Annotated in this window: 95 protein-coding genes and 2 tRNA genes (1 of these 97 running past the window's edge); 34 read left to right on the top strand and 63 right to left on the bottom strand. The window is 33.6% G+C overall.

What is annotated here, in order from left to right:
• The 8 genes from AB8B52_RS10670 to rpe all read left to right on the top strand — a co-directional run.
• A protein-coding gene (locus AB8B52_RS10670; RefSeq protein WP_406027905.1) for a helix-turn-helix domain-containing protein crosses the window boundary here: on the top strand, positions 1-578 show its 3' portion. Its footprint begins 508 nt before the window's first position; only the last 578 of its 1,086 coding nucleotides appear in the window; its start codon lies off the left edge, out of view; its stop codon occupies positions 576-578.
• Between the two features lie 128 nt (positions 579-706).
• Positions 707-2,344 carry a serine hydrolase domain-containing protein gene (locus AB8B52_RS10665; RefSeq protein WP_406027903.1) on the top strand — a complete coding sequence of 546 codons (1,638 nt, stop codon included), beginning with the start codon at positions 707-709 and terminating at the stop codon, positions 2,342-2,344.
• A gap of 236 nt (positions 2,345-2,580) precedes the next feature.
• Complete coding sequence (locus AB8B52_RS10660) at positions 2,581-3,837, top strand: alpha/beta hydrolase (protein ID WP_406027901.1); 1,257 nt, start codon at positions 2,581-2,583, stop codon at positions 3,835-3,837.
• Positions 3,830-5,029 (top strand): WG repeat-containing protein, encoded by a 1,200-nt coding sequence (locus tag AB8B52_RS10655; protein ID WP_406027899.1) that lies wholly within the window; start codon positions 3,830-3,832, stop codon positions 5,027-5,029. Before AB8B52_RS10660 ends, AB8B52_RS10655 begins: the two co-directional genes overlap by 8 nt.
• A gap of 174 nt (positions 5,030-5,203) precedes the next feature.
• The gene (locus AB8B52_RS10650; protein ID WP_406027898.1) at positions 5,204-6,037 is read left to right on the top strand and encodes a VOC family protein; all 834 of its coding nucleotides are present in this window, start codon (positions 5,204-5,206) and stop codon (positions 6,035-6,037) included.
• Between the two features lie 150 nt (positions 6,038-6,187).
• Complete coding sequence (locus AB8B52_RS10645; RefSeq protein ID WP_406027896.1) at positions 6,188-7,624, top strand: glycosyltransferase; 1,437 nt, start codon at positions 6,188-6,190, stop codon at positions 7,622-7,624.
• A 186-nt stretch (positions 7,625-7,810) separates the two neighbouring features.
• Positions 7,811-8,674 (top strand): RNA polymerase sigma factor RpoD/SigA, encoded by an 864-nt coding sequence (locus AB8B52_RS10640; RefSeq protein WP_406027894.1) that lies wholly within the window; start codon positions 7,811-7,813, stop codon positions 8,672-8,674.
• A 431-nt stretch (positions 8,675-9,105) separates the two neighbouring features.
• Positions 9,106-9,768: a ribulose-phosphate 3-epimerase gene (gene rpe / locus AB8B52_RS10635; RefSeq protein ID WP_406027893.1), complete on the top strand. Its 663-nt coding sequence runs from the start codon at positions 9,106-9,108 to the stop codon at positions 9,766-9,768.
• Positions 9,769-9,820: 52 nt separating this feature from the next.
• On the opposite strand, the gene AB8B52_RS10630 is transcribed toward rpe, so the two are convergent.
• From AB8B52_RS10630 to AB8B52_RS10490, 29 genes are all read right to left on the bottom strand, one after another.
• Entirely contained in the window at positions 9,821-10,240 is a 420-nt protein-coding gene (locus AB8B52_RS10630) for a CBS domain-containing protein (RefSeq protein WP_406027891.1), read from the bottom strand.
• A gap of 105 nt (positions 10,241-10,345) precedes the next feature.
• Positions 10,346-12,682 carry a GumC family protein gene (locus AB8B52_RS10625; protein WP_406027889.1) on the bottom strand — a complete coding sequence of 779 codons (2,337 nt, stop codon included), beginning with the start codon at positions 12,680-12,682 and terminating at the stop codon, positions 10,346-10,348.
• Positions 12,683-12,686: 4 nt separating this feature from the next.
• Positions 12,687-13,448 (bottom strand): polysaccharide biosynthesis/export family protein, encoded by a 762-nt coding sequence (locus AB8B52_RS10620; RefSeq protein WP_406027887.1) that lies wholly within the window; start codon positions 13,446-13,448, stop codon positions 12,687-12,689.
• Between the two features lie 88 nt (positions 13,449-13,536).
• Positions 13,537-14,625: an MraY family glycosyltransferase gene (locus tag AB8B52_RS10615; protein WP_406027885.1), complete on the bottom strand. Its 1,089-nt coding sequence runs from the start codon at positions 14,623-14,625 to the stop codon at positions 13,537-13,539.
• 105 nt (positions 14,626-14,730) lie between these two features.
• Positions 14,731-15,444, bottom strand: coding sequence for a WecB/TagA/CpsF family glycosyltransferase (locus AB8B52_RS10610; RefSeq protein ID WP_406027883.1), 714 nt, complete (start codon positions 15,442-15,444; stop codon positions 14,731-14,733).
• On the bottom strand, positions 15,445-16,332 hold the full coding sequence (locus tag AB8B52_RS10605; protein WP_406027881.1) for a hypothetical protein: 888 nt from the start codon (positions 16,330-16,332) through the stop codon (positions 15,445-15,447). It abuts the gene before it with no gap.
• A 6-nt stretch (positions 16,333-16,338) separates the two neighbouring features.
• A complete protein-coding gene (locus AB8B52_RS10600) occupies positions 16,339-17,772 on the bottom strand; it encodes an MBOAT family O-acyltransferase (RefSeq protein WP_406027879.1) in 1,434 nt (477 codons plus the stop codon).
• Between the two features lie 2 nt (positions 17,773-17,774).
• Positions 17,775-18,941 (bottom strand): glycosyltransferase family 4 protein, encoded by a 1,167-nt coding sequence (locus AB8B52_RS10595; protein WP_406027877.1) that lies wholly within the window; start codon positions 18,939-18,941, stop codon positions 17,775-17,777.
• The gene (locus tag AB8B52_RS10590) at positions 18,942-19,913 is read right to left on the bottom strand and encodes an acyltransferase family protein (protein WP_406027876.1); all 972 of its coding nucleotides are present in this window, start codon (positions 19,911-19,913) and stop codon (positions 18,942-18,944) included.
• A gap of 9 nt (positions 19,914-19,922) precedes the next feature.
• Positions 19,923-21,098 carry an O-antigen ligase family protein gene (locus AB8B52_RS10585; protein ID WP_406027875.1) on the bottom strand — a complete coding sequence of 392 codons (1,176 nt, stop codon included), beginning with the start codon at positions 21,096-21,098 and terminating at the stop codon, positions 19,923-19,925.
• A gap of 22 nt (positions 21,099-21,120) precedes the next feature.
• Positions 21,121-22,260, bottom strand: a complete 1,140-nt coding sequence (locus AB8B52_RS10580) for a glycosyltransferase family 4 protein (RefSeq protein WP_406027873.1) — start codon at positions 22,258-22,260, stop codon at positions 21,121-21,123.
• Entirely contained in the window at positions 22,260-23,216 is a 957-nt protein-coding gene (locus AB8B52_RS10575) for a glycosyltransferase family 2 protein (protein ID WP_406027871.1), read from the bottom strand. Before AB8B52_RS10575 ends, AB8B52_RS10580 begins: the two co-directional genes overlap by 1 nt.
• An 18-nt stretch (positions 23,217-23,234) precedes the next feature.
• Positions 23,235-23,942 (bottom strand): acyltransferase, encoded by a 708-nt coding sequence (locus AB8B52_RS10570; RefSeq protein WP_406027869.1) that lies wholly within the window; start codon positions 23,940-23,942, stop codon positions 23,235-23,237.
• A gap of 4 nt (positions 23,943-23,946) precedes the next feature.
• The gene (locus AB8B52_RS10565; RefSeq protein ID WP_406027867.1) at positions 23,947-25,041 is read right to left on the bottom strand and encodes a polysialyltransferase family glycosyltransferase; all 1,095 of its coding nucleotides are present in this window, start codon (positions 25,039-25,041) and stop codon (positions 23,947-23,949) included.
• Positions 25,031-26,035 (bottom strand): ParB N-terminal domain-containing protein, encoded by a 1,005-nt coding sequence (locus AB8B52_RS10560; RefSeq protein ID WP_406027865.1) that lies wholly within the window; start codon positions 26,033-26,035, stop codon positions 25,031-25,033. Before AB8B52_RS10560 ends, AB8B52_RS10565 begins: the two co-directional genes overlap by 11 nt.
• Positions 26,032-26,628: a hypothetical protein gene (locus tag AB8B52_RS10555; protein ID WP_406027863.1), complete on the bottom strand. Its 597-nt coding sequence runs from the start codon at positions 26,626-26,628 to the stop codon at positions 26,032-26,034. Before AB8B52_RS10555 ends, AB8B52_RS10560 begins: the two co-directional genes overlap by 4 nt.
• The gene (locus AB8B52_RS10550; protein WP_406027861.1) at positions 26,628-28,118 is read right to left on the bottom strand and encodes a lipopolysaccharide biosynthesis protein; all 1,491 of its coding nucleotides are present in this window, start codon (positions 28,116-28,118) and stop codon (positions 26,628-26,630) included. The genes AB8B52_RS10555 and AB8B52_RS10550 overlap by 1 nt, the downstream gene beginning before the upstream one ends.
• 100 nt (positions 28,119-28,218) lie before the next feature.
• Positions 28,219-29,370, bottom strand: coding sequence for a cytidylyltransferase domain-containing protein (locus AB8B52_RS10545; RefSeq protein ID WP_406027859.1), 1,152 nt, complete (start codon positions 29,368-29,370; stop codon positions 28,219-28,221).
• A gap of 6 nt (positions 29,371-29,376) precedes the next feature.
• Positions 29,377-30,249: an N-acetylneuraminate synthase family protein gene (locus AB8B52_RS10540; RefSeq protein WP_406027857.1), complete on the bottom strand. Its 873-nt coding sequence runs from the start codon at positions 30,247-30,249 to the stop codon at positions 29,377-29,379.
• Positions 30,246-31,181, bottom strand: coding sequence for a GDP-L-fucose synthase family protein (locus AB8B52_RS10535; RefSeq protein WP_406027927.1), 936 nt, complete (start codon positions 31,179-31,181; stop codon positions 30,246-30,248). Before AB8B52_RS10535 ends, AB8B52_RS10540 begins: the two co-directional genes overlap by 4 nt.
• 1 nt (position 31,182) lies before the next feature.
• On the bottom strand, positions 31,183-32,298 hold the full coding sequence (gmd, locus tag AB8B52_RS10530) for a GDP-mannose 4,6-dehydratase (protein WP_406027856.1): 1,116 nt from the start codon (positions 32,296-32,298) through the stop codon (positions 31,183-31,185).
• A gap of 205 nt (positions 32,299-32,503) precedes the next feature.
• On the bottom strand, positions 32,504-33,598 hold the full coding sequence (wecB, locus tag AB8B52_RS10525) for a non-hydrolyzing UDP-N-acetylglucosamine 2-epimerase (RefSeq protein WP_406027854.1): 1,095 nt from the start codon (positions 33,596-33,598) through the stop codon (positions 32,504-32,506).
• Between the two features lie 196 nt (positions 33,599-33,794).
• Positions 33,795-34,667, bottom strand: a complete 873-nt coding sequence (rfbA, locus tag AB8B52_RS10520; protein ID WP_406027852.1) for a glucose-1-phosphate thymidylyltransferase RfbA — start codon at positions 34,665-34,667, stop codon at positions 33,795-33,797.
• 32 nt (positions 34,668-34,699) lie between these two features.
• Positions 34,700-35,755, bottom strand: coding sequence for a dTDP-glucose 4,6-dehydratase (rfbB, locus tag AB8B52_RS10515; RefSeq protein ID WP_406027850.1), 1,056 nt, complete (start codon positions 35,753-35,755; stop codon positions 34,700-34,702).
• A gap of 51 nt (positions 35,756-35,806) precedes the next feature.
• Positions 35,807-36,598 (bottom strand): 3'(2'),5'-bisphosphate nucleotidase CysQ, encoded by a 792-nt coding sequence (gene cysQ / locus AB8B52_RS10510; protein WP_406027848.1) that lies wholly within the window; start codon positions 36,596-36,598, stop codon positions 35,807-35,809.
• Positions 36,599-36,600: 2 nt separating this feature from the next.
• Positions 36,601-37,857, bottom strand: coding sequence for a sulfate adenylyltransferase subunit 1 (locus AB8B52_RS10505; RefSeq protein WP_406027846.1), 1,257 nt, complete (start codon positions 37,855-37,857; stop codon positions 36,601-36,603).
• Positions 37,858-37,880: 23 nt separating this feature from the next.
• Positions 37,881-38,786: a sulfate adenylyltransferase subunit CysD gene (cysD, locus tag AB8B52_RS10500; protein WP_406027844.1), complete on the bottom strand. Its 906-nt coding sequence runs from the start codon at positions 38,784-38,786 to the stop codon at positions 37,881-37,883.
• Positions 38,783-39,382 carry an adenylyl-sulfate kinase gene (cysC, locus tag AB8B52_RS10495; RefSeq protein ID WP_406027842.1) on the bottom strand — a complete coding sequence of 200 codons (600 nt, stop codon included), beginning with the start codon at positions 39,380-39,382 and terminating at the stop codon, positions 38,783-38,785. Before cysC ends, cysD begins: the two co-directional genes overlap by 4 nt.
• The gene (locus tag AB8B52_RS10490) at positions 39,379-39,819 is read right to left on the bottom strand and encodes a DUF2061 domain-containing protein (RefSeq protein ID WP_406027840.1); all 441 of its coding nucleotides are present in this window, start codon (positions 39,817-39,819) and stop codon (positions 39,379-39,381) included. Before AB8B52_RS10490 ends, cysC begins: the two co-directional genes overlap by 4 nt.
• Positions 39,820-40,424: 605 nt before the next feature.
• Here AB8B52_RS10490 and AB8B52_RS10485 point away from each other — a divergent pair.
• The 8 genes from AB8B52_RS10485 to AB8B52_RS10450 all read left to right on the top strand — a co-directional run bounded on the left by AB8B52_RS10485 (position 40,425) and on the right by AB8B52_RS10450 (position 55,232).
• On the top strand, positions 40,425-44,012 hold the full coding sequence (locus tag AB8B52_RS10485; RefSeq protein ID WP_406027839.1) for a T9SS type A sorting domain-containing protein: 3,588 nt from the start codon (positions 40,425-40,427) through the stop codon (positions 44,010-44,012).
• Positions 44,013-44,366: 354 nt separating this feature from the next.
• Positions 44,367-48,815: a choice-of-anchor J domain-containing protein gene (locus AB8B52_RS10480; RefSeq protein WP_406027837.1), complete on the top strand. Its 4,449-nt coding sequence runs from the start codon at positions 44,367-44,369 to the stop codon at positions 48,813-48,815.
• 178 nt (positions 48,816-48,993) lie between these two features.
• On the top strand, positions 48,994-49,644 hold the full coding sequence (locus AB8B52_RS10475) for a hypothetical protein (protein WP_406027835.1): 651 nt from the start codon (positions 48,994-48,996) through the stop codon (positions 49,642-49,644).
• A gap of 474 nt (positions 49,645-50,118) precedes the next feature.
• Positions 50,119-51,735 (top strand): T9SS type A sorting domain-containing protein, encoded by a 1,617-nt coding sequence (locus AB8B52_RS10470; RefSeq protein WP_406027833.1) that lies wholly within the window; start codon positions 50,119-50,121, stop codon positions 51,733-51,735.
• A 418-nt stretch (positions 51,736-52,153) separates the two neighbouring features.
• Positions 52,154-52,315 (top strand): hypothetical protein, encoded by a 162-nt coding sequence (locus AB8B52_RS10465; protein ID WP_406027831.1) that lies wholly within the window; start codon positions 52,154-52,156, stop codon positions 52,313-52,315.
• Between the two features lie 15 nt (positions 52,316-52,330).
• A complete protein-coding gene (locus tag AB8B52_RS10460) occupies positions 52,331-53,470 on the top strand; it encodes a hypothetical protein (RefSeq protein ID WP_406027829.1) in 1,140 nt (379 codons plus the stop codon).
• Positions 53,471-53,501: 31 nt separating this feature from the next.
• Entirely contained in the window at positions 53,502-54,575 is a 1,074-nt protein-coding gene (locus tag AB8B52_RS10455; RefSeq protein WP_406027827.1) for a nucleotidyltransferase family protein, read from the top strand.
• Between the two features lie 84 nt (positions 54,576-54,659).
• On the top strand, positions 54,660-55,232 hold the full coding sequence (locus AB8B52_RS10450) for an outer membrane beta-barrel protein (protein WP_406027825.1): 573 nt from the start codon (positions 54,660-54,662) through the stop codon (positions 55,230-55,232).
• A 71-nt stretch (positions 55,233-55,303) separates the two neighbouring features.
• Here AB8B52_RS10450 and AB8B52_RS10445 read toward each other — a convergent pair whose 3' ends face one another.
• Together AB8B52_RS10445 and AB8B52_RS10440 are read right to left on the bottom strand one after the other, a co-directional pair.
• Complete coding sequence (locus AB8B52_RS10445) at positions 55,304-56,248, bottom strand: UDP-glucuronic acid decarboxylase family protein (RefSeq protein ID WP_406027823.1); 945 nt, start codon at positions 56,246-56,248, stop codon at positions 55,304-55,306.
• A gap of 139 nt (positions 56,249-56,387) precedes the next feature.
• The gene (locus AB8B52_RS10440) at positions 56,388-57,245 is read right to left on the bottom strand and encodes a zinc-dependent peptidase (protein WP_406027821.1); all 858 of its coding nucleotides are present in this window, start codon (positions 57,243-57,245) and stop codon (positions 56,388-56,390) included.
• A 114-nt stretch (positions 57,246-57,359) separates the two neighbouring features.
• Here AB8B52_RS10440 and AB8B52_RS10435 point away from each other — a divergent pair, with 114 nt between their 5' ends.
• Both AB8B52_RS10435 and AB8B52_RS10430 read left to right on the top strand, forming a co-directional pair.
• Positions 57,360-58,325, top strand: a complete 966-nt coding sequence (locus AB8B52_RS10435; protein WP_406027819.1) for a Gfo/Idh/MocA family protein — start codon at positions 57,360-57,362, stop codon at positions 58,323-58,325.
• A 171-nt stretch (positions 58,326-58,496) separates the two neighbouring features.
• Entirely contained in the window at positions 58,497-60,086 is a 1,590-nt protein-coding gene (locus AB8B52_RS10430; protein WP_406027817.1) for an FMN-binding glutamate synthase family protein, read from the top strand.
• A gap of 228 nt (positions 60,087-60,314) precedes the next feature.
• Here AB8B52_RS10430 and AB8B52_RS10425 read toward each other — a convergent pair whose 3' ends face one another.
• The 18 genes from AB8B52_RS10425 to mraZ all read right to left on the bottom strand — a co-directional run bounded on the left by AB8B52_RS10425 (position 60,315) and on the right by mraZ (position 79,500).
• On the bottom strand, positions 60,315-60,764 hold the full coding sequence (locus AB8B52_RS10425) for a hypothetical protein (RefSeq protein WP_406027815.1): 450 nt from the start codon (positions 60,762-60,764) through the stop codon (positions 60,315-60,317).
• A gap of 34 nt (positions 60,765-60,798) precedes the next feature.
• Positions 60,799-61,386 (bottom strand): hypothetical protein, encoded by a 588-nt coding sequence (locus AB8B52_RS10420; protein ID WP_406027813.1) that lies wholly within the window; start codon positions 61,384-61,386, stop codon positions 60,799-60,801.
• 364 nt (positions 61,387-61,750) lie between these two features.
• On the bottom strand, positions 61,751-62,107 hold the full coding sequence (locus AB8B52_RS10415; RefSeq protein WP_406027811.1) for a hypothetical protein: 357 nt from the start codon (positions 62,105-62,107) through the stop codon (positions 61,751-61,753).
• A 283-nt stretch (positions 62,108-62,390) separates the two neighbouring features.
• Positions 62,391-62,464: transfer RNA gene (locus tag AB8B52_RS10410), tRNA-Arg, on the bottom strand.
• A gap of 39 nt (positions 62,465-62,503) precedes the next feature.
• The gene (locus AB8B52_RS10405) at positions 62,504-62,953 is read right to left on the bottom strand and encodes a GatB/YqeY domain-containing protein (protein ID WP_406027809.1); all 450 of its coding nucleotides are present in this window, start codon (positions 62,951-62,953) and stop codon (positions 62,504-62,506) included.
• A 163-nt stretch (positions 62,954-63,116) separates the two neighbouring features.
• On the bottom strand, positions 63,117-65,054 hold the full coding sequence (ftsZ, locus tag AB8B52_RS10400) for a cell division protein FtsZ (RefSeq protein ID WP_406027807.1): 1,938 nt from the start codon (positions 65,052-65,054) through the stop codon (positions 63,117-63,119).
• 115 nt (positions 65,055-65,169) lie between these two features.
• Positions 65,170-66,501, bottom strand: a complete 1,332-nt coding sequence (gene ftsA, locus AB8B52_RS10395) for a cell division protein FtsA (RefSeq protein ID WP_406027805.1) — start codon at positions 66,499-66,501, stop codon at positions 65,170-65,172.
• Between the two features lie 3 nt (positions 66,502-66,504).
• Positions 66,505-67,227 carry a cell division protein FtsQ/DivIB gene (locus AB8B52_RS10390; RefSeq protein WP_406027803.1) on the bottom strand — a complete coding sequence of 241 codons (723 nt, stop codon included), beginning with the start codon at positions 67,225-67,227 and terminating at the stop codon, positions 66,505-66,507.
• The gene (murC, locus tag AB8B52_RS10385; protein ID WP_406027925.1) at positions 67,214-68,566 is read right to left on the bottom strand and encodes a UDP-N-acetylmuramate--L-alanine ligase; all 1,353 of its coding nucleotides are present in this window, start codon (positions 68,564-68,566) and stop codon (positions 67,214-67,216) included. Before murC ends, AB8B52_RS10390 begins: the two co-directional genes overlap by 14 nt.
• 115 nt (positions 68,567-68,681) lie before the next feature.
• Complete coding sequence (murG, locus tag AB8B52_RS10380; protein ID WP_406027801.1) at positions 68,682-69,782, bottom strand: undecaprenyldiphospho-muramoylpentapeptide beta-N-acetylglucosaminyltransferase; 1,101 nt, start codon at positions 69,780-69,782, stop codon at positions 68,682-68,684.
• Positions 69,783-69,879: 97 nt separating this feature from the next.
• Positions 69,880-71,067 (bottom strand): FtsW/RodA/SpoVE family cell cycle protein, encoded by a 1,188-nt coding sequence (locus tag AB8B52_RS10375; RefSeq protein ID WP_406027799.1) that lies wholly within the window; start codon positions 71,065-71,067, stop codon positions 69,880-69,882.
• Positions 71,068-71,272: 205 nt separating this feature from the next.
• Positions 71,273-72,667 (bottom strand): UDP-N-acetylmuramoyl-L-alanine--D-glutamate ligase, encoded by a 1,395-nt coding sequence (gene murD / locus AB8B52_RS10370; protein ID WP_406027797.1) that lies wholly within the window; start codon positions 72,665-72,667, stop codon positions 71,273-71,275.
• 64 nt (positions 72,668-72,731) lie between these two features.
• Positions 72,732-73,973 (bottom strand): phospho-N-acetylmuramoyl-pentapeptide-transferase, encoded by a 1,242-nt coding sequence (mraY, locus tag AB8B52_RS10365; RefSeq protein WP_406027795.1) that lies wholly within the window; start codon positions 73,971-73,973, stop codon positions 72,732-72,734.
• Between the two features lie 154 nt (positions 73,974-74,127).
• Positions 74,128-75,591, bottom strand: coding sequence for a UDP-N-acetylmuramoyl-L-alanyl-D-glutamate--2,6-diaminopimelate ligase (locus AB8B52_RS10360; protein WP_406027793.1), 1,464 nt, complete (start codon positions 75,589-75,591; stop codon positions 74,128-74,130).
• A complete protein-coding gene (locus tag AB8B52_RS10355) occupies positions 75,588-77,546 on the bottom strand; it encodes a penicillin-binding protein (RefSeq protein ID WP_406027923.1) in 1,959 nt (652 codons plus the stop codon). Before AB8B52_RS10355 ends, AB8B52_RS10360 begins: the two co-directional genes overlap by 4 nt.
• A gap of 57 nt (positions 77,547-77,603) precedes the next feature.
• The gene (locus AB8B52_RS10350) at positions 77,604-77,927 is read right to left on the bottom strand and encodes an FtsL-like putative cell division protein (protein WP_406027791.1); all 324 of its coding nucleotides are present in this window, start codon (positions 77,925-77,927) and stop codon (positions 77,604-77,606) included.
• 219 nt (positions 77,928-78,146) lie between these two features.
• Positions 78,147-79,043, bottom strand: a complete 897-nt coding sequence (rsmH, locus tag AB8B52_RS10345) for a 16S rRNA (cytosine(1402)-N(4))-methyltransferase RsmH (RefSeq protein WP_406027789.1) — start codon at positions 79,041-79,043, stop codon at positions 78,147-78,149.
• Positions 79,030-79,500: a division/cell wall cluster transcriptional repressor MraZ gene (gene mraZ, locus AB8B52_RS10340; RefSeq protein WP_406027787.1), complete on the bottom strand. Its 471-nt coding sequence runs from the start codon at positions 79,498-79,500 to the stop codon at positions 79,030-79,032. The genes rsmH and mraZ overlap by 14 nt, the downstream gene beginning before the upstream one ends.
• Positions 79,501-79,787: 287 nt before the next feature.
• On the opposite strand from mraZ, the gene AB8B52_RS10335 reads away from it, so the two are divergent.
• Both AB8B52_RS10335 and yihA read left to right on the top strand, forming a co-directional pair.
• Positions 79,788-80,552 (top strand): alpha/beta fold hydrolase, encoded by a 765-nt coding sequence (locus AB8B52_RS10335; RefSeq protein WP_406027785.1) that lies wholly within the window; start codon positions 79,788-79,790, stop codon positions 80,550-80,552.
• 185 nt (positions 80,553-80,737) lie between these two features.
• Positions 80,738-81,352 carry a ribosome biogenesis GTP-binding protein YihA/YsxC gene (gene yihA, locus AB8B52_RS10330; RefSeq protein ID WP_406027783.1) on the top strand — a complete coding sequence of 205 codons (615 nt, stop codon included), beginning with the start codon at positions 80,738-80,740 and terminating at the stop codon, positions 81,350-81,352.
• A 4-nt stretch (positions 81,353-81,356) separates the two neighbouring features.
• On the opposite strand, the gene AB8B52_RS10325 is transcribed toward yihA, so the two are convergent.
• Both AB8B52_RS10325 and AB8B52_RS10320 read right to left on the bottom strand, forming a co-directional pair.
• Positions 81,357-82,451 (bottom strand): ABC transporter permease, encoded by a 1,095-nt coding sequence (locus AB8B52_RS10325; RefSeq protein ID WP_406027921.1) that lies wholly within the window; start codon positions 82,449-82,451, stop codon positions 81,357-81,359.
• A gap of 159 nt (positions 82,452-82,610) precedes the next feature.
• Complete coding sequence (locus AB8B52_RS10320; protein ID WP_406027781.1) at positions 82,611-84,743, bottom strand: carboxy terminal-processing peptidase; 2,133 nt, start codon at positions 84,741-84,743, stop codon at positions 82,611-82,613.
• A gap of 253 nt (positions 84,744-84,996) precedes the next feature.
• On the opposite strand from AB8B52_RS10320, the gene surE reads away from it, so the two are divergent.
• The 4 genes from surE to AB8B52_RS10300 all read left to right on the top strand — a co-directional run bounded on the left by surE (position 84,997) and on the right by AB8B52_RS10300 (position 89,637).
• Positions 84,997-85,770, top strand: coding sequence for a 5'/3'-nucleotidase SurE (gene surE / locus AB8B52_RS10315; protein WP_406027779.1), 774 nt, complete (start codon positions 84,997-84,999; stop codon positions 85,768-85,770).
• A 130-nt stretch (positions 85,771-85,900) separates the two neighbouring features.
• On the top strand, positions 85,901-87,022 hold the full coding sequence (gene lpxB, locus AB8B52_RS10310; protein WP_406027777.1) for a lipid-A-disaccharide synthase: 1,122 nt from the start codon (positions 85,901-85,903) through the stop codon (positions 87,020-87,022).
• Between the two features lie 42 nt (positions 87,023-87,064).
• Complete coding sequence (locus AB8B52_RS10305) at positions 87,065-87,574, top strand: C40 family peptidase (protein WP_406027775.1); 510 nt, start codon at positions 87,065-87,067, stop codon at positions 87,572-87,574.
• 32 nt (positions 87,575-87,606) lie between these two features.
• Complete coding sequence (locus tag AB8B52_RS10300) at positions 87,607-89,637, top strand: ComEC/Rec2 family competence protein (RefSeq protein WP_406027773.1); 2,031 nt, start codon at positions 87,607-87,609, stop codon at positions 89,635-89,637.
• A gap of 165 nt (positions 89,638-89,802) precedes the next feature.
• On the opposite strand, the gene AB8B52_RS10295 is transcribed toward AB8B52_RS10300, so the two are convergent.
• The 4 genes from AB8B52_RS10295 to AB8B52_RS10280 form a co-directional block, all read right to left on the bottom strand.
• Positions 89,803-90,354 carry a thioredoxin family protein gene (locus AB8B52_RS10295; RefSeq protein WP_406027919.1) on the bottom strand — a complete coding sequence of 184 codons (552 nt, stop codon included), beginning with the start codon at positions 90,352-90,354 and terminating at the stop codon, positions 89,803-89,805.
• 88 nt (positions 90,355-90,442) lie between these two features.
• Positions 90,443-92,227 carry a peptide MFS transporter gene (locus AB8B52_RS10290; RefSeq protein ID WP_406027771.1) on the bottom strand — a complete coding sequence of 595 codons (1,785 nt, stop codon included), beginning with the start codon at positions 92,225-92,227 and terminating at the stop codon, positions 90,443-90,445.
• A gap of 70 nt (positions 92,228-92,297) precedes the next feature.
• Positions 92,298-93,731 carry a peptide MFS transporter gene (locus tag AB8B52_RS10285; RefSeq protein WP_406027769.1) on the bottom strand — a complete coding sequence of 478 codons (1,434 nt, stop codon included), beginning with the start codon at positions 93,729-93,731 and terminating at the stop codon, positions 92,298-92,300.
• 49 nt (positions 93,732-93,780) lie between these two features.
• Complete coding sequence (locus AB8B52_RS10280) at positions 93,781-95,970, bottom strand: S9 family peptidase (RefSeq protein WP_406027767.1); 2,190 nt, start codon at positions 95,968-95,970, stop codon at positions 93,781-93,783.
• A gap of 129 nt (positions 95,971-96,099) precedes the next feature.
• On the opposite strand from AB8B52_RS10280, the gene AB8B52_RS10275 reads away from it, so the two are divergent.
• Together AB8B52_RS10275 and AB8B52_RS10270 are read left to right on the top strand one after the other, a co-directional pair.
• Positions 96,100-97,428: a hydroxymethylglutaryl-CoA reductase, degradative gene (locus AB8B52_RS10275; protein WP_406027917.1), complete on the top strand. Its 1,329-nt coding sequence runs from the start codon at positions 96,100-96,102 to the stop codon at positions 97,426-97,428.
• A gap of 95 nt (positions 97,429-97,523) precedes the next feature.
• The gene (locus tag AB8B52_RS10270; RefSeq protein WP_406027765.1) at positions 97,524-98,456 is read left to right on the top strand and encodes a GYDIA family GHMP kinase; all 933 of its coding nucleotides are present in this window, start codon (positions 97,524-97,526) and stop codon (positions 98,454-98,456) included.
• 270 nt (positions 98,457-98,726) lie between these two features.
• Here the strand turns inward: AB8B52_RS10270 and AB8B52_RS10265 are convergent, their stop codons facing one another.
• From AB8B52_RS10265 to AB8B52_RS10235, 7 genes are all read right to left on the bottom strand, one after another.
• Positions 98,727-100,871: a SurA N-terminal domain-containing protein gene (locus tag AB8B52_RS10265; RefSeq protein WP_406027763.1), complete on the bottom strand. Its 2,145-nt coding sequence runs from the start codon at positions 100,869-100,871 to the stop codon at positions 98,727-98,729.
• A 107-nt stretch (positions 100,872-100,978) separates the two neighbouring features.
• The gene (locus AB8B52_RS10260) at positions 100,979-102,268 is read right to left on the bottom strand and encodes a hemolysin family protein (RefSeq protein WP_406027761.1); all 1,290 of its coding nucleotides are present in this window, start codon (positions 102,266-102,268) and stop codon (positions 100,979-100,981) included.
• A gap of 2 nt (positions 102,269-102,270) precedes the next feature.
• Positions 102,271-102,465, bottom strand: coding sequence for a hypothetical protein (locus tag AB8B52_RS10255; RefSeq protein WP_406027759.1), 195 nt, complete (start codon positions 102,463-102,465; stop codon positions 102,271-102,273).
• Positions 102,466-102,494: 29 nt separating this feature from the next.
• Entirely contained in the window at positions 102,495-103,061 is a 567-nt protein-coding gene (gene lptC / locus AB8B52_RS10250) for an LPS export ABC transporter periplasmic protein LptC (RefSeq protein ID WP_406027757.1), read from the bottom strand.
• Positions 103,061-104,422, bottom strand: coding sequence for a hypothetical protein (locus AB8B52_RS10245; protein ID WP_406027755.1), 1,362 nt, complete (start codon positions 104,420-104,422; stop codon positions 103,061-103,063). Before AB8B52_RS10245 ends, lptC begins: the two co-directional genes overlap by 1 nt.
• A gap of 15 nt (positions 104,423-104,437) precedes the next feature.
• Entirely contained in the window at positions 104,438-105,760 is a 1,323-nt protein-coding gene (locus tag AB8B52_RS10240) for a hypothetical protein (protein ID WP_406027753.1), read from the bottom strand.
• Positions 105,760-106,488: a type III pantothenate kinase gene (locus AB8B52_RS10235; protein ID WP_406027751.1), complete on the bottom strand. Its 729-nt coding sequence runs from the start codon at positions 106,486-106,488 to the stop codon at positions 105,760-105,762. Before AB8B52_RS10235 ends, AB8B52_RS10240 begins: the two co-directional genes overlap by 1 nt.
• A gap of 102 nt (positions 106,489-106,590) precedes the next feature.
• Here AB8B52_RS10235 and AB8B52_RS10230 point away from each other — a divergent pair.
• The 3 genes from AB8B52_RS10230 to AB8B52_RS10220 all read left to right on the top strand — a co-directional run bounded on the left by AB8B52_RS10230 (position 106,591) and on the right by AB8B52_RS10220 (position 107,659).
• Positions 106,591-106,666, top strand: a tRNA-Phe gene (locus tag AB8B52_RS10230).
• A 236-nt stretch (positions 106,667-106,902) separates the two neighbouring features.
• Positions 106,903-107,157, top strand: coding sequence for a hypothetical protein (locus tag AB8B52_RS10225; RefSeq protein WP_406027749.1), 255 nt, complete (start codon positions 106,903-106,905; stop codon positions 107,155-107,157).
• Between the two features lie 25 nt (positions 107,158-107,182).
• A complete protein-coding gene (locus tag AB8B52_RS10220; protein WP_406027747.1) occupies positions 107,183-107,659 on the top strand; it encodes a hypothetical protein in 477 nt (158 codons plus the stop codon).
• Here the strand turns inward: AB8B52_RS10220 and AB8B52_RS10215 are convergent.
• Positions 107,634-108,860 (bottom strand): two-component regulator propeller domain-containing protein, encoded by a 1,227-nt coding sequence (locus AB8B52_RS10215; RefSeq protein ID WP_406027745.1) that lies wholly within the window; start codon positions 108,858-108,860, stop codon positions 107,634-107,636. The genes AB8B52_RS10220 and AB8B52_RS10215 overlap by 26 nt on opposite strands.
• A gap of 129 nt (positions 108,861-108,989) precedes the next feature.
• Here AB8B52_RS10215 and AB8B52_RS10210 point away from each other — a divergent pair, with 129 nt between their 5' ends.
• The 5 genes from AB8B52_RS10210 to ilvC form a co-directional block, all read left to right on the top strand.
• Positions 108,990-110,054 carry a formylglycine-generating enzyme family protein gene (locus tag AB8B52_RS10210; RefSeq protein WP_406027743.1) on the top strand — a complete coding sequence of 355 codons (1,065 nt, stop codon included), beginning with the start codon at positions 108,990-108,992 and terminating at the stop codon, positions 110,052-110,054.
• 474 nt (positions 110,055-110,528) lie between these two features.
• Positions 110,529-112,208, top strand: a complete 1,680-nt coding sequence (gene ilvD / locus AB8B52_RS10205; RefSeq protein ID WP_406027741.1) for a dihydroxy-acid dehydratase — start codon at positions 110,529-110,531, stop codon at positions 112,206-112,208.
• A 67-nt stretch (positions 112,209-112,275) separates the two neighbouring features.
• On the top strand, positions 112,276-114,012 hold the full coding sequence (gene ilvB, locus AB8B52_RS10200) for a biosynthetic-type acetolactate synthase large subunit (protein WP_406027739.1): 1,737 nt from the start codon (positions 112,276-112,278) through the stop codon (positions 114,010-114,012).
• A gap of 78 nt (positions 114,013-114,090) precedes the next feature.
• Entirely contained in the window at positions 114,091-114,621 is a 531-nt protein-coding gene (ilvN, locus tag AB8B52_RS10195) for an acetolactate synthase small subunit (protein ID WP_406027737.1), read from the top strand.
• 12 nt (positions 114,622-114,633) lie between these two features.
• Positions 114,634-115,343 (top strand): ketol-acid reductoisomerase (ilvC, locus tag AB8B52_RS10190; protein ID WP_406027735.1); only part of this gene is annotated, 710 nt, incomplete at its 3' end.

Raw genomic sequence — 115,343 nt, 5'->3', positions numbered from 1 at the left:
CAGCATTTACTTGTTTAGCACATTCCTTTGTACTACTGAGATGGTATTTGTCTAATTCTTTATTTCAAAAATATGTTCTAAATATAAATATCTTAATAAGTTTTTCGGTTTTATCAATAACCATATTTTTTGTTCTAAAGGCACTATATCAACCAAAACTTTTTACAGGTGTAAACATAAATTTGAACCCTGTAAAATCACTTTTGGTAAACGAAGAAACTAAAACAGATGTAAGCACAGAAAATACATATATTCAAAAACTCACTTCCTTCATGGAAAAAGAAAAACCTTATTTGGATTTTGAATTAACATTGCAAAAATTAGCCAGTCAAACTGATATACCAGAAAAGGAATTATCTATATTAATCAATCATCATTTAAATAAACATTTCTTTGATTTTATAAATGAGTATAGAATAAATGATGCAAGAAAATTGCTAACAGACCCTACCAAAAAAGAACTAACTGTTTTAGAAATATTGTACCAGGTTGGTTTTAATTCTAAATCTTCATTTTATACTGCTTTTAAAAAAGCTACAAACCAAACACCTTTAGAATTTAGAAAATCAAAAAGTTAGATACAGTCCGATTTTAATTCGAACTCATTAAATAATATAAAATGAGTTCGACTTTCTTTAATCGGACATTTAAGGTTATAAAATTCTTCAAATTTGTTAAACATCTAAACAACAAAACACATCTTAAAATGAAATACACTTTAAAGACAATAACCATTGTTATGTTTTTCTTATGTCAGTCTATATTTGGACAAACCTCAACTTTGGATAAACAAACAATAAAAGAATTAGATTCTTTATTTGAAGCTCATCATCAAAACGACAAAAGAGGTTCTATTGTGTCTATTATTAAAGACGAAGAGGTCATTTATACTAATGCTAGTGGCTTGGCAAATATAGAGCACCAGATTCCAATAAATAATTCAACAACTTTTAATATCGCTTCAAACTCGAAACAGTTTACAATATTTCTCGCACTACTTCTAGAAGAGGAAGGCAAACTCTCTCTCGAAGATGACATTAGCTTATATTTGCCAGAACTTAAAGATTTACCTTACAGAATTACTATCAAACAACTTGCTAATCATACTCATGGATTGTCTAATCCAGACGAAATAGCAAAATTAAAAGGTGAAAAATTTATGCACCATGGGCAGGTAGTAACAATGCTTTTAGGTAACAAATTAGTGGATTTTGAGCCAGGTGAAAAACTTATATACAATAATACTGGGTTTATAATATTATCAGAAATTATAGAACGTGTTGAAAATAAACCATTTACTGAACAGTTACAGGAAAGAATATTTAAACCTTTAGGAATGAATAGTACAAAAGCAGTTGCTTATACTGATGATGTTGTAATAAATAAAGCTTACGCTTATGACAAATTGAGTAATACATACATAAATTTTCCAGTAGAATTATCTACTATTGGTTCATCTGGCATCTATACAACAATAAATGATTTGACATTATGGGCAAAAAATTACCAAAATGTAAAATTAGGAAAACCTGAATTTTATAAAAAAATGCAAGAATTAACCATTCTTAATTCTGGTAGAGCTACAAACTATGGTTTAGGGTTACAGGTAGACCGTTATAAAGGTATTGATATTGTGTTTCACGGAGGCGGAACTGAGAGTTATCGGTCTTATATACTACATGCACCTAAACATCAATTATCGTTACTATATCTTTCGAACAAAGGCGGTTTAACAGGTTTAGATATTATGTATAAATCATTAGAGCTATTATTAAAAAAAAATGTTCAAGAAAAAGAAACCTTTAAAGTTTTAAATAATGACGAATTGAAAAACTTTGAAGGAACTTACCAAATGTTCCCAGGTGTTTATTACAATATAATTGCAGAGAACGGTAAACTTTATTTTCAAGATTTTGGCGCAACAGAAAAATTATATTTACCTCAAACTGGTGAGAACGAATTTGATTATCCAATTCCATATTTCAAATTTGTTTTTTATGAAAATGAGTTTTATTATCACATGGCAGATATGACCTACGCTTGTAAAAAAGTAAAACCTTTAGAAATACCAAATGCCATAGATTTAAATAAATATGTTGGATTCTACAAAAGCGCTATTCTTGATACTATTTATGAGCTATATATAAAAGACGATAAACTTTTTACGAAACATCCAACATTCAATGAAATTGCATTATTCCCGCTTTCAACAATTAGTTTTTATTCTAAACAATCATTCTTTGCTAAAATAGATTTTAATACTAAAGCGAACGGAACTGTCGAATCTTTAAAGGTTTCAGGACAGAATTTAAAAGATATAGTTTTTGAAAAAATTATAAAATAGCAGAGAAAAACAATTAAAATCGTTACAATGAAATAATTCATTGTTTATCAAAAAGTGACTAAATTGAAACTTATTAAAACTAAATAATATGAAAATTTTATTCAATATTTTAACTATAATATTTGCCTCTCAACTCGTATTGGGCCAATCCAAAACTGAGACTAGTTCGATAAAATTTAATGTAGTCGAATTAGATTCTAAGTATTTCCCCAACCAAAAAAGAACAATCAAAATATATGTTCCAAAAAAGTACGACAGTTCAAAAAAAATATCCAGTAATTTATACATTAGATGGAGGCATGTTATTTAATTTAACTTCAAATTATGTTTCTCATTTAAGTAAACTTACCATAGACGACGATGGTTATGATTATGCGTCAGATGTTATACCACAGGCTATAGTTGTAGGCATCTTTCATAACGATAGAGGTTATGAAACTACACCTAATGTTAGTCAATATCCAAATATTGATGAAACAAGATATTCCGAAGGCTCTGAAAAACTAAAGAACTTTATTTTTAATGAAGTTATTCCATACATAGAAACAAATTATAGCAATTCTGGTTATAATTCTATAATTGGGCACTCTAACACAGCTCATTTTGTGATGTGTTTACCTTTTCAAGAATCTAACCCATTTAAAGGCATAATTTCCCTTTCGTTAGGCGGTTATTCTGATACGTTTAAAAATAAAATAACATCATACTTAAAAACCAATTCAAATACCAATATATTTATTGGTTATGGAGTTAAAGATTACGGATTTAACGAACTAGCTAAATATATTAATAAAAATGTCGAAAAGAATAATTTAAAGGTGTCTCAATTTAATGCCAATCATAATGAAATGCCTGCAATTTCTCTAACTCAAGGTTTGAAATTTTTATTTAAAAAATATCGAAATATTGATGATTTCAATAGGATGTCTAAGGCTAAAGATTTTGACGTTAATCAATACCTAAAACACTATAGAGAAAAGAATAAACAAACCTATGGAATAAACACAACGATAAAAGAAGATGATTTTTATTCTTTAATTGATATGAGTATTAATTCGAAAAATAAAAAGGCTTTCAATCAGCTACTGGATTATGATTATAAAGTAAATGGTAATCTACAACAAACACACATGCTTTTTATTTATAATCAGCAGTTAAAAGATTTTAAAGCAGCAGAAGGCTATTTGAATAAATTAATGGCTAGTGAAGATAAATTGGATATTAGAATATTAAAAGCAAACCTTGATAAATACTACGAGTTTTATGTCAATGATGTAAAAGATGTTAATAAAGCAATCGATTTTTTTGAAAAAGGCAAAAAGCAATTTAAGGATACAAAACTTGAATTTAGTTATTTCTTAGCAAAAGCCTGTCTAAAAAACGATGTTAAAAAAAACTTAGGTGCACGTAATTTAAAATATTGTTTAAACCATTTTGAAAAAAATAGATATTTTAGAAAGGTTGATTTAAAAAATTGGAAAACTAATGGCTAAAAAAGTTTTACTCTTATTTGCAATTATGTTCACGTTTAATCTTGGCTTTGCTCAAGACACTTACGATAAACTATACCGTTTTAAACAAAATAATTTGTATGGTTTTATAGATAATAAAGGAAATGTGATTGTTCAACCACAATATACTTCTACTGGTATTTTCAGTGAAGGTTTATGCGCAGTAACGAAGCGACAAGTTAATAAAACTTTACTCGGTTACATAGACGCAAAAGGCAATTTAGTAATTCCTTTACGATTTCAACAATATTTACACGAAGCAAGTGATTTTAAGGAAGGTATGGCGGTTGTTCGCTTAAATAATAAATCAGGTTATATCGACAAAAATGGCAAAATAATAGTTGAACCAACTCTCTACAAAGGTTATCCTTTTAACAGTGGTTACGCAGTTATTGAAAAAGATAATCACGCAGTTAGGTCTGTAATTAATAAAAAAGGAGAAATTTTATTCGACCCAGTAAAAGCATTTAAAAGTCAGAAAAGGTATGTATCTAAAGGCATAGAATTACTCTATTTAAATGATAAAGTTTGCGATGGTGTAATAACCTTTCATGTTTCTTATCATTCAGATGAACCTACAATGATGAAATTAGGTTATTTTGACATGCAAGGCAAGATGAAATTTCCAATAGACTACTTAGCTGGTAACTACCATGAAGGTCTTGTTGTTGCAAGAGATAAAGCATCTAATACAATTGGCTATTTAGATAAAAATGGCAAATTGATTATTCCTTTTAATAAATTTAAAAATGTTTCAGATTTTAAAAATAACCGTGCAATCGTTCAAGATATTAAAAGTAAAATGTATGGTATAATTAACAAAGACGGAGATTATATTGTAGCACCAAAATACCGACAAATTTCTAAGAAAAGTTATTTTTCAGATGTTATAATGGCTTATGATGAATCTGGAAAAGCTGGCTACCTCTCAAGTAAAGGAAGACTTATCACTGGCTCTAAATATAAATACGGTTACGATTTCGCAGAAGGTTTGGCTCTTGTGTATTCTAACGAAAACGGATATCAGTATATAGATAAACAGGGTAATCCAGCCTTTGAGCTTTCTTTTAAAAAGTCTCATCCTAATTTTAAAGGCGATTTAGCAAAAGTTTTAGTTAACGATAAGCTAGTTTATATAAATAAAAAAGGAGAAATTGTATTTAGATTTCCGTAAAACAAACCTCTAATACAAAACACGTCAATTAGTTGACACTTTTATTAGAAATCCATAGTATATTAATTCACAAGAATAAAGAAATAAAAAAATTACACCCTAAAAGTAAATATAATAGCGGTTTATGGGCTTTCATTAAACCCTAATCCAATAAAACGAAATACCACACACAAAATGAAAATCTATTACAACATCCTAATTTTAGCTTTTTTATTTAATCTGTCATCTTGTAAAAGCAAAAAAACAAATATAAATTTACTTAAAATAAATGAAGAAATTTCAACAGATTTACAAGTTGACCATTTTAATATTTGGGTTCAAAACCCAAAACTGGCAAAGCAACGATTAACAGCTATTGGATTTACCTCTCTACCTGATTCACTATCACCAATACACAAAGGACAAGGCACAGCAGGACGTTATTTCTATTTTTTAAACAGCTACTTGGAATTGATTTTTGCTTATGACCACAGCCAGTTAGAGCAAAATAATACAATACATAAAGACTTAGATTTTACCAAAAGAGCTAATTTTAATAAAAATGGAGCCTCACCTTATAGTATAGCTTTAAAAATGCAAACGTATCATGTCGACAAAATTCCATTTGAAAAGGTAAAATATCATCAAGAATGGATGAATAAAGATGAAAACATATATGCTGCTAAAAATTCAAAAACGAATCTTAAAGAACCTTCTGTTTTTGTGGTACACCCAAACATGCAAAATGGAACATTTGAATCCATAACAGAATTAGAAAATTTCCCTACAGATGACACAAGTTGGAAACCGCTATTTAAGCACCCAAATGGAGCACAGAAAGTAACAGAAATTATAATTACTTCAAGTAATTTGAACTTAAAAACAAAAACGATTAAAGCAGTAAATGAAATTGAAAATTTGACAGTTAAAAATGGTAAAGAACATTTAATGGAACTTCACTTTGACAATGACATTCAAGGAAAATCGTTTGATTTAAGACCTGATTTGCCCTTGATTATATATTTGTAAAAAAAACGTATAGTAACATCCGAATATAACAAATAGAATTTTAGAATTCAAACTACTAAATCAGACCATTTACTGTTAAATAAAAACGAAAACCATCTAAACTAAAAAACCAAACGTATTTCTATTGTAGTTAATCTATAATAAAAACACATGGCCTCAAAAAAAATACCTCAGAATACGATTCTTTCCAACATCAAAAGCAGAACACAAAAACTCTCAAATACGGTTAATCTATTTTTAACAAGTAAGTCTAAAATAGAAAGTCCGTATAATAAAATTGTATTAGTCAGTACGTTTTTAATGCTTCTTATGGGTATTTATTTGTTTACTGTTTTTAGTGGTGACTTTGAACAATTCAATGCTGACCGAATGACATCTACCATCGGTTACATCTTTATACTTTTAGCAATTACGCTATTTGCCTTTAAAGCCTTATTTTTTATATATAAAGCGTACAACTACTATAAATATAAACCTGTAGATTCTGTTTCAGACAAAGATTTACCGACCGTTACAGTGATTGTGCCTGCCTATAATGAAGGGAAACAAGTTTGGGATACCTTAGTTAGTTTAGACAACAGTAATTACCCAAAACACAAAATTCAAATTATTTCTATTGATGATGGCAGTATGGATGATACTTGGAGTTGGATGCAAGATGCTAAAAAGACACTAGGCGACCGTCTAGAAATCTATCAACAAGCTAAAAATCTTGGTAAGCGACATGCCCTTTACCGTGGTTTCAATTTAGGCACTGGTGAGATTTATGTTACCGTAGATAGCGATTCTATTGTTACCGAAGACACGCTAAGAAACTTAGTGAGCCCTTTTGTAAAAGATGACAACTGTGGCGCAGTTGCTGGTAATATTAGAGTTTTAAATAATAAAAAAGAAATCCTTCCTAAAATGTTGGATGTTAGTTTTGTACTGAGTTTTGAATTTGTCCGTTCAGCAGAAAGTAACTTAAATTCAGTATTGTGTACACCAGGCGCTTTAGCTGCTTATAAGAGTACTGCTGTACACGCCTGTTTACCAAAATGGATCAACCAAACCTTTATGGGAAAAGCTTCAGATATTGGTGAAGATAGAGCCATGACCAATATGATATTAAAACAAGGGAAGCACGTATTGTTTCAAAAAAATGCTGTGGCATATACCAATGTACCTATTCAATACATGGGTTTATACAAAATGTTTATACGCTGGGGAAGAAGTAATGTGCGTGAAAATTTAGAAATGGCAAAATACGTTTTCAGTAATTTTAGAACTAAAGGAAAAGCTGGAACTCGCGTTTTATTTATAAGTCAGTTCTTAAAAATACTTATGTGTTATCCACTTTTAATCTCTATGTTGTTTTTTGTTTGTATTCACCCACTTTTGTTTTTTGGTTCTACACTCGTTAGTATTTTAATTGCTTCTACTTTTTCAGTATTATTTTTCACAAGTAAATATAAAACGTCAGAAGGATTGTGGGCTTATGCTTATAGCATTTTATTCACCTTTGGCTTATTCTGGATTGCTCCTTATGCCATTATCACCGCTAACAAAAGTGGATGGCTAACACGTGGACTCATAGCGAAAAATTAACTGAGTTCATTTTGAACTGTAATTAAGAAGAAATAAACACTAAAACACCGACGATATTAATCTTTTTTCCGATTAAATACATAAAATTATTTTTTTTTAGTATTATTGTGTAACATTTAAATGCGTTTCTACGTATAATAAAAGCAACATGTTGTTATAATTAAATGGCACAAATCTTAATATTAAATGAGACAACTTAAAATCACCAAACAGGTTACCAACAGGGAAACCGCATCCTTAGATAAGTACTTACAAGAAATTGGAAAAGTAGATCTTATAACGGCAGATGAGGAGGTAGAATTGGCGCAACGCATTAAAGCTGGCGATCAATTAGCTTTAGAACAACTAACAAAAGCCAACCTACGTTTTGTGGTATCTGTAGCTAAGCAATACCAAAATCAAGGTTTAACTTTACCTGATTTAATTAATGAAGGAAACTTAGGATTAATAAAAGCGGCACAACGTTTTGATGAAACGCGTGGTTTTAAATTTATTTCTTATGCCGTTTGGTGGATTAGACAATCTATATTACAAGCTTTAGCGGAGCAATCACGTATTGTGCGCTTGCCACTAAACAAAATTGGATCGATTAATAAGATCAATAAAACATTTGCATTTTTAGAGCAAAGTCACGAGAGACCGCCTTCGGCAGAAGAAATTGCGAAAGAATTAGACATGACGATTAATGACGTTAAGGAGTCGATGAAAAATTCTGGTCGTCACGTTAGTATGGATGCACCTTTGGTAGAAGGAGAAGATTCTAACTTATATGATGTATTGCGAAGTGGTGAATCACCAAATCCTGATAAAGATTTATTACACGAATCGTTACGCACTGAGATTGAACGTGCACTTGAAACCTTAACTCCGCGTGAAGCTGATGTGGTACGTTTATACTTTGGCTTAGCGAGTCAGCACCCAATGACACTAGAAGAAATTGGAGAAACGTTCGATTTAACACGTGAGCGAGTAAGACAAATTAAAGAAAAAGCGATTAGACGATTAAAACACACATCGCGTAGCAGAATTTTAAAAACTTATCTAGGCTAGTTTCGACTGCGCTCAACTACCGAAATAAATAAGGTCCACAGGATTCTTTGATTCATGCAACGGCTGCAAAAGAACATATTATGATATTTTAAAATAAATCTTAAGGCGATGCGATTTTCAAACCACAATAAAAATTGTTTATCTTTGTAAAAGAACATATTTTGAAATATAGATTACAATATAATTAGGTAGATTATTTTATATAAAACAACAAACCTAATAATGGTAACAACAGTTACAAAACATAACTGTTCGTTTTTTGATTGATGAAAGAACCCACGGCTGATTACCGTGGGTTCACTTTTTTAGCATTTACGCTGAGCTTGTTTTGATCTCTAACATAATTCAAATTGAAAACACCTTTCCACCTGCTCAATACAACATAGTATTAGATTTTAATTACATTTGTAAAAAACTAATAAACTCTTTAAATGGCCTCAAAACTTATTGCTCCATCCATGCTAGCTGCAGATTTTGGTAATCTTCAACGCGATACAGAACTTGTGAACAATAGCGAGGCAGATTGGTTTCATATTGATGTTATGGATGGTCATTTTGTACCGAATATATCTTATGGTATGCCTGTAATTGCAGCCATTAAAAAGCATGCTACTAAGCCACTTGATGTACATTTAATGATTGAAAAGCCAGAGCGTTATATTGAAGAGTTTGCTAAAGTTGGTGCAGATATCATTACAGTACATTACGAGTCTACAGTACATTTACATCGTACGTTAAGACAGATTAAAGACACTGGTTGCAAAGCTGGCATTGTCCTTAATATCACTACTCCACTGACCGTTTTAGAAGATATTTTACCAGAATGCTATATGATTTTATTGATGTCTATAAACCCTGGATTTGGCGGTCAAAAATTTGAAGACATTACCTATAAGCGCGTAAAAAACCTGCGTAAAATGATTGACGATCAAGGCTTAGATATCCGAATTGAAATTGACGGAGGTGTTACAGACAAAAACATTCAACAATTAGTAGCAGCAGGAGCCGATACCTTTGTTGCTGGTAGCCATGTCTTTAAAAATGACAATCCAACTTCAGCCATAAAAACCTTAAAAGATCTGGCTAACTCTTAATTCTGAAAGTTATCAAAACAAAGTCTCCAACAACCAATTTAGATCGTTAGTCTTATAACTGTTTTAACAAATAGTTGATTAAATCTGTGGTTGTAACCATACCAACCAAACAGCCATTGTCTACTACAGGTAATGCATGAAACTCCTCTGTTGCCAATATTCTTGCAACCTCCTTTATTGAAGTATCAGAAGTTACAGTAACTACATTTTTTACCATTACTTGCTCGATACTAAACATATTATAAACTAAAGTATCTACTTCAGTTTCGGTATCATCAACAGCATCAGCAAAACTAATTCTTAACAAATCAGTGTAACTGAGCATCCCAATAACGACCTCTTCCTTCACTACAGGAATATGTCTAATTTTATGGCGCTTAAATAACAGTTCTGCCTTTTCCAAGTCATCATCTCTATTGAGTGCAATGATATTGGTAGACATTATTTCGGAAATTGGTGTGATCGTTCTCATAACTTCTAGTTTTTATAATTCACTAATAAAAGTAATTTATAAATTCTTTAAAAAGTATGACAATTGTCACGTTACTAAGAACTGACAAACAAAAGTATAGCTATGTTATTCTGAACTACCGTAACCATAATTATAACCATAATTATAGCTGTAACCATAAGACTTGCTGGCTCCAACACTATTTAGGACATAAGCTACGTTTTTAAGCTTCCCTGTTTCAGATAAGTCTTTAGAGAATTTTAAAAGATTTTTTTCTGTATAATCTGCTCGTGCTAAATAAATGGTAGCATCTGCTAATTGTGAAATTAACATGGTATCAGTGACTAAAATAGTTGGTGCCGTATCAACCACAATATAATCGTAATGCTCCTTAGCTTCTTCTATCAGCTTCTTAAAACGACCATTAGTTAGTAAATGTGCAGGGTTTGGAGGAATACTACCCGACAAAATGATATGATGGTTAGGGTGCTTCTCAAAACCACTGATTAATGCATCTTTCCAGTCATAATTAATATCATGTAAGTAATTTGAAAGCCCTGGTTTATGTTTCTCTTGTTGTATGTGCGTATGTATTTGCGGATTTCTTAAATCGGCACCAATTAGTAGTACTTTCTTATTAATACTCGATAAGGCTAAAGACAAATTAATACTTATATAGGTTTTCCCTTCACCTTTAATTGTAGATGTACAATAAATCACTTTGCCTTTATTATCGTCGTTAGGGGGAAGGATATAATCTACATTAGAACTTAAAATTCTAAAAGATTCCGCTAAAGCCGTACGGTCATTTGGATCTTTAAAAATAATATCCTTTTGCTTTTTAACATCTGGAATTTCACCAATAACAGGTATTTTAGAATTTACTCTTGTAATATCTTCTTTACTATGCAATTTGGTATCTAGCATAAAGATGAGATACAAAACACCGAATGGAATTAACAACCCTCCTAAAATAGCTCCTGCGTAAACAATATTTGGTTTTGGCGAAATTGGTCCTGAACCAGAAAGTGCATAATCAACAATCTTAATCGATGGCTCAGTTATTGCCAAATTAATGGCGGCTTCTTCTCGCTTGGTCAATAGTAGCAAATATAAACTTTGCTTAATCAGCTGCTGACGCTCTATAGCTTTTAACAACTTTTCCTTTTGTGGTATTTGAGACACTTGTCCAACAAACTTTCTTTTACGTTTTTGAAGTTGATTTTGAGATACTATTAATTGTTGATGATACGATTTGAGTGAACCACTAATGTTCGATTTCAAATCCTCTATTTGACTTTGAACAATTTGAACTGCTGGATTATTTTCACCAGCACTAGTTATCAACTTATCACGTTCAAGTATAATACGGTTATATTCATCGATAAGTGCACTAATATTACCACTTTGAAGACCAATATTATTAGGTAGTAGTTTACTTTCTGAATTTGATTTCAATTCTTTACTAAGCATTCCTTCTATAGCCAACTGCTTTTCAATTTGAAAAACCTCCTCATCAGACCTTGACCGTTCTTGCAAACCTATTTCAGCATCAGTTTCAATATCTACAACATTATTTTTTTGCTTAAAATCACGATAACTGACTTCAATTGAATCTAATTCGTAAGCTAAAAACTCAAAACGCGCATCTATAAAATCGATGGTACGTTGCGAAACAGACTGCCTATCATTTATACCATCTTGATTAAAAACGCCCATTAAGGTATTCAGAATCGCTTCTGAATTTTCCTTACTTTCACCTTTAATAGACATTTTAAGCAAATCACTTTGTTCTCCAATAGCTTCAACGCCTATTCTTGATTTTAAACCTAAAGCAGCACTCTTCAACAATCCGAATTTTATTACAAATCGTTTTCCTACCAAATTTGTCAACTCCTCTTTATTGTCCAACCTTAACTGAAATGGCAATTTATGGCTTGTATCAAAGCTATTATGATTAGAGAAGGTAAACGTTTTTTCAGATGTAAGATTTTTTACTTCAAAAGTTTTATCCGTAACTTCAACCGCATAAGACATATTTCTAGTAATACTATCAGTGGCAATAATTTGTTCAAAATAAAAAGGAAGATCGGCAATTTGAGCAGTTTGAATTGTTCCGTCTTCAAAAAAACGTGTATTTAATTTTAATTCTTTAGCAACTTTTTCTAATATCAGATATGAGGTTAATATTTCTATCTCATTTTCTAAATTAATATTAGATCGCTTAAAAACAAAGGCATTTGTAGGCAATTCTAGACCGTCAGACTCATCTAAAATCTTCATTGTTGCTGTAGTTTGATATATCCTTGGTGCATATCTTAAATAAATATAAGATACTGCTAAAACAACAACTAAAGTTATAGCGAACCAAGGCCAATATCTTAAATACCGTTTAAATTCTTGTTTTAAATCTAAGTTATCCTCAGAATCGAACGTGTTTAATGTATTAAAAGGATTATCCATACTGCTATCTTGACAATAAAATAGTTATACTCAATGCTAAAGAAGCTATAGTTAAAACGGTACCAATATCACCAATAAAACCTGCATTCTTAACTCGTGGATTATTAGGATGTACTACTATTACATCATTTGGCTTTATAAAATAAAACTCACTATTCATAAAAGCGGCTGATGTTAAATCTATATGTGTCACTTTACGAACTCCATCTACATCTCTGGTCATTAAAATATCGTCGCGTTTGCCATTAATGGTTAAATCACCTGCATAACCTAAGGCTTGTAGCAGCGTTATATTTTGTTCGGTAAAATTGTAAGTCCCAGGCTGATTCACTTCTCCAAGAACAGAAAATTTTGCATTTAGCAAACGTACCACAACAGAAGGATTGATTAAATGCCCTCCAGATATCAATTTGTTTTTAATCCTCTCGGCTAACTCGTGAGTTGTTAAGTTCGCGGTGGAAAATTCTCCTAAGACGGGAAAATCTATAGTCTGAACAGCAGATACCACGTAGCCGTCTAACTGTATTAATTCTATGTTTTGAGCTTGCATTGCCTGACCTGAGCCGCGATTGTATGGTAAGGCTGCTTCAGGCACCATAGTCTCAACAGTTATTTTTAAAATATCATTGGGCTGAATTTTTGCATCTACGTAATCTATTATACCCGTTGCCTCAGTATCTGCATTTTGTAAATAAAAAATATCTTTTTTTGAGGCACAAGACACAAATAAAAGTAAAACTAAAGCTCCTATTAAATTTAATTTCATCAATTTATTTTTTCAGAATGGACAAATATAACTGCATTTGGAAGACTGACAAAGGCTTAAACATAATTAAGTTATGCCTTAAACATTTTTAAGCAAACCATTTCTTTAGTAAAAAAGGAATAGCATACAAAAGTGACCCATAAAGCAAGAGCAAAATAATCTGAACATTAAGACTTAGAGAAATTAGATTAAAAGCAATAACAACAATTATAATATTAATGCCTGAAATTAAGATGGTTGTCATTAAAGGAGAATATCCATAAGTTATAAAACGATGATGTATGTGGTTTTTATCGGCCTTAAAGGGACTCGTTTTATGTATAAAGATTCGAATAAAAAATATTCTAAAGGTATCTACCAAGGGGTAAAACAATATCGCTAATGCTAAGGCTGGTGGTGAATATTGATATTCAACAAGCACTTGACTCTGAGCTTTGTGAATAAAGCTTATGGTAAAAAAGGCTAATAAAAAACCCACAATCATGGAGCCTGTATCGCCCATAAATAACTTTTTTTCATTAGAAAAATTATATCTTAAAAAAGCTAATAATGCTCCCGCCAATGCCACCGCGATAGTCGCTAAACTTAATTCGTCTGCTTTAATAAATAGAAAAACAAAAACTAAACTTGCCACTAAGGCAATCATTCCAGCTAATCCATCTATACCATCGATAAGATTGTATGCGTTTATAATTAAAAGATATACAAATACTGTGAACCCTATGGAAACCCAATACGGAAGCGTGTGAATATCTAATATATCTGAAAAACTAATAATACGTGTATCCGTAAAAAAAATCAACAACAAAGCTGTTACAAATTGACCTGAAAACTTTCTACTTGGTGCTAATACCGTTAAATCATCTTTTAACCCGAGGAAAAATAGAATAGTTAAGCCTCCCATAGTGAGGAGTAATATTTTAGTATTTAGGTAAGCACCGCATATAGTCATTACTACAATTAAACTAATAAAAATACCAACTCCACCCAATGTTGGTGTTTTAGTCGTATGCATACTGCGACTCCCAGGTTCATCCATTAACTGTTTAGCATTAGACACATATAATATAGTAGGAAACGTTTTATAGGCAATGTAAAACGCTAATAAAAATGCAGCTATCAACCACGCTACTATATTATCACTAGGCGAAAAATTATCAAGTAAGGTCTTAATCATGAAACTTTCTATAAGTGTTTAGGTCATATAGAATTAGGGTAAATATATAAAATTATTAAGTGAGAAGATAAACTAATAATAGAATTCGTGTAGAAGTGTTCTAAATCAACTGAGAATTTTTCTACTAAACACTTCTAATATAAAAGATGGTGTAGATATTAAGTTCCGCCGAGCTAACCGTATTGGTTCTCTCGCAAACCTTGGCAACCATTCTAAACCAAGATTTACCCAAAATGGGCTGCTTCGTTTTATATTACCAGCATAAAAATCAAAAACAGCACCTATTGAACAAACAAGATCTGCACTAATTCTGTGTTTATTGAGATGCACCCATTTTTCTTGTTTCGGCGCTGTCATTCCCACAAACAGTACATTTGGTTTAAAAGCATTTACGCGCGCGCACATTCTCTTAGAATCTTCTTCCGAAAACTCTGATTTATAGGGTGGTGAATAGCTCTCCACTTTCACATTAGGAAAATCAATGTTAATTTTAATTTTAATTTTTGTTAAGGTCGCTTCTGATGCTCCCAAAAAGAAACAGCTTCCAGATTCTTTATTTATTTTTTCCATCAAAAAAGTAAACAACTGATAACCTGCTATTTTTTTTATGCGATTACCATTCAACACACGTTCCGCCATTACAATACCTATGCCATCTGGTAAGAGAATATCTGAATCCTTAAGAGCCTCCATAAAAAGTGCATCTTTCTTGGCCATGCAATAGCTGTGAGGATTAATAGTATTGATAATTTTAATCGATTTATAATCAATTGACGCTAAGGGTTGATTCAGTATGTTATAACCTAATAATAGTGACATCTAATTATTTAATTTTAAAAATGTAATTAATTCTTTTGTAATTTGTTTTTGACCTTCAGGGTTAAGGTGGATTGGGTCATAAAATAGATCATACCGATTACTCCATGGTTCTTGAAAATTAACAAATGTAACTTTGTCATCTGTCTGATTTTCAAAAATCTCAATCGTTTTATTAAAATCATCTAGCTGTATGTCTTGAAGTTTATCTATTGTAGGAACGTACAATAATATGATATTAATATTGTTTTGCTTTAGTAAGGTTATAGTTTCTTTAAATAATTTTATATTAACACTATTCGAATTTATTTTTCTGTAACTCTCATTTTTAATAGTCTTAACTAATTTTAACGTATCTACTTTACCATATTTTAGATTATCCCATTTTTTAAAATATCCTCTAAGAGCACCTCCAATAAGTTGTTCATTGTATCGGCTCGAATGAATATATTTTTTAGTCATATAATCTAATCTATCCGTATGCTCACGCACGTAAAAATCAATGTTCGCATTATCTAAAAAAGGATAAAACAATTTATACGAATTTTCACTTAAGCCTTCACCAGTAAAGGTCCAAGCATCTACTCCATATATTACTGTTTTTAGGTTTTTATTATTATTGAGCAACTGCTTAATCATTATTAAACGATCATTAACATTCACACCTTCGCGCGTGTATTTAGAAACCCCTTTTTTTAAAGCAACTTCTAATTGAACTTTGTCAATACCAAGCATAAGGTGCGAATGACCAACCAAAGCTATTTCATTTGATTCGCCAATACCATAATATTTATTCAATCCATTTTCTAAAAATGATCCTAATGCACTGTCTGCTATTACAAATAGAAAAACAAAAAGAATTATATTTAATATGAATGGCTTTTTAGACATAAGCATTTAAAATTGAAAATATATAAAAGAATTAGAACTAATACCAATTGTAGTAATGGCTAATAAAAGCATAACATACCAAATTAATTGCCATATTGGATGTGCCTGTGATTTTGAAAAATACAAGGAAGCCACGCCTCTAGATTGTAAAATTTGAACTACAAAAAGCAATATTATTAATATCACAGAAAGAAAAAAGGTCACCGTTGATGCCCCTAGATAAAGAGATCCGTTCCAATCTGAAACAAATTTAGAACTTATAATAAACGCATCCGTTATATTAGAAGCTCTAAAAAACACCCAAGCATAACAAGCTAATAGAAAAACTAAAACGATTTTAAAGAGTTTATAAACACGAAGATTTTTTAAATTCAATTGATTGACACGCTTTAAAAACAGATCTCCCCAACTTTCAAAGAAATAATAAAGTGCATGCAAGAAGCCCCAAGCAATAAATGTCCAGTTTGCCCCATGCCAAAAACCACTCACCAAAAAAACAATTAATATATTGTATAACCATCTCTGGTATTTAACTCTGCTGCCACCTAAAGGTTTATATAGATAATCCGAAAACCAAGTGGACAATGAAATGTGCCAACGCCTCCAAAATTCTGCAATTGATTTAGACAGGTATGGTAGATTAAAATTCTGCATTAAATCAAAACCTAGAATTTTTGCTGTACCAATAGCCATGTCTGAATACCCACTAAAATCGCAATAAATCTGAATCGCAAAAAATACCGTTGCAACCGCAAGTGTTGGAGCATTATATAAATCTGGATTTTCATAAATCCGATCCACGTATAGGGCTAGTCTATCTGCAATTACCACTTTTTTAAATAAACCCCAAATGAATAATTTACAACCATCAATAAAGTTTAACCTATTGAAACTATGTTGTACTCTAAACTGTTTTAAAAGATTAGAAGAACGCTCAATAGGGCCTGCGACAAGCTGTGGAAAAAAAGCAACGAAAACGCTAAAATTAATAACATTCCGTTCCACTTTTGTTTTATTATAAAATACATCAAGCGAATAACTCAACGCTTGAAAAGTAAAAAACGAAATACCAACTGGTAAAATAACATCTAGAGAAGAGAAAGAACTATTAGAACCAAATACTTGCGAGAGATTATTTACATTAGCGATAAAGAAATTAGCATACTTTAAATAGAGTAATGGTATTAAAGAGCTAATGAGCGCAAACCACAAGTAATACTGTTTTTTTCTGATCGGTTCTGATTGCTCAATTTTTAGCCCACTGTAATAGTTAATTAAAGTGACCGCTAACATTACTAATGCAAAATCCCATCTCCAAGAGATGTAAAACACATACGAGCTAATGAGGAGTAATAATGCCCTAAATTTGTGAGATATATTAAAGTACAATATACTAGTTATTGTAAATAAACCGATAAACTCCCAAGAATTGAATAACATAATTACTGCATTGCAAATTTATAGGTTGTAATCAAATTTTCATATACCGTGGTTTCGGTATATAATCGTTCTGCCTTTTGTTGTGCAGCCAAACCAAAGTCATGGCATAGTTTCTCGTTACCATGTAAATCTTTAATAGCTTCTGCAAGTGCTAATGCATCACCAGCTGGTACTAAAAGTCCATTTTTTTGATGATCTATAATAGAAGCCATCGCGCCCAAATCACTAGTGATAACAGGCCTCCCATGTTTCATAGCTCTTGTAATTACATTAGGGAAACCTTCGTACCATTTCCCTGGAACTACAATAATTTGCGATTCACAAAATAAATCATCTAGTGCTTTACCTTTTACAAACCCTGTCCAAGTGACATTTTCTGAGGAGGCTGCTTTTAGCAATTCATAATCCTGAGAATAACTTCCTATCACTTTAAATTCTATTTGCGGTAACTGGGCTGCAGCATCAATAAACTCTCTAATTCCTTTTTCTTCACTTACTCTCCCAATAAATGAAACCGTGCCATTGGCTTTATGCTCTATACTTTTAGAAATATCTGGTGTTAACCCTGGCACTACAAATAGTTTATCTGAGGAGATACCATTGTTTATAAATTTTTTCTTTTGAAACTCCGTTTGCACAATATAAGCATCAACACGTTTGGTTATGCCCCAAAATGTTCTCGCGATAAAGTTTCTTAACGCATATCCTAAACTTTTTAGCCAACTGTTCTCACAATTTTTAGTCACACAGTTTAACTCTCTTAAACCAGATAAGCATTGTTCACACACCGTACCTTGCCCATCTAAATGAAGCCCAGTTGGACAGAACAATCTGTAATTTGGGCAACGCATTACTAATGGAATATTTAAGCTATTAATCTGCTTTATTATAGCTGGCGAAATAAAAGGATATAGGTTTTGAATTTGAATAACGTCTGGTTTAAACTCTAAAATTTTAGCCTTTAATTCTCTAACGGCTTTTGGGTTATAAATACCAAGAAAAAAAGCTGCTACTTTCATTTTTAGAGAATCACTAATGATATCAGAACTTTTACGATACCATTCTACTGTATGACTATTTTTGGTCAACAGATCTGCCAAGCCTTGCGAAGCATGTTCTTCACCGCTATTATTACTGCCGTAATTATTATGTACAAATAGGATTTTCAACTAAGGAAATATTTTTTTTAAAAATTGAAAGCCAAGTTTTCTTGATGCAGTTCTCATAGCTAATGGCCCATAAATACCTGCGAAAACCATAAATGGAAGATAAAAACCAAAATTACCTAAAAAATCGGCATCTATGGATTTAAATAAAAAACTTAATACAAATATAAACACACTATTCCATATGTAAATGACGAAAGTGCTTTGTCCTATATATTCAAGAATCTTATTATTTTTTATTCTTGTTGATAAGTATGTAAAAACAGGAATGGATATTAAACCCATAACTAGCGTTGGTACCTGAATAACAATTGACAAATCTAAAATTATCAATAATATAAAAACTAACACAGCTAAAAAACCATTGTTTTTTATAAATATTTTAAAATTAGAATGATAATTAACTGTGACAAAGCCAATTGAAAAAAATAAAAAATACTTACAAAATAAATTTAAGACAAATATATTCGAAACAGATTCAAAAAGATATAATACGAGTCCTATACCTATTAATAAGAATTGGTGTTTTTTGATAAGTGATATTAAATGTAACAAAGTAAATACAACGTAAAACTGAAATAGAACATATATGTACCATAAAAAAATGGATGGACCTGAAGTAGGTTCTATAAATATAGCTAAGACCTGTGCAAAAATTGAATTTTCAGAGCTGTACTCTTTTAAACCTATTTTAACAATTAAAAATAAAAATGACATAAACAGGTATGGAATACCAAACCTAATTACTTTACTAAATATAAATTGCTTAATTGATTGGAAATCTTTATAATTTTCGCCTGTGTAAGATAGAAGAAATCCAGAAATAAACATAAAGAACGGCATATGAAACTTATAAAGAGTGTTTTTACAAATCCCATACCACGAAGGGTCATAGTCTGATAAATGACCAAAGACAACTAACGATATAGCGATACCTGAAGCAATATCAATTTCTATTAATCTTTTTCTCCTCATAGTAAAAATCTAAGGTATTACTTTATAATACTTTTTTAGACCAATAATCAATGAAATTAAATAAACAGATGGTATCCATGACCCATAAACTCTTCCTCCAATCCCAGGAGCGGACATTGATACTACAAATATTAATATCACAGTACCAATAAAGGCTGCTTTAGTCTTTTTTGATTTTACTTTTAAATCAAGAACAAATTTAAAAATAGATATAAAAAATAAACCAAGGACAACTAATCCTAAATAACCAACACTCACTAAAGCAGATATTATTGAATTATGAGCATTAATTGCTCCTTTAAATACTGAATTACTTAACAATTGAAGCTCCCCAGAAACGAAACCATAGCCAATAATTGGCTTTTCTTTTGATTTTGAAATCAAGTAAGTCCAAACTTGATTTCTACCCGAAGAATCTTCTATACCAACACTATCTCTACCATAAAATAATGTATTTAACAATAAATCATTTATACCTATATAGCTAATTAAAAAGCCAAGCACCACTAAAGCAAAAACTACTAAAATCTTACCACGAAGACTCCCTTTCACTAATCCAAGTAATCCAAGAGAAACACCAATATATATCTTATTTGAAAAGCCCAATAATACTATGAAAAACGAAAGAACTTTTGGAAGCATTTTTTTCCCTAAAATAATAATAACAAAAAAGAATAATGGAAAAAATAATCTAGAAGGCATAAAAGGTAGGGTTAAAGAGCTAAATCCTGCAACTTTAATTCTGAACAGTACTCCAATAAATAAATTCCAAAAAGCAAACCAAATCGTCCATTTAATAACTGTTGAGTAATCGAAAGTTTCAATTAGTTTTTTTATAGTCATTGTAATCAATAATAGAAAAATTAAAGACTCAAATGACCGATAAAATGTTAAAAACAAATTTGAACTCCATAGAGTACTAAAAAAACAAATAAAGATGTAAATAATTAAAAACACAAATGGACTTCTAAATAGTATTTTTTTGAGAAAATACTGAGGCCTAGACGTATATTCTCTAAATAATATTAACGTACATAAACCTAAATATACTATTTGAATCACAGAAGACCCATCGACACTAGATGCATTTTTTAATACTCTACCCCTTGTTACTAAAATAATAAGTACCGGATAAAATAACAGCAGCGCACCAGGCAAACCAGCAGCAAATATAAATGATTTCAATTTTCTTATTAACCTCATACTTCTATTTACTCGCTATATTCACGGCCTCCAATATCCCATTGACAGCGTAATCTTTATCATACTTGGTAATAAGATTCTTTGAAATAAGCCCCATCTCTTTTAAATTATTTTCAAAAAAACTTAATTCTAATTTATCCAAAAAATCATGAGGTTTTAACGCGTCAAAAACCCATCCATTGGATGCCGTAACAAGTTCTGGCCAACATCCGTTATAATTTGAGCACAAAATAGGTAGTGAGGAAGCCATAGCTTCTGGAACAACTAACGACCAATTATCTTCAAGTGTTGGAATAACGAAAACATCTGCTGACTGATAATACTTAGGTAAAAAATCATAATTTACTTTTCCTAAGAAATGAACATTGTATAAACCTAAATCTTTTGACATAACTTCATATTTCTGTTTATCTGGTCCATCACCTACTAAGAACAAACTTACCTTTTTTTCGTTTTGAAAATTCTTCCATGCTATTAACAATTCGTTTATACCTTTAGCTTCAACTATACGACCTACATATAAGTATTTTAATGTTTGCTCAGTACCATTTTGCTTGAGTATATCCGGCTTTGGCTCAATTTTGTCATAAAATTTTTCAACATCAGCAACCATATGTCCATAGCTAACCTTGTTCATATTGAAACCTAAAGATTTCACATATTCACCGCACAAGGCTCCAGTACAACATATTGAATCTATCCATTTAGATACTAATTTCCTGTAGGCAGTTCTATACCATTGGGCGCTTCTTTCGGTATGCATGGTTCTTTCATAGCACATCACATGCTTGGTTTTATAAAAAAAGCGCATCCATAAAGCGGCATAAGTCCATTGAAAAAAACCATCTGAGATTATAACATCGGGCTTTTGTGCTTTTATGGTTTTAATAAGTTTAGGTTGAAACGGAATTCTTAAACCTTTATTGGCCCATTTGTTAGTTGTGTTTTTATTACCCAACGTAAACTCACCTTTTAACCCTATACAACTATCCCCTAATTCGCTTTTTACTTTTTTAACAACAGAATCAGGCACATAATCTTCATTAAATATAAGTGTAAACTCACCATAGTTTAAGTTTTTTAAAGCTTTAAAAACAGGAATCCTATAATCTAAAAACGAACGTGTTACCCAAAGAATCTTCATTATATATCTTTTAATCGTTCTTTAATTCTTATCACTTTGATACTTATAGTCCAAAACAGAGCGTTTAAACTACCAAACTTTAACAAACTTGTCATTATTTGACCTTTTGGAAATGATGATTGGTATTTATGTACTATATGCTTTCCTTCTTTTGCATGACCTCCTAGTATTTTATTATGAGCATAACCTAGTGCAACTCGCCCTCTAACAAGGCTAAAAGCATCAAAATCGTCTTCCGCTATTCTAGGTAATATGCGTTTCTCCCATTCTTCAACATCTGGGCACAGTTTTCTTCTAATTTTGTACTTCTCAGTCCATCCGGTTTTCATGGCATGCATTCTAGAATTACCAACCCATAAGGGCTCTGGTATAAAACCCCATTTGCCATAGGTTGCTATTAAACCCCAATATTCTAAATCTTGACTTACGCGTAAGTTAGGGTTTTGCAAGCCTGCTTGTTTCACCGTTTCCATTCTTATCATGGCAGTGCCAGTTCTAATATGATCGTGCTCTGCCCAGACTTTAAAAAAATCCTCAATAACTACTGGGTTTTTGTCTATTAGTGCTTTAGGGTGAATTACAGATTTCTGTTTATCATAAATCGTTCTTTGTGCGGTATTAACGGCAACCAAATCGGAATGCTCTTCAAGAAAATCATAACAACTTTGTAAAAATGTAGGCTCCCAATAATCATCAGCATCTAAAAACACTATGTAACGGCCAGTAGCAGCTTGGATACCAGTATTTCTGGCCGCCCCTTGTCCTTGATTGTCTTGGTGTAAATAAATAATGTCATTAGAATACGCTTGAACGACTTCGGCCGTACGATCTGTTGACCCATCATCAATAACCAAGACTTCAAAGTCATTAAACGTTTGACAAAACACGCTATCTAAAGTCTCAAGAATAGCTTCTTGTTTGTTATAGGCTGGGATAATGATAGAAACTTTATTCATAATGGATACTCCTTATAATTAAGATTTGTAATTTTTTGAAGCTTCTATAAATTCATTAAAATCTTTATACTTTGATATATGACTCTGTTTGTATGTTTCAAAAGCAGAACCTAATTGTCTTTTAATTGGTAATTTGTTATTGGTTTCATTACCATCCATGAAAAACTGAAACTCCTCCCAAAAATCTTCTGGAACTGGCTCTCTTTTAAACCGCTCTCTAATACTATTCGCATAAACAAATGTATCCTCTAAAGCTCGATCTTTACATTTTTCGTAGTACTCATCTAACGTACTAACCACCTTTGCTGGTTGACCCACGGCGACAGAGTTTGATGGTATGTCTTTTGTAACAACAGACCCAAAGCCAATAATACAGTTATCACCTATTGTAACACCTTTTAAAACTGTTACGTACTGCGCACAATAAACATTATTACCAATTTTTACTTGGCCTGATGAACTTACAAAATCATTATATACCTTACGAAAAACCCAAGTTGGATAATCGTGAGTTAAAATGGTCATTCCAGTATCGATTCTTACATTATCTCCTATTTCAACCAATGATGGTCTAGTTGTATCAATATTTATTGTTCTTACATTTCCCCAAAATGTGTTTTTACCAATTTTAACACCACGTTTTCTTAAAAACTTCTCATAAGTTTTCTCATTCCATCGGTAATACTCAAACCCTATTTTTTGTTTTAATGTTTTTATAAAACTCATATTCTTAAAGGTGTTTTAACAATTGGTCTTCATCAAGTTTAGTTATCAACAAGTTTGCAACAAACTTATCTGCACCCACCATATAAGGCTCTAAAAGAGGAGCTGAAGAACATACCTTATAATTAAAAACCTTATCTAATATAACTAAACTTGTACTCGTTGCTGCTAAATAAAGTTGCACATCTAAATTACTCACAATTAATTCTATTGGAATTGCATCATCATAATAGTCATTGAGATTTTGTATTGAACTTATCTCTTCCTTTAAGTCTTTATAAAATGGCTTTGAATTTTTAGGGTGCTCTTTCCATATAATAGCATAACCTCTAGATTCTAAGTTCTTACAAAGCTTAATATAATGTTGCAATTCTTGCGTTCTATTTATATATCCAAATAACGAAAAATATTGACCTAAAATTAAACATGTTTTTTTGTTTTTTAATTGTAGATGAGTATTAATATCAACTTTACATTTAACCAGTTGTATTTTTAAATAATACCAATCTACAATTACTCGTTTTGAAGGTAAGACTTCATTTTTTGAAAACTCTGAAAAAAGCATATAACGCTGATAATAGCTAAATGAAGGCATCTTAAATGTCTTATCTTTAAAAACATCTTTCAACGCTTGAGTAGTTCTCTTAAAGTAAAGACTGAACTTCTTTTTGAGAAAAGAAGGCTTTTTTAAATATCCTTTTAGTGTATTGGGAATGGCATAAGACCCCAAGCCATCATCAAAGTAAACTATTTTTGCGCTTGGGAACAATACTGATAAACTTAACTCTTCCAAACCATAAGGCATACAAACCCATATTTCATCTACGCTATCAAATTGTTTTTTTACTGACTTCTTTTGACTAGAGTTATTATAAAAGTTAATCTCTTTTAGCCAAAGTATATTATGCCAATTCCATACTTTATGAGCTATTTGTAGATTGATTGATCTTTTATGGCTGTCAATATCTTTACCTTTAAATAGTATTACATCTTTAAAATCTTCTGTCTCAAGTTCTTTATTTTTCAGAAGTGCTGCACTTAGGAAAAGTAGCTGTGAAGGACCTGATACGATAAACAATCTCGATTTCATCTTACTTTCCATTCATAAATGATCTTGTAATTCCTATAATTTTTTCACTATGCAGGTAATTATCACCAGTATGTATTATGATATCGTAAATATAGTTTTCAATTTTTGATTTGTACTTGGTTCTAATATGTTCTTTTAATTTTTCACCCGTTTTAGAAATAAGGATTTGGTTACTGCTTTTCTTTCTGTAATCTGGTAGGAGAAAATCAATAAAAATAACACTAATTTTATTTTGCTCTGAGGTCATTGCTTTAAGCTTTTTGTCCACTTTCCAATCTGCAATATCATCTATTTTATAAATCTCCCGTACAAATGTCGTAAATTCTTCTGCATTTAAATCGAGTTCAAATTTAAATTTAGTTTCAAAACCAAAATCATTTTCTATCTCATTTTTTAAATGCTGTGCCGTTGGCCAAATAATAACAGGAAAATATATGCCCAAGTTTAAAAACAGTTCTTCTTCTGTTTTTTGAATTTCAGCTAGTTCTTCTTCTTCAAACTTATAACGCTTTAATAATTGCGTTGTAAATGGAACTTTATGCCAAGTTGGTAATACCGTAATTGGCACTTCTTGAATGCCATTAATAATGGCAGCCGCTAATCTGTGCGAGCCATCTAATAATTTAAATTTTGAATTTACAGGAATAGGAAAATCGTTATTGTACCCGTTGGCCTTCATATTTCTGTAAACCCCATCCAAAGACTCTTCTATCTTATTATGAAATGGTTTTTCTTTATAGCGCTCAGACATTAACTTTGCATATAACGGCAATCCTTTGGAGTCCTTATCAATAAATTTATCTTTTAGTGCCAAATAACGTATAATAACATCTTTTCTGCCAAACTCATTTTTCTCATATTGAAAGGCCAACAATAAAGCAGGGCTCATTCTTGAATGTGTGTTGTTAGTTAATTGCTTTCCTATAGTAAAGTAATTAACCACCTCTCTTGGAAAAAGCAAAATTCCTATTATCTGAAGAAGTATTTTATATATAAATTTTTTCAACTATTCTTTATTTTTTGAAGGGTATCGGAATTCACACCATTATCCGTTAAAAAGTCAAAATCAATCTGATTTTTATGTTTTATTAGGTATTTTAAATGATGTTTTTTATAAGATTTACTATCTAACTCTTTCGCTCTTAACAGTAATTCGTATTTTATATTTGGAACATTAAGATTTTTCATACTGTCTTTATAAAATAAACAATCATTAAATAATTTACTAGTGGTATTTGCTGATAAATCAAATTGAAAATTTAAAAATCCACCTAATTCATACCTAATCTTAACATTTTTATTAGAATCTATTACTTGACATTGTAATTTTTTATTTTCATTTAAATCTAAAATTACAGACTTAATACGACCTAAATCTTTATCTAAAACAATAATGTCCACATCAGTACCTATGATATACTCATCAGGAAAATTATGATGAATTTTAGGTGAATCTAATTTTACAATCACATAATCCTTGTCCTCCATAAATTCAAAAAAAGCAACGAGATTTATTCTATACTTCTGAGAAACTTTAGATAATACCTTTTGTAAAAAAAATTGCCCATAATAAATTATGGGATATAGACTAAACTTCATTAATTCTTCAACTTACTTTGAATGATTTTAATAACATCTAACATTTGTTTTTTATCTTGTTCTAACCCGAAGATATATATGCCAAGTACGAGCATTATTATTCCTGGCAAAATTAACAAAGTTAAATGAACATAGGACGTAACTTCAAAAGTATATTGTATAAAATACCAATACACCGAAGCTAATAGACCTGGTATTAAACCAGGCAAAAGTCCTTTATTAAATATATTTGTATAAGTAATTTTTAAATTTTTTTTAGCAAATACCGTTATTACAAATAACTCTCCTACAATATTAACAAGAGCAATAGACCAGGCCATTTCTACAACGGTTAACTCCATAACTACAAGAATATAATACATAACGGCTAAATTCACTATCTGTATCATCATCATTCGTATAGCCAAATCCTTCTGATTATCCATGGCAGCAGAAATTTGAGGCAACATGGCATTAAGCATTTGAAAGGGTATTATAGAGAGTAATGCCATAATAATATAAGCCGCATTAATATATACATCTCCTACATAAAGTTTAATAAAAGCTTCTGAAAAAATAATAGCAGGAAACACTACAAAACTTGTTAACCAAATAGCCAATCGAGAACCTTTTAAGTAAGTATCATTTAACCTTTGAAATTGATGCTTACTATACATGGCTATTAAAGGGGTGCCAATACTTGCTCTAATAGGCTCCCATACTTGAAGGGTTTGGCGACTTACAAACCTACCTATATTAAAACTTGCAACATCTGTGCTATTACCAAATCGATTTAAAAGAAATAAGGCTGCAAAATTCCTTAAATATCTTGATAATAAAATAATACTGTTCCAACTGCCAAAAGATAGGAACTTCATTACAAAGGTCTTATCATACCCAGAGATTAAAAATTGCATTTCGGGTATGATTTTTTTACTTAGTATTATCCTTATTATTAAAGCCAATAATAAGGCTACGGAATTTGCCACAACTAGCCAAAGGGCTTTTGTACTCACCCCAAATAATAGTAAAAACAACAACGTTATTTTTAAAACCTCTACAGATAAATCTATTATATTTTTAATAACTAACTTCTGAGTGATATGTAAACCCAGTCCTAAAGGGGTTAAAACAAAATTGATCAAAAAAGTACCTATGATAATTAGGAACATTAATTTGGCATCTAACAAATATTCTGATTCTATCGTCAGTAAATTATCAAGGTAATATACCGCGATTAGAGAAACTACCATTATCAAGAAACCTATAATTGCATTTAGTATAACGGACGTCGATAAGATTCTGTTCATTCTTTCGAATTCGCGCTGCGTATATTCATGTATCATATAACGCACACCCGCACTCACAAGGGCTGAAGTTATAAACGGTAATAAAAATACCAATGAACTTATAATGGCATAAATGGCATACTCGTCTGGCGAAATTCTTTTTAATAAATATTGTTGAACCCAAATAAATACAGTAATACTAAGCAATTTGGTAATTGCCATACTCACCGAGTTAGCAAAAACAAGTTTCTTACTAATTGGATTGTCTGAATTTGTATTTAACCTAAAAAAACTCAATATATAATTATTAAGCGTACCGGAATTAGTACCCTAAAAAAGAAACAAATTCTCTCACAACACCATTACCTCCGTCTTTTTCTAACTTAATGATGTGTGGTATGCTTTTAATCTTTTCGACTGCGTTTGCAGGACAAGCGGCATAACCTACGGCTGATAATAACTCAAAACAATTGATATCATCACCAATATACGCAACTTCATCTAAAGAAATTCCTTCTTTTTTACAAATATCCTTTACTACGGATAATTTACCATTGTGCTTTTTACCTTGATAAAGATAATCTACTTTAAGTTTTGCGGCTCTTTTACTAACTATATTAGTATCTTCTGAGGTTACTATACCTGTTTTAATATTGTTTTCTCTTAAAATTTGGAAAGCCATTCCGTCATGAGTATTAAACTTTTTAAGTTCATCACCAGTTTCGGAATAATACATCCCTGCATCTGTTAAAACACCATCTACATCTGAGACAAATAGTTTTATTATAGGTTTAGCTTGATTTTGTTTAAAGACATGTTTCCGCATTAAAGATTCAGCTACAATCCAGTCTTCTTCTTCATCAATTTCTACAGCAGTATATTCTGGCATTTGATATATACCAATCTTACCCGAAAGTCTATTTTGGTGCTCAATAATATTTCCTACTGTATTGATATATAAGGCACCATTTTCTAACAAGGCACCTTTAAAATCTTGTCGTCTAGGTCGTGATTTATAATCATAATTTTCGGGTTGTCCGGATGCATTCCAAAAAAAACGTTTTACTAAAGCACAAGATAATACTGAATCAAATTCATTTGCTTGAAACAACTCCATAGCTTCAGAGAAATGGACATTTGTAGTTAAAGGCGACGTGGCCTGAACTAACATAAAGCAATCACTTTTTTGATAATTTGAAGCGTTTATATACTCTAACATCACGCTTTCAGTGGAGGAATGATCCTGAGAATTTTTGAAGTTTCTATCGTAAACCTGGAGCTTATTAAACCCAAAAGAATTTGCTACTTTTTTTATATCATCAGCATCTGTTGCTAAAATAATTTTATCAATTAAATCTGTTTTTTGCAACTCAGATATAACCCAATATATGAGTGGTTTACCAAAAAAAGACTTAATGTTTTTTCCTGGTATACCTTTACTTCCGCCTCTTACTGGGATAAAAGCAATATTCATATTAATTTACTTTTTATTTTTAAGCTTCTCTCTTTGAACTTTTTCGATATCGAGAATTTCCGTCTTTTTGTAAGACAAAGCCTCATGAGTTGCTTTTAAATCTCTTACTAATTTTCTCATACCATCTGGTTCTAAAGAAGCAGAATGATCAGTTCCTTTCCATGTTCTATCCAATGTGTAATGTCTTTCAACATAAGACGCACCAAGTGTGAAAGCTGCAACATCTATCGCAATCCCTAAATGGTGTCCAGAAAAACCAATAGCCTTAACTCTGTTTTCGTACTTTTCTTTAAGTTTCAATATTTCTAATAAACATACATCTTTGAAAGGAACTGGGTAGCCAGAAGTACAGTTATAAATGATAACGTCTTTTGCTCTGTTGTGCTTTTCAAAAAGTGACACTATTTCTTCTATTTCATCCAAATACGTCATCCCAGTAGAGACGTGTATTTCGCCTTTATAATTGAGTGCCAACCATTCTAGCATTGTATAATTATTGTTACAAGCTGAAGGAATCTTTAAGAAGTCAAGGTTTAAGCTAGTCATTTCTTTTGCAGAGGTCAAATCCCAAACGGAGGTAGAAAACGTAATACCCAATTCAACACAATAATCTCTTAATTCTCTATTTTGATCAACATCGAATTCTAAAAACTCTCGATGTGCTCCATATGTATCGCCATAAGAATTAACAGGGTTTGGGTGCGGTGCGTTATACTGCTCTTCAGTTAACAACTCCTTGTTGTTTCTTTTCTGTAGCTTAACTGCATCTACATTACAAAATATTTTTGCCATTTTAATTAATTCTTTTGCAATATTGATATCGCCTTTGTGGTTGCATCCTATTTCAGCAATTACGTATGGTGCTTTATATTTATTCATAATAAATTATTATTAATTTTAAACCAATTATAAGTCTTTTCTATTCCTTTATTTAACGTTATAGTGTGTTTCCAACCTAATTTCCCTAACTTAGAACTATCCATTAATTTACGTGGTGTACCATCTGGTTTCGAGCTATCCCAAACCAGTTCTCCATTATGTCCAATAATATCTTGTATGGTTTCAGCCAATTCCCTTATTGTCACATCTGCACCAGTACCTACGTTATATAAGTGTTCTGGTAATACGTTTTCAACTGTAAACAAAACGGCTTGTGCTAAATCATCTACATACAGAAACTCGCGCATTGGAGTGCCACTTCCCCATAAATTCACTGGCTTATGCCCATTTTCTTTTGCTTCATGAAATTTGCGTAACATGGCTGGTAATACATGTGAACTTTGCAAATCAAAATTATCATTTGGACCGTATAAATTAGTAGGCATTAGGCTCACAAAATCTTTACCGTATTGTTTTCTAATAGCTTCACAAGCTTTCACACCTGCAATTTTAGCGATAGCATACCACTCATTAGTAGGCTCTAAACTATCCGTTAATAGATATTCTTCTTTAAGGGGCTGAGGCGCAAATTTTGGATAGATACATGAGCTTCCTAAAAATACAAATTTTTGAATCTCAGCTTTATGAGCCGAATCAATCAAATTATTCTGAATCTGTAAGTTTTCCATTAAAAATGGATATGGATGATTGTTATTGGCTAAAATCCCACCTACTTTGGCGGCTGCGTTTATGACCATATCTGGCTTTTCTGCATCAAAAAATTCAGCGACTTCTTTTTGATTTCGCAAATCGAGTGCGCTACTGGTTTTACCAACAAGGTTTTTATAACCTTTGGCTTCAAGGGCTCTCCAAACCGCAGAACCGACCATACCACGATGCCCAGCAATGTATATTTTTGAATCTTTCGCTATACTACTCAAAATAATTCATGGTATTATATCCACCTTCTTCAAGGTATTGTTGTTCTTTCATCAGTTTTATATCGCTTTGCATCATGTCTTTAACTAGATCGTTGAGATCGTATTTACATTCCCAACCCAATTTGTTTTTGGCTTTTGAAGCATCTCCAATAAGCAACTCCACCTCTGTTGGTCTAAAATAACGTGCATCAACAGCTAAGACTTCTTTTCCTATGTCTAGTTGATATTTAGGATCATTACATTTTATCACATAAGCCTTTTCTTCCTCACCTTCACCTTTAAATTCTAATTCTATTCCCACTTCAGCAAAACTCATATGGACAAAATCTCGAATTCGAGTAGTTTTTCCTGTAGCTATAACCCAATCTTCAGCCGCATCAGCTTGCAGAATCATCCACATCATACGCACATAATCCTTGGCGTGTCCCCAATCTCTCTGCGCGTCAAGATTTCCTAAGTAAAATTTATCTTGTAATCCAAGTGCTATTCTTGAAACTGCCCTTGTAATTTTTCGTGTTACAAAGGTCTCACCTCTAATGGGTGATTCATGATTAAATAAAATACCGTTACAGGCATACATATTGTAGGCCTCTCTGTAATTTACTGTTATCCAATACGCGTACATTTTAGCCACAGCGTATGGCGACCTCGGATAAAATGGTGTCGTTTCAGATTGTGGCACTTCTTGCACTTTACCATACAACTCTGAGGTTGAAGCTTGGTAAATTCTTGTTTTCTTTTCTAAACCCAATAAGCGTACGGCATCTAAAATACGTAAGGTACCTAGACCATCTGCATTACCAGTATATTCTGGAATCTCGAAAGACACAGCTACGTGGCTCATTGCCGCTAAGTTGTAAATCTCGTCTGGTTGAATTTCTTTAATTAGTCGTATCAGGTTGGTACTATCAGTCATATCACCATAATGCAAGTAAAAATTACGATGATCTACATGTGGATCTTGATACAAGTGGTCTATTCTATCGGTATTAAATAATGAGGAACGACGCTTTAACCCATGGACTTCATAGCCTTTTTTTAACAAAAACTCACTGAGGTAAGCGCCGTCTTGACCTGTAACACCAGTAATAAATGCAATTTTATTCATTGATATGCAAAAAAAACGTTAAAGAATAGATATTATTTCAATTTGCAAAGCTAATAAAATATACGGCTAATTAAATATTTTCTAAAATTTAAAATAAAAATAAAAGATTGAAATGCGTTTGTATGTCAAAACTTTACGCCTTAAATTATGGTTTCTTTTTTAATAAGACTAATCTATAACGATCAACTATTACTATCTCTATCATCTACTCTTCTGATAAAATCTTTAGTAAACGCTCCGTAGATTTTCCGTCCCAAAATTTAGGAACTCGCCCTTTTTTATAATTACCACTTTGAATTTTCCCGACATATTCTAAAATAATTGATATATCAAAATCTAATAACGTATTAGAACCGACCTCTAAAGTTATCGGGCGCTCAGTATTAGGCCTCAGCGTTAAACATGGCTTTTGCTTAAAAGTAGTCTCTTCTTGAATACCACCACTATCAGTAATTACTATTTTTGCATTATGAATTAAGTTTTGAAAACCAAAATAATCTAATGGGCCGATTTTGATTAAATTATTTATACTTTCAAACTCTTTTTTTAGATCAAACTTCTCAATATTCTTGATTGTTCTCGGATGCATTGGGAATACAATTTTGTCAGTAGTAGATAATTTTTTGAGCAAATTATATAACCTTAACAAGCCATGTTTATCATCCACTGTAGATGGTCTGTGAATTGTAATTAAAATAAAGCCATCCTTTTTTAAACCATAAGTACTCATGTGGTTTTGACACTGAATATCTGCTTCAAATGCAACAAGGGTATCAATCATAGTATTACCAATAAAAAAAATTTTATTCTTATGCTTACCTTCTTTAATTAGATTATCCATCCCACTTTGCTCTGTTACAAAAAAATAATCAGTGATTTCATCGACTAGAAGCCTATTTATTTCTTCGGGCATGGTTCTATCAAAACTGCGCAAACCACTTTCTAAATGCCCAAGTGGAATTCCCATTTTATTAGCTGTAATAGCTGCCGCAAGGGTTGAATTAACATCACCCGGAACAATTATTAAGTTAGGCTTAAATTCGTTTATTACATCTTCTAAACGAATCATAATTTCACCAATTTGATTATTTGCACTTTTTTGAGGAATATTCAAAGTAAAATCAGGCCATATATCAAGCTGTTCAAAAAAAATATCTGCCATAGCTTTATCAAAATGCTGACCAGTATGTACAATTTTAATATCGAATTGGTTTTCAAATTTTTTTTCGGCTACTTTTTTGAATTGAGTAATTTTTATATAGTTGGGCCTAGTACCAACTACCAGTAAAATACGCTTCATTTATTTTTCTGTTTTTAACTTTTATATATTACACTAAAAATGATAAACTCCTTAATCACTTTCAAAACCTTATTTTAAGATGAATCATCAATATATTGAAAACAAGATTTGTCTCGCTGCACTTTATCGCTTTTTATTAAGAAGTTCTGCTTAACTAAAAACTATTAAAAAAATTTAAGAGATCATTTTAAAATAGCTATCGGTTTACAATTTGTTTCAAATAATCATAATAATCACCCTTTAAGTCTTTAATTTGTTCTGCAACTTGCGTTTTAGTAATCCATTTATAATAAACCGCTATTTCTTCCAAGCACGCAATTTTAAGACCTGTTCGTTTTTCAACCGCTTTAACAAATTCGGTTGCTTCTGTTAGCGCTTCATGCGTACCTGTATCTAACCACGCAAATCCTCTGCCTAGAATTTGAAGTTTTAAATTCTTTTGATCGAGATAAGCTTGATTAACCGATGTGATCTCTAGTTCACCACGATGAGACGGTTTTACATTTTTAGCAACCTCTACCACTGAATTTGGATAAAAATACAAGCCAACGACTGCATAATTAGATTTAGGTTGTTTTGGCTTTTCTTCTATGCTAATGACATTTTTGTCAGTATCAAATTCCGCAACACCATAACGCTCTGGATCTTTTACGTAATTCCCAAAAACGATAGCGCTTCCATCTTTCTCAACACTTTCAACAGATTGTTTCAATATATTTTGCAATCCTGCTCCATAAAAAATATTATCACCCAAAACTAAGCAAACACTATCGTCTCCTATAAATTTTTCACCTAAAATAAAGGCTTGTGCTAATCCATCTGGACTTGGTTGTTCTATATAACTTAATTCAATACCTAGTTGGCTTCCATCACCTAAGAGTTGTTTAAAATTTGGAAGATCGTGTGGTGTAGATATAATTAGAATTTCCTTTATACCAGCCAACATTAAAACCGACAATGGATAATAAATCATAGGCTTATCATAAATCGGTAATAACTGCTTACTTACTGCTAATGTTAAGGGATGAAGTCTGGTTCCTGATCCTCCTGCTAAAATAATTCCTTTCATCTTTTTCGTTAATTTATTCGAATTATTTCGAATTACTGATATTGCTCTTTATAGTATTTTAAGTAATCACCACTTGTCACTTTTTCCATCCAGGCTTCATTGTTCAAATACCAATCAATGGTTTTACTTAAGCCTTCTTCAAATGTTACGGACGGACTCCAATCGAGTTCAGAATTAATTTTTGAGGCATCTATGGCATATCTTAAATCGTGCCCAGGTCTATCTTTTACGTAAGTTATTAATTGTTCACTTGTCCCTGTTGGTTTCCCAAGTTTAAAGTCCATCTGCTTGCATAGTAACTTTACCAAGTCAATATTTTTCCATTCATTAAAACCACCAATATTATAAGTTTGTTTGAGTTTACCTTCGGATAAAATTAAGTCTATGGCAATAGCATGATCGATAACATATAACCAATCTCTTGTATAATTACCATCACCATACACAGGAAGCGGTTTTTCTAAAATAATATTATTAATAAAAAGTGGTATTAATTTCTCAGGAAACTGGTTAGGTCCATAATTATTGGAACAATTTGAAATTATAAACGGCAAGCCGTAAGTCTCACCATAAGCGCGAACAAAGTGATCACTACTGGCTTTAGAAGCTGAGTAAGGCGAGTTAGGATCATAAGCCGTAGTTTCTGTAAATAATCCTGTTTCTCCTAAAGTACCATAAACCTCATCGGTACTAATATGGTAAAATAATTTATCTTTAAAATCCGCTTTCCAAAGTTTTGCGGCTGCTTGCAAAAGATTTAAAGTTCCCATGATGTTGGTTCTGGCAAATGCTAGCGGATCTGTTATGGACCGATCTACATGAGATTCTGCTGCTAAATGTACAACAGTATCAAATTTATAAGTTTCAAAGGCTTCCGAAATAGCCTCCGCTTCTGTGATGTCTAATTTTAGAAACTTGTAGTTATTTTTAGATTCTATATCGCTTAAATTCTCCAGATTACCAGCGTATGTTAAACTGTCCAAGTTATAGATTTGGCAACTAGAATATTTTTTAACCAAAAGACGTACCACATGAGAACCAATGAAGCCTGCGCCACCTGTAACTAATATATTTTTTTTATTTTTCATGCTTAATTACTATTCAAAATTCAATCTTAAGAAAACCAAAACTACCGAATACTATCGCTTTACCAAAAACCAATTGTTCAATAATTCCTCTCTATTGTAGAGCATAGGTTCTTTTGTACTCCAATCGACAACCTCAAAACCTGCGTGCTCGCAAATGGCTTGGCCTGCTGCTGTATCCCACTCCATAGTTGGTGCAAATCTCGGATAACAGTCCGCTTGCCCTTCTGCGACCATGCACAATTTTAATGAACTCCCTTTAGATATTAAATTTACAGATCCATGCTTCACACGCATCTCCCTAACATAAGCTTCTGTTTCTGGCGACATATGCGAACGGCTTGCGACAACAGTAAACGTTTTATCTTCTCTTTCCAATGGTAATTTTTCACCATCCTCTAATATCGAATCAATATTATAATCTTGCAGGCTTATTGCTATTTTATAAGACCCTAATTTGTTAGTCGAGAAATAGAGTTCTCCCAAAGCTGGCACATAAATAACACCAAGGACTGTTTTTTGATCCTCTATTAGCGCAATATTGACTGTAAACTCGCCATTACGTTTAATAAATTCTTTTGTACCATCTATTGGATCCACAATCCACAACTGTTTCCAATCTTTTCTATTAGCATATGGTATAGATTTCCCTTCTTCTGAAAGCACTGGAATATCCGTCTTCTTTAAATAAGACAAAATAACATTATGAGAAGCGATATCTGCTTTTGTAAGTGGAGAATTATCACCTTTTAATTCCACTTCAAAATCTTCAGATTTATAAATATCTAAAATTACTTTTCCTGCTTCTAGGGCAGCTATTATAGCTGTTTTTAAATTTTTATCCATACTTAAATAATCATACCTGCTCCAATTGTTTCATTGGTTTGCTCATCAATGATAATAATACTTCCAGTTTGGCGATTTCGTTTGTAAGCATCGTAAAACATTGGCTTCGCTGTTCTAATAGACAAACGTGCAATATCATTCATTTCTACCTGATTTATACTTTCAACACGATGCAAGGTATTAATATCGATTTTATATTTTAACTCTTTTACCATGCCTACAGACTCATTTGTAGTATGCTTAATCACTAATTTAGTTCTTGCCTGAATAGGCTTAGCACTCATCCAAGTGACTAAAACCTCTAAATCTTGTCCTATTTCTGGCACGTTATTTTCACGTACAATCATATCACCACGACTGTTATCTATTTCATCTTCTAATGTCATAGTCACCGACATAGGAGCAAAAGCTTCTGCTATTTGTTCACCGTTAAGCTCAATGGTTTTTATGGTTGACACAAAGCCTGAAGGTAAGGATTTTACTTTATCACCTGGTTTAAAAATTCCACCATCAATACGACCTGCAAAACCTCTATAATCTTGATTTTCTAAAGTATGTGGTCGAATAACAGACTGAATAGGAAAGCGACAATCTACCAAATTATGATCACTTGAAATATGAACGGTTTCTAAATGATACATCAATGTACTACCTTGATACCAATCCATATGTTCAGAACGATTCACCACATTATCGCCATTTAAAGCTGAGATAGGAATAAACTGAATATCTTTAATACCTAATTTAGAAGAGAACGCTTTAAAATCTGAAACAATTGAATCATAAGTTTTCTCACTGTAATCTACCAAATCCATTTTATTAACGCATACGATAGCATGAGGAATGCGCAATAAAGACGCAATAAAGGCATGACGATGGGTTTGCTCTAACATGCCTTTACGTGCATCAATAAGTATAATGGCTAAGTTAGCAGTGGATGCACCAGTAACCATATTTCGTGTATATTGAATGTGCCCAGGAGTATCAGCAATAATAAATTTACGCTTCGGTGTAGCAAAATAACGATATGCTACATCAATAGTAATACCTTGTTCGCGTTCAGATTTTAAACCATCTGTTAGTAATGATAAATCCACGTAATCAAAGCCTTTTGATTTACTAGACGCCTCTACAGCATCTAATTGATCTTGAAAAATTGATTTACTATCATATAGCAAACGCCCAATTAATGTGCTTTTGCCATCATCTACACTACCTGCCGTTGTAAAACGTAATAATTCTATATTTTGATATGTCATTCTAATCTCTTCTGTAAAATTTTTTAAAAGTACCCTTGTTTTTTGCGATCTTCCATAGCAGTTTCAGCACGCTTGTCATCAGCTCTTCCACCACGTTCCGTAGTTGTTGTTGTTGCAATTTCTTCGATGATTTTGTCTAATGTATCAGCTTCAGATTCTACGGCTCCAGTAATTGGCATATCTCCACAGGTTCTGTAACGAATCGTCATATTCACCACTTCCTCATTTTCTTTTAATTTAATAAAGTCTGAATTTGCCAAAATACCACCATCCCTTAGCACGCAATCGCGTTGATGAGAGAAATAGAGTGACGGTAAATCAATATTTTCTAATTTAATGTATTCCCAAACATCCATTTCTGTCCAGTTTGATATAGGAAACACCCTAAAATGCTCTCCATAATTCTTGCGACCATTAAAAAGGTTCCACAATTCAGGTCTTTGATTTTTAGGATCCCATTGACCAAATTCATCACGATGAGAGAAGAAACGCTCTTTCGCTCGTGCTTTTTCCTCATCGCGTCTAGCACCACCCATGGCGGCATCTACTTTGTACTCCTCAAGCGTGTCTAAAAGTGATACAATTTGAAGTGAATTACGAGATGCATCTGCACCTGTTTCTTCTTTAGCACGTCCTTTGTCAATAGCTTCTTGCACGGAACCAACAATAAGTTTAACTCCTAATTTTTCTACTAATTCATCTCTAAAAGCAATCGTTTCAGGGAAATTATGACCAGTATCTATATGAATCAAAGGAAACGGAATTTTTGCCGGAAAAAAAGCTTTTTTAGCTAAATGCGTTAATAAAATTGAATCCTTACCACCAGAAAAAAGTAATACAGGATTTTCAAACTGTGCTGCAATCTCTCTAATCACAAAAATAGCTTCGGATTCTAGTTCTTTTAAATGATTCATTATATAATTACTCATATGCTCTCTTTTAATTTTGGAATAATAAAGTCTAAAATAGTTTGAACAGATGCTTCTATACTTTGATGATCGGTTACTATTTCTAAATCTGGATGCATAGGTACTTCATACGGTGCAGAAATACCTGTCATATTTTTAATTTCGCCTGCTCGTGCTTTTTTGTATAGACCTTTAACATCTCTTCGTTCGCATTCTTCGAGCGAAGTATTGACATATATTTCAAAGAAATTATCTTCTCCTACAATATTTTTTATGTTTTCTCTATCTTTATGATATGGTGACACGAAAGCTGCTAAAGTTACCACACCTGCATTAACCATTAAATTTGAAATTTCTGCGATACGTCTTATGTTTTCGGTCCTGTCTTCAGGAGCAAAACTCAAATCTTTATTAATGCCTTGTCTGATGTTATCACCATCTAAACTAAAGGTAGAGATGCCTTTTTGATAAAGCGCGACTTCTACCAAATTAGCTAAGGTAGATTTCCCAGAACCGGATAAGCCAGTAAACCATAGTAAAAAAGACCGATGACCATGCCGCTTTTCACGATCTGCTCTAACGATTTTATAATCCTGCCGCACGGTATTCATACTCATAATTCTCCAGATTTTTGGAACGTATTTATCTGCTCTCGCTGCTTTCTTCGATCTAAACCATAATCTATGCGATACCACAGCTTTTCGTGACCAAAATATAATAACATTTTAGTTATCACCTCAGCTACTCCAATTTTAAGTCCTGTTAAAGGGTTACCAGTAATTACCCAAGCTAAGATAATCGTATCTAAAGTACCTATTGCTCGCCAAGAAAACGTTTTTAGAATGTGACGCTTGTTTGATGACTTTATGTTCGACTTAAACCAAAGTCGCTCGTGAGCATAATATAAAACCATTTTAGTCACCAGTTCCAAAAGACCGATTTGCACACCAACTTTAATATCACTTGAGATGAGCCATGACAATAAAAATGTATCTAACGTTCCTAAAATTCTCCAGGTTATGGTTTTTGCTACATGTCGTTTACTGAATTTCAAAATTTAAACAGTGTCATAATGTATTTACAAGTGTGAGTTAACAGTTCTAAATTCAACATTCAATTTATATTCTAAAATTATAATTCTCTCGCTTTAAATTGTGTAAATCTAGGCTCAACTTTTACTCTTTTACCATAGTCATTCAACTAAGAGCGGATAAAAATACTTAATTATGAACTATTACCGTTTGAAATAGCGAGATAATTATTTAACGTGCATTATAAAACTCAAGGCATCTACGACGTATCCAATTTTTTCTCTACAAAACCCTAAACGTATGGTTTAACAAAAATCAAAGGGTATCAAGTTTCCGCCTAAAACCGCTTTAAATCCATCTTTTTAATGTAGCAAAAGCAAAGCGCAACACATAACCATACAACAGAATCATAAAGCCGCCAAATATCCATTCTTTGTTATCTAAAAAAATTAATTTTTACATTTTTTGTAGGAATAATATTTCTAAAACTTACACTTCAGCTAATAAATAAGCAAAAAAAATTGTTTATTCATATAATTAAATTACCTTCGCACAGTATAAGAAATAGTTACAAAACACCTCTTAATATGTTAATGCCAAGGTGTTATAACTAAAAATACCAAGAATTATGAAAAAAATTTACATGTTTTATGTTTTGACAGTCCTATTTTCTTTAGGATTTAGTCAAACCATCGTTACTATTGACCGAGCAAACATAGCTGGGCCGACACTGACAGATAATGTCGCAAACATATCTTCCGCAGGTCTAACTAGAGGGTCTGGTGTCGCTCAAAGTACGGTGAGTGGCAACTTTACATCTAATGGTTGGACTGTTGCTGGCAACCAAGCAACTGCCGAGACCAACAATGACTACATTGAATGGTCTACTACAGCAAGTACAACTTTTGAAATTACGTTAACAGACCTAGATATAAGACTAAGAAGAAACACCAATGGCCCTACAGACTGGCAAATTTTCTACAGCCTAGACAACTTCGCTACTGCTGGTGTCGCTTTAACAGGGAGTCAAACTTTTACAGCAGCTGACACAAATGAAATTTTTAATTTATCAGCAGCAGGCCCTGGCGTATTGTCTGGTGCTTCAGGAACAATAACATTTAGATTATACGCATGGGGAGCAACAACTAGCGGAGGTTTCCTTAGAGTTATTCAATCAAACACGTGGTCTATTTCAGCAGCAGTACCATCGCCAGGAATCAGACTTTTAGGAAGCGTTGCTACCACATCTACAAACAGTATTGAATCAGACATTACAGCCTTAACAGTTCCTAGTGTTCCTGATGCCAATATTGATTACACTGCATTTAACGCCACTTCTGGATTAAGCGTTTTTCCTAGTGCAAATTCAAAAGCCATAGGTGCTTTTACTATTAGAGATGGTGGTGCAGGTAGCGATACTGACACCGATAATACGATTTTAAATTCCATTGAATTTACCATAGCCAATAGCGAAAATATTGCAGCGATCGCAATATTTGATGGATTTACTAATGTCGCAGAAGTAACAACTGTAACTCCTTTAACCAACTTTACTGGGTTAAATTTAACCGCTATTGATGGTGGCACAAAAGACTTTTTTGTGTTTGCAACTTTTAAGACTGCAGTGACTGATAACGAGCAAATACAATTAACTGTACACGCGGTAACTACACCTGCAACTGGCAGTTCATTATTTGCTACCGCAAACGCTGGTGGTGCTGAAACCTCAATTGCTGGCGATGACAATAGAATAGAAGTCACCGCAAGCCAGTTTGAATTTGTACAACAGCCTACAGACGGTAACCAATCTGAGGTTATGGTGCCTTTTCCGACCATACGCGCAATTGACGCCAACTTAAATTTAGATTTAGATGCCAACTTTACTGGTATAGACGTCGCCACCATATCAGGATCAAGTAGTATTGTAGGCGAAACTTACAACATGGTAAATGGCGAAGCTACCTTAGATAAAATTGTCTTTGTCGGGCAAGAGATCAACAGAAATTTATTGGCTTCAACGACTTTACCTTCAATATCAGGTACTAGTGGTTCTTTTAATATTGATGGCCCATTGATAGCAGTAGCAGAACAAAACTTTGATACTGCGACGGGTTGGACTTACACCAGCGATACTCCATTTTTTGGAACGGTTGTAGATTGGGGAGACACGGTAGGATATTTTGGCGAAATTGCCCTGACCGATGCATCACCTATTAATAACACAACATTTTCTGATGAAATCTTAGGTGAAAATGATTTAAACGACACAGCGAACCCTTTTGCTGTAATTACATTGGCAGATATTGATGTTAGTAGTTTTAGCGATGTTAGAATAGAATTTGATTGGCAAGTTGTTGGTTATAACAATAATGCTAATGATATCCAATACCGTCTTAGACTAAATGGTGGTGCAACAGGTGGATGGGTCACTGTTTTTGATGGCAATGGCACTATTAATGATGACCAAGGAAGGGTGAAAATTAATATTCCTGACGGGAGCTCAACTGCAGGATTACAGGTGAGATTAAGAAACAACCGTGCCGCAGGTTATTCTGGATTCGATAATTTTAAAATCGTAAGTGTTTTTGATGGTTTAGTATACTCAGAAGCTGGCCCTGTTAGTGGCTGGTCACCGAACGCTCCATCGAATACCACAGGAACTGATGATGCCTATATCCTTGATGGAACTTACAACGTTGGTTCTAATATTGAAATTGCCAATTTCTTTATCAACGATGGCGGAACCACGACGGTGACTCCAGGGCAATCCATAACGGCTAATACAGGTGTTATTAATAACGGTGTTTTGGAATTAAACTCTCTTTCTACCTCATATTCTAGTTTAATAACAGATAACGTTACAGGTGAAGTGATTTACAACCGTCATGTCAATCAATTTACAGGTACGGGATCATCAACAGGAAATAATGATTTAATTTCTGCTCCTGTCACCAATGCTAATCAAACATTTTTAGCATTAAGAACTGCGAATTCCGACATTCCATCTGGTAATATTGGTGGTGTACCTTCATTTTTATTTGGACCTTTTAACAACGTTACAAACAGCTATGTTAATTATTCAGCAACCGATGATCCGTCTTTAATTGCTGCTGGTATTGGCTATAGAACTGCCTCTACTCAGCCTACAGGCTCAACATTTAGATTTGTTGGTGATGTAGAGACAGGAACGCTTTCCGTACCAATAACAGTTGGCGCTGGCAGTAGAAGTAACCTTATAGGTAACCCATATCCTTCATACATAAATCTATCGACTTTTTTAGCTGAAAATAGTACTGAATTTGACCCAGCTTCTTCTGGAGTCTATGGCTATATTGGCGATATTACTAGCGGATTTCTTGTATGGAACCAGGCGTATGCAGACGCTAATCCAACTGCTAAACTTACACCAGGTCAAGGCTTTTTTGTGAATTCTAAAACTGGTGGAGGTTCTATAGACTTTACTCCAGCCATGCGAACGACTGGCACAACAGACGATTTTATATCTGGTAGAGCTGCAAATCAAAATCTAGCGCACGTTAATCTCAAAGTGACTGATAACGAGCAGCAGTACCAAACGGCTTTATACTTTAATGATAATGCATCTTTAAGTATGGATCCAGGTTACGACTCTGAATTGTTTGAAGCTACTGAACCTACTTTTGCCATCTACTCACATTTAGTAGAAGACAACTTAGGAAACAACTTGGCAGCGCAAGCGGTAAGTTTTGCAGATTTAGATAACGTATCTATTCCTTTAGGAATTAATGTTGCACAAGGAGTGCAAGCTGTTGTAAGTATCGCAGAACACAACATCCCAGAAGGAGTATCAGTGACTTTAGAAGATAATGTTACAAATACCTTTACAAACCTTTTAGATGGTGACTATACGTTTACACCAAATACAACATTAACGAGCACAGGACGTTTCTACATACACTTCTCAAGAAGTGCATTGAGCCTAAATGATGATGTCTTAAATGGTATAGAAATATACACTGATACACAGCTAAAAGCCATAGTTGTTAAAGGACGTTTAGCTGCAAAAACACAGTGCAACTTATACGATATTCAAGGAAGAGTGATAAGCTCACAACAATTAGATGCTAATAGTACAGAACACCGCATTGACGCTTCTAATCTTACCTCTGGAATTTACGTTATAGAATTACAAAGCCAAAATGGCACAACTAAGACGGAAAAACTGATACTTAGATAAGTCAATACACAAGACTATCTTTTAAATTGAAAACGCATCTCACTAGAGATGCGTTTTTTTTGTTTTAGAATAAGTACTTAAATTCACATCCAACAAATACATAAAAGTGACCAGCTTATAAAACCTGTGTCTTAAAAGAAACTTAACAGTTTGTTAATAACTAATTCTAGTAAAAACTAGGCTGTTTATTATATTTGCGTCCCCTATTCTGCTAAACACCTTACTTATAATCAATGGATTGTCGTTGAAGTTCTATAAATCAACGATGAAGCACACAAAAATGTCATCCTTTCGTTTAACAAAGCATAATGTCATTTTTGTAAAAAATAGAATTATTGATTATAAATTTTATATATGAAACATTTTTACACATTATTACTTGCTTTATTTATTACTGGATTAGGGTTTGGGCAGGGCGTTGAGGACTTTGGAAATCTATGTACCTCGGGTTGTAGCCCTTCAAATTCTAGTTACGACTCACGATCATGGACGGGACAAGATGGCTCAACATGGACTGCAACGCGTTCAAGAACAGATCAGCCAATTAATGGGAACGCCATAACAATGAATGACGACACTGGAAACACTTTTGTTCAATCAGGTACGATCTCTGGTGGAATTGGAGATTTTACGATTACAACACAAAGAAAATTTAGTGGTGGTTCAGGAAATATAGATATATTAATTAATGGTGTTAGTATTGGAACTGTTCCTTATGGAACTTCTTCTCAAACTTCTACAATTTCTGGTATAAATATTTCTGGTGACATTGTTATACGAATTGATAACAATATTGGTGGTTCAAGTGGAGGAGGTGCAGATAGAGTTGCTATCGACGATGTAACTTGGACTGCTTTTAACAGCAGTTGTACGTTACCAACCACACAAGCATCAGCCTACAATACAACCGCTATAACTACCACTTCAGCAACCCTAAACTGGACATCTGGCGATGGAGATGAAGTATTAGTAGTAGTAAAAGAAGGTGCTGCTGTAGATACTGATCCTGCTAACGGAACTTCATATACAGGCAATACCCTTTTTGGTTCTGGAACTGAACTAGGCACAGGCAACTTTACAGTTTTTGCTGGAACTACAACAAATTCAACTAATATAACAGGCCTAACTGAAGGAACAACATACCATGTAGCCGTTTACGAATATAACACTACTGACACTTGCTATAATTTAGTAGAACTTACAGGTAGCTTTACAACACCATGCGCATCAATTACATCGTTTCCTTTCACAGAAGGTTTTGAAAGCGGTGTTCCGCCAAGTTGTTGGACGTCTTTTCCGGGAACTAACAACTTAGGTTTAGGTGAAAGTTGGACTTCTGATTCAGATTCTAACTCTGGTTCATTTGCTGCGGTTATTGCCGATGACGATGCTAGTGGCGTGACAGAAGATTGGTTAGTGACGCCAGCATTAGATTTGTCGTTATTATCAAATACCGAATTATCTTTTTTTTCAAAGAGTTTTTATACATCTGACTTTGGAACAGTATATACCGTTCGCGTGTCCACTACATCTCAAACTAATCACAGCAGCTTTACAACGGTGGACACATTTAACGAAACTGACTTTAGCAGTACTGCATACTCTCAATTTACGGTTAACCTTAGCGCATATGATGGACAAACCGTCTACATCGCTTTTGTGCAAACTCAAGATTTTGGCGATGCTTGGCTGCTTGATGATGTAGAAGTTAAACAAGGAACTTCTAAAAACGCAACCATAGTAGAATCTGGATTTGATGAAACAGATAATATTGATTATTTAGCTTATGATGCTAGTAGCGGCTTATTAGATAGTAACGCTTTAAAAATAGGCGAATTTATCATCCAAGACGCAGGCGCTTCACCTACTGATATTGATGCGCTGACTACAACCTTAACTGATATTACATTTGATATTACTGGTTTTGACAATATCGCTGCTTTAGCCATTTTTGACGGACCAGCAAACATATCTGAACAAACTACTATAGGCGCTTCTGCTTCATTTACAGGGTTATCATTATCTGCGCCAGATGACGGTACTTATACATTTAGTGTTTACGCAACTTTTACATCTACAGTTACAGATAATGAGCAAATTCAATTAACTATTAGTTCTGCTACTGCAGATACAAATGGTTCTACATTCGCGGACGGTGATGCAGGAGGTGCTTCAACGTCAATTACAGGCGATGATAACCGTATTGAAGTTACAGCAACGGATTTAATTTTTGACACAGACACCTCTGATAGCGTTCTAAATATAGTCATGTCGCCAGCGCCAAGTGTTCTAGCGGTGGATTCTAATGTAAATATAGATTTAGATTTTATGGACATTATTGTCCTATCGCCTTCAACGACTGGTATTTTTGACGCTGTAGCTGTAACGAGTGCACCAGCAGTGGACGGAGAAGCTCTTTTTAACGCTTTAATTTTTGATACCGTCGGCACTGGATATGTTCTTACCGCTGCATCTGGATTACTAAATACAGATTCTAGTAATAGTTTTAACGTTACTGCCGTAGCACCAACTTGTAATTCTATTTTTTCAGATGATTTTTCAGGTGACCTTTCAAATTGGTCAAATACTAGTGACTGGACCATTAATGCCAGCGGTGAATTAAAACACGATTTAAATAATGTTTCTGGGAGTAGTTATATCTATTCTGATCTTGGTAACCAAGATTATACTTCAGGTAATTACGAATGGCAATTTTGTATAAGAAACGGCAGCTGGGATCCATCAGGTAGTAACAAATTTGCTTTTAATTTATTTTCAGATACTTTTAATCTACTATTTGAACCAACAGGATATGCCGTAGGCGTAAATCAATCGGACACTTCAGATGATTTAAAGTTATATGCTGTAAACAATGGTGCTTATACTGAAATTCTTGCATCTCCTTTTGACTGGAGTGAAAGTGATAACGTTTGTATTAGAGTAACTAGAAGCACATCTGGAGACTGGGAATTATTTTATGACGATAATGGATCTGGTGAAACTAGTGCAGGAACGGTTACCAATACTGACTTTACCTCTGGTAATTATATTGGCACCACCTTTAATTACAGTTCTAGTAGAGCTGGTCTTTTATATATCGACGACATCAGCCTATGTAAAACAGATGGAACTGTAAATTTTGTATATGATGGAACAAATTGGTTACCTGTAGATCCGAATGGGATATCGACGTCTTTAGATCAAATTATTGTACAATCTAGTGATGCCACAATTTCATCTAATACAAGTGCTAACACGGTTACCGTAAACCCAGGCGCAAGCTTAACGGTAGATTCTGGTATCACCTTAACCATTGCTGATGCTACAGATGGTCTTACTTTAGAATCAACCTCATCTAGTTATGCCAGTTTAATTAGAAACGGTACCATAACAGGTACTATTAACTATGAACGTTTTGTAAACCAAATCGGATCTGGAACCGCCGCTGGAAATGACCTCATATCTATTCCATTAACAGAATTTGGTCTTAATTTTCAATCCTTTTTAAGTTTTGGGAATCCAAGTAACAGAACTATAATTCCAGCAAATGGAGCTAATACGGTTCATGCTTTTGCACCTTATGATAATGTTAATCAACAATTTGTTAATCTACCAACATATTTGGAAACAGCACCACCAGATCCTGCTGCAGAACCTTTAATTTCTGGTGTAGGCTATAGAGCAGCATCAACCTCTGGTGCAACAGTTACCTTTACAGGTGAAGCCTTATCTAATGATGTGGCGGTTACTATAACGACTCCGAACGTAACGTTAAGCCAGTGGAACCTTATAGGAAATCCATATCCAAGTTATTTGGATGCTGCCAAGTTTCTTGCTGCTAATAGTGGTCCTATGGAGGATAGCGCAGAAGCCATTTATGCTTATAATAGCGCCACCTATACTGGTGGAGCAGCAACAACTGGGAATTACACCATCATCAATTCGGCAACAATTGCTGCATTTCCTGGAGAAAACTTTAACATTGCGCCAGGCCAAGGGTTCTTTGTACCAGCAGATATTACACCTGCAAACTTTACTGGAACTATTGACTTTATCACTGGACCAACAGCCTCAGATGATATGAGAACCACTAGCGGATCGGATGATTATATTACAGGTCGTAACAATGATTTAACCTATGTATTAAAGTTAGCTTTAAATACAGATGCTACAACGACGTTCTTCTTTAATGATAACGCATCTAGAGGATTAGACGCTGGTTATGACGCTAAAGTATTTGGTGGCAACACACCTATGTTCTCTCATTTGGTAGAAGATAATACAGGTGTATCAATGGCACTTCAAGCTTTAGCCATTAGTGATCTTTCTGATGTGAGCATCCCTTTAGGCGTTAATGCTAACCAAGGTGAACAGCTTAACTTTAGCGTAGCACTTAGTACCTTACCTAATACGGTAAGTGTTTACCTAGACGATACATTAAATAATACCTCTACGCTTTTAAATACATCGGATTATGTGTTGACACCAAATGCTAATCTCAGTGGTACTGGTCGATTCTATTTACGTTTTGGTAACAATGCCTTATCTGTATCAGAGACTAGTTTTGATCATTTAAACATCTATACAAACGACAAAGCAAAAACGGTTGTAATTTTGGGTCAGTTATTAGAGCCAACAACGGCTCATATTTATGATTTACAAGGACGTAGCGTTTTGTCTACAAATTTAATGACCTCGCTTCATACGCAAACTATCGATATTAGTAACTTAAGCATCGGAGTCTATGTTGTAGAATTACAAAATGCATCACAAACAAAGACGCAAAAAGTGATTATTAAATAGACATCACCTCTAAAAATTAAAAAAAGCGTCCTTGATTTGGATGCTTTTTTTTACCAAAAACAGTTTAGAACAACCTCAAAAACGAGAATTTATTAACACGAAAACGTTTTCGTAAGTAGAATTATAAAATTTATAGTAGTAGATACCTATCTTTGAGATACTTAAAAATGAATTTATTATGATGATAAAATACACTCAGTTTATATTTTTTATAGCTATGATTATAGCGGCATGCACATCTCTTACTTTCGCACAAGCCAATTACGCATGGATAGCAGAATTCGATAATAATTATTCAACTAGTAGAACATTTAATGATGGAGCTACGGGAGCAACGATTCGTTCTCTAACGGTTCAATCTACCAGTAATACTGATGAATATGTTATAGAATGGGATAATTTCAATAATAAATGGCAAAATGGAGCTTCACCATTGGATGCTGAATTCACCTTATTTCATGGACTTGGGGGAAGCCCAAATGGCGTTGTAAGTTCTGGCACAACTACTGGTAACTATTATACATTTCAAATTGATGGATTATCTTATACCAACCGAAATGCTGTGATAATGGAAACTTCAAGCCTACCAGTGAACATTTCAACCGTAACAAGTTCTTTCGTTGCACCTAATGAAGATGAAGTAATAACAGTGACACTTAGTGGAGCGAAATCCCCAGAAGAACGTGTTTTTATTAGATATAGTGATAATGGGTTTTCCTCTTCCGAGGTTGCAGAAGTATCCTTTGCTACAACGACAGCTTCAACAGGAACAACAACGATTCCTGGAAGTTACAACACACCTAGTAGATCTGTAAGTTATTACGCCTAAAGTACAACTGTAGCAGCAACGTCTTCTTCAAATCACGACCTTATAACGCTTAGATTAGGAAATAATGGTGGTTCAAACTACAGTTACACTGTAGATAATAATTGGGAGACTGTCACTAACGGTAATTTTTCAGCAGCATCAACATGGAGAGCCAATGCAGTACCTCCTCCAAATCAGGATTTAGTAATTGCGTCTAATTTATCTATAGATCAAGACGTTGATGCAAATTCTATTGTTTGTTCAGCTGGCAATGACCTAAGCGTTACTGCAGGAAATAAATTAAGTATCGCTACTACTGATGGAACACCCCTAGGTATTACTGGCTCTGGAAGCTTAACTATCAGTGGAACGCTATCGCTATCTGAAGGTGGTTTTACAGACATTGTACCAACATATAATGCTGGCTCTACTTTAGAGTATATAGATATTGTTGGAAGTTACCAGCGTTTTAACGAATGGACAAATAATACCTCATTGGGTGCTGGTGCTGGTGTTCCGGACCATGTAATTATTGACAATACAGATTTAGATTTATCAAATGGCTCACAAGCCACCTTTGTAGATTTTAGTATCATTTCAAATTTAACAATTCAAAATAATGGTGGTTTAACCATCGATGAAACTGAAAGTTTATCAATTGGAGGTAATCTAAGCAACACAGGTTCCCTGACATTGAATTCAATTTCTGATGATTATTCTAGTTTAATCGTTTCCGGAACTTCTACAGGCAATATTAATTACAACCGCTACGTAAATAGTAATGCCTCATCTGGTGGAAACGATTTAATTAGTGCACCAGTAACGGGTCAGGCATTTAATACCTTTATTACCAATAACAGTACTATTTTAGCCAACCCTAGTGGACCAGAAATACTGTTTGGTGGTTTTGATAACGATGCAAATGATTTTGAACTTTGGGATGAAACAGCTACCACAACTCTAGATGCTGGTATTGGTTACCGTTCTGGTATTGATAGTGCAATCACACCAGCTAATAATATTGTAGCGTTTGAAGGCACGGTAAATACAGGAAATATAGATGTTACAATAAATAAAGGCACACTGAGTAAATGGAACTTAATTGGTAATCCATACCCTAGTTATTTGAGTGCTCAGACATTTTTAAATAACACCACCAATCAATCTTCTTTTACTAATGACCCAGACGCAGCAACAGATGTTAGTCTTGCTGTAATTTATGGTTATAATGACAATACTGGAGCAGGAGGAATTTATACACCTATAAATTCTGCAACTTTGCTAAGTGGTGATTATTTATTAGCGCCTGGACAGGGATTTTTCATATCTAGTAATGTTACGGCAGGTACAACGATTCAATTTACTCCTACAATGCGCGCATTTGACGGTGGAGATGATTTTATTCAAGGTAGAGAAAATAATACAGTGACAAGCTTAAAATTAGAACTCAGTAATGCAACACAAAACTTTGTGACCGATTTTTATTTCACCGAGTTTTCATCCTTAGGCTTAGACCAAGGCTATGACGCTAGTCTGTTTGGAGGTTCTGCTCCAGCATTTGCTTTATATTCTCATTTAGTTGAAGATAATACCGATACACCACTTGCTATCCAAGCATTAGGAGAAACAGATTATGAAAACACCACTATATCTTTAGGAGTCAATGCAAGTAGCGGTGAACAAATTTCTTTTAGTATTTCGGAAAGCAACTTGCCTAATACGGTTAACGTGTTCTTAGAAGATACAGAAACCAATACGAGCACCTTATTAAACAGTTCTGATTACGTGTTAACACCAGGTGGCAATTTAAGCGGCACAGGGCGATTCTATCTTAACTTCCTTAGTACGGCATTATCTGTTTCAGACGCTGCTTTTGACACACTTAATTTGCACACAAATGCCTTAGACCAAACAATCGTGATTTCTGGTCAATTATTAGAGGATACTACTGCTGATGTTTTTGATATTCAAGGGCGTTTGGTTTTATCTAAATCATTAAATACTAATAGTAGTATCAACTTTATAGATACTGCTGAATTGCAAACTGGTATTTATGTTGTGAAATTGTCTAGCGGACAACAAATAAGATCAGAAAAAGTTGTTTTAAATTAAACACTAAACTTTTCCTAGCAAGAGGTGCATTGATAACGATGCACTTTTTTGTTTTAACAAAAATTATTTTAAATGTGACAAGTGAAACAATTCAGTGTCTTATTTACATAGAGAGGTCTTTTTAAAAATCAACAACACAATAGGTAAATACACTAGGCTTATCGAAAATCGATTTATTTAACGAGCTATAATTATTATTTTAACTAAACTACTTAGGAGGTAACGTGATTTAAATATGAATTCTCACCTAAAGTATAATAGCAATAGGTATGAAATATTTGAATTTAGAAATAAATGAAAGTCAAGAAAAATAGCGTTATAACGTAGCGTATAAAACTTTAAATCAAACCTTTTTTAGATTTTACTACTTTAAATAAATTATTTTATTATTTTTGAATCAAATTTTAGGGCTATAGCCATGAAGAAAAACAACAACACCGATAAAATCACTCGTAAAGAAGCTATCCAAAAAATGGGTAAGTATGCTGCATTAACTGCGGTAGGGACATTTGTGATTTTAAATCCACTAAAAGCACAATCGTCATCACCACCAGATCCAGGAGGAGACCCATTCGATTAATTTCCGTCTTTTATTTTGAATATTAATTTAGCACCTACATTTACAAAACCGCTGGGTGAAGTTTTTGTGTTATGGTATGAAGTATCTAATACTTACAGCATCATAGCACCCGAATTCCAGTTACTTCTTGAATCTTATTTAAAATCAGAATCAGAATCAGAATTCTTTAGTACGCTGTCCAATGAGATTAGTGCATCGGAGGCTTCTAATATATTTGAAACGTTACAGCATTATCTACTAAACTGTAATACTCCGAACACAGAAGAAATTTTTCCGTTAATTAAACCTGATCATTATCAAAGAAACATTTCTAAAGTTTACAATTTTAATGGCAGAACGATCAAAGTTTATTTCGATTCTGCGCCTGTTATCAATCTTATACATCCTGCTCTAGAGCATTTTACAACGAATAAAATCGACGAAGCTGTTGTAGCTACTTTTGATATTTACTTAAAAAACGATGATCTATACTTACTAAAAGATGATGAACTAATCGCCTGTGTTCCAAAGCGCAAGTATCATCTCATTCAAGGTAAATTTATAATGCACCTCTTATGTGCTCTACATAACAAACAAGAAAGCGATTGGATTGGTACTTTTCACGGATCGACTATTACAGATGGTAATTCGTCTATAATGTTTGTTGGAAAATCTGGTAAAGGCAAAAGTACCTTATGCACTTTACTCGCATCTCAAGGTTTTAGGCTCCTTGCTGATGACGTATCACCAATGTTATCAAAAGATCAACATATATACTATAACCCTTCTGCCATATCCATAAAAGAAGGAGCTTTCAATTTATTAAAACCCATCATCGATGATTTCAATCAATTACCTTTGATAAGATTTAATAAAGCCAAAGGCAATTTAAAATATGTACCCTGCGCAAGACCCGAAAAATACCACTATCCATGTGATGTGATCATTCTAGTTAATTTCACACCTCAATCCGAAACGCAACTAGAAAGAGTATCTGTTAAAACCATTCTTGAAACATTGATTCCAGATTCTTGGCTATCACCAAATCCTTTTCATGCACAACAATTTTTAGAGTGGCTTTCTCAGCTCAAACTCTATAAATTAACGTACAGTGATACCAATAGTGTAACCTCTGAAATTTCTAAATTATTTAAAGAGGGTAATATAAAGGTTTAATATATTATATTTAAACCCTCTACAAAAGACTATGAATAATTTAGCAATTACATATCAGTATATCGCAGATATTCTAAGCTTTGAAGTTCCTAATGCTGAACTAAAAAAAACACTCTGCCAACCCTCTTTTGACTGGGACAGCATTGTAAAAGAAGGCAGTAAACACTACATAATACCTGCTTTATATTGCAGACTTAAAGCAAAAGAGCTTTTAGATCTTTTACCCGAAGAACTCATTCATTATTTAGAATTTATCACGGACGAAAACCGGAAAAGAAATACGATAATACTAGAACAAATTCATACGATTTCTAAGCTTCTAAACTCTAAAGATATAGAGCATGTCTTTCTAAAAGGTGCTGCCCTACTCGCTTCAAATTGTTTTGATGATATTGCAGAGCGTATGCTTGGTGATATCGACTTAATAGTTGCTCCAGACCAAACGCACGAAGCTCATACATTGCTTTGTAATAATAACTATTCGCCTTCTTACCAAACTTTAGGTAACGATTTCTTTGCACATAAGCATTTGCCCAGATTAGAAACAGAAATAACATCTACACGAATTGCGGCTGTTGAAGTGCATGAAAAATTATTTATGGATTATAATTATGAAGCCCTCAATTTTGAAACATTATTTAATGAAAAGCGGCAACATAATGGTCTATTTATACCTAGTAAAAAACACCTCTTAATGCATAATATTCTTAATTTTCAAATTAACGATTATGGAGCTCTTTATCACAGTATCAGTTTTAGATCAGCTTATGATACCATAATATTACAAAAGACATACTCTGGACCTAAAAATTGGTATAAAACTCAACCTTTTAAAAATTATTTCAGATATGTAAGTCTCTTTTTTAAGGATATAAAATGGTCCTCAAGTTCTAAAACTAAATTATTTACAAAATTTTATTTATTTAAATTAAGGCATGTGACATTTTACAAAAATTGGAATAAGCTGGTAAAATTAAGGCGTCTTACACCCATTTTTTTTTCAAGAACGTGGTTATTTGTGTCGAATAAAGCTTATAGAACTGCTATTATAGAAGATAGAAATAGAATTTACAGTCATTTTAAGTCTATTTTCAGCAACTTTTAATTTTTTTTAAGTATTATTATAAAAGATTACGGCAATATTTGTTTTGTAAGGCATAAAGTTTAACTTTGACAAAATTATTTTAGCATGAAAAAATTAGTTTTATTGGGATTATTGGTAGCATTTAGTTTTACCTCTTTTGCACAAAGAGATGCCAACGAGTGGTATATAAATGTAGGTCTTAATGCTATAAACAGTCTCGGATCTCAAAATCCTTTGTATAAACCTAGTGACTGGAGCTTCCAATTTCCAATAGCAGCAGCAGTTGAATTTAACTGGAGTGAAACATTTGCCATAGAACAATCTATTACATTTAATGGTTTTAATACCGATAACAGAATTGATAGTAGATTTAATAATTTATCGAAAGATTATAATTATTTATCGTTCGATACTCATGTAAAATATTATTTCGGTCGTCACATATTACCAAATGCAGATTGGATAGATTTTTATGCTAATGCTGGTTTTGGTTTCTTTCATATTGATGAAACTAATGTTTCTGCGAATTTTGGTGGTGGAGTACTGGTATGGTTGAATGCTAGTAGAACTTTTGGACTTAGAGCACAAACCATTGGTAAATTTGCTTTTAATCATCCTGAAAGTGGTTTTGACAATAACCACTTTCAATACCATTTACAAGCTGTATTTAAATTATAAGTTGACTTACGTTGATATATAAAAGGGTCACAAATTAAAATTGTGACCCTTTTTTTTGCTCACAACTTTAACTATTTCTTAATGAGTAGCTGATCGAAATAATTAATAGTATGCTTAAGACCTTCATTTAACTGAACTTTTGGTTCCCAACCTCCTAGCTCTTTTTTTGCCAAACTAATATCTGGCTGTCGCTGTAAAGGATCGTCTTGTGGTAACGGCAAGAATGTTATTTTAGATTTAGAATTTGTTAAACTGATAACCTCTTTAGCTAAATCTAACATAGTAAACTCGATAGGATTACCGATATTTACAGGTCCAATAAAGCCATCTCGGCTATTCATCATACGATGCGTGCCTTCGATTAAATCATCAACATATTGAAAACTTCGAGTTTGGGTACCATTTCCAAAAATAGTAATGTCATCACCTCGAAGCGCTTGAACAATAAAATTTGATACCACACGACCATCTTGAGGATGCATCCTAGGCCCATAAGTGTTGAAGATACGTATGATTTTAATTTTAACTTCGTTTTGATTATGATAATCCATAAACAAGGTTTCTGCACAACGCTTTCCCTCATCATAGCAAGAGCGCAAACCTATTGGGTTCACATTTCCCCAATAACTTTCGGGTTGTGGATGAATCGTTGGATCTCCATAAACCTCACTCGTAGAAGCTTGCAATATTTTAGCACCTACACGTTTTGCCAATCCTAACATATTAATAGCTCCCATTACAGAGGTTTTAACAGTTTTTATCGGGTTATGTTGGTAATGCACAGGCGATGCTGGACAAGCTAAATTATAAATTTCATCGACCTCTATCATGTATGGATTAGTAATGTCATGACGCACTAATTCAAAATAATGGTGATCCATTAAGTGTTCTATATTCTTTTTAGAGCCTGTAAAATAATTATCCAAGCAAATAACTTCATTGCCCTTATTAAGTAACCTATCACAGAGATGAGAGCCTACAAATCCAGCGCCTCCAGTCACCAATATTCTTTTCATATGTTCTTTGTTTATTGATAATAAATTTTCACATGCTATTCGCAAATAACCATTCCCTTGTGTAATGAAAATTTCAGCATGATCGTTTCAAAATAGTATCTTAATAAGGTTTAAAAATAAGGTTAATTTTAAATAAGAACTAATAACCTGTAAACTTAAAATTTAACATTTGTTGCATATACTTATATAGTTCTGGAAATTGAGATTTAAATTCTAAAGGTGTTTCAATGAAATTTTCAAGTAGTACTGCGAAAACCTCATAATGGTTAGTAAAGGCATATGCTCTGAAGTACTTTGACGCAATCAAATTTTCTCTAATGACTTTATGATTTTGCAAATAGTCGGTTAATTTTTTAAAACCTTGATTAAATATTAAACTACTTACATCACTGTTTTTAGCCGCATTTAAATGTATGGCATGACCAAACTCATGGATACCAAGATTTAAATTATCATCACCAATCTTATACCCTTTTTTAAAGTCTTCCCATGAGAACACAATCGCCTTTAATTGTGGATTCGTTTCCCCTTTATGAAAGGCGTTATTAATTTGAGAGTAATACGATTTGGGATAAATGATAACAGTCTCTACAATATCGATAAGGTATTTTCTAAATCCAAAAGTCAGCATAATAGCCGTTGAAGCAATCATAGTTTTCATCTCAACTGTTGGTTCAATACCTTCTCGCCCAATAAACACTTTATCACTTATAAAGCGGGAAACTCTATGCCTAAATGTCTTCTTATCCTTATGAGAAAGCTTGGAATAAAATAAAAAATCGGTTTCTATAATTCGTAATTGAGTTTTGGTAAGACTATCAGAATAAATAATGGTATTTAAGAAAATAGGTTTCTTGTGTATTAAAGCATATAATTTTTCGAAATAGATAGACACTCTTCGCAGTATAAACCAAACCATGCCACCAAGGATTAACGTTATAAAAACGTATTCAAAATTTGGAGGTGAAGCAGGTTCAGCTTGAAACAAAAATAACATGCCTAAATATAGAAATATATACAGATAAACTTAGCTAATACCTAAAATTATAGCACAATTATTAGCTCTTATATATTTATGATATCTTGTAAAACAAAACTTAAAAAGATTCTAATGAAAACGTATAATTGGGGAATTATAGGATGTGGAAGTGTAACTGAACTAAAAAGTGGTCCTGCGTATCAAAAAACCGAAGGGTTTAGCGTCACTGCTGTAATGCGTAGGAATGAAGAAAAAGGAAAAGACTATGCAAAACGACATCACATTCCTAAATTTTATACAGATGCCGACGACCTTATCAATGATCCAGAAATTGATGCTGTGTATATTGCTACTCCACCAGATTCGCATGAATATTATGCTTTAAAAGTGGCCAACACAGGAAAAATATGCTGTATTGAAAAACCAATGGCACCATCGTATAAGGCTTGTGTAAACATCTGTAAAGCATTTCAAATTAAAAATTCACCCCTTTTTGTGGCTTATTACCGACGTTCGTTACCACGCTTTTTACAAATAAAATCTTGGCTTGAAGATGAAAAAATCGGTAAAATAAAACATATAAGCTGGCATCTTAGTAAACCAGCTAATGAGATTGATATTTCTAAAACTTATAATTGGCGTACAGATGCAAACATAGCTCTTGGCGGCTATTTTGATGATTTGGCCTCTCATGGACTAGATTTGTTCAACTATTTACTTGGAGATATTTCGCAAGCCAATGGCATGGCTATAAATCAGCAAGGTTTATACTCTGCTATGGATGCAGTTACTGCAAATTGGCTTCATAAAGATACCATTACAGGTTCGGGAAGTTGGAATTTTGGCACGCACAAGCGCGAAGATAAAGTTGAAATTTACGGAAGTCATGGTAAAATAGTATTCTCCGTTTTTGGTGAAGCACCTATTACAATGGAGTGTAACGGAACTACAAAACAATTGATGATTGAAAATCCTAAAAATATTCAAATCTATCATGTTGAGAATATTAAAAAGCACTTATTAAACAAATCTATTCACCCTTCTAATGGGGAAACCGCAGCGCGAACTGCCTGGGTAATGGATCAGATATTACATTAATAATGGGATTGAATTGGAATTTGCTCAACTTCCATAGTGAACTGAATTAAGTCCATTTAATAATTGTAAATAGTTTATAAATTTCCATTAGTAAAACCTTAATCATTAAATTTGTCCCAATTTATTTGACAATAGTAATCCTAAATTCGTTTTTAATAAGCAATTTACCATATGAAAGTACGTGAATATTTTATTATAATTTCAATTATACTAATTGCATCAATCCTAATACTCGCACAATTCTGGCAGCCAGCTTTGTGGTTTTTTCTAGTCATAGGGCCTTTGGTACTTTTGGGTGTTTTCGATATATTTCAGACGTCTCATACCATAAGACGAAATTTCCCATTGTTAGGCAGGTTTAGGTATATTTTAGAATCTGTTCGACCTGAAATAATGCAATATTTTGTTGAAACGGATACTGAAGGCAGACCATTAAATAGAATTCTAAGGTCGTTAGTATATCGTAGAGCAAAAGGTGAAAACGCTACAGAACCATTTGGCACGCAGATGGACTTATATCATTCTGGTTATGAATGGTTAGAACATTCAATGTATGCTAAAAATAACCCAATGGAAATTGGCGAATTTCCAAGATTAGTGATTGGTGGAAAAGATTGTAAGCAACCTTATTCTTCGAGTTTATTAAATATTTCTGCTATGAGTTTTGGCTCATTAAGTAAAAATGCTGTTTTGGCACTAAACAAAGGTGCTAAAATGGGGAATTTTGCTCATAATACTGGTGAAGGTGGTATTAGCGATTATCATTTAGAACATGGTGGCGATTTAATTTGGCAAGTTGGTACTGGCTATTTTGGTTGCAGACATGAGGATGGCACTTTTAATGAAAAGACATTTAGAGATAACGCGCTAAAACCAGCGGTAAAGATGATAGAAATTAAACTATCGCAAGGGGCAAAACCAGGTCATGGTGGTATTTTACCCGCTTCTAAAAACACTGAGGAAATCGCTAAAATAAGACATGTGAAATCTGGTATTGCAGTGCATTCGCCTCCATCACACTCAGCGTTTTCTGATCCAATAGAGTTTATGAATTTCATTAAACGACTAAGAGAACTTTCAGATGGTAAACCTATAGGGTTTAAATTGTGTCTAGGCAGAAAACAAGAATTTATGGATTTTTGTGAAGCCATGATTCACACCGGAATATTACCAGATTTTATAACTGTAGATGGTGGTGAAGGTGGTACTGGTGCTGCACCTGTTGAATTTTCTAATTCCATGGGAATGCCACTTCGTGAAGGTCTAATATTTGTACATGATACCTTAGTTGGCTTTGGACTGAGAAAGGATATTAAAGTTATTGTTGCCGGAAAAATAATTACTGGATTTCATATGGCAAGAGCGATTGCCTTAGGTGCTGATGGCTGTAATAGTGCACGCGCTATGATGTTAGCCATTGGTTGTATCCAAGCCTTACAATGTAATAATAACACCTGTCCTGTTGGTGTAGCAACTCAAAATGCATCCTTAGTTAAAGGCTTGGTTGTTGAAGATAAAGCACCACGCGCCAAACGCTATCATGAAGCAACTATTCATAGTTTCTTAGAACTTGTGGCTGCGGCTGGATTAGATGGACCAAAAGAACTAACAAGAGATCATATTAGTAAGCGTGTTGGACTTTACAATGTAAAGACTTACGATGAAATTTACCCTGAAATGAAAGAAGGCTCTTTATTAAAGATTGATACCATACCTGAGGATTATAAAAAATTCTTTAAGTTGACCCGTATTATGCGGTGATATAAAAAAATTTAATTAACTAAATCAATCGCTTGTATCATTTTCCAATTCTGCAAACCATTTACCAGAAACATACCATGATCCAACATGTCTCAAGTCAATTTCTATGATGCCTTTGAGGTACTTATTATTATTTTTTCGTCTTGAAATATTATATATAAATAATAAGTTTTAAATAACCACCTATTATTTTTTGCTTACCATATATTGACTAATAATAGTAGTCACTCATTTTATTTCTACTAATTTTAATTGGTCGCCTTGTGTTACAACGGTATAAACTTTATCAATAGTGTTTTTTCCAGAATAATCACTGTAACTGCCCGCAATGTGCAACTGATTATTTAATATTTTCCATTTGGTATCATACATTTCTAGATTTTGTGATGCCGCAGTTCCACAACTGAACGTTCCATAAGTATTCACCTTTATAGTGCTATCCTGTGTATTAAAACTAATCGTATTGTAAGCAGAGGAAAATTCTTCATTAGATTTTGTTGGTTGCTGAATTTCAAAAATCAAAGTGTCTTTTGCCCAATTGGTAATAACCATCCATTCGCCTTTAATAGCATCAACTAATTCTTTATTTGTTTGAACTGAATTATTGGTCTTTTGGTTTTGTGCTTTAGAACAAGAAAATATCACTATTAAACTTATGACTATGTATATTTTTTTCATTTTATAAGGTTTCGCAATTAATTAGTTTTTTTAACTAACTGTTGCATAGGAAAATATTCAAATTTTCAGCTTTCGCACTTTCAAAAATAAAATCTAAATCTTTCATAAGCTCTTCATTTTCAGGATATTTTTCTTGAATTGTTTTAGTGTATAACCCTTTGTAAGTCTCTAATTCCTTTACCATAATAAAAAACCTATGAGGAAAATCTAAAGATTTAGGCGTTTTAAAATATGATCTACTTCTCGATTCTATATCTGAAAGATATTGTGTTAGCATTGGCCAGTTATCTTTATTTCGGTTAATTGGTTTGCCAAAATATTTACAAATGTCTCTTTCTAAATAACCATAAACAGCACCCAAGGCACTTTTAGCAAATTTTTCCCTGTTAGGATCTAACATTAAGTGCGTATAAAAATTATCAGTAGTACCATTAATGATGTTTTCCATAAGATGTATTGAAGAGATCCCTTTAGTCGATATATTGAAATAATCTGCCAAAATAAAATTGTATTCTTCATAGTCAAAATCATCAATAATAGTTTTGTGTAAGAGGTTTTTAGAACCGTAAACCTCACTAACTTTTCGACCGTTGGTTAGAATAACTTCAATTTGATATCCCATAGCTCTATTTTTGTTTGAATAACTTTTCTGTACTAATTTTTTAAAAATCGTTTACCTCTATTTTAGCTTGCTTGTAAAGTTTTAAATTATAAAACAACTAATTATTCTACAAAATTGAGAAATAAGTATTAAGGCTACATCCCTTTTTTCAGGGATTTTTAAATAGGCCTTAATCCAAAGAGATTTCAATTCTAATCTTTTTTTATAGGCTCATCTTAAATAAGTTGTTGATTTTATTTTAATAATCGCTTAGAAATATCAAAAAACTAACTTAATTTTGCTTCGAATGTTTTCTTGTAGTACTAGAATAAAGTCCTTTAGAGTTGCTTTTATTTCTGCATTAAATGACATATTCATCGTTTAACTATTGCACCTCTTCTACTTTTAGCTGCTCAGCTTCATAAGAAGTATTTTTATTCATCCAAAAACCAATACTTAGCATAATTAGGATGGCTATGAACGAAATGATACTATTCCTATATTTTTTATATATAAATCCACGGATCATCCATATTATATTGAACGTATAAAAAGCAAATAAATTTACATAATGAATTAAAGCCGTGAATAAGCCTTCCGTAAGGTAATCGCCACCTTTAGGCACGTAAGGTTCGTCTGTAAATTTCAAAAGAGAAGGGTTGTAAAGTTCTATATAAGTGTATAAGCCTATGAGTAATAAAATGGCATTGATTGTTATCACTATATTTTGCTTTTTAAACATTGTTTTTAGGTTTGATTAACGTTTAGATGAATGAATTAAATTTGCTTGAGTTAGTTTTTATAAAACCATTTGTGCATTATACTAATTAGAACATTACATCACAAGGATACAAATTTTCGAAGTATTATAAGTAACACCCAAGAGAGTGAGCCACTTTTTGTAGAATGATTTAACGAAAAGGATTCGCTTTGCGCATCCTTCAGAGCTCCGCTCTGAAAATAAAAAAAGTCCAAAAGAAATTTTGAGTAAACTCAATTTCTTTCAGACTTTTTCTATTTATTCGTGACCGCGAGAGGATTCGAACCTCCAACCCTCAGAGCCGAAATCTGATATTCTATCCAGTTGAACTACGCAGCCATAAATTCCTGCGAAAGCAGAAATGTCATTTTTATTTATCTAAGCTAATTTTGCTTTTACAATATTAGAAATGGTTTTACCATCAGCTTTTCCTGCCAATTTTCCACTTACAATACCCATCACTTTTCCCATATCTTTCATACCGTCTGCACCAATAGCAGCTATCGTTTTCATTACTTCAACTGTAATTTCGGCTTCTGAAAGTTGTGCTGGTAAAAATTGACTAATCACTTCTACTTGTGCCAATTCTGGCTCTGCCAAATCATTACGATCTTGTTCTAAAAATATAGCAGCACTGTCCTTACGTTGCTTTACCATTTTAGAGAGTATTTTTATTTCCTCCTCTTCTGATATTTCTTCTTTAGAACCTGTTGCTGTTTGAGCCAATAATAACTCTGATTTTACAGCGCGTAACGCAGCTAAGGCTGTTTGGTCTTTTGCTTTCATTGCTACTTTCATAGCAGTCATTACATCTACTTGTAAACTCATAATGGTATTCTTTTTGTACGAAGTGCGAAGATACTAAAAAGATTTTCACAGACGACATAAGATTAGGGCTCCAAAAAAATTATACTAATAAAAAAGCCCAAAACGCTAGAACAACTTTTTGGACTTGACTTTAGTGTTTTAACACTATAGATTAAATGTATTATTAATCTACATTATCGTGTAAAAATGAATTATTACTTCTTAACTGAATATCATCATTTTCGTCTTTACCAACAGACATTCTCGACGCTTTAGTTTCTGAAGAATGTTGTGCATCTTCTAAATTAACACCCTGCCTTTTGTAAGCAGGTTCTTTTTCAATTTCGTCTATTTTAGCTGTGTTGAATTTATAATTGAAATCTTTCATTCTTCTTCTGCGCTCATCTGCACGTGCAATTAGCATTTCGGAAATTGGACTGTTCATTGGGTCAATCTCTTCCTCAACAATTTCGAAAGTTTCATCCATAGGCAATGTTTTCTTCTCAAAAACAATCTCTTCCTTCACCTCTGTTCTTTCATTTTTTGTATTGATAGAAGACTCAAATGTTTCAAAATCGTCTAAAGCATAACGCTTTTCACCTTCTTCATTTACTTCAGTCACTGCAATTATTTCAACTGGCTCGTTAACATCAATGTCCTTTACCTCTTCTTCTAAACTAAAGAACATTTTTTCTTCTTTAACTTCTTGTTCTTCAATTGGCTTTGGTTCGTTTGGTGTTAATGGTAAATCAAAAGTCAATGTAATTTGTTCTTTCGACTCGTCTTCAATTATTTCCGCTTTATTAACGATTGGTGTTATTACAAAATCTTCTGGTGCAATTTTAGCTTCTGGTTTTGTGTCTAAAACTTCATCATAAACTACATTGATGTTTTTAATCACCTCTGTAGATTCGATTAAATCCGTTCCTTTATCTTCTTCAACTTTAGCCTCAAAAACAACATCTTCTATATCGTCTTCCAATAAATTGTGGCGTACTACTGGTGCTTCCGTTTCGACTTCTAATACAATATCTGGTGTGATAATAGCTGGCTCTTTTTCTTGTGTGCTTGTTTCAGATGTTTCACCTAAAGCATGAACCACCTTCTTCGTTTCAGTATTTGAAATTTCATTCTGCTGATCGATATCAAAACCTGTAGCAATAATCGTTACAGAAATAGATTCTTGTAAGGTTTCATCTTCACCAACACCCATAATAATGTTAGCTCCAAAACCTGCTTCTGTTTGAATATGATCGTTAATTTCACCGATTTCATCAATAGTTATTTCTTGAGATCCAGAAACGATTAGCAACAATACGTTTTTAGCTCCTGTGATTTTATTATCGTTAAGTAATGGCGAATCTAAAGCACTCATAATAGCTTCTTGTGCTCTTGTTTGACCAGAAGCTATTGCAGAACCCATGATGGCAGTTCCACTATTACTTAAAACAGTTTTAGCATCACGTAAATCAATATTCTGAGTATAGTGATGTGTTATAACCTCTGCAATGCCTCGAGATGCTGTGGATAATACTTCATCTGCTTTAGAGAAACCTGCTTTAAAGCCAAGATTTCCGTAAACTTCACGCAGTTTGTTGTTGTTAATCACCACTAACGAATCGACATGAGAACGTAACTTTTCAATACCGCGTTGGGCTTGTTCGTTACGCATTTTACCTTCAAACTGAAAAGGCATCGTTACAATACCAACAGTAAGGATATCTAATTCCTTAGCCATTTTAGCAATGACTGGTGCTGCACCAGTACCTGTACCACCACCCATTCCGGCTGTGATAAATACCATTTTTGTGTTGGTATCTAACATTCTACGAATGTCTTCTAAACTCTCAATTGCAGCTTCTTCACCAACATCTGGATTGGCTCCTGCGCCTAATCCTTCGGTTAAATTAACTCCTAATTGAATTTTGTTTGGAACACCACTGCTCTGAAGTGCTTGTGAATCTGTATTACAAATTACAAAATCCACCCCTTTGATACCTTGTTGAAACATGTGATTGATGGCATTGCTACCACCTCCACCAACACCAATTACTTTTATGACGTTTGATTGGTGCTTTGGCAAATCAAATGAAATGTTTCCAAATTCGTTGCTATTACTCATTTTATTATGATTTTCTATTTATTCAAATTATTCTGTGGTGCAAAATTTGCATTTGCGGATGAATTTATAATCGCGGACAATTATTGTACGGACAAGTCGCGACTTGTCCCTACGATCATTCCGCATTATCCAAAAAATCCTTCACACGTTCTGTTAACTTATCTAAAAACGAACGACGCTCTTTCTTTGGCTCTTGAACTACCGTTTCCGTTTCTGGCTCAGCTAATTGTTCCGCTTCATTTTCAATGATTAATTTCTCTTCTACAAGCTCGGCCTTTTTGCGCTCTTGACGTTTTAAACCATCCATCACTAAACCAACTGCTGTGGCATATAACGGACTTGCAATATCTTCATCACTGTCACCAGCTAAATGCTCGTTAGGATAACCGATTCTGGTATCCATTCCTGTAATGTATTCTACCAATTGTTTTAAATGCTTCAATTGGCTTCCACCACCTGTTAACACAATACCGCCTATCAGTTTTTTCTTTTGCTCTTCGTGACCGTAATTTTTTATTTCAACATAAACCTGTTCTATAATTTCCACCACTCTAGCATGAATAATTTTAGACAAGTTTTTTAAGGTGATTTCTTTTGGCTCTCTTCCTCTTAATCCAGGAATAGATACAATTTCATTATCCTTATTTTCGCCAGGCCATGCCGATCCAAACTTTACTTTTAAAAGCTCTGCTTGTTTTTCAATGATTGAACACCCTTCTTTTATATCTTCAGTAATAACATTTCCACCGAATGGGATTACTGCGGTATGACGAATAATACCATCTTTAAAAACGGCCAAATCCGTTGTTCCGCCACCTATATCAATCAAAGCAACACCTGCTTCTTTCTCTTCTTGACTTAGCACTGCGTTAGCAGAAGCCAATGGCTCTAATGTGATACCTTCAAGCTGCAAACCAGAACTCTTTATGCATCTTCCAATATTTCTTATTGAAGACACTTGGCCTACTACTACATGAAAATTAGCTTCCAATCGTCCGCCATACATTCCAATTGGTTCAGTAATTTCAGCTTGACCATCAATCTTAAATTCTTGAGGCAATACATGAATTATTTCTTCACCAGGAAGCATTACCAATTTATGCACTTGGTTAATTAAACGATCAATATCGTCTTCATCAATAACGATATCAGAATTTGCTCTCGTAATGTAATCGCTATGCTGTAAACTACGAATATGCTGACCTGCAATACCAACAGTAACATCTTCAATTTTTTCTGAGGCAGCGGCTTCAGCTTCTTGTACAGCTTGTTGAATAGACTGAATCGTTTGGGTTATATTGTTAACCACACCACGATGCACGCCCATACTTTTAGCTTTACCTAAGCCTAAAATTTCAACTTTATCGTATTCGTTTTTGCGACCAATCATGGCCACAATCTTTGTGGTTCCTATATCTAGACCTACCGAAATATTTTGCTTGTCCATAGTTTACTTTTTGGTGCAAATCACTTGTTTATCAAATTTTAAATTCACTAATGCATAGCGATCTAAAACTTGATCTTTTAAAGCCTTCTGATAAAATGCCTTAAAATTATTTATCTTTTTTTCTAGTTGTTTTAAAGTTCCTAAATGAACTGTAAAATCACTCTTTCTAATTTTGAAATCAATGGTTTCATCTTCGTTTTGATGAATTTCAATGACATACTTCTTTAAAAAATCGTCGTTATCTACAGTTTTTGCAAATTGAAAGACTGTTTCAAGCTTATTTTTTTTAATATTTCCGGTAACAAGTGGCACTCTTGCTGTATAATTTTGAGACAAAGGCATAAATCCACCTTCATCGTCTATGTAATACGATGCATTTGTGTTCACTCTTGCAATAGGTCTTTTCTGTTCAATTTCAGCGGAAAGCTCACCGTTTACTGACATAAACACTTGTGCTTCCTTTATCATTGCATTAGATTTCAGGGCAGATTCTAATTCATTCAAATCTATAATATCTTTAGGTTGCATTGAAACTGGTTCTTGATTTACTATTAACAATTTACTAACAGTGGCATCAGTTATAAATAATTTGTTTTCGCCTAAATTTTTAATGCTAGGCTCACTTACTATTCGCGTCTTATTTCTTTGGTTAGAAAACGCAAATAAAAACCCTACTAAAAGTACCAAGACAATGATTTTTATATAGTTGAAATTAATTTTTGACATCGAAAGCTGCTTTTATATGTTTTACTTCTGCTCCAATATCTCCAGCACCAATGGTTAATATAATTTGAGCGCTAGATTTTTTTATTTCATCAATAATATGCTCTTTTTGAACTAATTTTTTATTAGAATTTTGAATCTTATCAAAAAGCCATTTTGAGGTCACACCTTCTATAGGTAATTCCCTTGCAGGATAAATATCTAGAAGTAATAGCTCATCGAATTTTGAAAGACTTTCTGCAAAACCATCTACAAAATCTTTGGTTCTACTAAACAAATGTGGCTGAAAAATAGCCAATACCTTTTTGTTTGGATACATTTCTCTTACAGCTTGATGCACCGCTTTAATTTCTTCAGGATGATGTGCATAATCATCTATAAACACAAAATCGTCTGTTTTAATTTGATAGGTAAACCGTCGTTTCACTCCTTTATAAGTGGCTAGGGCTTTTGCAAGATTCTCATAAGCACATCCATATTCTGCTGCCATTGCCAAAGCTATTATCGCGTTAGATAAATTATGTCTTCCAGGCAAACTGAATTTGAAATCTTTGTGCAATCCGTGAGGTGTTTTTACATCGAACACATAAGTTCCATTTTCTATTGAGATATTTTGCGCACTATAATCTGAATCATCTTCAATACCATACGTTATGCCTTTTAACGGCAATCCATTTCTCACAAATAATTTCCCATTAGGTTTGATACATTCCGTAAAATCTTTGAAGGTTTTTACCAATTCTTCAGCATTACCATAAATATCTAAATGATCAGCATCCATTGAGGTAATACAAGCCAAATCTGGTGATAAGGTTAAAAACGAACGGTCAAACTCATCGGCTTCAACTACGGTAACATCAGTGCCATTAAGAATTAAATTTGAGTTGTAATTTTCACTAATACCACCTAAAAAGGCAGTCACAGGAACGTGACATGCACTCAATAAATGCCCTAAAATACTGGTTGTGGTTGTTTTTCCATGCGTTCCAGCAACAGCCAAACAAACCGTTTGCTTCGTAATTTCTCCTAAAACCGCAGAACGTTTTAACACGTTGAAATTATTACTTTTGAAATAGTTTAATTCCGAATGATCTTTTGGAACTGCAGGTGTATAAACGATTAATGTTGATTTTGAATCTAAATACGTTTTGTCAATTTCAGAAACAGTATCATTAAAATGAATTTGAACACCTAACTCTTGAAGTGCCTTTGTGATTTCACTTGGTGTTTTATCGTAACCAGCAACTTGTTTGCCATTGGCTACAAAATAACGTGCGAGCGCACTCATTCCTATGCCTCCGATGCCTAAGAAATATATATGAGAAGCCCTCGCGATAGTTATCGGGACTAGATCCTTCCCAGAGGGAAGAACCTGCTCATTGTTGCTAATATGTTCCTTACTATTATTCATTCTTATTTCACTTAGTTTCTATCTCAGTTTCTTCCCTCTAGGAAGATTAAGATGGGCTTTTTAACAGTTTTTCAACTTCATCAACAATATCATTTGTTGCATTAATCAATGCTAAGGCTTCAATATGCTTACTTAATTCTTTTCTTTTCTCTTCGTTTTCAATCAATTCTGAAAATTCCTTTTGAAAATCAGCATCCAGATCTTTTTCCTTAATTAAAATGGCTGCATTTTTATCCGCAACTGACTTTGCATTTTTTGTCTGATGGTCTTCAGCAACATTTGGTGATGGAATAAATATGACTGGTTTCCCAACAATACATAATTCTGAAACTGAAATTGCACCTGCTCTAGAAATAATGACATCTGCGGCTGCATAAGCCAAATCCATTTGATTTAAAAACGCATGAACTTGCATATTTTTTGAATCATTATATCGTTTATACTGACTATAATATAACTTCCCACATTGCCATATCACTTGAATGTCTTGTGCTTCAAAAAACGTAATATTTGCTTCTATTAATTGATTAATTCGTCTTGCACCCAAACTTCCGCCTAAAACTAAAAGCGTTTGTTTATTGTGTTTTAACGTAAAAGCATCTTTACCTTCTATCTGTTTATCTTTTACTTTTAATAGATCTTTCCGAATTGGATTTCCTGTTAATTTAATTTTTTCTTTAGGAAAGAATTTCTCCAATCCTTCGTAAGCCACACAAATGGTATTTACTTTTTTTGCTAGTAACTTATTTGTAATGCCAGGAAACGAATTTTGTTCTTGTATTAAACTTGGAATTTTGTTGGATGTAGCAATTTGCAACAAAGGACCACTGGCAAAACCACCTGTACCAATTACCGCATCTGGCTGAAACGCCTTTACAATTTTTCTTGAACGCAACAAACTAGAGATTAACTTAAACGGAAAGGCAAGGTTCTTTAACGTTAACTTTCTTTGAATTCCAGAAATCCATAACCCTTCAATTTTATAACCTGCTTGCGGAACCTTTTCCATTTCCATTCGGTCTGAGGCTCCAACAAATAGAAATTCGGCATCAGGATAGCGTGACTTTAATTCGTCTGCAATCGCAGCCGCAGGATAGATATGTCCTCCTGTGCCTCCTCCTGATAATATGAATTTGTACTGCTTCAATTTCTTTCTAATCTTTATTAAAAAACACCCCTAAAGCCCCATCAAGGGGATAATCAATCAATTCAAATCACTCTAAACTGACCTCTTTTTTCTTTATTTAAATAGCTTCACTTAAAATACTTAATGGGTTATCCTCAGCATCTTCTTGTTCTTTTATTTCTTCGCGTTTTGCGCTGACACTTAATATGATTCCTATGGCTAAACAGGTCATCCAAATGGATGTTCCACCACTACTAATTAATGGTAAGGTTTGTCCAGTTACCGGAAATAATTCTACAGCAACTGCCATATTTATTAAGGCCTGAAACACAATTGGTAAACCGACACCTAAGACGAGTAATTTTCCAAATATGGTATCTGATTTCTGACTTACAATCACAATTCTAAATAGCAACCACGAGTATAAAACCAATAAAAACACACCTCCAATTAAGCCATATTCTTCAATAATGATGGCGAAAATAAAATCTGACGATGATTGTGGTAAAAAGTTCTTCTGTATACTTTTACCAGGACCTAAAGGTGTTCTTCCTGTTGCGATGGCAATTTTTGCTTTTTCAATTTGGTAATCGGCTTCTGTATCTTCTCCATTTGCAAAATTTTCAATTCTACTCACCCAAGTATCCACTCTATTCGGCATAATATCTGGAAACGCCTTTGCTGTTAAAATAAATAATGTCAGCGCCAACAAGCCTGTTCCTATAATTACTAGTAGATATTTTATAGGATAACCACCAATAAAGGTCAACATTACAATCATGGTAAAAATGATGGCTGTTGTTGAGAAATTTGCTGGTAAAATTAGGATTAAGATTAAAAACACTGGTCCCCAAAGTGGTAAAACAGATTCTTTAAAAGTCACGTGTTTATCTTTAATTTTAGACAGATATCGCGCTACATAAACCATTAAAACTACGGCTGCCAAAGTTGATGTTTGAAAAGACATATTCACAATAGGAATACTGATCCATCGGCTAGCATTTGCGCCATCTATAGTAGTACCTTGAAGCATTGTAACCAATAAAAGTACAAACACAATAGGAATCATAACCATCGATAAACCACGGAAATACTTGTAAGGCACTTTATGAATACCAAACATTATAGCAAAGCCTAAAAATAAATGCATAAAATGCTTTATAAAGAACGAAAACGTATTTGTATTACCACTATTTGCCAAATTACTAGCTGCACTATACACAGGTAAAAAGGAAAAAATAGCCAATAGCGTGACTATAGCCCAAATGGCTTTATCTCCTTTTATTTGTTCGAATACTTTACTCATAAAACAGCCCCTTTGCCTTACAGGCATTTCCCCAGAGGGGAAAATTAAATTAGTTAATGATTCTCTTATTTATCTTTTATTAGCCCTTTACCTCTTTCTTTTTATTACTTTTCAAAAAAGGGGAATACACACTGTTTTTTTCTAGCTTAATCTCAACAGTTTCTTCCCTCTGGGGAGATTAAGATGGGCTTTTTATGAGTTGCTTTTACAAATTCCGAACCGCATTTTTAAATTGACGCCCTCTATCTTCATAATTTTCGAATAAATCAAAACTAGCGCAAGCTGGTGACAACAACACATTGTCGCCTGCATCAGCCACCTTATAGGCGATCTTTACAGCTTCACTCATATATTCCGTCTCTATAATCACATCTACCATATTGCTGAAAGACTCCATCAATTTTGCATTATCTACACCTAAGCAGATGATAGCCTTTACTTTTTCGTTTATAAAGGGATACAATTCTTTATAATCATTGCCTTTATCAACACCACCAACAATCCAAACGGTTGGTGCATCCATACTCTCCAAAGCAAAATATGTCGCGTTAACGTTTGTTGCTTTTGAATCGTTGATGTACTGCACTTTATTAATTTTCAATACATGCTCTAAGCGATGCTCCACACCTTGAAAATTCTCTAAACTCTCACGTATGGTTTGCTTTCTAATTCTTAATAGCTGTGCCACAGTAGAAGCTGCCATTGCATTCTTAATATTATGTTTTCCTTCTAATGCTAAATTTTTTGTTGGCATAATGGTTTGAGTATTATCTATGGTTATTATTATCTTGTTATTATCTAAGTAAGCGCCTTCTTTAATGACTTTCGTTAATGAAAACGGTAATTTTTTGGATTGAATTATATTATTTTTTAGCCATTCTGAAATGACCTCATCATCTGCATCATAAATGAAATAATCATCTTCTGTTTGATTTTCTATCACTCTAAATTTTGAAGCGATGTAGTTTTCAAACTTATAATCATATCGATCTAAATGATCTGGTGTAATATTGGTTAAAACTGCAATCTTCGGTTTAAAATCATTGATATCATCTAATTGAAAACTGCTAATCTCCAAAACGTAATTGTCATGATTTTTTTCTAAAATTTGCTTCGCGAAACTGTCTCCAATATTTCCTGCTAAACCCACATCTAAATCTTGTTTTAATAGATGATGTGTAAGCGTTGCAGTTGTCGTTTTACCATTACTACCTGTTATAGCCACTAATGTCGCCTCTGTAAAATGGGATGCAAATTCAATTTCCGAAACCACTTTGATTCCTGCATCACGAATTTGTTTTACCAAAGCCACTTTATCTGGAATGCCAGGACTTTTCATGACGATATCTGCATTCAGAATTTTTGATTCTGTGTGCTGCTCATCTTCAAATTCAATCTCATTATTTAAAAGAACGTCTTTATACTTCTGTTTAATCTTGCCTTTGTCTGATACAAATACCTCGTATCCTTTTGCTTTTCCGAGTAAAGCTGTTCCTACTCCGCTTTCGCCTCCGCCAAGAATTACAAGAAGCCCCTTCCTAAATCCTTCCCCAGAAGGGAAGGACTTTTTTAACTTTTGTTGACTTCCCTCACTTTTCATTATTCTTGTTATAGCTTTTTAGCACTCTAATAATTCCCTCCCTTTGGGAGGGTTAGGTTGGGCTTTACCTTATCTTCAATGTCACTATGGTTATAATGGCTAATAAAATGCCAACAATCCAAAAACGCGTTACAATTTTACTTTCGTGATATCCTGATTTTTGATAGTGATGATGTAATGGCGACATTTTAAAAATGCGTCGTCCTTCTCCAAACTTTTTTCTTGTGTATTTGAAATAGCTGACTTGCATGACTACCGACAAATTCTCTGCTAGGAAAATGCCACATAGTATTGGGATTAACCATTCTTTTCTTATGGCAATGGCAATAACTGCAATGATGCCTCCAATAGTTAAACTTCCAGTATCTCCCATAAAGACTTGCGCTGGATAGGTATTGTACCACAAGAAGCCGATTAAAGCTCCAACAAAAGCTGCGATATATATGGTGATTTCTTCCGCTCTTGGGATATACATAATATCTAAGTATCCTGAAAAAACGATGTTACTCGATACCCAAGCGAAAATTCCTAAGGTTAGTACTATTATGGCTGAAGTTCCTGCTGCTAGTCCATCAATACCGTCTGTAAGGTTTGCTCCATTTGAGACTGCGGTGATAATAAAAATGCTGACTAGGATAAAAACAAGCCATGCATATTTTTCTAAATCTGGACTTATCCATGTGATTAAATCTGAATAATCGAACTCATTATCTTTTACAAAAGGAATGGTTGTTTTAGTTGATTTTTCTTCAGGTTTAAACAATTTTGAAGCTTGCACATCTGGGTTTTCTGCTCGTAACTCAATTTGCTGCGCCATAGGTAGTTTCTCCTTTATAGTCACGTCACTATTAAAAAATAAGGTGGCTCCGACAATGATTCCCAGTCCAACTTGACCAAGCACTTTAAATTTCCCTTTTAAACCTTCTTTATCATTTTTGAATTTTTTAATATAATCATCAATGAAACCAATCGTTCCCATCCACAGTGTAGTTACAATTAATAGGATGATGTAGATATTTTCGAGTTTCGCTAATAGCAATACAGGAATTAAGGTTGCCAAAATGATGATAATACCTCCCATGGTTGGTGTCCCTGCTTTTTCAACCTGACCTTCTAAACCCAAATCTCTAATGGTTTCACCAACTTGTTGTTTTTGTAAAAACCGAATAATGCGTTTTCCGAAAATCGTAGAAATCAATAATGATAATATGATTGCCACAGCCGCTCTAAAGGTGATGAACCCAAAAAGTGATGCTCCTGGCAATTGGAATTGTTGCTCTAAATAATCGAATAAGTAATACAGCATTTCTTTGTTATTATTTATTTCTATTTTTTATTATTAAAAATTGCTAGCATTGACTAACTTTTGTTTTTCAATTAAAACCTGTCAGGTTTGCAAAACCTTACAGGTTAAGTGGTTTCTTTCTTGGTGCTTCGTGCTTCCAGCTTCAAGCTCATCGTTATTTCTGCAATTGTTTTAAATACTCTTGAACAATTTTATAATCATCGAAATCAAAGCGTTCTCCTTTAATTTCTTGGTAATTCTCGTGGCCTTTTCCTGCAATGAGAATAATATCTTTTGACCCAGCCATTTGACAAGCTGTTTTAATGGCTTGTTTTCTATCGGTTATGGATAGGGTTTTTTTAAAGTTTTGCGGCTCAACGCCCTTTTCCATGTCTTCAATTATGGTTTCAGGCACTTCACTTCTTGGATTATCACTTGTAAAAATCACCTTGGTACTTAAAGCTGACGCGATATGTGCCATTTTTGGACGTTTGGTTTTATCTCTATCTCCTCCACAACCGACAATCGTTATGAGTTCTTCGTTTTTAGTTCTGATACTATTGATGGTTTCGAGAACATTCTTCAAAGCATCTGGCGTATGCGCATAATCGACAATGGCTGTGATTTTTTCTTCTGAAATGAAATATTGAAAGCGTCCAGATACATTTTCGAGCTCACTAATCAATCTTAAAATCTCCACTTTATCTAAGCCTAACAATTCTGCTGTTCCGTAAATTGCTAAAATGTTGTACGCGTTAAAATTGCCAATTAGTCGTGTCCATAATTCACTCTCGTTCACTTTTAATAGCAAGCCACTAAATTCATTTTCTAAAATCTGTGCTCTATAATCAGCATAGTTTTTTAGAGCGTAAGTATATTTTTTAGCTTCAGTATTTTGAAACATCACCAAGCCATTTTTATCATCTATATTAGATAATGCAAAAGCTTCTTTCGGCAGTTGGTCAAAAAATGTTTTCTTCACATCTCTGTATTCAGCAAATGTGTTGTGATAATCTAAATGATCGTGAGACAGATTGGTAAAAATGCCACCTGTAAATTTTAAACCTTCCGTTCTACTTTGATGAATACCATGCGAACTCACTTCCATAAAGCAAAACTCAGCGCCTTCAGCATTCATCATTTGTAAATACTTATTGATGGTTAATGAATCTGGTGTGGTATGTGATGTTTTATAAGTGGTATTATCGACCATAATTTTTACGGTAGATAACAAACCAACTTTATAGCCTGCTTTTTTAAAGAGTTGATATAATAAACTCGTTACGGTAGTTTTCCCGTTGGTTCCAGTAACACCAATAAGTTTTAAATTTTCGGAAGGTTGCCCATAGAAATTATTAGCCATGTAGGCCATCGCTTGATTAGAATTAGCAACTTCTATATAAGTGATGCCATCTTTAATCGTTTCGGGAAGCGACTCACAAACTATTGCTGTCGCACCATTTGCAATTGCTTTTTCTATGTAGTTGTGACCATCCACAATGGTTCCTGAAATCGCCACAAAAACGTCATTATCTTTTATTTGACGTGAATCGAATTCGATTTTACCCACTGTAATACTCGTGCTGCCAGCAACTGCATTTATAGTAACCTTGTATAATATGTCTTTTAATACCATCATGACGCGTCTAGAATAATGGTTTGATTGGTTTGTAATTTTTGATGTTTTTCTACAGACTGCTTTTTTATGATGCCACTTCCTGTTAATTTGACTTTGACGTCAACTTGTAAATTTTCTAATAAAGCAATGGCATCCATAGCTGGCATCCCAACCACACTTGGCATTAATTCTTTATACTTTTGAGCGTTATCGTAATAACTTTCAAAATCTTCGTTGACTATATTATTTTGAAAATCTAGCATTTCCACTTCATCTATAATTGGTGTATCTGTATAGATCTTTTGAGCAATTCTTTTAAATACTGGACCAGAAACGTCAGCTCCATAATACCCAACTTTTGTACTTGGTTGGTGAATTACGACGATGCAAGAATATTTAGGATTGTCTGCTGGAAAGTAACCTGCAAAAGAGGATACATATTTTTTATCTTCTTTCCATTTTTCGTAATTAGCATAATCTGTTCTTGCTGTTCCTGTTTTTCCTGCCATAGAAAATGTTTCAGAATACATGCGTTGCCCTGTACCACGAATCACTACATTCTTTAATATATCTTGAATTTCGGATAAGGTCTTATCTGAACATAATTTATCAACAAGCACTTCTTTCTGAAATACTCTTATGTCCTTATCAAAAGATTTTACAGATTTTAGAAAACGTGGTTTTAACAATTCGCCATCATTTGCAATGGCATTATAAAACGCTAAGGTTTGCAAAGGCGTCATTCTAAGATTATAACCGTAAGCCATGGATGGTAATGCATTTCTACTCCAATTTGAAGCTCCAGGCTTCGGAATATCTGGTTTTCCCTCACCAATGATAGAAACACCCAACGTTTTATTCAGTCCCCAATCATTTAATCGTTTTAAAAATTTCTCTGGTTGTTTTGAATAATGTTCGTCAACTATGGTTGCCAAGCCAATATTAGACGATACCTCTAAAGCTCTAGCCGCAGAAATTTCACCAAAACCATTACCCGAATCTGTGATGACACGACCGTAAAACGATTTTCTTCCTTTCTTTGTATCAATAACCGTTGCTGTATCAATCACCTTATCCTCTAAAGCAGCCATCATTGCCATCACTTTAAATGTAGAGCCAGGCTCGTGACTCTCGCCAACCGCATAATTTAAACGCTCGTAATACTTTCCTTTTTTGTTTCTTCCTAGGTTAGAAATCGCCTTAATTTCGCCTGTCTTTACATCCATAACCACCACACAGCCATGATCTGCTTCGTAAATTTCTAATTGTTTTAAAAGTGAATGATGGGCTATATCTTGAATATTTACATCGATAGTTGTGTAAACATCATAACCATCTTGTGGTTCAATTTCATTAACATCTCTTATGGGCTTCCATTGTCCATTTCCTATTCTTTGCTTAAGTCGTTTGCCATTTTTACCTTGTAAATATTTGACTCCAAACGCACCATCGATGCCAGGCCTTGTAACGTTTCCGTTTTCATCTTCACGCTCGTAACCAATGGTGCGCTCCGCAATGCCTCCCATAGGATGTTCGCGTCTTGTGGTTTGTTCCACAATTAATCCACCTTTAATTGCTCCGAGGTTTAACAAAGGAAAATTTCGCATTCGGATGTAATCTGAATAGCTAATGTTTCGTGCTAATAGGAAGTATCTGTTTTTGTTTTTTCGTGCTTTTCTAATGGTATTTTTATAATAAGAAGCTGGCTTGCCTTTATACTCATGAAGGGAATCTGCCAAAGCATTAATATACTTTTCGAATGTGGCATCTTTTGCCTGAACTGCATCAATTCTAATATCATATTTAGGAATTGAAGTCGCCAACAAACTACCATCAGCAGAATACACATTACCACGATTTGCTGGAATCGGAAAATCTCTTGTCGTACTCTTTTCTGCAAGTGCTCTATATTTGTCGCCTTGAATAAATTGAATACTCACCAACTTAAAGACTACAGCCAATACGAAGACAAACATGCAGCCTGCGACAAAGTATAATCTATTTAATATGTTGGTTTCTGTGACTGCCAAAACTTACTCTTCTTGTTGTGATTTTACTATTATTTTTGTTGGTGGATTTAATGAAATTTCAATCCCTTTTTCTTTCATTTCTGCTTCTACAAACGACTCTTTTTTAAGCTGCATCAGTTTTCCTCGTTTATCTACAAATGCTGAACGTAATTCTTTTACTTCATTCGTCAATCTTGCAATTTCATAGACTTTTTGATCTGCACTGTGCGAACTTGCAATCATCACTATAGCCAACACCGAAATAAAGATGATAATGCGCCAATTTTTGAACGAATCATCACTGATTAAAAACTTACCCCTTAATATGCTGTATATGTTTTTTTTCATCACACGTCCTGCGTAGGCAGGAATCTCTTTTTTTTTACCACGAATACACGAATGCTTTTCTGTGGTATTGTTTTATTTTTTGCTCATACCTGCTAGGTTTTTAAAATCTTGCAGGCTAGACTAGGTTTTCTAATTTCAATTTAAACAACTTTGACTTGCCTCTCGTCAATTCAACTCACTTCGACTTCGCTCAGTGACCGACACTCAGTGACCAGACGATTATATTTTTTTCGCAATCCTCAACTTCGCACTTCTGGCTCTATTGTTCTTTTTAATTTCTTCTTGAGATGGAACAATGAGTCCACCTACTTTTTTCAAAGGCACTTCAAAATTTCCAAACATATCGCGTTCTGGCTCACCTTCAAATAAGCCATTTCTGATGAAGCGCTTTACCAACCTATCTTCTAAAGAATGGTAGGATATAAAACTCAATCGACCGTCTTTCTTTAATATTTCTGGTGTCTGAATTAGTAATTCTTTTAAAGCTTCAATTTCCTGATTCACTTCAATCCTGATAGCTTGATATATTTGTGCTAGCACTTTATTTTCACGCTGATGATTCAAAAAGGATTTCAAAACGGTTTTTAACTGCTCACTTGTTCTGATTTCAGAATTTTTTCGTTCTTCAGCAATCGCTCTTGCCATGGCAGGCGCGTTCCTTAGTTCACCATATTGAAACAAAACGGTTTTGAGCTGCTCTTCATCGTAATTATTAATGACTTCAAAAGCTGAAAGCTTACTTTCTTGGTTCATTCGCATATCTAAATCAGCTTCAAAACGTGTAGAAAAACCACGTTCGGCGACATCAAACTGATGCGATGACACTCCGAAGTCTGCTAAAACTCCATCGACTTCCTTCACGCCATAAAATCTTAAGAACCGTTTTACAAATCTGAAATTCTCACTGATAAGTATAAATCTGTCATCGTCAATTTTATTTTCTAAAGCATCTTTATCTTGATCGAAAGCGTATAATTTTCCTTCAGGCCCAAGTCGGGATAAGATTTCTCGACTATGTCCTCCACCTCCAAATGTGACATCTACATAAACACCATTTGACTTAATCGCTAAACCATCAACGGTTTCATTGAGTAATACAGCATTATGATAATCCATTTTCGTCATCCTCTTGTCCCATCACCTCTTCTGCTAGATCGGCAAAATCTGAAGCAGCATCATCAATAGCTTGTTCGTATTTATCTTTATCCCAGATTTCGAGAATATTAACCGCTGAAGCCAAAACCACCTGTTTACTAATACCAGAAAAACTAATTAAATCCTTCGGAATTAATAAGCGACCAGCACTATCGACTTCCACAATTTTAACACCAGCCGTAAAACGCCTAATAAAATCATTGTTCTTTTTCTTAAAACGATTGAGCTTATTTACTTTCTCCATCATTTTATTCCATTCAGACATCGGATACAACTCTAAACACGGCTGAAAAACAGCACGCTTTAAAACGAAACCATCTTGCAAAGCGGACGACAACTGCTTTTTTAAGACAGCAGGTATCATCAACCTTCCTTTGGCATCAGCTTTACATTCGTATGTTCCTATAAATGAATTCAAAAGACTTTTTGTTTCTTTTCTAACGATTAAGTTTCAAATATATTGAAAAAAACACCACTTTTTACCACTTCTTACCACATTTGTTGATAAGTTTTGAATTAGAATATATATGATTTATTTAAAACGCAATGAATTCCACTTTTAAGCGAAGATGACCTAAGTGGGAATTGTTAACAACGCTGTATTAAACCGTACACGCACAAAAAAATTTGTTATTTTCTTGATATTATTTATATTCTAAAGGATTTGGTTATATTTGTTTTCAACACATAAGCACTAACTTGTAAATGGCACACCTTTTAAAAAAAGAAAAGGATTTTAGATATATTGAAGTAGGAGAAGGCACACCAATTATTGTGTTACACGGATTAATGGGTGGACTCAGTAATTTTAGTGCTGTTACAAATTTCTTTAGTGCTAATGGTTACAAGGTCTTAATACCTGAATTACCTATTTACGACATGTCGTTATTAAAAACGAATGTTAAAAGTTTTGCCAACTACCTTAAAGCTTTTATTGAGTATAAAGGTTTAGATAATGTTATTTTATTAGGCAATTCCCTTGGAGGTCATATTGGGTTGTACCATACCAAACTCTATCCAGAAAAAGTTAAAGCGCTTATTATTACAGGAAGTTCAGGTCTTTACGAAAGTGCTATGGGAGGCGGTTACCCAAAACGTAGTGATTATGAAGTGATTAAAAAGAAAGCACAAGATGTTTTTTATGATCCTGCAGTGGCTACAAAAGACATAGTGGACGAAGTTTACGAAACCGTTAATGACCGAAATAAACTTATAAAAACCTTAGCGATTGCCAAAAGTGCCATTAGGCACAATATGGCTAAAGATTTACCTAAAATGACGACTCCAATTTGTATTATTTGGGGGAAAAATGATACAGTGACTCCACCGGAAGTTGCTGAGGAATTTCATGAGTTATTACCAGACTCTGAATTGCACTGGATTGATAAATGTGGGCATGCTGCAATGATGGAGCATCCTGAAGAATTTAATAAGATTTTGAGTGCTTGGCTTTTGAAGCGTGAGTTTTAATATCCTGAAATTAAAAATCTCTCACAAAAGCGCTAAGACGCAAAACAAAGATCACAAAAAGTTTAACTATACCTTTCCTACCTACCTCATTGAAGAAAATGTCATCGTGCTTTTGAACGACTTTTGTAAGAAATGAATAAGATTGGAATTAAAAAATGAGATTCACGTTTTTACGGGAACTAGAGATGAAAATAAAATCAGCTGAATTTGTAGTTAGTAATTCTGAAGTTACTAAATGTCCTAAAGATAATTTACCCGAATATGCTTTTATAGGTCGCAGTAATGTGGGCAAATCTTCTTTAATAAATATGCTTACCGATCGAAAGAGTTTGGCTAAAACCTCTGGACGACCAGGGAAAACACAGCTCATCAATCATTTTATAATTAACGATAGCTGGTACTTAGTAGATTTACCAGGTTACGGTTATGCACGTGTTTCAAAATCGTCTAAGAAGAAATTTCAGAAATTTATAACGGACTATTTTGAGCAACGCACACAATTAGTTTCTGCTTTTGTTTTAGTAGATATTAGACATAAACCGCAACCCATCGATTTAGAATTTATGCAATATATGGGTGAAAGCGAAATCCCTTTTGGTATTATTTTTACTAAAGCCGATAAATTGAAGCCAAAAGCCATTGAACGACAAGTGGACGAGTATTGCGAAGTATTACTGCAAACTTGGGAAGAATTACCACCTTATTTTGTAACGTCTTCTTCTAAAAGTATTGGAAAAGATGAGGTTTTGGGATTTATTGGTAAGACTAATGATGAGATTGCGGAGCTTAAACAGAATTAATCAATTAGCCCTTCACATCCAAAGCATCTCTAAGCGCATTACCAACCAACATAAAAGCCATTACCAATAGCATGATGCAAAACCCTGGAATTAATGCCAAATAGGGTTTCCCTAAAATAATATAGTTGTAATGATCTTTAATCATCGCTCCCCAACTTGCCATTGGTGGTTGTGCACCAATACCTAAAAAGCTCAATCCGCTTTCTATTAAAATGGCAGCCGCAAAATTGGCCGCAGAAATTACAATTAGAGGTCCAAAAATATTGGGTAATATGTGTTTGGTAATGATTCTATAGTCGTTGTAACCCAATGCTCTTGCTGCCGTAACGTACTGCATTTCTTTCGCGCTTATAATTTGGCCTCTCACTACTCTTGCCGCTTCTACCCACATGGTTAAACCTACTGCAATAAACACTTGCCAAAACCCTTTCCCTAAGGCTAAAGTAATGGCAATCACTAATAACAACGTTGGTATGGACCAGGTAATATTAATAATCCACATGATGAAGGCATCCACTTTTCCACCATAATAACCCGCTAAACTTCCCATTAAAAGTCCTACGATTAACGATATAAAAACAGCGACAAAACCAATAAAAAAAGAAATCCGCGAACCAATTAACACACGGCTTAAATAATCGCGACCATATTTATCTGTACCAAAAACAAAGTGCCTTTGATCTATATAATCTTTATAATTTGAATCAGGGAATCGTGATAAATCGATTTGTTTTTCTAAACCTTGCAAACCGTCAGCCGCATATTCTACATAGTGCAAAGCCTCATTCTTCATCTCGTAAGATTGAATGGGAAGTTCTGTATCTGTATTTGTTGTACCGAAGAATAGCTTAGAAAAGAAGTGTTGATTTGAAGTAATACCAGATGGAATAGTAAGCATTTGAACCTCAAAACCTGGTGCTTTTGAATGGATAGACAAATGCATCTGGTTTGCGTTTTTTGAAGCATCTGGAGCAAACACATAAGCGCAAATAGAAACCATACCAATGAGCGCAATAATAGACAAACTAAAAACGCCCCAAAAGTTCTTTCTGAACTTTTGAAGCGCTAAACTTGTTAGTGAATTATTAGGATTAGACATTTTTGAATATTCGCTACTATTACTTTTCATAAAATATCTAGGTTTGTCTCAAAATAGCAGCCCTAGAGTCCCTTCAAGGGACAATCCACACAACATCGCAATAGGATACAAGGCTAATTACATGACCTAAGAACCATTGCTAATTAATAAGTTAATCTTTTAATTCTTAACGGAATTAGCCACATTATTTTTTATAGCGTACGTCATTTTTAAATCATGAAGTACATTAATCGCTTCCTCTACATAGACATCTTTTGCTAAAGCTTTATGCCAACGGTTACGCTTTTCTTTTAACACCGTATCCTGATCCATTAATTTAATTTCGTATGGTAATGAATTAAATGTTAAGTTGGTTTGATATTCTGATAGCTTAGAAAAACGCTTCGCCCCTTCTTCATTAATTTGCATTTCGTTTTTATAATCCTCGTAATTTAAAGAATAGTTTTCACGATCTCTTATTTTCTTAACCCATTGCGCATTGGCATCAATCAATTTTAATTGCTCATTAGCAGCCATACGTGCCTTACTCTTACTTATGGTAGTGTCGTAATCAAAGTAATTTTCCCAGACATCATAATCGGCAGCATCAATTTTATCCCAAGGTAATGGATTTTCCTGATTTTTTTCTCCGATATCAATATAACTGTAACGATCTGGCACCACAACATCACTCTTTACACCTTCTAATTGTGTAGAACCACCATTTATTCTGTAGAATTTCTGAGTCGTAAACTTCAACGCTCCCATATCGCCTTTGGTATTATTTCGTACCATTCGGTTAAGATCCATCACAGTTTGTACTGTGCCTTTACCATAAGTTTGTTTACTTCCTATGACGATGCCACGTTTATAATCTTGCATAGCTGCTGCCAAAATCTCTGAAGCCGAAGCAGATAATTCATTCACTAAAATGACTAAAGGGCCATCCCAAACAATAGATTTATCTTTATCACTTAGGACTTCTTTTGCTTCACCAGTGGTTTTGACTTGGACTACAGGACCTTCTTCTATAAATAATCCAGCAATATCAACGACCGTTTGAAGCGATCCACCACCATTATTTCTTAAATCCATCACTAAGCCTTCCACACCTTGTTCCTTCAATCTTAAGATTTCTTTCTTAATGTCCGAAGCTGCATTTCGTTCGTTATAATCTTCAAAACTGATATAGAATTTTGGTAAATTAATAATACCAAAAGCCTTTCCATCTTTTTCTACGATGGATGATTTCGCATATGTTTCTTCTATTTCTACGATATCTCTGGTAATAGAAATATCTTGTATGGTACCATCAACTTTCTTTAATGTCAAAGTCACCACTGTGCCTTTTGGTCCTTTAATAAACTTTATAGCATCGTCCAGACGCATGCCAACAACGGTAATTGGTTCTTTTTCATCTTCTTGTTTCACTTTAAGAATCTGATCACCTACTTCTAACTCATTAGCCCTCCAAGCTGGTCCACCACTAATAATTTCATTAACCATAATGCCATCTACTTTCTTTTGTAAACGCGCGCCAATCCCTTCAAATTTACCTGAGATATCTCTATCAAAACGTTCCTTATCTTCTGGTGCAAAATAAAAGGTGTGTGGATCAAACTCTTCAACAATGGCATTGATATAGACTGAAAACCAATCTTCTCGTCTTCTATCTTCGATGTAATCGTATAGTTCGTCTAGTGACTTTTTAGTCGCTAATCGTGCCTCTGATTCCATTTCTTTTAATGATTTTTTCTTTTCAGTTTTCGCTTTCTCTTCAGAATCATCTTGAGAGACCACATCATCGTAATTAGCAATAGTAGAAAACTTGAGTTGTTGTCTCCAACGCTCCTTCATGTCGCGTTTTTTAGAAACAAACTCCAATTCTTCGTAATCGGCTGAATACGATTCTTGTTTTGAAAAATCGAATGGCTTTTCTAAAATATCGGTATAAATCACTTTAGATTCTGCAATACGTTGCAACAATCGCTCGTGAGTGAAATTAAAAAACGACACGTCGTAAGCTTTAATCTGATCGTCTATTTTATCCTTGTAAGCTTCAAATTCCTGAATATCTGACTCATAAAAATACCGTTTAAATGGATCTAAATTATTGATATAGTCCTTAAAAACATTCGCTGAAAACTCATCATTAATATCTTTTGGGTCAAAATGACCTTGATCTAAAAGATAGGTAATCAACTGAATCAATAATTTATCTTTATCTGGATCTTCAAATTTTTTGGTAGTAAAACTGCATGATGCAAAAGCAATCAATAACGCGAGTAGTAAAAACTTATAATTTCCCTTCATTTTTTATTTTTATTTTTCAATTTGGTCAACTTGAATTCTACTTTAATTAAATTTCAACATTTAGAATCCATGTTAACGTGATTCATTTTTTTAAAATTTTGTTTCGAATTCTGTAGATTCTCAATTTTTCACTAAAATAGATGAAAAAACCGTGCCATAAAAAATAGTGGGACTAATTTTTTGTTAAAGGCGATATAATACATAAAACCATCCCTTTTTACTATTTTTACAACTCAATAAATCGATAAATAACATGTCTGTACGTCCTTTAATTTTAGTTACCAATGATGATGGTATCACAGCACCTGGTATTAGAACTTTAATTGCAGTGATGCGCAAGATTGGAGATGTTGTTGTGGTTGCGCCAGACAGCCCTCAAAGTGCTATGGGACATGCCATTACAATTAACTCAACATTACACATAGAAAAAGTGACGATAGACGGAAAGCAACCCGAATATAGTTGTTCTGGCACACCTGCTGATTGTGTAAAACTCGCCGTTAATGAAGTCTTAGACCGACGACCAGATATTTGCGTTTCTGGCATTAATCATGGTTCTAATTCTTCTATAAACGTTATTTATTCGGGTACGATGAGTGCGGCATTAGAAGCTGGTATTGAAGGGATTCCTGCGATAGGTTTTTCACTTTTAGATTATAACTGGAATGCTAATTTTGAACATTGCACCTCTTTTATAGAAACCATTACCAGACAAGTTTTGGAACATGGTTTGCCTGATGGTGTGGTTTTGAATGTGAACCTTCCGAACCTTGAAAAAAAGGAAATCAAAGGCATTAAAATTTGCAGACAAGCACGCGCCAACTGGAAAGAAGAATTTGACAAACGCACCAATCCGATGGGTCGCGACTATTACTGGCTTACTGGCACCTTTGTAAATATGGATAAAGGCGAAGACACGGACGAATGGGCTTTAGAACACGGTTATGTTTCCGTGGTGCCTGTACATTTCGATTTAACGGCGCACCACACCATACAAACGCTTAATACTTGGGAATTGAATGGATGAAGTCGAAGATGAAGATGAAGATGAAGATGAAGATGAAGATGAAGATGAAGATGAAGATGAAGATGAAGATGAAGATGAAGTTTAAATAAAAAAACAACCAAAAGATACTCGTAAAACTGACTTTAAAAAAATGAAATATTATATCATTGCTGGTGAAGCCTCAGGCGATTTGCACGGTTCTAATCTCATGAAAGCCTTGTTTAAGCAAGACGAAAAGGCTCACATACGATTTTGGGGAGGAGACCTTATGCAGACTGTTGGCGGCGAACTTGTAATGCATTACAAAGAACGTCAGTTTATGGGTTTTGCAGAAGTGATTCTGAATCTTAGAAAGGTTTTAGGTCATATAAAATTCTGTAAAAGTGATATTGAAACATTTCAACCAGACGTGATTATTTTTATTGATAATTCTGGTTTTAATCTCAGAATTGCCAAATGGGCAAAAGCACTCAACTATAAGACACATTATTACATTTCGCCTCAAGTTTGGGCCTCTAGAGCCAGTCGTGTAGAAAAAATAAAACGCGATGTAGATGCCATGTATTGCATCTTACCTTTTGAAAAAGACTTTTATAAAACATATGATTATGACGTTCATTTTGTTGGCCATCCTTTAATTGATGCTATTGCCGACCGACAACAAGTTAATGGCAATGTATTTAGAGAAGCACATCAATTAAGCGACTTGCCCATTATTGCACTCCTGCCAGGAAGTCGTAAACAAGAAATTACTAAAATGCTTGGTGTAATGCTCAGTTTAGTGAATGATTTTAAGGACTATCAGTTTGTAATTGCTGGTGCTCCGAGTCAAGATTTTGAGTTTTATAAGCAGTTTATAAAACAAGATAATATTAGCTTTATTTCTAATAAAACCTATGATTTATTAAGCATCTCAACTGCAGCTTTAGTGACTTCTGGAACTGCGACATTAGAAACCGCCTTATTTAAAGTACCACAAGTCGTTTGCTACAAAGCGAATGCCATTTCTTACCAAATTGCCAAACGTATTATCACTTTGAAATACATTTCATTAGTGAATTTAATTATGGATCGAGAAGTGGTTACGGAATTAATTCAAGGTGATTTGAATAAAAAACGACTTAAAAAGGAACTAACTGCAATTTTAGATTCGGAAAAACGAAAACAACTTTTTTTGGATTATTATGAATTGGAACAAATATTGGGAGGACGTGGAGCTAGTGATAAGACGGCTGAGTTGATTATTTCTAAAATTTCAAATTCCAAAAAATAAATTTCAAATTCCAACGACTAAAATCAAACATTGATCTAACTGATGAAACGATTATTACCAATACTATTACTACTTTTCTTTGCAAGCAGCTGTAAATCCAAAAAAACGTCTTCAAGTAAAAAAAAGCAAACACATACTGTAAGAGTTAATACCACGGCAAAACCTTCTGCTGAAGCTGAAACCATAGTAAAATACGCTAAAACTTTTGATGGCACACGTTACAAATATGGTGGCACGACTAAAAAAGGCATGGATTGCTCTGGATTAATTTATACAAGTTACAAAAAGCACAATGTGAATTTACCTAGAACCACAGCCGGACTCAAAGGCACTGGAGATTGGGTAGACGTTAAAGAAGTCAACGTTGGGGATTTGTTGTTTTTTGCAACTAAGAAAAATAGCAGAAAGGTGAATCATGTCGGTATTGTTACCAGTGTTAGAACTGGCAGTGTCGAATTTATTCATGCCTCAAGTAGCAGAGGTGTTATGATTTCTTCCTTAGCAGAAAAATATTGGTACTTCTCTTTTGTACAAGCGCGACGTGTGTTGTAAATACTTTTTATTTATATTAGTAACTCAAAACCATGAAGTTACTAAATTTTACCATCATAAAATTAACCCTTTGTTTGGTCGCTGGAATTTTACTAGCGCATGTTTTAACGCTTAATTTCCACATAATTTTATATGCTACTATTGGCTTAACGCTTCTAATTGGTGGGTATTGGTTTGTACTGCGATCGAAAATTAGTCGCTCTCCTTTATTTGGAATCTTAGCTTACGTTTGTATGGTTGGTGTTGGCATCACTTCATATCACATTCAAGATGAAACCCTAAGACCTCAACATTATACGCACCTTAAAGATTCCGAAACTGCTAATGCTATTGTTTTTCAAATTAAAGAACGACTCAAACCCGATGCTTATAACGATAAGTATATTGTTTCCCTAAAATCATTTAACGACAAGGCTGCTCTTGGTCATTTATTGATTAATGTAAAACGTGATAGCCTCTCGAATCCCATACTAGTTGATGACGAATTTTACACTTCAACAGCGCTACAAACCATTCAAAAACCATTAAATCCTTATCAGTTTGATTATAGCAAGTATCTTGAATTACAACAAGTATATCACCAACTCTATTTGAATTCGGATATGCTGTTACAACTTTCGGATTCAAAGTCTACGATTTATGGTTATGCGGATCAGCTAAGAACAACAATTAATACACGACTTGTTGCAGCAGGATTCAAAAAAGACGTGCTCAGTATTATGAATGCAGTTTTACTTGGTCAACGTCAAAATATTGATAAAACCATTTATAATAATTATGTCAACTCTGGCACTATTCATATTTTGGCTGTTTCAGGCTTGCATGTTGGTCTTATTCTTTGGATTCTAAACTTTGTCTTTAGACCACTACTCTATCTTAAATATGGAAATGTTATTAGACCGTTTGTTTTAGTCACCATTCTGTGGAGTTTTGCAGTAATTGCTGGATTATCGCCTTCTGTTACAAGAGCAGTAACCATGTTTAGCATTATTAGTATTGCCATGCATTTAAAACGACCAACAAATATTTATAATACTTTGGTGATTTCTGCATTTTTCATTTTACTTTTTAAACCCACATTTCTATTTTCTGTAGGCTTTCAAATGAGTTATTTGGCGGTTTTAGGTATCGTGAGTGTGCAACCCATTATTTACAAACTTTGGAAACCCAAATACATTTTACCTGATAAGTTATGGCAAATATTTACGGTAACCCTCGCCGCACAAGCTGGTGTTGTGCCTATTAGTTTGTTTTACTTTCATCAATTTCCTGGCTTATTTTTTATATCTAATATTGTTGTGATTCCGTTTTTAGGCGTGATTTTAGGTTTTGGTTTATTGGTTATTGCTTTGGCTCTTTTGAATGTCTTACCTGAATTTCTTGTTATTTCCTACAGTTTCATTATAGATAGCTTGAATCTTTTCATAGCTTGGGTGGCGAAGTTTGAAGATTTTCTATTTAGAGATATTCCGTTTACGATACTTCAAGTTATTTTTTCATATCTCATAATTACGTGTTTAGTTCAGGTTTATAAGTTCCAAAATTTTAAATGGACGGCACTCACTTTAATCGCAATTATAGGGTTTCAAAGCGTTTCTTTTTATAATAAACATCAAACTCAAAATGATGCTTTTATCATCTTTAATAAGAGTCGTTATTCTATAATTGGTAAAAAACAGACTGATAAGTTAATTATATATCATAATTTAGATACGGTTAAATTAGCATCAGATTATGCCATAAAAAATTATAAAGTTGGAGAAGCGATTAACAACATTGTTGCTGATAGTCTGCAATCGGTTTATCAATATGAAAACAAAACGATTTTGACTATCGATAGCTTGGCTGTTTACAAGGGTATATCTTTTCAACCCGATTATATTTTATTACGAAATTCCCCAAGATTGAATCTTAATCGTGTTATCGATAGTTTGCAACCACAACAAATCATTGCTGATGCTAGTAATTACAAATCTTACTTAAAACGTTGGAAGGAGACGTGTCGAAAACGGAATATTCGGTTTCATCAAACGAATGAAATGGGTGCTTTTTTGATTGAATAGATGGATTAAAAAGAATTAAGACCGCTGCGCTTTTAGAAACAAGAACAAAGACTTGATTGTTCTTAACTGATAAAACTGAGTTGTGCTTATTAGGGATTCTGTTTTAACTTTCGCAAAAATTTATCTCAAAAACAAAGGTTCTTAATCCTCTATGGCATAATTATACTACTCTTTAAACTCTGGCTTAAAGGCTTTGTAATATTCATTAAACTGTTCTTGAGTTTTCATTTCTTTATAGGCATCGCTTTCAAAAAGCTTTAAGTACAACTCTAGCTGTTGCGGTTTTTGATAGCCTTGAATTGGTGAAATAAAACCTCCTTCTTCATCAAAAAACACCATCGTCGGATACGCTCTTACTTTTAAGAATCTCGAAAATTCATGCGCACTATTCCGTCTATTCGCTTTAGTAGCATCATAATTAGGATTGCTAAACGTATTGTCCTTGTAAGTTACTGTTGAGTTTCCTTCTGCATTAAATTTTACAGCATAATAATGTTCGTTAATATAATCTGCAACATCTTTATTGCCAAAGGTATTCTTATCTAACATTTTACAAGGCCCACACCAAACGGTATAGACATCCATAAATATTTTTTTAGGTTCTTTTTTCTGAAGTTCTAAAGCTTCGTCCATGGTGACCCAATTAATTTCTTGCGCAGTTGCTGTTAAAGAAAACGCAAATACGGCAATTAGTCCTAAGGTTATATTTTTAATCATCATAATCGATTTGTTGCAATAAGTGCGCCGAACTTACAAAAAATGCTCTTTTTAAAGCGCATTTTTATATTTATTTAACGGTTTATTACTACTTAACTCCGTGCATTAATTTTTTAAGTAATGGATTAAGCAACATTGACACAACACCAATTCCAGCAGGTACTAAAGTAAAAATCAGAAAAAATGTACTTAATGAATATTCCGCCGTAATTTTATCAATCATTCCACCCATTGAACCAGCGGCTTTATTACCTATAGCAATAGCTAAATACCATATACCAAACATAAAACCAATCATTCTTCCCGGAACTAACTTACTTAGATAAGATAATCCTACTGGAGAAATACATAATTCGCCCATTGTATGAAGTAGATAAGCAAGAATTAAGAATATCATACTCACAGAAGCTGTTTTAGCGCCTGGCTCAATTCCCATTGTTCCAAATACTAGAACACCAAATCCAAGACCTAATAATACGAGACCAATTCCATATTTCATTGCTACACTTGGATTGTATTTACTTTCCCACCACTTAGAAAATACAGGTGCTAGTGTTATGATAAAAAACGAATTTAAAATTCCGAACCAAGATGCCCCAACTTCAGTAGTATCTTTGCTAAATTCATTGCTGATTTTATAAAACACCACATACCATAAAAACACAAACGTTAATCCCAAAATAATATTAGAATATGGAATTTTAGAGTATGTTTTCTTAAATAGTAGATATAACACCCAAGTGATTAAAACCAATGGCACAACCGTTAGTATAGAATCTATAACTTTAAATACAGTTGCTGAAGATCCTACTAAAACGCGATCTGTATAATCTCTAGCAAATAGAGTCATTGAACCTAAAGACTGTTCAAAAGCCGCAAAGAAAAACACAGTAAATATTCCAAATATAGAAACAGCAATAATTTTATCTCTTACAAATGGATTGTATCTAGATATTCTAGAGGTAATTAAATATAAAAATAGTGCTAAAGCTAGTAAAACGGTAAAATTAGACCCATCTAAACTACCAACTTTAAAATCTAACAAATTAATATTTCCAATTTTAGACATTGGATCATTAAACAAATAAAGCACACCACCTATTGAAGATAATACAATCAATATTTTATCTAGAGCGGTAAAAGGATTTAACTTTATTGTAACCTCATTCTCGTTATGCTCTTTAGGACCTTCTTCATTGATGTTCTGAGGCAATTCTACTTCGTGAATTTTTGATGGTCTTTCCCCTATCATACCAAATAGATCTTTTGCCAGCCAAAATTGAATTAGGCCACCAAGCATAAAAATTCCTGCTAAACCAAATCCATAACTCCACCCTAAATTTTCTGCTAAATAACCACATAACATCATTCCAAAAAATGCACCAGCATTAACACCCATATAGTAAATGGTGTATGCTCCATCTTTTTTGGATTCCTTTCCTTTGTACATTTCAGAAATCATCGATGTCATATTTGGCTTAAAAAAACCTGTACCAATGACCAACAGAGCCAAACCTAAGTATAAAGACCAAGGCGTCTCAAAAACCATAAAAGCATGACCAAGCATCATTATAAAACAGCCAATAATTACAGCCCATTTATAACCTATTATTTTATCAGCTAGCCAACCACCAACAATCGGTGTTAAATATAATAGTGACGAATATGTGCCAATCAATGCCAAGGCATTTTCTCTAGACCATTCCCATCCAGGATTATCGCTTAAGAAAGGAGCTGTTAAAAATAATACTAATAATATTTTCATTCCATAGAATGAAAAACGTTCCCACATTTCTGTAAAAAATATTACAAATAGTCCTGCAGGATGACCAATAACCTTGTCTTTAAATAGATTTTCAATATCTGTATTCATAAATAATTCATTTAGTTAATAGGGAAACCCTCACAAAATTAAATTGTAAGGGTTTAGAGTTGATTCTATTTTAATTGTTAATATCTGGATCTGATATTTCGTATGGTTCAGCTTCGAGCATTTCTTGCTCATTATCTTCTGCTCCGTGAGTTAAACGTTTTAAAGGTTTTAGTACTGCAATTATTAACAATCCGAAAATCGTACAAAAGACGGCAATACCCGTAAATACCTGAAATTCTCCGGCACCCTCGGACATTCCACCTACAAAGCCTGCAACTTTATTTCCAAGACCAGTAGCTGCGAAATACGCACCCATCATAAATGAAGCATATTTAAGTGGTGCTAATTTCGTAATAAAAGATAAGGCTACTGGTGATGCACATAATTCACCTATTGTATGAAATAAATATGCTAAAACCAACCATATCATAGCAGATTTCTCAATGATTTGATCACCGTCCATTACCACTTCAGTAGCTGCTTTACTCATAAAAAAGAATCCAAATGCCATAATAATAACACCAATTGCCATTTTAAATAATGACGATGATTCTTTACCTTTTTTACCCCATTTATACCAAAAGCTACCAATGACAGTTCCTAGAGCAATAATAAAGAACGCGTTAATAGATTGAAAAACTGCAGCAGGTATCTCATTACCAATCATAGGTAGAGAAAAAGATAACATTCTATCCGTTTTTTGTTCGGTATATAAACTTAATAAACCACCCGCTTGCTCAAACGCTCCCCAAAACACGATAATAATTAAAAACGACAAAAACAGAACTAACATCCTATCTTTTTCGATTTTTGTTAATGGTTTTTTAATTAACTCCTTATCAGGAGAATCTTTGCCTCCTAAAAACTCACCAACACCCACCAAATGTTTTTGACCAACCATATACATAATTTGACCTAATGCCATTCCAATTCCAGCCAAACCAAAACCATAATGCCAACCATATTCAGCAGCTACTACACCTACTAACAACGCACCAAGAAAAGCACCTAAATTAATTCCTATATAAAAAATATAAAATCCTCTGTCTCTTCTATCATCTCCTCTTTTGTAAAGTCCACCAACCATTGTTGAAATATTTGGTTTCAAAAAACCAACTCCAATAACAATAAGAATTAGTCCTGTAAAAAATGCCCATTGTGCATCTACAGCCAAAATTCCATGACCAAGACAAAGTAATAAACCGCCAACCATTACAGCTTTCTTTTGACCAATAAACTTATCTGCTATCCAACCTCCAGGAATTGAAGTCAAATAAACAAACATGGTATATGTTCCATAAAACGATAATGTTTCTGCGTTAGACCAACCATATCCAGATTGTGGATCACCCATTATAATAGGAGCCGCTAAAAATAGTGTCAAAATTGCACGCATACCATAGTATGAAAACCGCTCCCACATTTCAACAAAGAATAAAACATATAATCCGATAGGATGTCCAAAAATCTGTTTCTGACTATCTAAATGTGTATCGTTTGCCATAAAGTTTATATTAATAAGTATTATTAGTTAGTAAAATTCTAGTTATATTTTATTGTTGTTTATCACCCAAAGTACGATGAATAAAATCCGTCATCTTCTTGTACAAATGAAGTCTTGTATTTCCTCCATAAATCCCGTGATTTTTATCAGGATAAATCATCCATTCAAATTGTTTGTCGGCTTGAATTAAAGCTTCTACCATTCGCATGGTATTTTGAACATGGACGTTATCATCACCTGTTCCATGTATTAACAGAAAATCGCCTTTAAGTTTGTCTACATGATTTATGGGTGAGTTTTCATCATAACCACTAGGGTTTTCTTGAGGTGTAGTCATGTAACGCTCCGTGTAAATCGTGTCATAAAATCTCCAACTTGTAACAGGTGCCACAGCTATTGCCATTTTAAAAACATCATTTCCTTTAAAAAGCGCGTTGCTACTCATAAAACCTCCATAGCTCCAACCCCAAATTCCAATACGTGATGCATCAATATAATTTAACTGACCAAGCTTTTTTGCGGCTTCAATTTGGTCTTCAATTTCGTATTTACCTAATTCGTTCTGTGTCACTTTTTTGAAATCAGCACCTTTATAACCTGTACCTCTCCCATCAATACAAACCACAATAAATCCTTGTTGTGCTAACATCTGATACCAATAATCATTTGCGCCATTCCAACGGTTCGCGACTTGCTGTGAGCCTGGTCCAGAATATTGATACATAAATAAAGGATAGGTTTTAGTGGCATCAAAATCAGCTGGTTTAATGGTCCACATGTTTAAATCATTGCCATTAACAGCAATAGTGCTAAATTCTTTTTCAGACATTACGTAGCTTTTCAAAGCCGTTTCTAAAGTCTCATTATCCTTGATTTCTTTTATCAATTTACCAGATTTAGCATTATGTAAGGTATATTTTTGAGGTGTGGTTGCACTGGAAAATGTATTGATAAAGTAGGTGAAGTCTGCACTAAAAGACGCACTATTTGTACCCTCTTTTTCAGTGAGACGCTTTTTATTTTTGCCATCTAATTGAATAGCATAGACATCTCTATTGATAGATCCGTTTTCTGTGGACTGGTAATAAATTGTATTTGCTTTTTCGTTAAAACCATAGTAATTGGTCACTTCCCAATTGCCGTTTGTGACTTGATTTATGAGTTTTCCATCTTTTGCATAATGATACACATGATTGTAACCATCTAACTCACTCGTCCAAATAAAACTATTATCTTCTAAAAAAGTTAAATTAAAGGTCACGTCGATATAAGCTTTATCCGTTTCTGCTAATACGTTTTTAGACCTCATGCTCTTTGTATCAATAATCCATAAATCTAATTCGTTTTGATGACGATTCATCAACTGAACACTCAACACATTAGCATCATTGGTCCATTTTAATCTTGGAATGTAAAATTCTTCGTAGACTTTATCTACTTTTAAATCTTTCAAACTTTTAGAGCCTAAATCATACAAATGCAAAGACACTTTAGAATTGGCTTCACCAGCTTTAGGGTATTTAAACACATGTTGCGTTTGGTACAACTCCGAACCGTAAACATCCATTGAAAACTCAGGCACGTCAGATTCATCAAATCTTATAAACGCAATTTGGTCGCTGTCTGCATTCCAATCAAACGCTCTTACAAAACTGAATTCTTCTTCATACACCCAATCCGTAATACCGTTTATTATTTTATTCTTTTCGCCATCTGTAGTGATTTGACTCAGGTTTCCAGACGTTAAATCCTTAACGTATAAATTGTTTTCAAATCCGTAAGCCACTTTAGTTCCATCTGGTGACAAAGTGGGTTCTTGCACTAAATCGTCAGAGATTTTAATGACATTTTTTGAAGCGATATCATAAACATAAAATTCACCTAAGGTAGAACGTCTAAAAACAGGTTCTGATTTTGTAGTTAATATCAGTTTAGATTCATCTTCACTGAACGTATAATCAAAAAAACCTTGAATCTCTGCTATATCCGCAGAAGACACTAAGGCTTTTACTTTTTCTAAAGTTTTATATTCATACACATCAATGGTTGACACTCTGGTCTGCCTATCAAAATTTAAAACAGAATACTGTTTACCATTCTTCATGGAATGCAACGCTTGCATCCCTTCCGTTCTAAAGGTACCAGACCAAATGTCTTGAAGTGTGATTTGTTTTTCCTGACAAAAAACTAATGAGGTCAATAAAAAGCCAAAAATAGCTGTAATGGATCTTAAATTCATATATCAAAATAGTATTGCCAAGTTTACTAAAAATTACGCAAAAAATCGCAATTATTATTAGGAAATCGGCATTTGCGAGCCATAATGTAGTCATTTTATTCCAATCCTAGTATCTTTGTTTTTTCAAAAATTAAAACCCATATGCCAAATACCATTTCTGGCTTTTCCAAGCTTTCAAAATCTGAAAAAATCGAATGGCTTTTAGATACTTATTTTTCAGATAAGGCTAGTGCAAGAACCCTTGTGCAACGTTATTGGAATTCTGACGAAAAACTTCAAAAGTTACACGACGAGTTTATTGAAAACACCATCACCAATTATTATTTACCCTTAGGTGTAGCACCTAATTTTAAGATTAATGAAACTTTCTATGCGGTACCAATGGCTATTGAGGAAAGTTCCGTTGTGGCAGCCGCAAGTAAAGCTGCTAAATTTTGGTTAGAACGTGGTGGTTTTAAGGCTGAAGTGTTATCAACCGAAAAAATAGGACAAGTACATTTTATATACAAAGGGGATTTTACTAAGCTTGAAACATTTTTTAAAAACATAAAATCCAAACTTATTAGTGACACAGCTGCACTTACCAAAAATATGGAACGCAGAGGTGGTGGAATTTTAAATATTGAATTGCGAAATAAATCTGAACAACTTCCAAATTATTATCAACTTCATGCCACGTTTGAGACCTTAGATGCGATGGGTGCCAACTTTATAAATTCGTGTTTAGAACAATTTGCCACGACTTTTAAAAATGAAGCGTTACAATTTGAAGGTTTTAATGTAGAAGAAAAAGCTATTACTATCGTGATGAGCATTCTCTCTAATTATGTACCACAATGTTTGGTAAGAGCAGAAGTGTCTTGTAAGATTGAAGCTTTAAAAAGCAAGGACATTCCAAATCCCGAAGAATTTGCGGAAAAATTTAAGCAAGCTGTCAGTATCGCAGAAATTGAACCTTACAGAGCTGTGACCCACAACAAAGGTATTATGAATGGTATTGACGCTGTTGTCTTAGCCACAGGAAACGATTTTAGAGCGGTTGAAGCTGGAGTGCATGCGTATGCTTCTAGAAATGGTAGTTATTCTAGCTTAACGCATTGTACAATTGATAATGGTATGTTTAAATTTTGGATTGAAATTCCCTTGGCTCTAGGAACCGTTGGTGGCTTAACCAGTTTACATCCTTTGGTGAAATTTTCAATGGAGTTATTACAAAAACCGACAGCCAAAGACTTGATGCAAGTTGTTGCCGTTGCAGGATTGGCTCAAAATTTTGGAGCTTTAAAATCCTTAACGACTACAGGAATTCAAGAAGGCCATATGAAAATGCATCTCATGAATATCTTAAATCAGTTTGAAGCTACAGACGACGAAAAGAAACAATTGGTTGCGCATTTTAAAACCAATGTGGTAACTCATAGCGCTGTTGTAGATGCGATAAGTGCGCTTAGAGGTTAAATTAAAGAAACCAGATATACTTTGATTGTTTCTCGCGAAGGCGCTAAGCTGCGAAAGATGAAACAACCAAAATTTTAAATCGTCAATATTAAACTTTGAACAAAAAACCTCAAACATATAGAAGTAACGGAAAACTATTACTAACCGCAGAATATGCTGTTTTAGATGGTGCAAATGCTTTGGCAATTCCCACAAAATATGGACAAAGTTTGAACGTTGTTGCTAACCATTCTCATGTAATTAATTGGAAGAGTTATGATGAATTGGACAAGGTTTGGTTTGAAGATGTGTATGCTATCAAAAACACTTCGACGCTTCATGTTACATCAGTATTAAATAATGACATTTCTAAACGTCTTATTGCCATACTGAAAGCTGCACAAAAATTAAATCCTGAATTTTTAGCGTCCAATCAAGGTTATGATGTTACAACACATCAAGATTTTAATCGACTTTGGGGATTAGGAACGTCTTCAACGCTAATTAATAATATTGCGAATTGGGCCAATGTAGATGCTTATCAATTACTCGAGCAAACGTTTGGTGGTAGTGGATATGATATTGCTTGTGCGCAAAACGACTCTGCAATAACGTTTCAATTACATACTGAACCAAGTCCATTGGTCAACACGGTTAATTTTAAACCTAACTTTAAACAACAGCTTTATTTTGTGTATTTGAATCAGAAACAGAATAGCAGAGATGGTATTTCGGCTTATAAAACTTTAGCAAAAATTAGCCCGAGTATTATTTCAGATTTGAATGCCATTACTGCTGCTATGGTTGCTTGCCAATCACTTTCAGAATTTCAAAGCTTAATGGTTCAGCACGAAACGATCATCTCCAATCTGATTGAACAAAAACCTATTAAAACACAATTATTCTCAGATTTTGATGGCGCAATAAAAAGTCTTGGTGCTTGGGGAGGTGATTTTATTTTAGTCGCTTCACAAAATAACCCTTCTGATTATTTTACAGACAAAGGTTTTGAGACTGTGATATCTTATTTGGATATGGTTTTAAAATAGCCATTAAGTCGGTACTTTATTTGCACTGATATTTCTTCGGTACAAAACCGTTTGACGCAACAAAATTGCTACTTTAACTGATAGAAACTTATACCTTCGTGGTTTTGAAACTCTTTATTGGAGTACTCAAATTACTAAAGTTATTTTGAGATACTGAAACAAATTCAGAGATGCTGAAATAGGTTCAGAGATGCTGAAACGAGTTCAGCATAAAAAAAATGGCTTCACATTTCTGTAAAGCCATTTCGTTACTCTTTTATTTCAATTCGGTTAGTAAACCGTTTTTGCTCTATTATCTTCAATATCTGCTGCTTTTTCTAATGCCGTAAACACTTTAGATTGTACTGCATTTCTGCGTTCTGTATTCAATCTGTTCATAATAGCAGTGTAGTTATCTAGTTTTGTTGCTTCATTAACTTTCGTTACTTCTACTACATACACGCCTTTTTCACCATCAATAGGTTTAGAGATGGTACCTTCAACTAAACCAAATGCTGCACCAACAACTTTAGGTTCAACACCAGCACCAGATAAGGTTGTGTTTTTAATCGTCACAGCAGATGCTGATCTCACACTCTGCGACTGATTCTTAGCAATATCAGCTAAAGTCGTTGCAGTTATTTTTTCACGAATCATCTTCGCTTTCTTCTCTTTTCTAATTTCAGGTAAAGCGGTAATGGAAGCATCTTCTGTACTCATTAAACCTTTTTCTTTTTTCTCAACAACTTTGGCTACAATAAAACCGAAGTTTGATATCGCAAAATTCTTAAAATCACCTGTATCGGTATCTTCTTCAAAAGACCAACGTACCACTTCTCTTTGGCTTCCTAATCCTGGTATATTTTCATCTAACTCTTTAAACGTAATTGGCTTTACAGTAAGATTACGTTCTTTAGCCAACTCATTGAAATCAGCATCTTTAGCTGCAATTTCAAATTTAGACATTTTGTTAAACACATCTTGAAGCGTTTGGTCAGATGGTTCAATTTTATCAGCAATGGTTGCCACTTTTACCGTTTGGTTATAACTTTTCTGCTCTAAGATTTCAATAACGTGGTAACCGAATGACGTTTGTACTACATCCACATCACCTACTTTATTATCAAAAGCATAAGCTTTAAATTCTGGTGCCATGCCTGCTTTGTAATCAAACTCTATTTCACCGTCTTTTTCATTACTTACTTTATCAGAAGACAAATCTAATAAGTCTAAGAATTTTGTACCGCTATTAATTTTAGCTAAAATACTATCCGCAGTTTTCTTTGCTTCTTCTGGTGTTTTTGTAACAGATGGATCTGCTCTTTGACCACCAACATTCGGAATTAAAATATGACGCACTTTTACCGAATCCGGTAATTCCTTAGTGGCTATAACTTTAGATAATTTATAATATTCCCCATCTTTATAAGGACCATAATAAGAACCTGCGCTCAATTTTACTAAAGTATCTTTAGCTGCTGCTGGTAAATCTGCAGCTCTTAAAAACGCATCACTATATTTGATATCTGAATTTGAATTCACAAACTCTTCAATATCTGTAGCAGTATCAAAACCAGGAATGGTTTCAGTATTCTTACTACTTTCGTTGTATTCTGTTTTATCTGCTTTTAAGGCTAACAAACCAGCTTTAATTTCATCTTCATCAGCTTTAGACGCTTCTTCTTTAAACTCAACATAAACCACTTCTCTAGTCGCATCAGCTTTGTACTTGTCTTCGTTCTTTTTCATGTAAGCGGTAATTTCGCTCTTAGAAACCGTGACTAAACTATCTGCAATAGTTGTATAAGGTACTTGCACATAACGAATATCTACGGTCTTAGCATCTCCAAAATAATCATCTTCAGCTTCAGAAATTGTCGTACTTACTCCAGCCTTAATCATGTTGTAGTATGTTTGCTGAATTGCATTTGTAGCAATACTTTGCTCATTATTAACCCAACTATCAAAGTTGACCATAAAGTTTCCTAATGGAGCTGTATCGCCATTTAAATCTTTTAAGTTTGAAATAAATGCATTTAGACGATTGACATCAAATGTGCCGTTTTCATCTTGAAATTCTGGATAAGACGAAAAACTGTTTTTCAACAAATCTCTCATTTCATCTTTTTCAACTGATAAACCTAAAGCATCAAACTCAGATTTTAATACAATATTACGTAGCTCTTGGTTGTAGATGGCATTCATCGCTTGTGTCGATGTTTGTCTTCCACCAGATCTATCTTGGTAGCTTTTTACTTTTTGCTGAAACTCTATTCTGTTGATGTCAGTGCCATTAATTGTTGCAATTACATCTTGTTGTCCACCTGAAAATGCGTCCGACCTGAATAAATCTCCAATTACAAAAGCAAATAATGCCATCGCTATTACAAATATTAATATCAGCGAGCGTTGTCTAATTTTATTTAAAACTGCCATAGTCTTTTTGTATCGTCTTTAATTTAGTGTAAATAAGTCTGCGAAAATAGTATATTCTAGCAAATAATAAAAGGAGAACGCTAGTTTTTATAAGTGTTTAAAAACTATCAATCTACTTCGAGGATTTTTAGTACAACTTCGTCAATTTTTGTGGACGACACCTCAGTAATTGTAAACTTGAAATTATCGATTTGTACATCATCATTTTCTTGTGGAATTTCTTCTGTAGCATTAACGATTAAGCCACCTAAAGTTTCATAATTTTCGCTTTCCGGAAGGTTGAGTTGATAAGTTTCGTTGATATAATCGACTTCTAGACGTGCTGAAAATTTATAGGTATTATCATTGAGCTGTTCTTCAATCATTTCAATCGTATCATGTTCGTCTTCAATTTCTCCGAATAATTCTTCAATAATATCTTCGACCGTCATAATGCCTGAAGTACCTCCATACTCATCTATAACCACAGCCATACTGCGACGCTTCTTCGTTAAAATATTCAACACATCTTTAATTAGAATCGTTTCAGGCACAAAACCCACACGAATTATGATAGATTTAATGGTTTTTGGTTTTTTAAACAATTCAAACGAATGCACATAACCCAAGATATCATCGATACTATCTTTGTAAACAATGATTTTAGTGCGTCCGGAATCAATGAAGAGCTGTCTTAAATTTTCAATAGAATCTGAAATATCAACTGCAGTAATTTCAGTACGTGGCACCATAACTTCGCGTGCTTTTACGTCTGAAAACTCTAGTGCATTCTGAAAAATTTGAATTTCACTATCAACGTCATCACGATCTTCAACCGACTCCATTTGCTCAGAAATATAATTACCGAGTTCTACTTTGGTCATTGCTAAAACAACATCTTCGCCTTCGGCTTTAAAAATATATTTTAGGACAGCATCTGAAATCCAAAGGATAAAGTTTGAAACCCAAGAAAATAACACATAGAAAATATACGTTGGAAACGCTAACACCTTCAGCAGCATATTTGCATAAATCTGAAAAAAGACTTTTGGTAAAAATTCTGCCGTAATTAAAATAATTAAAGTAGAAATTACGGTTTGTGTAAGTAATTGCAGATCTGTAAGCAGATAGCTTAGTGCAGTGCTATCTGCAGGCAACATGGATTGAAACCAGCGCACCAAAACCTCTCCCATTTTAAAACCATAAATAACCAAGGCAATATTGTTACCGATAAGCATCGTAGCAATATATTTGGATGGTTTTGCAGTAAGTTTAGCTAAAATATTACCTAGAAAATCCCCTTGCTTTTTTTCTAACTCAATATGAATTTTGTTAGAAGACACATAAGCGATTTCCATACCAGAAAAAAAAGCTGATAGAATAAGTGTAGTTACAATAACAACCAGATCAGCAGTCATAGTTATTTGTTATTGTTGCGGTCTTCAAACTTTTTACTGAAACGTTTTCTAAAGAAAAACATAAAAGTTGCTAAAGCCGCAAGGCCAAGAGAAATATAGGCACCATTTCTATTATCTGTCCATTTTGTAAATGCATCATATATAAATAGAACAGCAAAAACAATGTAGGCATATTGAAAAATCTTCTGTATTTTCATAAGTGTTTTATAATATGAAACAAAGGTAACTAATTATCGAGTTCAAAATCACCTCCCATTTCTAGGATTTGTATTTCTTTAAATGTCTTATCTGAGTCAAAACCTATTCCATAGGTATCACCAACGGTTCTCTTAAACACAAAATACTGTTCAGTAAAAGCCCATTCAAGCTTTTGGTTATAATACAATTGTTCTGTAAACAAGGTATCGTTTTCTTGAGTGACGATTCTTACATTTCCGCGTAAATCAATCATATCAGTTTCATCGTAGACTATTGCATAATCAGATAATATGGTAGTTTGGTTGCCATCATCGTCATATATTTTAAGTTCAATACCTTTAGGGAATTCTGAAAACGGAAAACCACGATTAGAATAATCTAACATGTTCTCACTTAATAGATTGGCTTTTAAATGAACCGTATCTTCTTTAAATTCAGTATATTTTAAATTAATATTTTCAGCTTCTGCAATCGGTTGATTTTGTAGAATCCCTACTTTCTGAACCTCATCAAAATCGTTTTTACACGAAAAAAACAAAGTCACAGCAATTGCTGTGACTAAGTTTTTTATAATATATAAATTCTGTTTAGTCATTAATTTTTAGGAACAGTAACCGATCTCTGTATCCAACAACCAATTTTAATAGTCGTACCAGCATTTGTCGCACTAAAAATATCTTGTTTAGAAGGTGCACTCGCTCTGTAACTTACTGCATATTTGGCAGCAGTTGACTTTAGTCTTCCATCTACTCTTCCTGCTTTTTCAGCTTCTAACGCAGCTAACCAAAAGACTGCTCTTTTGTTAAAATTAGTATCACCACAGTTATTTGCACTTTTAGCATACATATTTGCAATCGCTATGTAAGGTGATCCGTCAGACGGGTTTAATTTTAAAGCTTGCATGTAATATTGTCTCGCTTTACCGTAACTCCCTTTACCTTTGAGCTCTTGAGCCAATTTCTTGTATAGCTTCGCCTTTTTTAAAGGATCGGTTTGTAATTTAATAGTTTGATCAAAATATTTCTGCTCATCTGTTAACAAGTATAAGTAAAAAGATGTATCTGCAGTTGGCTCAATAGTATTCTTTTGTTCTACTAATTTAAGAAATAAAGGATCTTCCTTACAACCTTTAGCATACATTCTATTCATTGCGCGCTGCAACCATACTCCGTTACTTTTATTTTCTTCAAAATCTTTTTGGTACAATGGTATTAAAACTTCGCAAGTGGCTCTATTCCCTAATTTAGAATCCATACTAGAGGTCACTTTATCAAAAGCTTCTAAATATTGTTCATATTGTCTTTTGTACTGTCCTTCTTTTTTAGTTAAAGCAGTACCAGCTTCTTCCTTTTCTAGTAATCTATTTAGTTTAACGGTATTTGCGTCTATCTCTGTTTCTATCTTTTCTATAACATCATCATACTTATCAAACATTTCTTGAGCTTTCTTTTTACCTGCGTCATATAGGTCTACCATTAAAGAAAAATAAGTATATAAACCTTGTGGGCTGTTGAAGTTTTTTAGATCTTTTGTAAAAGCTTCATCAAACATATTGTAAACATCATCGTCTGACTTAGTTAATTCTTTTCGGTACTTGTACGCTAATTGTGCTTTATCACCTAGCACATCACCAAGATCATATCTCGACTCAAAATGTTCTCTACTCTGATCATGAAGCAACATTAAGTCGTTTATATGAGCCACTTGTTCTGCACCAGAAGAATTTTCAATTTTATGTTTTAAAATCTTTTCACCATGCACATAGATAGCTCTATTAAATTTAGGACATTTTTCTCTAACAATTTTCCATGGTCCGTAAGCATCATCATATTTTTTGCTCTTTACGTAGCTATCAAAAATTGATAGGTTATTCATACATTCCTCATCTTGCTGAGCAAAGCCCATCATAGTGCTCATAAATAGTGCTAGTAGCAGTGTAGTAATTCTCGTCTTCATTGTTTGTTAATTTTGTTAGTCATACTTTCTTTGTTGAAACCATCTCGAGTTTAAAGATAAACTAACGTTTAAATTTAAAAAATTCTCTTGAATTAAGTTTTGATTTGTTGTACCGCGTTGTCCAAATTCAAATCCTAAATTAGCGTTTGAGAAGAAACTGCGATCTCCAACTGGTAAACCTAAACCAAAAGATATGCCAAACTCGTTAATTGATTCATCTTTTATAACAAGTCCTGTATTTTCGAAATGAAATCCCGCTCTGTAAACCACACGTTTAAAATAGCCTGAAAACGCATTGTAATTAGGAATATAAAAGCCACCTACAGATACTTGTGAAGAATTTTCGAAACTAGAACCTTGATTAGAAAACACAGGATTAGAAAAATCACTTGTGTTTTGATACGTATATTCTGCACCCACAAACCATGATTTTGGGTCACCAATACCAGCACCCAAAGATAATTTAGAAGGCAATGTTAAATCGGTTTGTTGCAGATTTTGATCTTCTAAAACGGCGTCTATAGTTTGAGAAACTCCTACAACATCAAAGGTAGAACCGTCTAAAGTTACGGTTGAAAATGACCTTATATTATCAGAGTTTAATTTACTTCCTGGCTGATAGGTTGCGGTAGCTGATAATTCTAACTTCTCTGTTATCATAGTTTTGTAAGCCAAACCTATATTGAAATTTAAACCACCCAAATCTGACCTGTTAAATTCTCTAGTTTGAAATTGTACCACAGAACCATCTGGTCTGTAGGCTACCTCAATTGCAGTATTTTGAATATTACCGAAGTTATAGTTAAAATCAACACCAATACTTAACTCGTCGGAGATTTGGTAACCCAAACCTGCGAAAACTCTGTTAATACCACCTTCACCTGTATACCGATTGACTAAAATATCATCGTCATTAATATCATCAAGCCTGTACCCTACAGATGTGTAAGGCATTAAACCAAAACCAAAACCAAATTTTCCAATAGGCACAGACATGGCTACATAATCAAAATTAGTACTGTTAGTACGCGCTTCACCAGTATTACTTTGTAATGTAGCATCAGACATGGTGCCTGCAACAGTAAACTTAACAGGTCTACTTTCCCCATTAAAAAGAGGCCCTTCTACATTTTTACCAACATAAGCGGCAGGATTTCTTAAATTAACGTGTATACTATCTAAATAGACACTTATACCTCCCATACTACGGTTTTCTACAGTGCCTTTAAATTTTAGACTTCCAATACCATAAAAAGAGTATGGAGAACCTGTTCCTTGTTGCGCAAAAGCTGAGGAACATATAATTGTAATACAGATTACAATGAATCGTTTTATCATTATTTTGAATTATATTCTAGAATAAAATTTAAACCCTCCAATAGAAAATTTGAATTGGCAAATATGCTATTTTTTAATTGGTTTGACAAAAATTTGGTATCTCCTCCTGTTAAAATAACTGTTAAATCTGAGTATTTCTCTCGATATTGATCTATAACACCATCAATTTCTTTAATTACGCCTATGACAACACCAGAGTGAATGGATGTTTTTGTAGAATTTCCAATGATATTTTTTGGTTGTTCTGTGTCTAATAAAGGAAGGCTTGCTGTTAAATTATTTAACGCTTTATAACGCAATCTAATACCTGGAGAAATTGCACCACCTAAATAATGATTTAGGTCTGTTATAAAATCGTAAGTAATACAGGTGCCTGCATCTATAATTAATACATTCTTGTCCAGAAACTGATTAACCGATGCACTAACTAAAGCCATACGATCTACACCCAAGGTATTAGGAGTTTTATATAGATTTTTAAAAGGTAATTTAGTTTTAGAACTTAATTCTAACACGTTCATATCCTCATCAACAATTTCAATCTGCTTTTTAGACAAACGTCCAACCGAAGAAATTATACCCGATTTTAATTTAGGAAAGTCCCTTTTTATTAATTTATATTGCTTTTCAAAATCTGAAAGCTCAAAACTAGTTTTGTGAATTAAATTTGCATCACTGTAAATAGCAAATTTAACAAACGTATTTCCCACATCTACAATAAGATTCATAAATATTAAATAAGGTACAAATTTATAAAATCAAATTTTAGCAATTTCTTTTTGTGAATATTAAAAATGCATCTATATTTGCAACCGCTTAAATAAGCAATTGGTGCCTTAGCTCAGTTGGTAGAGCAAAGGACTGAAAATCCTTGTGTCCCTGGTTCGATTCCTGGAGGCACCACCATCAAAACTTGTTAACCCTTGATTATCGTGAGATTCTCAAGGGTTTTTTGGTTTATAGTCTCAAATATGCTCTAGCATGGCTCGCGAAGTCAATGGTGACATTACATAGAAAGAATCTCTTTAAATTATTAATGTTCAATAAAATGATTACCTGAATTTCTTTTTGCAAAAACCTTTCGTAAACAAACCTCTATATTTGCTATGACTTAAAAGCTTAAAAAACTATCGATTTTTGGTATGTCAAAACAAATAAATGAAAAATATAAATTATTAGCTGATGAGTTTCCTCAAAAGGAGCCAATTGGTTTTGATTTAGACCACATTCCACTACCAAATCTTCATCCTAACCCTAATAAATCAATAGCAATCACTAAAGAGATAATCAACATCTTTAATAGCAGCAACTCGTATAATTATTATTTAAGTCTATTTGAAAACTACAATACTGAAGATAAATACTTTTTTTTTAGTTTATTTTTTGGAGTACTATGAAAAAGGTAATTATGATTCTTTCTTAATGGAGAAAATCAAACAAGGTTTCAGCTATAGTAGCTTAACTTGGAACATTGAAAATGAATCCTATAATGATTGGAATAAGCGGATAGCTAATCAGAATATAGATTTATATAAAAGCAAATTAAAAGCACTCTTAAAAATCTATGAACATATTCAATTGAGATTACCATTTGCTAATATTGCCATAAAGAGAATTTATCAAAAGAAACTTAAAAACATTAGTTTTTATTTCGTTGAAAATCCCACAATACTTGCCTACTTAGAACTAGATGAGAATAAATTCAGGGTAAATATTGACAAAAATTCTGATGAATATATTTATAAATTAAGACAGATACTTAAAACTAAAAACTCCAATTTAGCTATCGATGCTTTTATTACTAATTCATTTTCTTACAAAGAAAATAAAACCAATATAGATTTACTTTCGCTTACTACTAGAACTACACAATTCATTCTTCGACACCTGTACACATAAAGTTATCATCAGGCTCCAGAGCCAAAACAATAACATCCTCATCATTGCCTGATTTCGAAAGAGACTTTATATGTTTCCAAGAGTTGTTTCTAGTGTCTAAAATACTAACCCCCTTTTTTGTACCAAACCAGATATTGCCATTTTTATCTTTAGCTATTGCCCTTGTGAAATTCGTAATAATACTATTTTCATCATTTATTTTATGACGAATGTTTTGAAAAGGAAGTTCTCCTGAATTAAAATAATTTAAACCACCACCATAAGTCGCTGCCCATAAAATACCTTCACTATCCCATGTTATATCATATATCCCATTACTTGAAATAGAATAAGCTTCATTCGGATTTTCTGTATAATGATCTATTTTTTTAAAATCCGAATTTATCTTATAAATGCCATCACCATCCGTAGCTAACAAAAATGTATTATCCGAATTTTTGATGATATCAGTTATAGCATCCGATAATTGAAAATCAAGATTCACTTGAGATGCTATTCTTTGTTCATTATCTATTTGGTAAAGCGCACCTGTTTTTGTGCCAATTAAGATTTGTTCATTAAAACTTATAATAAATCTTATATTTTTCTCTTCGGAAGCTATTTCAACTTCTTCAACTAAATTTGTCTCATTATTGTAATAAAACACCCCTCTTTGGGTTCCAAAAACAAGTTTGTCCTTAGTATGATGAAGTGCTTGAACATTATGGTTGCTTAATATTCTAATGAATTTTCGGCTTGACTCATTTTCATCATATCTCCAAAGACCATTATATCCACCAGCCCAAATGTTATGATTATCATCTTCAACAATAACATCAATTAACGATGGATTATAGTTTTCTGCACTTTCTACAAATTCAAAAACATCTAAATTTGCATTATATAAACAAATTCCTTTTTCTGACCCTATCCATATACGTTGCTCAGCATCAACAAAAACTTCTTTTATTCTATTACCTATAATATCTGGAAGACCATTATACGAATTGTAAATTTTATAGAACTCTGAATTATGTTTCAAAACACCTTCTTCGGATGCAATCCAAACATTACCAAGGCTATCATTTGCAACAGCATAAGTAATGCTTTGAGTTGGTACATTTTCCCCTCTCAATTGACGAAATTCAACTGTATTCTGAGAAAAAGAAATCATCCAAGAAAAGCAAAGTAGCATTAAAAGTATGTGAGTTCTTAACTTCAATATCTATAATTTGTTTAGTTTTGAGAGTTAAATGTAATTAAAATAAATTTTACCAAAGACATAATCTACCTAATGGAATTTCAATTAAAAATCCTAAGACAGCTCATAGTTGCCTTCACACTAATATGTTTGAATTGTAAAAATGAAACAAATAAAGAACATTCTAAGGCTATTGAAGAACAAATCAAAAAAGAGAAGACTTCCCAGATTTTAAAAGAAAAGCCTTCTGGCATAGAAACTCCAATAGGTATGATTTGGGTTGAAGGAAAAACATTTTTACAAGGAGCCAAGTCAGATGACAAATACGCAATGATGAGAGAAAAACCTGCTCATCAAGTAAGTGTTAATGGCTTTTTTATGGATATTACCGAAGTAACCAATAAACAATTTAAAACCTTTGTGGATGCTACAAATTATGTAACAGTTGCAGAAAGACCAATAGATTGGGAACAAATGAAAAATGAGCTTCCTGAAGGTACAGCTAAACCTCATGATTCTATCCTTCAGCCTGGAAGTTTAATATTTAATAAAAATGTGAATGCAATCGTTAATATGTCTAATTACAGTCAATGGTGGACATGGAAAATTGGTGCCAATTGGAAACATCCAGAGGGACCAAATAGTTCGATTGAAAATAAGGATGACTATCCTGTTGTTCATATAGCTTTAGAAGACGCAAAGGCCTATTGCAAATGGGTAAATAGAAGATTACCAACCGAAGCTGAGTGGGAGTCTGCTGCTCAGGGCTCAGCAATTTATAACATTTATACTTGGGGCAATAATAATGACGCTTTAGTAAAAAATGCAAATACATGGCAAGGCACATTTCCAATAAAGAATGAGAGTATTGATGGTTTTGAACTTATTGCTCCTGTAAAATCCTATGATCCAAATAGTATTGGTTTATATGATATGCTTGGGAATGTTTGGGAATTAACAGGCGATCTTTTTAATGTAAATTATTACAAGGAATTAAATACATCCAAAATTCTTGTGAATCCTTTAGGCTCAAAAACTTCATTCAGTCCAAATAACCCATATCAAAAAGAATATGTGATAAAAGGAGGGTCATTTTTATGTCATGCTTCATATTGCGCTAGTTTTAGAATTTCTGCACGTATGGGCATGAGTGTTGATTCTGGATCTGACCATACTGGATTTAGGACTATAGTAACGCCAGAAATGTTACAATAAACTAATCGCTTTATACTTAAATTATTATATATGCTGGTTCTGTAAAGACTAAATTAGAAATAGTGAATGTTACTCAAATCAAGACAACTCTATAATATACTCTCGAATACGTATGTATATATAGTATCGCACAAATATATTTATAAAATGAAGGTATGCATAATATGTGTATAGAAGTGTAGACGCATATACTGAAGTGTATAATCGTTAGCTACTGGAGGCACCACCATCAAAAACCCGATTCAAATGAATCGGGTTTTTGGTTTTATACTTTTCTATATTCAAATCAAAAATATTTTAAAAATTTAACACACTTGGACATCATATTTATTTTATCTTAAAGATTTGATTATCAATTATTTAAACAAATGTCTATATCATTGAATTTAGATTAACATCATAGAAAAGTAGTCTTTAACCATCGTATAACAACTAATTTTAACCAAGCAATTTAAGTTTTGCCATAAAACAACTATGAGTCAATTAAATAAATATAGTAAAACAGTCACTCAAGATCCAACGCAACCAGCTGCTCAAGCAATGTTACATGCTATTGGGTTGACCAAAGAAGATTTTTTTAAACCTATCGTAGGTATTGCAAGCACAGGATACGAAGGTAATCCTTGTAATATGCACCTTAATGATTTGGCTAAATTGGTTAAAAAAGGGACTAAGAACGAAGATGTCATAGGTTTAATTTTCAACACCATTGGTGTAAGTGATGGTATTTCTATGGGAACACCAGGAATGCGTTACTCTTTGCCATCACGAGATATTATTGCTGATTCTATGGAAACTGTAGTACAAGCCATGAGTTATGATGGCTTAGTAACTGTAGTTGGTTGTGACAAAAATATGCCAGGTGCTTTAATGGCAATGATTCGTTTAAATCGACCATCCATTTTAGTTTATGGAGGAACCATCGATTCTGGTTGTCACAATGGAAAGAAACTAGATGTCGTTTCAGCGTTTGAAGCTTGGGGGAGCAAAGTTGCGGGAACCATGTCTGAAAACGAATTTCAAAGCGTTGTAGAAAAAGCATGTCCTGGAGCTGGAGCTTGTGGAGGCATGTACACAGCAAATACAATGGCCTCTGCAATTGAAGCTTTAGGAATGACATTGCCTTTCAATTCTTCAAATCCTGCATTAAGTGATGCGAAAAAAGAAGAATCCGTAAAAGCTGGTGAAGCTTTAAGACTATTACTCGAAAAAGACATTAAGCCTTCAGATATTATAACAAGAAAATCACTTGAAAATGCAGTACGACTAGTCACTATATTAGGAGGTTCTACAAATGCTGTATTACACTTTTTAGCCATTGCAAGAGCTGCACAAATCGATTTCACATTAAAAGATTTTCAGGATATAAGCGATAACACACCGTTCTTGGCAGATTTAAAACCAAGCGGAAAATACTTAATGGAAGATGTACATGCTGTTGGAGGAATTCCTGCGGTATTAAAATATCTCTTAAAGAAAGGATTGATACATGGTGATTGTTTAACTGTAACAGGAAAAACAATTGCTGAAAACTTATTAGATGTAGCTGATTTAACTGAAGGTCAGGATGTTATTAAACCAGTAGAAGAACCTATCAAAATTTCTGGGCACTTAAGAATGCTTTATGGCAATTTAGCTACCGAAGGAAGTGTCGCAAAAATCACAGGAAAAGAAGGTTTAAGCTTTAAAGGAAAAGCAAAAGTCTTTGAAGGAGAATATTCTGCAAACGATGGTATCAGAGATGGATTAGTAGAAAAAGGAGATGTAGTCGTCATTAGATACGAAGGTCCTAAAGGTGGTCCTGGTATGCCAGAAATGCTAAAGCCAACTGCTGCAATTATGGGAGCAGGCTTAGGTAAAGATGTTGCACTAATTACTGATGGAAGATTCTCGGGCGGAACTCACGGTTTTGTTGTTGGACACATTACACCAGAAGCACAAGAAGGCGGAACCATTGCCTTTATAGAAGATGGAGATATCATAACCATAGATGCAGAAACCAATACGATTTCAGTAGAAGTTTCTGAAGAAGAATTACAAAGAAGAAGACAAAACTGGAAAGCACCAGAATTGAAGTTTGAACGAGGTGTACTTTACAAGTATGCAAAAACAGTATCATCGGCTTCAAAAGGCTGCGTCACTGATGAATTTTAAAGACAAATACAATTATAAGTAAAATGTCATCCTGAGCTTGTCGAAGGATCTCAAACAAATAGAGTCAATGAAAGAAACTCAAACCATACAAAATCAAACAAATAAGCCGCAAACTACAAAACGTATTTCTGGTAGTGAGGCTGTTATAAAATGCTTACTAGCCGAAGGAGTTGACATCCTTTACGGATATCCTGGAGGCGCAATTATGCCTGTTTATGACGAATTATATAAATACCAAGATAAAATTCATCATGTCTTATCACGACATGAACAAGGTGCTGCGCATTCTGCTCAAGGTTATGCACGTATTTCTGGTAAAGTTGGTGTAGCTATGGCAACATCAGGACCAGGAGCAACCAATTTAATTACTGGTATTGCAGATGCACAAATCGATTCTACACCTTTGGTTTGTATCACAGGTCAAGTAGGTTCGCACTTATTAGGAAGCGATGCGTTTCAGGAAACTGATATTGTTGGCATTTCGACACCTGTTACCAAATGGAACATCCAAATTACAAAGGCTTCTCAAATACCAGAAGCTTTTGCCAAAGCATTTTATATTGCTAAAAGTGGACGACCAGGACCTGTTTTAATTGACATTACTAAAGATGCGCAGTTTGAAGAGTTCGATTTTAAATATGAAAAATGTAAAGGTGTAAGAAGCTACAAACCTGTTCCAGAAACCGATGAAAATTCACTTAAAGCAGCAGCAGAACTTATTAATAATGCTAAAAAACCATTAATAGTTTGGGGACAAGGTGTTATCTTAGGTAAGGCTGAAGAAGAGTTTAAAGCTGTTATTGAAAAATCTGGAATTCCTTCCGCTTGGACCATCTTAGGTGCTTCAGCGATTCCAACTTCACATCCACTGAATGTTGGTATGGTTGGTATGCATGGCAATTATGCACCAAACGTATTAACCAACGAATGTGATGTATTAATTGCTATAGGCATGCGTTTTGATGATCGTGTAACTGGAAATTTAGCAACCTATGCCAAACAAGCAAAAATTGTTCATTTTGAAATTGACCCAGCCGAAATTGATAAAAACGTAAAAACTGATATTGCCGTTTTAGGTGATGCTAAAACAAGTTTAACATCTTTATTACCATTATTAAATACTAATTCGCACGAAAGCTGGCATCAAAAATTCAAGGATTTATATAAAATAGAATACGATAAAGTTATTAAAGATGATTTACACCCTACAAAAGAAGGTTTAACAATGGGAGAAGTATTGAAAGAAATCAATGTTCAAACCAAAGGTGAAGCTGCAATAGTTAGTGATGTTGGGCAGCACCAAATGATTGCGTGTCGTTATGCAGAATTCAACAAAACTAAAAGCAACATTACTTCTGGTGGATTAGGAACTATGGGCTTTGCACTTCCAGCTGCAATTGGCGCAAAGATGGCTGCGCCAGAACGCGAGGTTATTATGATTGCTGGTGATGGTGGATACCAAATGAACATTCAAGAATTAGGAACAATTTTTCAACAAAAAGCACCTGTAAAAATTGTAGTCTTAAACAATGAATTCTTAGGTATGGTGCGTCAATGGCAGCAATTGTTTTTTGATAAGCGTTACGCGTCAACCGAAATGGTAAATCCAGATTTTGTAGCCATTGCAAAAGGCTATCAAATAGATGCAAAAAAAGTAACAAAAAGAGAAGATTTAAAAAATGCTGTAAAAGAAATGATAGACTCTGATGGTCCATATTTCTTAGAAGTTAGAGTCGAAAAGGAAGGTAATGTTTTCCCAATGATTCCAACAGGTGCAAGTGTTTCAGATATAAGATTAGAATAAAAACTGTTTGTCTGGTCGAGCGCAGTCGAGACCTAAACAACCTCTCGACTGCGCTCGAGGAGACAGAAAACTTAAAAAATGAGTAAAGAAAACAAACAATATACCGTTTCAATTTATACGGAAAACAACATTGGACTACTGAATAGAATTTCGGCAATTTTCCAAAGAAGACATATGAATATTGAAAGTCTTAACACATCACCTTCAGAAATTGAAGGTGTCTCAAGATTTACAATAGTAGTTAGGATTACTGAATCTCAAATGAAGAAAATCATTGGTCAGATTGAAAAGCAAGTCGAAGTCATAAAAGCGTATTATCATACTGAAGATGAAATCATTTACCAAGAATCATGCATCTTTAAAATGAAATCTGGTTTGTTATTTGATGAACGACAAATTCAGAATATAATCAAAGAAAGTAATTCTAGAATTGTGACTGTAAACCGTGAATTCTTCGTTATTGAAAAATCAGGAAGAAAAGAAGAAATAGATTTATTACACAGAGAATTATCTGTTTTCGGAATAATGCAATTTACACGTTCAGGTAGAATTGCTGTGACTAAAGAAGAAATGAAAATATCAACGATGCTAGAAGCATTTCAAAATTAAAAATTAGAACTAATGTCAAATTATTTTAACACATTACCATTAAGAGAACAATTAGAGCAATTAGGAAAGTGTCGTTTTATGGACGCTTCAGAATTTGCTGATGGTGTAAACGCACTAAAAGGAAAGAAAATTGTAATTGTAGGTTGTGGAGCGCAAGGCCTTAACCAAGGTTTAAACATGAGAGATTCTGGCTTAGACATCTCTTATACCTTAAGACAAATTGCTATTGATCAGCAACGTGATTCCTATAAAAACGCAACGTCTAATGGTTTTACTGTTGGCACTTATGAAGAATTAATTCCTACAGCAGATTTGGTATTAAATCTAACACCAGACAAACAACATACAAATGTAGTAAAAGCAGTAATGCCATTAATGAAAAAAGGAGCAACATTAAGCTATTCCCATGGTTTTAATATTGTTGAAGAAGGTACAAAAATTCGTGAAGACTTAACTGTAATTATGGTGGCACCAAAATGCCCAGGAACAGAAGTTAGAGAAGAATACAAACGTGGTTTTGGAGTACCAACATTAACTGCAGTACATCCAGAAAATGATCCTGAAGGAAAAGGTTGGGCTCAAGCAAAAGCTTACGCTGCTGCAACTGGTGGGCATCGCGCTGGTGTTTTAGAATCATCATTTATTGCTGAAGTAAAATCTGATTTAATGGGAGAACAAACCATTTTATGTGGATTATTACAAACTGGTGCAATTTTATCATT

The organism is Winogradskyella sp. (assembly GCF_045105575.1).
Classification (GTDB): domain Bacteria; phylum Bacteroidota; class Bacteroidia; order Flavobacteriales; family Flavobacteriaceae; genus Winogradskyella.
Note: the sequence above shows the minus strand (reverse complement) of the source record. Positions and strands in the feature narration are given on the sequence as shown.

What these genes read in the sequence shown, in the direction of transcription:
- AB8B52_RS10665 (WP_406027903.1), top strand. Translation starts at nt 707, where the DNA reads ATGAAATACACTTTAAAGACAATAACCATTGTTATGTTTTTCTTATGT.
- AB8B52_RS10660 (WP_406027901.1), top strand. Translation starts at nt 2,581, where the DNA reads ATGTTCCAAAAAAGTACGACAGTTCAAAAAAAATATCCAGTAATTTAT.
- AB8B52_RS10655 (WP_406027899.1), top strand. Translation starts at nt 3,830, where the DNA reads ATGGCTAAAAAAGTTTTACTCTTATTTGCAATTATGTTCACGTTTAAT.
- AB8B52_RS10650 (WP_406027898.1), top strand. Translation starts at nt 5,204, where the DNA reads ATGAAAATCTATTACAACATCCTAATTTTAGCTTTTTTATTTAATCTG.
- AB8B52_RS10645 (WP_406027896.1), top strand. Translation starts at nt 6,188, where the DNA reads ATGGCCTCAAAAAAAATACCTCAGAATACGATTCTTTCCAACATCAAA.
- AB8B52_RS10640 (WP_406027894.1), top strand. Translation starts at nt 7,811, where the DNA reads ATGAGACAACTTAAAATCACCAAACAGGTTACCAACAGGGAAACCGCA.
- rpe (WP_406027893.1), top strand. Translation starts at nt 9,106, where the DNA reads ATGGCCTCAAAACTTATTGCTCCATCCATGCTAGCTGCAGATTTTGGT.
- AB8B52_RS10630 (WP_406027891.1), bottom strand. Translation starts at nt 10,240, where the DNA reads ATGAGAACGATCACACCAATTTCCGAAATAATGTCTACCAATATCATT.
- AB8B52_RS10625 (WP_406027889.1), bottom strand. Translation starts at nt 12,682, where the DNA reads ATGGATAATCCTTTTAATACATTAAACACGTTCGATTCTGAGGATAAC.
- AB8B52_RS10620 (WP_406027887.1), bottom strand. Translation starts at nt 13,448, where the DNA reads ATGAAATTAAATTTAATAGGAGCTTTAGTTTTACTTTTATTTGTGTCT.
- AB8B52_RS10615 (WP_406027885.1), bottom strand. Translation starts at nt 14,625, where the DNA reads ATGATTAAGACCTTACTTGATAATTTTTCGCCTAGTGATAATATAGTA.
- AB8B52_RS10610 (WP_406027883.1), bottom strand. Translation starts at nt 15,444, where the DNA reads ATGTCACTATTATTAGGTTATAACATACTGAATCAACCCTTAGCGTCA.
- AB8B52_RS10605 (WP_406027881.1), bottom strand. Translation starts at nt 16,332, where the DNA reads ATGTCTAAAAAGCCATTCATATTAAATATAATTCTTTTTGTTTTTCTA.
- AB8B52_RS10600 (WP_406027879.1), bottom strand. Translation starts at nt 17,772, where the DNA reads ATGTTATTCAATTCTTGGGAGTTTATCGGTTTATTTACAATAACTAGT.
- AB8B52_RS10590 (WP_406027876.1), bottom strand. Translation starts at nt 19,913, where the DNA reads ATGAGGAGAAAAAGATTAATAGAAATTGATATTGCTTCAGGTATCGCT.
- AB8B52_RS10580 (WP_406027873.1), bottom strand. Translation starts at nt 22,260, where the DNA reads ATGAAGATTCTTTGGGTAACACGTTCGTTTTTAGATTATAGGATTCCT.
- AB8B52_RS10575 (WP_406027871.1), bottom strand. Translation starts at nt 23,216, where the DNA reads ATGAATAAAGTTTCTATCATTATCCCAGCCTATAACAAACAAGAAGCT.
- AB8B52_RS10570 (WP_406027869.1), bottom strand. Translation starts at nt 23,942, where the DNA reads ATGAGTTTTATAAAAACATTAAAACAAAAAATAGGGTTTGAGTATTAC.
- AB8B52_RS10565 (WP_406027867.1), bottom strand. Translation starts at nt 25,041, where the DNA reads ATGGAAAGTAAGATGAAATCGAGATTGTTTATCGTATCAGGTCCTTCA.
- AB8B52_RS10555 (WP_406027863.1), bottom strand. Translation starts at nt 26,628, where the DNA reads ATGAAGTTTAGTCTATATCCCATAATTTATTATGGGCAATTTTTTTTA.
- AB8B52_RS10550 (WP_406027861.1), bottom strand. Translation starts at nt 28,118, where the DNA reads ATGGCAATTACCAAATTGCTTAGTATTACTGTATTTATTTGGGTTCAA.
- AB8B52_RS10545 (WP_406027859.1), bottom strand. Translation starts at nt 29,370, where the DNA reads ATGAATATTGCTTTTATCCCAGTAAGAGGCGGAAGTAAAGGTATACCA.
- AB8B52_RS10540 (WP_406027857.1), bottom strand. Translation starts at nt 30,249, where the DNA reads ATGAATAAATATAAAGCACCATACGTAATTGCTGAAATAGGATGCAAC.
- gmd (WP_406027856.1), bottom strand. Translation starts at nt 32,298, where the DNA reads ATGAATAAAATTGCATTTATTACTGGTGTTACAGGTCAAGACGGCGCT.
- wecB (WP_406027854.1), bottom strand. Translation starts at nt 33,598, where the DNA reads ATGAAGCGTATTTTACTGGTAGTTGGTACTAGGCCCAACTATATAAAA.
- rfbA (WP_406027852.1), bottom strand. Translation starts at nt 34,667, where the DNA reads ATGAAAGGAATTATTTTAGCAGGAGGATCAGGAACCAGACTTCATCCC.
- rfbB (WP_406027850.1), bottom strand. Translation starts at nt 35,755, where the DNA reads ATGAAAAATAAAAAAAATATATTAGTTACAGGTGGCGCAGGCTTCATT.
- cysQ (WP_406027848.1), bottom strand. Translation starts at nt 36,598, where the DNA reads ATGGATAAAAATTTAAAAACAGCTATAATAGCTGCCCTAGAAGCAGGA.
- AB8B52_RS10505 (WP_406027846.1), bottom strand. Translation starts at nt 37,857, where the DNA reads ATGACATATCAAAATATAGAATTATTACGTTTTACAACGGCAGGTAGT.
- cysD (WP_406027844.1), bottom strand. Translation starts at nt 38,786, where the DNA reads ATGAGTAATTATATAATGAATCATTTAAAAGAACTAGAATCCGAAGCT.
- cysC (WP_406027842.1), bottom strand. Translation starts at nt 39,382, where the DNA reads ATGAGTATGAATACCGTGCGGCAGGATTATAAAATCGTTAGAGCAGAT.
- AB8B52_RS10485 (WP_406027839.1), top strand. Translation starts at nt 40,425, where the DNA reads ATGAAAAAAATTTACATGTTTTATGTTTTGACAGTCCTATTTTCTTTA.
- AB8B52_RS10480 (WP_406027837.1), top strand. Translation starts at nt 44,367, where the DNA reads ATGAAACATTTTTACACATTATTACTTGCTTTATTTATTACTGGATTA.
- AB8B52_RS10475 (WP_406027835.1), top strand. Translation starts at nt 48,994, where the DNA reads ATGATGATAAAATACACTCAGTTTATATTTTTTATAGCTATGATTATA.
- AB8B52_RS10465 (WP_406027831.1), top strand. Translation starts at nt 52,154, where the DNA reads ATGAAGAAAAACAACAACACCGATAAAATCACTCGTAAAGAAGCTATC.
- AB8B52_RS10455 (WP_406027827.1), top strand. Translation starts at nt 53,502, where the DNA reads ATGAATAATTTAGCAATTACATATCAGTATATCGCAGATATTCTAAGC.
- AB8B52_RS10450 (WP_406027825.1), top strand. Translation starts at nt 54,660, where the DNA reads ATGAAAAAATTAGTTTTATTGGGATTATTGGTAGCATTTAGTTTTACC.
- AB8B52_RS10445 (WP_406027823.1), bottom strand. Translation starts at nt 56,248, where the DNA reads ATGAAAAGAATATTGGTGACTGGAGGCGCTGGATTTGTAGGCTCTCAT.
- AB8B52_RS10440 (WP_406027821.1), bottom strand. Translation starts at nt 57,245, where the DNA reads ATGTTATTTTTGTTTCAAGCTGAACCTGCTTCACCTCCAAATTTTGAA.
- AB8B52_RS10435 (WP_406027819.1), top strand. Translation starts at nt 57,360, where the DNA reads ATGAAAACGTATAATTGGGGAATTATAGGATGTGGAAGTGTAACTGAA.
- AB8B52_RS10430 (WP_406027817.1), top strand. Translation starts at nt 58,497, where the DNA reads ATGAAAGTACGTGAATATTTTATTATAATTTCAATTATACTAATTGCA.
- AB8B52_RS10425 (WP_406027815.1), bottom strand. Translation starts at nt 60,764, where the DNA reads ATGAAAAAAATATACATAGTCATAAGTTTAATAGTGATATTTTCTTGT.
- AB8B52_RS10420 (WP_406027813.1), bottom strand. Translation starts at nt 61,386, where the DNA reads ATGGGATATCAAATTGAAGTTATTCTAACCAACGGTCGAAAAGTTAGT.
- AB8B52_RS10415 (WP_406027811.1), bottom strand. Translation starts at nt 62,107, where the DNA reads ATGTTTAAAAAGCAAAATATAGTGATAACAATCAATGCCATTTTATTA.
- AB8B52_RS10405 (WP_406027809.1), bottom strand. Translation starts at nt 62,953, where the DNA reads ATGAGTTTACAAGTAGATGTAATGACTGCTATGAAAGTAGCAATGAAA.
- ftsZ (WP_406027807.1), bottom strand. Translation starts at nt 65,054, where the DNA reads ATGAGTAATAGCAACGAATTTGGAAACATTTCATTTGATTTGCCAAAG.
- ftsA (WP_406027805.1), bottom strand. Translation starts at nt 66,501, where the DNA reads ATGGACAAGCAAAATATTTCGGTAGGTCTAGATATAGGAACCACAAAG.
- AB8B52_RS10390 (WP_406027803.1), bottom strand. Translation starts at nt 67,227, where the DNA reads ATGTCAAAAATTAATTTCAACTATATAAAAATCATTGTCTTGGTACTT.
- AB8B52_RS10375 (WP_406027799.1), bottom strand. Translation starts at nt 71,067, where the DNA reads ATGAGTAAAGTATTCGAACAAATAAAAGGAGATAAAGCCATTTGGGCT.
- murD (WP_406027797.1), bottom strand. Translation starts at nt 72,667, where the DNA reads ATGAAAAGTGAGGGAAGTCAACAAAAGTTAAAAAAGTCCTTCCCTTCT.
- mraY (WP_406027795.1), bottom strand. Translation starts at nt 73,973, where the DNA reads ATGCTGTATTACTTATTCGATTATTTAGAGCAACAATTCCAATTGCCA.
- AB8B52_RS10360 (WP_406027793.1), bottom strand. Translation starts at nt 75,591, where the DNA reads ATGATGGTATTAAAAGACATATTATACAAGGTTACTATAAATGCAGTT.
- AB8B52_RS10355 (WP_406027923.1), bottom strand. Translation starts at nt 77,546, where the DNA reads ATGTTTGTCTTCGTATTGGCTGTAGTCTTTAAGTTGGTGAGTATTCAA.
- AB8B52_RS10350 (WP_406027791.1), bottom strand. Translation starts at nt 77,927, where the DNA reads ATGAAAAAAAACATATACAGCATATTAAGGGGTAAGTTTTTAATCAGT.
- rsmH (WP_406027789.1), bottom strand. Translation starts at nt 79,043, where the DNA reads ATGGATTATCATAATGCTGTATTACTCAATGAAACCGTTGATGGTTTA.
- AB8B52_RS10335 (WP_406027785.1), top strand. Translation starts at nt 79,788, where the DNA reads ATGGCACACCTTTTAAAAAAAGAAAAGGATTTTAGATATATTGAAGTA.
- yihA (WP_406027783.1), top strand. Translation starts at nt 80,738, where the DNA reads ATGAAAATAAAATCAGCTGAATTTGTAGTTAGTAATTCTGAAGTTACT.
- AB8B52_RS10325 (WP_406027921.1), bottom strand. Translation starts at nt 82,451, where the DNA reads ATGTCTAATCCTAATAATTCACTAACAAGTTTAGCGCTTCAAAAGTTC.
- AB8B52_RS10320 (WP_406027781.1), bottom strand. Translation starts at nt 84,743, where the DNA reads ATGAAGGGAAATTATAAGTTTTTACTACTCGCGTTATTGATTGCTTTT.
- surE (WP_406027779.1), top strand. Translation starts at nt 84,997, where the DNA reads ATGTCTGTACGTCCTTTAATTTTAGTTACCAATGATGATGGTATCACA.
- lpxB (WP_406027777.1), top strand. Translation starts at nt 85,901, where the DNA reads ATGAAATATTATATCATTGCTGGTGAAGCCTCAGGCGATTTGCACGGT.
- AB8B52_RS10305 (WP_406027775.1), top strand. Translation starts at nt 87,065, where the DNA reads ATGAAACGATTATTACCAATACTATTACTACTTTTCTTTGCAAGCAGC.
- AB8B52_RS10300 (WP_406027773.1), top strand. Translation starts at nt 87,607, where the DNA reads ATGAAGTTACTAAATTTTACCATCATAAAATTAACCCTTTGTTTGGTC.
- AB8B52_RS10295 (WP_406027919.1), bottom strand. Translation starts at nt 90,354, where the DNA reads ATGATTAAAAATATAACCTTAGGACTAATTGCCGTATTTGCGTTTTCT.
- AB8B52_RS10290 (WP_406027771.1), bottom strand. Translation starts at nt 92,227, where the DNA reads ATGAATACAGATATTGAAAATCTATTTAAAGACAAGGTTATTGGTCAT.
- AB8B52_RS10285 (WP_406027769.1), bottom strand. Translation starts at nt 93,731, where the DNA reads ATGGCAAACGATACACATTTAGATAGTCAGAAACAGATTTTTGGACAT.
- AB8B52_RS10280 (WP_406027767.1), bottom strand. Translation starts at nt 95,970, where the DNA reads ATGAATTTAAGATCCATTACAGCTATTTTTGGCTTTTTATTGACCTCA.
- AB8B52_RS10265 (WP_406027763.1), bottom strand. Translation starts at nt 100,871, where the DNA reads ATGGCAGTTTTAAATAAAATTAGACAACGCTCGCTGATATTAATATTT.
- AB8B52_RS10260 (WP_406027761.1), bottom strand. Translation starts at nt 102,268, where the DNA reads ATGACTGCTGATCTGGTTGTTATTGTAACTACACTTATTCTATCAGCT.
- AB8B52_RS10255 (WP_406027759.1), bottom strand. Translation starts at nt 102,465, where the DNA reads ATGAAAATACAGAAGATTTTTCAATATGCCTACATTGTTTTTGCTGTT.
- lptC (WP_406027757.1), bottom strand. Translation starts at nt 103,061, where the DNA reads ATGACTAAACAGAATTTATATATTATAAAAAACTTAGTCACAGCAATT.
- AB8B52_RS10245 (WP_406027755.1), bottom strand. Translation starts at nt 104,422, where the DNA reads ATGAAGACGAGAATTACTACACTGCTACTAGCACTATTTATGAGCACT.
- AB8B52_RS10240 (WP_406027753.1), bottom strand. Translation starts at nt 105,760, where the DNA reads ATGATAAAACGATTCATTGTAATCTGTATTACAATTATATGTTCCTCA.
- AB8B52_RS10235 (WP_406027751.1), bottom strand. Translation starts at nt 106,488, where the DNA reads ATGAATCTTATTGTAGATGTGGGAAATACGTTTGTTAAATTTGCTATT.
- AB8B52_RS10225 (WP_406027749.1), top strand. Translation starts at nt 106,903, where the DNA reads ATGTCAAAACAAATAAATGAAAAATATAAATTATTAGCTGATGAGTTT.
- AB8B52_RS10220 (WP_406027747.1), top strand. Translation starts at nt 107,183, where the DNA reads ATGGAGAAAATCAAACAAGGTTTCAGCTATAGTAGCTTAACTTGGAAC.
- ilvD (WP_406027741.1), top strand. Translation starts at nt 110,529, where the DNA reads ATGAGTCAATTAAATAAATATAGTAAAACAGTCACTCAAGATCCAACG.
- ilvB (WP_406027739.1), top strand. Translation starts at nt 112,276, where the DNA reads ATGAAAGAAACTCAAACCATACAAAATCAAACAAATAAGCCGCAAACT.
- ilvN (WP_406027737.1), top strand. Translation starts at nt 114,091, where the DNA reads ATGAGTAAAGAAAACAAACAATATACCGTTTCAATTTATACGGAAAAC.